Source organism: Bacteroides sp. AM32-11AC (assembly GCF_003603515.1).
Taxonomy (GTDB): domain Bacteria; phylum Bacteroidota; class Bacteroidia; order Bacteroidales; family Bacteroidaceae; genus Bacteroides; species Bacteroides uniformis.
This window is the reverse complement of the sequence record NZ_QTNH01000016.1, coordinates 1-115,343: the sequence shown is the minus strand read 5'-3', so window position 1 is coordinate 115,343 and position 115,343 is coordinate 1. Positions and strand designations below refer to the sequence as shown.

The following is a 115,343-nucleotide window of genomic DNA, read 5'->3' as shown; positions in this document are numbered from 1 at the left end:
GCAACATGTCACCTTCTACCGTGACACTCGACCCTGCCACCCGCTATCAGGAAATGGACGGTTTCGGTGCAGCCATCACCGGCTCTACCGGTTACAACCTGATGCAGATGACACAAGAGAACCGCACGAAGTTTCTGACTGAAACATTCTCGGACAAAGAAGGCTACGGCTTCAGCTATGTACGTATTGCCATCGGTTGTTCCGACTTCTCATTCAGTGAATTCACTTGCTGTGACGAAAAGGGGCTTGAGCACTTTGCCCTTCCGATGGAAGACACCAAATATGTGATTCCTATATTGAAGGAAATTCTGGCAATCAATCCTGCCGTCAAAATAATTGCCGCTCCCTGGACATGTCCGAAGTGGATGAAAGTGAAAAGCCTGGAGAAACGTGTACCCTTTGACTCATGGACCAGCGGACACTTGAACCCCGAATATTACAGAACGTATGGCGACTATTTCGTAAAATGGATACAAGCTTTCGAAAAGGAAGGCATCAAAATCCACGCTGTGACTCCGCAGAACGAACCGCTGAACCACGGTAACTCAGCATCCTTGTTCATGGGATGGGAAGAAGCCCGTGACTTCATCAAGACCGGCCTGGGCCCTGCCTTCAAAGAAGCCGGAGTTACTACAAAGATTTATGTTTTCGACCATAACTACAACTACGACAATCTGGCCGACCAAAAAAGTTACCCTACCAAGATTTATGATGATGCGGAAGCCTCACAATACATTGCGGGCGCTGCCTACCATAATTATGGCGGTAACCGTTCTGAGTTGCTGAATATCCACAAACTCTATCCCAACAAGGAACTGCTTTTTACGGAAACCTCCATCGGTACTTGGAACTCCGGTCGCGATTTGGAAGCACGCCTGCTTAACGATATGGAAGAAATAGCATTGGGAACAGCCAACAACTGGTGCCGCGGCACCATTGTGTGGAATCTGATGTTAGACAGTGACCTGGGACCGGTAAGCCCCTCAGATGGTTCTTGCAAGACCTGCTACGGTGCAGTGGATATTGACAATACAAACTATTCTAAAATTGTCCGTAATTCCCATTATTACCTTATCGGGCACATGTCTTCAGTCGTGAAACCGGGAGCTGTACGTATCGGAACGACCGGTTACACAGCCAACGGAATCACCTACTCCGCCTTCGAGAATACGGACGGTACCTATGCATTCGTATTGGCAAACAACAATGCAGATGCCAAGCGAATCACCGTAAGCGACGGCACACACTACTTTTCCTACGAAGTTCCGGCCAAAGCAGTCGTTTCTTACCGTTGGAAAAAATAAAACTAATAATTTAAACAGAAGATTATAATGAAAAGCTTAAAATACTATCTAATGGCATTGGCAGGCATAGCCATGCTGAATGCTTGCAGCGATGACGATCCGGTTCCCGGCAACCCGACAATGGACTTTCAGGCAGAACCTTCTTCAGCCTTGTTCGGAGACAGTCTGCCTTTTACAATCAAGGCATCGGACGCAGATGTACCCCTTTCCACGTTAAAAGCGCGGTTATACTTCAGCGACGAAATGGTGTCAGAGACTATAATCCGTACAAAAGTAAACGGTCAAGACTATACCGGGAAAATATATGTTCCCTATCTGGCAAATATTCCCAACGGAACAGCTACATTGAAGTTCATTCTGCAGAACATCAATTTCACAATTACAGAAAAAAGCTATGACGTGGCGCTGAGTCGTCCGGACTTCCCCTACCTAACTCTGATTTCCGGAGACCAAGAATACCGCATGGAAAAAGTCGCAGCCAATCAGTATAGCGTGACCGGTGAATTTGCACAAAAAGTGAAAGGTTACATCAAAGCTCCTAAAGTAGGCGCCAACGGGAATGAAATCAACTTCGGATGGAGCAACGGTGCCATTACACAAGGTACCTCCAGTGAAATTACCTTCTCCAATCTGTCAGCTGGAGAATATTCCATCTCCTTCAATACGTTGACTTATGCAGCCGCTCCTTTCGTGAAACTACTGCTGAACGGTTCTGAAATGGAGATGGTGGATGATGACCATTACAGCATCGACCTCAATCTGAAGCAAGGGGACAACATCACTGCAGACATTCCCAACTTCGACCAATATTGGATAGACCCCGACTTCTTCGAAAAGAATGAAGACGGTTCGCTGAAGTTCCTGCCCATCGATGGAACTTATCGCGTCATTGCCAACCTGGCCCTGAATTATCTGGAAGTATTGAAAATGAACGGAACAAGCACCGCCACTCTGAACGATGACGGAACCGGCGCCCTTTGGATTATCGGTGACGGTATCGGTAAACCTTCCGTAGCGACCAATGCCGTAGGTTGGACTACAGAAAAAGGTCTCTGCATGTCACAGATTGAAGCGAAGAAGTATCAGGTAACAGTAGTAGCGGGAGAGCAAATCAAATCTGATGACATCAACTTCAAGTTCTTCCACCAGCAAGGTTGGGGAGGTGAATATAAAAACGATGCCTTGTCTACCACCAGTGACTTAGTATTTATAGGTGACGGTACCAACGGACGTGATGCCGGCAACTTGGGCCTCGTAGAAGGCAAAAGCCTGGAAAACGGTGTCGCTTACCGGTTCACAGTTGACGTAACGGCAGGTGTCTCTTCGGCAGTTCTGACAGTAGAAAAGGTAGAAAGATAGACGGATAACGCAGAAGATTAACTAAATGAGAAAGGGGCTGGCTCTATAAAAGAGTTCAGCCCCTCTTGTTTATGCAGAATATATGTTCCGGATTTAGCTTAAACCTTCTTTCGCCTCCTCTTGTGGAATACGTACCGAAGTGTAAAGCTCAAGAATGGCGGCTATCGTCAGAGACACAATCCATTCATTGCCCCTTGTAAAGAGCATGAATGCCCCCGTAAGCACCAGCAAAAGCGCACCGAATATTTGCTGTCGGCGCAGGCGTTTGACAGTGGGACTTTTACATTTGGACGGAGAATTAATTTGGGCCAAAGCAACCATCGTAGCGCCGATAGTATATATATAAGGTGAAAGAGGCCAGCCCGTGATATAAACGGCAGCTCCTGCCAAGAGCATCACGGCCCCTACTGCGAAAAGGGCAGGTATCAGTTGTTTCATTCTTCTATATCTTCTTCAAATACATAAATATCCTCATTGGGCTTTTTCATCAGATACTTCTCACGGGCAATCCGTTCGATGGCACCGGAGTCGACGGCAAGCTCATTGAGCCGTTCGGTATTCTCCTCGTATTCCTTGCGGTACTTTTCTATTTCATCGCGCAGACGGCTTTCTTCCCGGGCGTAACCCAAACGGCGTACAACACTGTTCTCATCCAGGAACCCGATAATTACAGCAAACAACGCAAGCGTAATCAGATATTTATGCTTGCGGACAAAAGACCAAAGAGAAGCAAGTTTATCCATCTCGTTATCTACTATTTAGCAATTTATCATTCATGATGGAGCTTGCCCATCATATAACTTCACGTCACAAAGATAAGAGGAATAACCGAAAGATTTCTTTTTTTTGTGTACATTTGCACAAAAAGCAAAGAATATCCCAAATATGGAAAACTATATCGTATCTGCACGGAAATATCGTCCCTCGACCTTTGAGTCCGTAGTAGGCCAACGTGCACTGACCACTACCTTGAAGAATGCCATTGCCACCGGAAAACTGGCGCATGCCTATCTTTTTTGCGGTCCAAGAGGCGTGGGAAAAACAACTTGTGCCCGTATCTTTGCTAAAACAATCAACTGCATGAGCCCCACAGCAGACGGCGAGGCATGCAACCAATGTGAATCCTGCACTGCCTTCAATGAGCAGCGCTCCTACAATATCCATGAGCTGGATGCCGCCTCAAACAACTCTGTGGATGACATCCGCCAATTGGTGGAGCAGGTACGCATACCACCTCAGATAGGTAAATACAAAGTATATATCATTGACGAGGTACATATGCTGTCCGCCTCGGCTTTCAATGCTTTCCTGAAAACACTGGAAGAGCCTCCACGCCATGCCATATTCATCCTTGCCACTACCGAGAAGCACAAGATATTGCCCACCATCCTTTCACGCTGCCAAATATATGATTTCAGCCGGATTGGTGTGGAAGATACCGTAGCACACCTCGCATATGTCGCCTCCAAAGAAGGTATCACTGCTGAACCGGAAGCGTTGAATGTCATTGCCCTCAAAGCAGACGGCGGTATGCGCGACGCACTATCCATCTTCGACCAGGTGGTAAGCTTCACCGGAGGACACATCACCTATAAGAGCGTGATTGAAAACCTCAATGTGCTGGACTATGAATACTACTTCAAACTAACCGGATTCTTTCTTGAGAACAAAATCAGTGACGCGTTGCTATTACTGAATGATGTGCTCAACAAAGGCTTCGACGGCAGCCACTTCATCACCGGACTTTCATCCCACCTGCGCGACTTGCTTGTCAGCAAAGACCCGGCGACACTGCCGTTGCTTGAAGTGGGCGCAAGCATCCGCGAACGTTACCAAGCACAAGCACAGCAATGCCCCCTCCCTTTTCTTTACCGTGCCATGAAGCTCTGCAACGATTGTGACCTGAACTACCGTGCCAGTAAAAACAAACGGCTACTGGTAGAGCTCACTCTGATACAAGTGGCACAACTGACCGCCGAGGAGGACGACGGTGCCAATGGGCGCAGCCCTAAACAAGCTATAAAACCCATATTCACGCAGCCTGCCGCCGCTCAGCAGCCACAGGCCACTGCTGCCATGCCCCAACAAACCGTACAGCCGGCAGTACAGACAAACAGCACTCCCCAACCTGCTGCCACGCAGCATAGTAATGCAACAACTCCACATGCTACACCTACTGCCGTATTAATGGCGCAAGGGAGAGAAGAGAAAAAAATTCCGGTCATGAAAATGTCCGGATTAGGGGTATCCATCAAACGCCCCCATATAGAAGAGGAACAAAGAACCCCTTCATCTAACCCTACTGCCGCCCACCAAGCAGCACAACCGGAAGAAGACTACATCTTCAATGAAAGGGATTTGAACTATTACTGGCAGGAGTATGCCGGACGTATGCCCAAGGAGCAAGTAGCCATTGCCAAGCGCATGCAGAACATGCGCATCACTTTAATAAATGACACAACTTTTGAGGCTGTGGTAGATAATGAAATCGTTGCCAAGGAATTTACCGGCATGATACCCACTCTGCAAAATTACCTACGTACCCGGCTAAAGAACCGCAAAGTCACCATGACTGTCCGGATTAGTGCTCCTACCGAAAAGGTACGTGCCTATGGACGCGTTGAAAAATTCCAGATGATGGCACAAAAGAACAGTGCACTGTTACAACTAAAAGAAGAGTTTGGTTTGGAACTCTATTAATCCCTTCCAATCTCCTGCATAAAGTTGCTAACAAATTGACTATAAAGGAGAAAAAAAGCATCTATTTAATTTTTTATTTATTCGTTTATATTTATTTTTGCCAATAATAAACAAAAGAGGCAAACAAACATTTGAGAACAAAAATGATTATATGGATGCTATTGGGGCAGATATTGTATACTTCTGTCTTATCAGCACATACAATAGCCAATCAAGAAAAGCAGAGTATTCTGCAATCATTGGTCAAAAGACAAGTTCTCTATGATGACTCCATATCCATAGACAGCGTCATTACGTGGAGTGAGCAACTTCTTCCCACCCTACAATCAAATGAAGATAGAACGACGTATTTTCTATTACAACTTCAATTGGCCAATGCCTACACATTGCGCGGCGATATCAGCTTAGCAACGAACCGGGCACAACTTATGTACGAAGAAGCCAAAGCTACAGACTACCAATTTGGTATGGTAGTGGCTAACCAAGCCATTGGAGACGCCTATAATACAATAGCCAACATGGGAGATAAAGCCCTGGAATCATACCAGGATGCTTTGACTGAACTATCCAACATTTCAGACCAGCATCCATATAGGGCACAGCTTCTTTTAAAAATGTCCAACGTTCTGCAACGGAAAGGACGTCTGGAAGAAGCGGAAAAAATCCTGGAAGAACTGGAGAAAATATTATATCAGGAGCCTGACTACCCGACAGACTTCTTTTTCTGCATCGAAAAGACGAATTTTGCCATTTCCCATGGACACCTCTCACAAGACTATCTTAATGAAGCAAACATCTGGCTCCACAAAATGGATTCCATCTACCAACTGCACCCAGAGAAGTTCTACCGGTTTCACTTGGATTACACCACTGCCGCCTACTATAGAGCCATGGGAAATTGGGACAAACAATACTGGAAACAAGCTCTGGACATCTACTCCAAATTGCAAGCAGAATACTCCGGTAATAAACGCTCCACTTATTACCGCTGGACTTCGCTGGAAAAAATCTATCTCTGTAAAATACAAGGCATGGCCATGGAAGCCTGCCGAATCTACCAGGAATTGTATCCTCCTATAGATACACTCGCTTCACAAAGCTATATCCGGCAAATCAATACGATAAAGGCAAAATACCAGGTAGATAAGGCAGAGACGGCCAGCAATAACGAATACAATAAAATCATAACCAGCATATTGGTAGGAACGATGGCATTAGTAACGTTATTTGTTCTACTTGCCATCCTACTCAAAAGGCAGCGGGAAAAGGTGAAGCTCTCCACCCAAAAACTGGCAACATCACGGATAAATGCCGAAAATGCCATGCGTGCAAAGAGCGTGTTCCTCTCGAACATGAGCCACGAAATCCGTACCCCGCTCAATGCATTATCGGGCTTTTCATCCCTATTGACGGAAGAGGGACTGGACGATGAGACACGCCGTCAGTGCAATGAAGTTATCCAACAGAACTCAGAACTATTGCTGAAGCTTATTAACGACGTGATAGATCTATCGAGTCTTGAATTCGGCAAACTGCAATTCTGTATTGCACAACATGATGCCGTAAGCATTTGCAAAAACGTGATAGATACCGTGAATAAAGTGAAACAGACACAAGCTGAACTTACATTCACCACCGAGCTGGAAGAAATGCCCATCGAGACTGACGACTCACGCCTGCAGCAAGTCCTGATTAACCTACTGATAAATGCTACCAAATTTACCCCACAAGGCAGCATTGTCCTAAAGCTGGAAAAAGAAACGGACGACACCGTACTATTCACCGTAACAGATACCGGTTGCGGCATTCCCAAAGACAAGCAAGCCAACATTTTCCAACGTTTTGAAAAGCTGAATGAGAATGCTCAAGGCAGTGGGTTGGGGCTCTCCATATGCCAACTTATCATAGAGCATATCGGCGGACAAATATGGATTGATTCAGAGTATGCCGAAGGCTCACGCTTCTGCTTCACCCACCCCATAAGCCAGACAGGCAGAAAGGAGAATAAGAAATGAAACAGATATTTACATTGCTCATTGCCTTATGCTGGCTGTTACCGTCCGCACACGCAGATGTGCGACGGACAGAAGCCAAGGATAGCCTGCTACGTATATATCTTGCCTCCCCAGCCGATACCACCAGATTGGAAACCCTATATCAGATAGCACTGCTTGACCAACTGTCACCGACATTCATCTATTACGAGAACAAATTACTGGAAGAGGCCATCGCCCAGAAAAATATACTTTACCAGAGTGCGGCCATATATGCGCACATTATTTATTACTACAACCTACTGGACCAAAAACATGCAGAACAATGGCTGAAGAGGCTCGAACAGTTGTCTGAAGAGCACAACTACTACCGTCATTACTTCAGAGGCAAAAAGATGATGATAGAATTCTATGTCATCAGCCAGAAGATTGAATTAGCCCTCAAACAAGCACAAGACATGTACGACAAGGCTCAAAGTCTTGGCAACCATGACGGTATGCGCGAAGCATGCCTATGCCTGATGACTGGATATTTCAATACTTTACGTTACAAAGAAGGAATCACCTACCTAAACAAGGCTTTTGAACTGACAAGTCCGGATTCCTCCCTTGCCACTCAGATTGATTTATTGACAAAAGCGGTACTGGCTTACTCATATCTGCATGACAATGACAACATGTTCCGGTATCTGGAGGAACTCAACAATGCAAAAAACAGATTGCAGGAAGAAGGCACCACCGTACTGACAAACGGCTATACCAATTTGTATCTGCTCATAGATTTACAATACGCCCTTTACTATACCCGCCTTCAACGTCCTGCGGAAGCATGGGAATATTTGCAGAAAGCAGAGCGGCATCTCAGTACATCTTCATTTCTTCCTTATCGGTTGATACGTTTGGCAGCATATGCCGAATATTACCAACTGACAAAAGAATACGACAAAGCTTTGGTTTATTTAGAAGACGCCATTGAACTTGTAACCCCTATTTCACTGGATAATGCCATGATTTATGGACTTCAGAAAGCGGATATACTAGTAAAGATGGGGTTTCCGGACGACGCACTTCCTATCTATAAACAGATAACCAAGGCAAGAGATTCGTTATATACAGTATTCTCCACCTCACAGATAGAACAGATACAAAGCCTATATAATATGGACCAACTGCTTTTCCAGAAAGAACAGCGGCAAGCCACTTTTCACCGTATCTGTCTGGTCACTTCCATTATCATCATTATAGCCTTGTTACTTTTCAACCTACATATGTATAGAAGCAGGAAGCGGCTGCAACAAGATGAGAAGGAAATGCGTAAATTGGCAATTATTGCCGAAGAAGCCAACGAAGTAAAAAGCCGTTTCCTTGCCAATATGAGTTATAATATCCGTATTCCACTGAACAATGTAGTCGGTTTCTCCCAACTGCTTTCCACCGACAACGAACTGGATGAAGAAGAGCGAAAAGAGTATTCCGGTATTATCCAGACCAATTCGGGTGAGCTTATCCAACTGGTAAACGACGTATTGGACCTCTCACGCCTGGAAGCGAATATGATGAAATTTCAATTGCAGGATTGTAATGTAAAAGAATGGTGCAACGAACTAGATTGTCTAATACAAATGCGCAGTGAAGGCCGTATCCTCCTGGAACTACAAGTGGAGGTAGGAGATGTACGTATCCATACCGACGTCAACCGCCTTACACAAATAGTGACAAGTATGCTGCTTTATCCGAACGACTGCAAAGAAACACGCAAAGTCAGCATGTTCTTGGTCAACCATCCGGACAAACACATCATCGCATGCCGGATAGAGAACAGTCCTATAGCCGATTCCAGGTTTGCCTCTCAAAAAGTATCAGTGCAACAGAAAATCAACCAGTTGTTCTTTGAACATTTCAAAGGTACCTATCAAACCGAGAATGTCGAAGAAGGAGAAATCGCAGTGATTACTTTTACCTATCCGACTCTTTCTTAAAAGTTGAAAATCGGCTTAAGCTCCAGCTAAAGCCAATAGTATCAGAGCAATTCGTTTACGAAATTCAAAAACGAACATTTTTCAGTCTCTGCGGTATGCTGTGTCGCTTTCTCGACTCCTTATTTAGACGACATACAAATTATACGTTTTTAATCAAGATTGATAGCAAGTAATAAAGAAAACCACTATTTTTGCCAAACGAATTAGTACTAATAATAATTTAAATCTAAAAGAAAATGGCTTACGTAATTAGTGACGATTGTATTGCTTGCGGAACTTGTATCGACGAGTGTCCGGTTGGCGCTATCTCTGAAGGTGATATCTATCATATCGACCCTGAGACTTGCACAGAGTGTGGTACTTGTGCAGATGTTTGTCCTTCTGAAGCAATTCATCCGGGAGAATAATACAATCCCAGTATCAAAAACAAAAGCGTGGGTAGATAAACTGCCTGCGCTTTTTTATATCCCCCACGTGAGATTCAGTACCTTCACCCCCCTCATTGTTATTTTCTATATACGGATAATACGTTAGTTCACAGACATGAACACTTTGTTCCATAAGTATAAAACAAAGTGTTCATATAGTAGAAAACAAAATGTTCGTATAATATAAAACAAAGTGTTTATACTGTATGGAACAGAGTGTTCGCTATAATGAAACAAAGTGTTCGTCATAACAAAACAAAGTGTTCGTCATAACAAAACGAACAGTCCGCTTTGATGAAACGAACTGTTCGTGACAGCATGACAGATGTCTTGCTAAAATAAGTTTGTAGAAGAAGTTAGAATCACTTCAGATTAGCCAGTGCTTCTTTTATACGACGGATAGCTTCAACTATATTTTCATCGCTGGTTGCATAACTCATACGAATGCATTCGGGAGCTCCGAAAGAAGCACCACCTACGCAAGCCACATGAGCCACTTCCAACAGATACATGGCCAAATCATCTGAATCATTGATTTTACGTTCTCCGGCAGATTTACCGAAGAATGAATCGCATTTAGGGAACAGATAGAAAGCACCTTCCGGTACATTCACCTCGAAACCCGGAACTTCCTTGGCCAACTTTACAATCAAATCACGACGACGCTCGAAAGCCTTGCGCATTTCCTCCACCGGAACTTGTGTACCCGTATAAGCAGCCTCAGCAGCCTTCTGAGATACAGAACAAGGACCGGAAGTATACTGTCCCTGCAATTTATTGCAAGCCTTCACAAGCCATTCCGGACCTGCAATGAAACCGATACGCCAACCAGTCATTGCATATGCTTTGGAAACACCATTCACAATGACCGTACGCTCTTTCATTTCGGGGAATTGTGCTATGCTCTGATGCTTGCCGATATAGTTGATATGTTCGTAAATCTCATCGGCAATCACAACAACCTGCGGATACTTTGCCAATACTGCGGCCAGGCCTGCCAACTCCTCCTTGCTGTACACCGAACCCGTAGGGTTAGAGGGAGAGCAAAGAATCAGCGCCTTTGTCTTCGGGGTGATGGCAGCCTCCAGCTGTGCAGGTGTTATCTTAAAGTCCTGGTCGATACCGGCAGGTACGATAACCGGCGTACCCTCAGCCAACTTTACCATTTCCGGATAACTGACCCAATAGGGAGCAGGTACAATTACTTCGTCACCCGGATTTACCAATACCAGGATTGCATTGCAAACCGACTGCTTGGCACCATTGGCGCAAGAAATTTGTGCGGCGGTATATTCCAGACCGTTTTCCTTCTTCAACTTCTCTACAATTGCATTACGTAAGGCAGGATAACCCGGCACTGGAGAATAGCGAGAAAAGTTATCGTCTATCGCCTTTTTCGCAGCCTCTTTAATGTGGTCGGGAGTATTGAAGTCCGGTTCTCCCACACTCAGGTTAATTACGTCTACGCCTTGAGCCTTCAGCTCTGCGCTCTTTTGAGACATAGCCAGTGTCGCAGAAGGCGACAAACTGTTTAAACGATCTGATAATTGGTTCATTTTGTTACTATTTAATGATTGTTACGCAAATCCGGTTGCAAAATAAGCGATTTTCTTTGATATAAGAAAACAAAAAGACAGTTACTTATTGAAATGAAGTGTATGTCCCATACGTTCTTTCTTGGTACGGAGATAACGCTCGTTGTATGGATTCGGAGTAGTCTCAATAGCTACGTTCTCCGTTATTTCCAAACCGTAAGCCTCCAAGCCCACACGTTTCACGGGATTATTGGTCATCAGCCGCATTTTGTGCACTCCTATCTCACGAAGAATCTGGGCACCCACACCATAATCACGCTCGTCTGCCAGATGTCCCAGGCAAATATTAGCATCCACAGTATCCATGCCTTCTTCCTGCAATTTATATGCTTTCATTTTTTCCATCAGGCCAATGCCGCGACCTTCCTGATTCAGATATACAACTACCCCCTTACCGGCTTTCTCTATCATCTCCATTGCCTTATGCAGCTGCTCGCCACAATCACAGCGTTTGGAATTGAATATATCACCAGTGGCACAAGAAGAATGTACACGCACCAGAATCGGTTCATCCAATTCCCAAGTACCCTTGAACAAAGCTACATGTTCCAAACCGTTCGACTTCTGGCGGAAAGGAATCAAACGGAAATGACCGTGGTCTGTAGGCATATCCACTTCCACTCCTTTTTCTACAATAGACTCCTGCTTCAAACGGTAGGCAATCAAGTCACGGATAGAAATCAATTTCAAGCCAAATTCATCTGCCATTCTGCGCAATTCGGGCAAACGGGCCATTGTACCATCCTCATTCATTATTTCCATAAGGGCTCCCGCCGGATAAAGTCCAGCCAAACGTGCCATATCAATAGTAGCCTCCGTATGTCCGGCACGGCGCAACACACCTTTCTCCTGGGCATACAATGGATTAATGTGGCCAGGACGCCCGAAAGTGGCCGGAGTAGAAGCCGGATCGGCCAACGCCTGGATAGTAGCAGCGCGGTCTGCCGCAGAAACCCCGGTACTGCAACCTTCCAACTTGTCAATAGTCACCGTAAAGGGAGTACCCAATACAGAAGTATTATCCGATACCTGATGCGGCAAATCCAGTTCCTTGCAACGCGAAACTGTAATTGGAGCACAAAGTACACCACGGGCATGCTTCAACATAAAGTTTACTTTCTCCGGTGTAATCTTTTCAGCTGCAATTATCAAATCACCCTCATTCTCACGGTCCTCATCATCCACAACAATCACAAAGTTACCGGCTTTGAAGTCTTCAATGGCCTCTTCTATCGTATTCAACTTTACATTTTCCATAATCTATTTTGTTTTTATTTATTCTGATCTCTTTCTATGATTCCAATCACATCTTCATTTGTCTTGATAATCCGCTCCATATCCTTATTCAGACGGATACGGAATGCCCAGATACGGAAATAAAAGAACAAGCCTATCGGGAAAACAATACCGCAGAGCAAGTTTAACCAATAATTGCGGAACGGACGGACATGCGCATGGATGGGGATGACCGGATAGGTGTTCAGCGCTGTCAACAAAGTAACGGATCTTGTATTCGACATCTCATCTATCAGACTCTCCAAACGTTCGTTAATATCTTCCACTGCCTCATCCTGGCTATCAGTCATCCACAATTTAAAGTAATTGGGAGCACGTTTCAACCCCTTTCTATCAGCATATTCACGACAGTCTACGGACAAAGCCTTCAGCTCTTCCGGAATACGTGTATAATCAGGATCATGGATGATTACTTCCTTACGGAACAGATGGCGTACACTGCGAATACCCACAACCTTCTTGAACCAATTTATATAAGCATCAGCATTCAATACCACTGAATCATTGTTGGATTTATATGTCAAGAACGCACCCAATGGAGCCAAGACAGCAGTACTGGTCCACATACCCATCCAGACAACCCACTGTCCGTCACGGGCCATCTTATACCCCGTATTGTTGATGATGTAATAGATAATAAAAATCAATACAGAAACCACCACCGGCATTCCCAAGCCTCCTTTACGGATAATTCCTCCGAGTGGCGCACCAATAAAGAAGAAGATGAGACATGCCAGAGAAAGAGTCAGTTTCTCATGCCAGGAAGTCATGTGCCGTCGAAGGCTGCTTTCAGTCTGCGATATATTAAAGCTCTTAAAACTCCAGTCACTCCCCGCACTCTCTGCACGGCTGACGGCCGTGGATATAACCTTCTGTTTCTGCATCAGTGTAGCCACATTGTAGAGGCTGTCTACATTGTACTCACCTAAATAGGCCTTTTCAATCTTCAATGTATCCTCTTTAGACAAGCTGGCTGTCACCTTATAAGTTCCTGCCATAGCTTCTTTATAATAACCACGTCCCACACTGTCATTCTGCAATTTCATGGAATCAATATCCGCCTGCAGCATTCTCATATCCTTACTGTTGGACTGATTACTCATGATACCTGCATCCACCATATTAAAATCCGAATTGAACTCAATGATTGCATGCTTTTCGCGGAATGTCTCACGCCGGTAAGGCACATTCCTTTGGTTCATGTTCTGCGATTTCAAATTCTCAAACTGCTCACCACTGTATAAATGCAAATATAAATGCTGTTTGTCAGCCGTCATCTCCAGACGTCCCGAATCAGACTTGATAATTTGAGCATTCTCAAAACCTTTCTCAAAATTATATATCAGTACGTCATACAGCATACCAGTTTTGCGGTTCTTATGCTTCACATACAGATTATAACCATCTATTTCATCGTAGAACACACCTTCAGGAATATCCACTTCGGGAGATTTCTGCTTCATGGAAATAAGCAAAGTCCATAATTTTGTTTGGGCTTTTGGTCCTATGACATTTTGGAAATAGAAAGAGACACAACAGATGAAACAAATAAAGATAATCAGGGGCCGCATGATTTTCAATAAAGAAATACCGGCTGCCTTCATGGCAAGTAATTCAAAACGTTCTCCGAAATTTCCAAAGGTGATAAGGGCAGCCAGCAGAATAGCCAGCGGCAACGACGCAGGTACCAACGAAAGCGCAGAATAAAAGAAAAACTGTGCAAGGACAGTCATCTCCAATCCTTTTCCTACCATTTCGTCCACATACCTCCATAAAAACTGCATCATAAAGATGAAGAGGCAGATGAAGAAAGTACCCATAAAGAGCATGCAAAAGCTCTTCAAAACAAATATATCTAACTTTTTTATGCGCAGCATTTTACTCGTTTCATGCAATGAGAGCACAAAAGTAGTACAAAAAAAGGGAGTACGGGAAATTTTTAATCTAAAGTTAACTAAAAACCACAAGTTCTTCGCAAAGTATCCACTTGCGATTCCCATAATTCACGCGAATCACCCACCTCGTCTATATCGGCAAAGTCTGTTATCTCCAATACGAAATCATTGGTCAACTCATTGTTTGTCATCTTCAGTTCAAAGTATTCTCGCTCGTTCTCATCGTCCAGCCAGCGGAAGCGGATGAATGAATACGCCCGCACGGCAATAATCTCGGCATCACGTTTTTCTGTTTTTCCCCAAAAAAAGGTTACTGTTTTATCGTCTGACTGAACCCTATCAGCAAACCAGCCCTCCAAACCAGTAGGGGTACTTATCGCTGCCCAAAGAATACTTTTAGAAGTCGCATTCAAGAGATATTCCAAATGTATTTTCTTTCTTTCCATAGTCTATTCTGCTTTTTATTGCGCCAGCCAAGATAAATACTTTTTTCTAATTACAGAAAATAAATCATCAAATTTATTTATACCTCCCTTTCCATACACCCCTAATTCATTGATAATGTTATACAAAGACTTTTAATAAAAAGTACTGCAAACCACTTCAGCACCCTATCAGCAAAAGAAAAAGCAGAAAATATCCATAAAAGTTTTGGCAATTTAAATAAAAGCTATATCTTTGCACCCGCAATCGAGAAATGATGGCGGGATAGCTCAGCTGGTTAGAGCGCATGATTCATAATCATGAGGTCCCCGGTTCAATCCCGGGTCCCGCTACAAAGAAGATTTAGACTGTTAGGAGGCTTCCACTCTTGGCGGTCTTTTTTGTTTTTAATACTCGTTTTTTACTATGGTTTGTTTTCAAATTATAGTAAAAAGGAAAATATGAATACAAACAGTTGATATATGGATAGTCCTCTTGCATTTTAAGCCACTAACTTTGTGTGCAAATATCAAGTGACTATTATGAAAAGACAACTGTTCACATTTTCCTTTCTGTGTCTGCTTGCACTAGGTACAAGAGCACAAGATACCCTAACCTTGGAGGACTGCCTCAAAATAGGTATCGAAAACAATTTGTCCTTGCAAAGCAAACGGAAGGAAATACAAAAAGGGAAATACGGCATCTCTGAGAATCGAGCCAAACTACTGCCCCAAATCAATGGTTTTGCCAACTATAACGACAATATCGATCCACCCGTATCCGTTACCGATGGTTCAGCGTATGGCAATCCCTATAATGTAACCCAAACTTTGCAATACAACGCCAACTTCGGATTACAGCTGCAGATACCACTTTATAACCAAACACTCTACACCACTCTGTCCATAGCTAAAACCATGGATGAGATGAATCGCCTTTCTTATGAAAAGGCAAGAGAAGACCTCATCCTTCAAATTAGTCAAATGTACTACCTAGGACAGGTTACAGCTGAACAGATTATTTTGATAAAAGCCAACATCACTCGCCTAGAAGAGTTGAGAGATATCACTCAGGCCTTCTATGACAACGGTATGGCTATGGAAGTAGATGTGAAACGCGTCAACATCAACCTGGAGAACCTCAAGGTGCAACACGACAACGCACAAGCCATGATGGAACAGCAACTGAACCTACTGAAATACATCATCGACTATCCGGCAGAAGAAAATATAGCACTGGTACCGGTGAATACAGAAATGATTACGCCCGCAGCACTCACCGGGCTATCTGAAACACTATATGAACTACAGCTGCTGCAATCACAGAAACAACTCGCAGAGCAACAAAAAACAATAGTCAGCAACGGTTACATCCCCTCCTTGAGCTTGACGGGAAGCTGGATGTTCTCTGCCTATACGGACAAAGCTTACCATTGGTTCCATTCCGGCCCTTCCAACCATTGGTATCGCTCCTATGGAGTGGGACTCTCCTTGCGCATTCCCATTTTCGACGGACTGGACAAACGCTACAAGATGCGTAAGGCAACCATTGACATAGAGAACATCAAACTCGCTCAAGAGAATACCCGAAAAAATCTTCAGACACAATATCTGAATGCTACCAATGACCTGATGAACAGCCAGCGTAACTTTAAGAAGCAGAAGGACAATTATCTGCTTGCTGAAGATGTATATACCGTTACCATGGACCGTTATCGGGAAGGAATCGCCTCAATGACCGAAGTGTTGCAGGACGAAATGCGGATGAGCGAAGCCCAAAACAACTATATCAGTGCCCACTACAATTACCGGATAACCAATCTGACTTTGCTGAAGCTGACGGGACAGCTGGAGACGTTGAGCCCCTCAATTCATTAAAGAGGAAGATGAATAGAGCCCGTATTCAAGGACGGATGTATATATAATAATAAGTAAACAATATAATATAGAAAATATGGAAACAAAAGAGAACAATAACACCGCAAGTACCCACCAAGAAAAAGCACGGAAATTGAAGAAGCTTCGCCGTTGGCAAATCGTTGTCAGCCTATTAGGAATAGCTATCCTTATCTGGGGAATTATTCAAGTGGTCTGCCTCTTTTTGAACTACAAACGGACGGAAACCAGTAATGATGCACAGATTGAACAATACATATCTCCCGTCAATCTGCGCGCATCAGGATATATCAAGAAAATTTGTTTCACAGAACACCAAGAAGTACACAAAGGAGATACCTTACTTATATTGGACGACCGGGAATATAAAATCAGAGTCATGGAAGCTGAAGCTGCACTCAAGGATGCACAAGCCGGTGCCACAGTCATTGGTGCCACACTACAAACCACGCAAACTACAGCCTCTGTCTACGACGCCTCCATAGCAGAGATAGAAATCCGCCTTACCAAGCTGGAGAAAGACCGCCAACGATACCAGAATCTGGTGAAGAGAAACGCTGCCACCCCCATTCAATTGGAACAGATAGAAACCGAATATGCAGCTACCCACAAGAAGTTGGAAGCCGTGAAACGACAACAGAAAGCTGCCTTGTCGGGTGTGAACGAAGTGTCACATCGCCGTGAAAATACCGAAGCTGCCATACAACGGGCAACAGCCGCACTCGAAATGGCACGACTGAATCTCTCCTACACCGTAGTAGTAGCTCCTTGTGATGGGAAATTGGGGCGGCGTACTCTTGAAGAAGGACAATTCATCACTGCCGGACAAACCATCACCTACATTCTGCCTGACACACAAAAGTGGATTATAGCCAACTACAAGGAAACCCAGATTGAGAATCTGCACTTGGGACAAGAAGTAGTCATTACCGTCGATGCCATCAGCGACAAAGAATTCAAAGGAAAAATCACTGCCATCTCCGGAGCCACCGGCTCCAAATATTCCCTAGTGCCCACGGATAATTCTGCCGGCAACTTCGTGAAGATACAGCAACGCATCCCAGTCCGCATCGACTTTACCGATTTGTCCAAAGAAGACAACAGCAGCCTTGCCGCCGGTATGATGGTAATAGTCAAAGCGAAGATGGAATAATGATTAGTGTTTAATGATTAATTTTTAATTATCCATGCCCTCATCCCCCAAGAACTATCCCTTCTACAACTGGGTACCTAAGCCGGTAGGTATCATCATCCTATTCGTATTCTTTTTGCCGATACTGACTGTAGGCGGTACCTACTCGGTGGCAAGCACCGAAATGATGAGCGGGCTCGGCATCATTTCCGAGCATATCCAGTTTGCCAACTTCGCCACTTCCATCGGTATGGCGGCATTCTGCCCCTTTCTATATAGGCTGGTAGTCATACGCCGGCAGAAAATGATGTGTCTGGCAGGATTCTCCCTGATGTACATCTTCAGTTATATCTGTGCCAAGACAGACAGTGTTTTCCTGCTGGCACTATGCAGCATCTTTATGGGATTCCTACGAATGGTACTGATGATGGTCAACCTCTTCACCCTCATAAAGTATGCAGGGCATATCGAAGCGTACGATAAGATTACACCCGGCAACGAGCCTGTAACCGGCGAAGGCTGGGACAAGCTGGACATCGAACGGAGTGCGGCACAACCTGCCATCTACCTATTCTTCATGGTACTGGGACAATTGGGAACCTCGCTCACCGCCTGGCTCGCCTTTGAGTACGAATGGCAGTACATACACTACTTTATGATGGGGCTACTATTACTTTGCATCCTCATCACATTCATCACTATGCCTTATCATAAATATACCACCCGCCGCTTCCCCATCAACCTCAAGCAGTTTGGCAATGCCTCCATCTTCTGCATCACACTGGCTTGCATTACCTACGTGCTTACTTATGGCAAAGTGCTCGACTGGTACGACGACCCAACCATACGATGGGCCACAGTCTGCGCCATCATTGCTGGTGGTATATTCCTCTACATCGAGTCTACCCAACGCAATCCTTACTATCAACTCGATGTATTCAAACTGCGCACCATCCGTATGGGTTTCCTATTCTATTTTCTGTTAATGGTACTGAATTCCAGCGCCATGTTTGTCAACGTATTCACAGGCATAGGCATGAAACTGGACAACTTTCAGAACGCCACCCTAGGCAACTGGTCCATGCTGGGCTACCTCATCGGCGGTATAGCCACCATCTGGCTCAGTGTGAAAGGCGTACACTTCAAATATCTCTTTGCCGCCGGTTTCCTTCTATTGGGGCTTTCCACCATGTTCATGTATTTCGAGGTACAAGGTGCAGGACTGTACGAACGGATGAAGTATCCGGTCATCATCCGTTCTACCGGTATGATGTTCCTCTATTCGCTGATTCCAACCTACGCCACCCAACGCATGCCTTACAAATATCTTTCTTCCTGGATATGCACCATGCTTACCGTACGCATGGTATTGGCTCCCAGCATCGGAGCCGCACTCTATACGAATGTACTGCAAGAACGCCAGCAGCACTACGTCACCCGCTATGCACAGAATGTAGACATGCTGCACCCCGAAGCGTCCGCCTCGTTTACCCAAACTGTACAAGGCATGCAATATCAGGGAAAGAGCAAACAAGAAGCAATCAACATGGCTGCCATATCCACCAAAGGACGCATCCAAGTACAAGCCACTCTCTCTGCTATAAAGGAAATGGCAGGATGGACACTCTATGCCTGCCTGATTTGCATGATATTTGTGCTTGTCGTGCGGTATCCTAAACGAAAATTACTAACTTAGCGGACAATTTTCAGTACAACCTGTAATTTTGTCTGTTATGGATACCCAACAAGAACGTTTATCCCACTTGGACCACGCATTGTCAAACGGAGAAAACATTTGTAGTTCAGAAGGTATGCTCTGCTCCTTTCCCACCTCCCTGAAGAAACCTTTTATGATTAATGGAGCAGGACTGATAGTTTGCCGCCAGGGTAACTTCACCTTTTCGCTCAATATGAAAGTATTCTCGGCCCAGGCTGGCGAAACAGTTTTCATTCCGGAAGATTCCCTCTTCCAAGTGCTGAGCGAATCGGAAGACCTGCAACTATTCATATTCATTTACCAGATAGAACCGATAAGGGACATCATAGGCAATTCAGTGGCAACCATGTACCTATACATGCAGCTCCGGACCGAACCATGCTACGTATGGAACACCGGAGACGAAGAAGAAGTTCTGAAATACATGTCCTTACTGGACAATACCCTGCACTTAGACAACAACACCTTCAACGACAACGAACAAAGGCTGCTTCTGCTGGGACTCACATACCGCATCTGTTCCATTTACAACCGTAAACTGATGAACCTTAAAACAACGGTTGGCCACAAACATGAATTTTTTATCCGGCTGATTCAGTTGATAGATGCGCACTACACGGAAGAACGCGGTGTAGAGTTTTATGCAGACAAACTCTGCTTATCACCCAAATACCTCTCTGCACTATCCAAGTCCGTCTGCGGATTCACCGTACAGGAACTGATATTCAAATCCATCATCCGCAAAAGCATCTCACTACTCAAGAACACCCAGAAAAATATCCAGGAAATCGCCGATTTCTTCAATTTTCCCAATGCTTCTTATTTTGGTACATTTTTCAAGAAACAAACAGGCATGTCTCCGCAACAGTACCGCAAAAAATAGAAAACGTTACGCTTTCAACCGGATAACGAAGCGGCTCCCCTTACCCAGCTCACTCTGAACAGTCAGTGTACCGCCATGCGCTTCCACAAAGTCTTTCGAAATGGAAAGTCCTAAGCCACTACCTTGCACTTTAGTGCCCGGCACTCGGAAATAACGGTCAAAAATGCTCTGGTGATAACGCGGGTCGATACCTTTTCCAAAATCCTGCACATACATTTCCACAAAATCCTCGTCATGCTTGGCGCCGATAACCACCCTCCCGTTCTCTTTGGAATAGCGGATAGCATTACTCAACAAATTGGTGAGTACCCAAGCAATCTTTTCGCTATCGACAAACAATTTAGGCATTTTTTCTTCCGGATACTCCACTTCTATCTGAATGCCGAATTTATCAGCCTGTACCTGATTAGCCTTGATGGCATACTCTATCAGTTCAATGGGCTTTGTTATTTTAGGCATCATCTGCAGTTTACCGGCTTCTACCTGCGTCATGTTCAGTAGTTCTCCGGTAATCCCAAGAAGGCGATCAGCATTTTCCTTAATGCTGTTCGATAATTGCTCCTGCTCGTCGTTCAACACCCCTACCCGTTTGTCCTCCAACAACTGCAGACTCATCAGAATAGCGGATATAGGCGTTTTCAGTTCATGAGAAATAGTCGAGATAAAAGTAGTCTTGGCACTATCCAATTCTTTGAATTCTGTAATATTTTTCAGTAAAATCACATCGCCAAGATTATGAGGTTCGTCATCATCAGCCTCTGCATTTATAATGGTAATGTAAGAAGCTTTAAAGTAACTCTCCTTATTGTCTGCATAAATCTTCAACGGTTCTTTCTTTTCACCCGGATTTACCAATTCACGAACTAAACGGCGGAGCAAATCATTCTTCAAAGAAAGCTCCTCAGCCGAACGGCGAATTACCTCTTCCCGTTTTAAATTCAGCACAGTTAAAGCCTCATTATTGATAAAGAGAATTTCCCTATTACGGTTCAAACCAATAATAGGTTCATCAATACTATTCACAATAGCCTCAAGAAATTTCTTAGCAGAAAGTATGTCGTTCAGCGTACTGGCGCGATACTCCGTCAGTCGTTCCGCCATCCGATTAAAACTATCAGCCACTTCACGAAATTCCTCGCGTCCACTCATATCCAGACGTTTCTCATAATTATGGTTCGCTATTTCAAGAATCCCACGCGTCAGTTCTTGAATAGGTTTGCTGATGGAACGGGGAAGCCATACCAACAATATGATACTGGCAAAAATACATACCCCACCTATCACAGAAATCCAGAGCAATGCACGTTGCAATCCCGGTACAGCAGCAGGACTATCCGGCTCTGTAGCCGTCAGTATCTGTAGATTCACCACAGAAAGAGCAACCAACAAAATAATCATTCCAGCCAATACCCCTACGCTGAGTATCAATTTTGTACGAATATTCATAATGTTCCTAAGAATTAATATTATGCAAGTATAATCAAATCTATGTTTACTTGTGCCAAATCACGCACAAATTTTCGGTATTTCAATATCATGAACAATGATTTCGGAAAAGAAAGTGACGGACTTCCCATGCAGACAGTTGTTATCTGTTTCTCCCTACAAGTATCAACAATGCTTCCCAGCACATCCGGCGATTGCACCTGAACGACCTCCCCTCCCAGTTCGGTCACCAATTTGAAGTGGTTCAATAAATACCTTTGATTTGCCAGACCGATGCGGTCAGTACTTTCTCTGGGAGTCTGCACATAAAGGGCAACAAACGAAGTATTGTAGCGGGTTGCCAGACGTGCAGCTTTACGAATGATGCGTCGTGGTGTTTTCTCGTTGCTGCTGATACATGCCAGAAATCTCTCATGACGGACTCCCACACTGGTAACCACTTCATTCTCCACTTTCTTTTCCACCCGTAAAGCCACCTCTTTTAAAGCCAGTTCACGTAATTGGAGAATATTTTCCGTTTTAAAGAAATTGTTCAAGGCAGTAGAGACCTTTTCCGGCTTGTAAATTTTTCCAGCTTTCAGACGGGCTATCAATTCTTCCGCAGTCAAGTCAATATTCACCACCTCATCTGCCTCTTGCAAAACGCTATCGGGAATACGTTCCTTCACCTCAATACCCGAGATGCCTTGTACTTCTTCATTGACACTCTCAATGTGCTGGATGTTAACGGCAGAAATCACATTGATACCCTCATCAAGCAAATCCATCACATCCTGCCAGCGTTTCTCATTCCGGCTACCTTCCACATTGGTATGTGCCAGTTCATCCACCACTACTATCTCAGGGTGTATCTGGATAATGGCATCCAAATCCATTTCTTCCAGCTCTTTCCCTTTATAGAATATCTTACGACGAGGAACAACGGGCAATCCTTCCAACATAGCATCCGTACCGGCACGCCCGTGTGTCTCTATATAGCCTATCTTCACATCTACTCCGTTGTCAAGTAACTCGTGTGCTTCCTGAAGCATACGATAAGATTTACCTACACCAGCAATCATGCCGATGTAGACTTTGAACTTGCCACGCCGCGACTTTTTAATCAAATCAAGAAAATGCTGTACGCTTTCTTCCCTACTCATTTCTTCTGTTTTTTTACTTGTCTTATATATGCCATATAACCCGTAACGATCATCACGACCGCCACGGGCATCCAACACTAATTCATGAGTTCTAAAGTTATATCTAAATAAATCATGGCCTTAAAGTAAAGCCGAATACCAGATGTGCATCTTCCATACGAGGGTTCCAAATGGCTTGTGCAAATACAGGTATTGAGAAATTGTCAGTAATCTTGATTTCCGTAATACCTTTCAGTGCCACATTGGTTACGGCAAACCCGCTGTTAGGAACGCCATATACTCCTACCCCAGCTTCATAAGGCAGAAATCCGCAAGTCAGGTTCAAATCTACAGACTTAACACTGAACGGATAGTTGAGTTCAACATACGAAGAATAATTCTGCCTGCCTTTATCATCTTTGTCAGCTCCGGCAAACATAGTGTACCAAGCGATTGACAAAGGAAACTTTTCAACCGGCAATGTATAGGCTAATCCCGCTTCAAAGTGATGAGCTGTTTCGTGACTCTTAAAATTAAAATACTTTCTTGCTCCTTGTCCGCCCCACCACAAGCTGGCAACAGAAAAAGTTAGACCTGATTCTCCCAAAGCATAGGCAGCCGTCAAATCAATCTCCTTAGCCGCAGCCCCTTCTCCTGAAGAAACTCCGTCAAAATCGGTAGAGCCCCATGCCGTCAAAGAAAAATCACCGACCCCAAAACCCAAAGTAGGCTGAAAACTGACTCCCGTCTGGTAAAAGCCACGCCAAACATAAGAACTGACTAAATCACCTTGTATTGTAAATTCCTGAGCTTGCACTTTGCCGGTTCCCATAAAACAAGCAGCTACCATACTCGCAAAAACTAGAATTGATATTTTTAAACTTTTCATATCCAACTATTTATTTACCATTACTAATCAATCGTTGAAAGGCAGGAAGGAAGTTTCGGCTCCCCCTGTAAAATGACAGTCTTTCGCTGCCTGAACAGAAATACTTCCGCTCCTGCCCATAACACATGACAAACACAACTAAAAAATTATTTATTCTGATCGGCTTCTTCTAATGCAATGTTCAGTTCCAGCACATTGACAGTTTCCGTACCAAACACCCCCAAAAAGGGTTTGCTGATGTTCTTGTCTACAATGGCTTTCACTTCAGCCTCGTTCATGCCACGTGCCTGAGCCACACGCTTCACTTGTACATAAGCACAAGCAGGTGTGATATGTGGGTCTAGACCGGAACCACTGGCGGTTACCATTTCAGCAGGCACATCCTTGCGGCTCAGATAAGGATGATGTACCAGAAAAGTATCGATACGGGCTTCCACTTCTGCCAGGTATTCATCGTTCGTAGGTCCCTTGTTACTACCACCCGAAGCATCGGCTGTATAATTACCCGCAGATGGGCGTCCCCAGAAATAAATATCTTGCGTAAACATCTGGCCTACATTGGCTGCACCTACCACTTTACCATTGAGTGTTGCCACCTCTGCATTTCCCTTGTTGGGACCGGCGAACTGTGCAAATATCCACAAGACAAGGATATAGAACAGAGAGAAAAATATGCAAAATGCAATTGTTATTTTAAATGATTTCCAAAGAGTTTTCATTTTATCCAAGTTTTAAAAAAACAGACTAACTATCATATCTATCAGTTTGATGCCGACAAACGGAGCAATGACGCCACCCACACCATAAATCAACAGATTGCGACGAAGTAGCGCACTGGCACCGATCGGCTTATACCGAACACCTTTCAAAGCCAACGGAATCAAGATAGGAATGATGATAGCGTTGAATATGACAGCCGAGAGAATAGCCGTTTCAGGGCTATGCAGTCCCATAATGTTCAGAGGAGCCAACTGAGGGATGGCTACCATAAACAAAGCAGGGATAATAGCAAAGTACTTGGCAACGTCGTTCGCAATGGAGAAGGTAGTCAACGTACCGCGTGTCATTAACAACTGTTTGCCAATCTCCACAATTTCAATCAGCTTCGTCGGGTCGTTGTCAAGGTCCACCATATTACCGGCTTCTTTGGCTGCCTGCGTACCGCTGTTCATCGCCACCCCCACATTAGCTTGTGCAAGGGCGGGAGCGTCGTTTGTACCGTCACCCATCATAGCCACCAGCTTACCGGCCTGCTGTTCTTTTTTAATATATTCCATCTTGTCTTCCGGCTTGGCTTCAGCAATGAAATCATCCACTCCAGCTTTCTCTGCGATGTATTTGGCTGTCAAAGGGTTGTCACCGGTCACCATCACAGTTTTCACACCCATCTTGCGAAGACGCTCAAAACGTTCCTGAATACCCGGTTTGATAATATCCTGCAACTCAATTACCCCGGTAACCTTCTGATTGACACATACCACCAGCGGAGTTCCACCGTTGCTGGTAATTACAGCAATCACCTCTTCAATCTCTTTCGGGAACTTGTTTCCGGCATTTTCCACAATCTTGCGAATAGCGTCGAATGCACCTTTACGTATCTGAGTACCATCCTGCAAATCCACACCCGAACATTTTGTTTCGGCTGTAAACTTAATCATATGAGCACCGGTAGTATTCAAATCACGCATACGATGACCGTTTTCACGTCCCAGTTCAATGATGGACTTACCCTCCGGAGTCTCGTCAGAAAGTGAGGACAACAAGCAAGCCTCTACGAACAAATTCTCGTCAACACCCGAAGCCGGATGAAACTTGGTGGCTTTACGGTTACCGATTGTAATGGTACCGGTCTTGTCAAGCAACAAGGTATCGATATCACCGGCTGTTTCTACTGCCTTACCGGATTTTGTGATTACATTAGCGCGCAAAGCACGGTCCATCCCCGCAATGCCGATGGCAGAAAGCAGTCCGCCGATAGTAGTCGGTATCAAGCAGACAAACAAAGAAATGATGGCTGCAATGGAGATATAAGTTCCCGGATGGTCGATATTCGTATAGTCGGCCATAGGAATCAACGTCACACATACAATGACGAATACCAAGGTGAAACCGGCCAGAAGAATAGTCAATGCTATCTCGTTCGGAGTCTTCTGGCGAGTAGCGCCTTCTACCAAAGCAATCATCTTGTCAAGAAAGCTCTCACCCGGTTGCTGCGTCACCAGTACCTTGATTTTATCAGAAAGAACTTTTGTACCACCAGTTACGGAACTCTTGTCACCACCGGCCTCACGGATTACCGGAGCAGATTCACCGGTAATGGCACTTTCATCAATGGAAGCCAAACCTTCCACAATCTCACCGTCAGCAGGAATCGTATCTCCCGCTTCACAAATAAAATAGTCGCCTTTCTTCAAACGTGAACTGCTAACGGTATGGATCTTACCGTCAACCAGCACTTTAGCCGGAGTCTCTTCACGGGTTTTACGCAAGCTGTCAGCTTGGGCCTTACCACGCGCTTCAGCAATGGCTTCAGCAAAATTAGCAAACAGCAACGTCACAAACAAGATGATGAATACCAAGAAATTATATCCGAACGCTCCATATTCCGAAGTACCTAATGAAAGGAAACAGACAATCAGCATGACAACCGTTACGACTTCCACCGTAAACATAATCGGATTCTTTATCATCACCCGTGGATTCAGCTTCACGAATGATTGCTTCAAACTTTCCATTACTTGCTCCTTCTGAAACAGAGAAGCTGATTTATTATCTTTCATACCTATGAAATTACTTTTTACAAACTACTATTACAAACTGAAATGTTCAGCAATCGTACTCAATGCATGTGCCGGGAAGAATGACAAGGCAGCCACAATAAAGATAACGGCAAAAGTCATCACACCGAAAGTTACTGTATCCGTCTTCAGCGTACCGGCACTCTCCGGAACATATTTCTTTCCGGCCAACAGACCAGCAATGGCTACCTGACCTACGATAGGCAGGAAACGTCCCAAAATCAACGTCCAGCCGGTAGTGTAGTTCCAGAAGTAAGTATTGTCGCCCAATCCTTCGAAGCCGGAACCATTATTGGCCGCAGCCGAAGTATATTCATAAAGCTGCTCACTCAGTCCGTGGAAACTGGGATTATTCAACCAGCCGCCTTCACCTGCCACAAATTCAGGATAATGAGCGAACAAAAAGCAAGAAAGTGCCACACCGCCCAAGATGATAAGCGGATGAAGCAGTGCCACAATGGTAGCAATCTTCATTTCACGCGCCTCCACCTTCTTACCGAGGAATTCCGGAGTACGTCCCACCATCAGTCCACTGATGAATACGGCGATGATGATAAACGTATAATAGTTCATGAAACCTACACCCACACCGCCAAACCACGTGTTAATCTGCATGTTCAGCATTTCCATCATACCGGAAAGAGGCATTGTTGAATCATGCATACCATTTACAGAGCCATTGGAAGTAACTGTAGTCACAATACTCCAAAGAGCAGTAGCAGCAGACCCTAAACGGACTTCTTTACCTTCCATTGCTCCATTGTCTTGGGCAATTCCCATCTCATCAATGCGCGGATTACCTCCCATCTCCTGCGAAACGTTGATGCAAACACCCACAAGAAAAGCAAAAAGCATTACGCCGTAGATAGAGTAGGCCATCTTCTTACGTTTGATGTAAAAGCCGAGTGCAATCACCATAGACATGGGTATAATCAGGATAGACCAACATTCTGCAATATCTGTCAAGTAAGTAGGATTTTCCAACGGATGTGAAGAGTTACATCCAAAATAACCGCCACCGTTCGTACCCAATTGCTTGATAGGAACAATCGCTGCCGTAGGACCTTGTGAAACCAACTGGGTTTGTCCTTCCATCGTCTGAACTTCCATCTTACCATCAAATCCCATCGGAGTACCTTGTAGAATGAGGATGAAGCCCACAATCAACGAAAGCGGTAATAATACACGTGTACAGCTCAAAACCAAGAACTTCCAGAAGTTACCGATAGTCTTCGTCGATTTGGCAGCCATACCCTTCATGATACCTGCCATAGCTGCCATACCGGTAGCGGCGGTAATGAATTGGAACAACATAATGACGAACAACTGTGTAAAATATGTCAGTCCGCTTTCACCGGAATAATGCTGCAAATTACAGTTCACCATAAAACTGATACATGTATTGAATGCCAGATCCGGTGTCTGGTTAGCGTTTCCATCCGGATTTAACGGTAACCACTGCTGTGTACAGAGTAGCACCATGCCCCATACAAACCAAAAGGCATTCAGAATCAGCAGGGCTTTCAAGAACTGTTTCCAGTTCATCTCTTCCTCCGGATTGACTCCGGCCACTTTATAAATCAATCTCTCGACCGGCTTCATGAAATCCGACCATGTCTTTTCGCCTTTGTAAACCTTGGCAATATACTTTCCCAGAGGATAGGATATCACAATCAGCAGAACAATCTGCAAGGCTACACCTAAAATTTCAGTGTTCATTTCTCCACTCTCCATTCATTAAAACTTTTCGGGTCTTATCAGCACATAAGTCAGATACCCGAACATTACAATACCTAATACAAATAAAGCTGTGTACATAATTCTCTCTTTTAAATCTTCTCAAACCAATCTACGCATTTCCAGAAAAGCCAAAAGGCGAACAAACCGCTCAATAGGCAAAAAATAAATGATACTGTTATTCCCATGTTTTTACCTTTTAAAATGTTACTACATATTTTTGTCTGCCAGGAATGTGCCAAATATGTGCCAAAAAGAGCGCATATACCATACACCATTAATTATCAACAGAATACATACTAAACAAGTATAAAAAGAAACAGGTTGCACCCTTTCAAAATGAAAAGGTGCAACCTGTTTTGATATGTTTTAGCCCATAGGCACTTTCTGCTTCTAAGCCTGTTTCAAGAATAATCTTGCCACGGTCCTATATCGAAGGTACCTCAGTCGTATACTGAGCCCCCTATTATAGATCTGAGATCTTGTATTCCTCAATCTTCCGATACAACGTCGTCAAACCTATTTTCAATAACCGGGCTGCTTCTGTCTTATTCCCCTTTGTATACTCCAGTACACGGGCAATGTGCCGGCGTTCCATAGCTGAAAGTTCAAAACTGCCGGGACTTGAATCATTGGAGTGTTCATAATGGGCATTCTGAATATCAAACGGCAAATCAGCAATGTCCAGATATCCGCTCTCGCAAACAATCATACTGCGTTCTATCACGTTACGTAATTCACGAATATTTCCCTTCCACGGTTGGGAGTCCAATGCTTCAAGAAATGCGGGAGCTATTTCAACCACCGGACGCGCCAGCTGTTCCGCAAAACTCTTTATAAAAGCCTTCGCCAACAGCCGGATATCACCTGCACGTTCGCGCAATGGCGGCAGATGTATCTGAAATACGCTTAATCTATAAAACAAATCCTCGCGGAAACGTCCGGCAACAATCTCCTGGGACAAGTTGCGGTTCGTAGCGGCAATGATGCGGACATTGACACGGGTAGGTTTCGTATCACCTATCTTAATATACTCACCGGTTTCAAGAATACGCAGCAACTTGGCTTGCAGTTCAAACGCCATCTCACCGATTTCATCCAAAAAAATAGTCCCATTATTCGCTTCCTCGAACAGTCCCTTCTTATCCTTCAATGCGCCGGTAAACGAACCGGCTTTATGACCGAACATTTCACTTTCCAGCAACTCCTTGCTGAACGAAGAACAGTTAACCGCTACAAAATTCTGCCGTGCACGCTTACTACTGTAGTGGATGGCCTGGGCAAATACCTCCTTACCCGTGCCCGTTTCTCCAGTCAACAGTACAGGAACATCAGTCCCTGACACCTTCTGAGCTAATGAAACAGCATCCTTCAGGACTTTGGATTCTCCCAGAATAGAATCAAAAGAGTACGTCTGTCCCACCTTCTTCTCCAGTTTTTCCAACCGCACATTCATACGCGCTTTCTCTACAGCACGGCTTATCAGAGGAATAATCTTGTTATTATCGTCTCCCTTGGTGATGTAGTCGAAAGCACCGTTCTTGATGGCCTGCACCCCATCGGGAATATTGCCGTGCGCTGTCAGCAGAATAACTTCCACATTGGGTGCCGCCTTCTTGATAGCCAACACCAGGTCTACCCCATTTCCATCGGGCAGAAACACATCACACAAAACTACATCGGGATTTTGGAGTTCCAGTTGCTTCAGGGCAGCCCTGCAATCACCAGCCTGACAGACGTCATATCCCTCCAACTCCATCATCCGTGTCAGAAGGGTACGGATTTGTACCTCATCATCAATGATTAGAATCTTACTCATATCTATTCGATAAGTTTTTAAACTGATAACGGTAAAAAACAGGGTGTGCAAATATAAGCTTTTCCCAAATACCAACGGCATATCTTTTGAACTTTTATAGGTGAAGGGGCAAGAGCCTGCCACCAACCGGGATATGAATATCCCACCACAACAATGCCACAGCGGCATTATGCAGGCCTAGTCCCAGTGACAGCCCCTCATGCCTCCCCCTTCCATTTTGGAAAGAGGCCACCTGAAATGAAAAGCCGGAAGGAAGAACATCCGGATGAATGCAATTATGAAACTGTTAAAAAAGAAACAAGAAATGAAAGTTTGTAAATTCGGCGGAACTTCCGTCGGCACCGTAGAGAGAATGAAACATGTAGCAACACTCATTAAAGATGCAACACCCAAGATTGTGGTACTGTCTGCCACCGCAGGCACCACCAACCATCTGGAGGAGATTGCCGCCAACTTGTTCAACCGTGAAATAGAACAAGCCCACGACCGTATCACCCGGCTGGAATTCCAATTCATCGAATTTGCCAATGGGTTGCTGACCGACGAGAAACTGAAACGGGAAGCAATAGATTATATCCTCGACCGCTTCCAGCAACTATGGAAATTTACCAAAGATTCCTTCACCTCTGTCGAAGAGAAGGAAGTGCTAGCACAAGGCGAACTTATCAGTACCGCCCTAATGCACTTCTACCTGCGCGAGCTGAAAGTTCCCAATGTACTGCTTTGTACATTCGACTTCATGCGTATCGGCCCCGACAACGAACCCGACTTGGAATATATAGAACAGAAACTCCGAGAGCAGCTTGCCTGCCATCCCGGCATCAATCTCTTCATCACTCAGGGTTTCATCTGCAAGAATGCCTATAACGAAACAGACAACCTGAAACGCGGCGGCAGTGATTACACCGCTTCCCTCATTGGCACCGCCCTCCAAGCAGACGAGATACAAATATGGACGGACATAGATGGCATGCACAACAATGATCCGCGCGAGGTGTCAGGTACCCGCCCCGTGAAACGCCTCAGCTTCAACGAAGCCGAACAACTGGCCTTCTATGGTGCCAAGATACTGCATCCCTTCTGTATCGCCCCGGCACGCCTAAGGAATATTCCCGTCCGGCTGCTTAACTCTATGGAACCGTCGGCAGAAGGCACGTTGATTTCCAACCTGCAGGACGACAATATCATCAAGGCCATAGCCGCCAAGGACCACATCATATACATAAAGTTCGAATCGAACCATAATCTGTGTCCCTATCTATTCATCAGCAAGATTTTCGACATTTTTGCCAAGTACCGTACCCCCCTCTGCCTACTGGTATCCTCCAATCTGGACGTATCTGTGGCTATAGACGACTGCACTCGTTTATCGAATATCATCTCCGAACTACGCCAATATGCCCATGTATTGGTAGAAGACCGCATGACCATCGTCTCCGTGGTGGGCAACATGCAATGGGAATATGCCGGGTTTGAGGCAAAGATTATGGAGGCGCTAAAGGACATCCCCCTACGGATGATTTCATATGGCAGCAGCAATAATGACGTGGCATTCGTCATTAAGAATACAGACAAAAAAAGGGCTTTACAAGCCCTAAATGATAAGTTATTCCAACCGGAATATGCAGAACGGAACTAAAAGAAATGGTTCCGTATCTCCTTCGCGATGTAACGGCCCATCAGCTCCTGCCCCGGTTTGTCGGGATGCAACCCGTCGCGCAGATAGCGCCCGCTACCGGAAGGCTGCTCAAACTTTTCGGTGATACCACAGTTGGAGTAACAGTCTATCAGCTGCACGGAAAGCGCCCGGCACAACTCACGCAAGATGGCAATCTTCTGCAGATTCAGTGCATTGTGTTCGGGGTTGCCGGTCTGAATCGGCGTGCACACGAATACGCGGCATTGGGGATAATGCTCCAGAATGGTCTGAATGGACCAACGGGCACCGCCCGCCATGGTGTTGACATCTACTTCATCGAGCGTCTTCCCTTTAAGGGCCTCTTCGGCACTACCCAAGTTACGGTCATTCGTTCCCATAGAGAACACAAAGACATCGGGCGCAGGGTAAGCGCCACTTTCCACTTCGGCTATGAACTTCTGGATATGCACCTTTGACACGTTGTTGTGCCGCATCTGTAACTCATGCTTATCCTCCGTAACCTGCCAACCGCCGGAGATGCCGGCAAAAGCTTCGCTGCCATAATCCTGAGTATCGGGATGGCATGCCCATGTGGCAGAACCGACCGCCACGTTGTGATGTGTAGCGAATCCGAGTTTATCCACTACAGTCTTAGACCATTGTTCGCCTGCGGTAATGCTGTTTCCGTCGCACCCGAAGTTCAGCTTGCTGAAGTCCGGATAAAGAGATTGCGCGTGCAGCGCAATCCCCATCCAGACAAGAATCCCCAAAACCATCAATCTATTCATCTTCTTATGATAGAAAACCTATGAAAAACGTTCAATAATTTCCATGCACATACGTCCGTTGTGATACGGACATTTCCAGAATCCCGCCTTGTCATCATCGGTGTTCACCGTGCCGTCAGCACGCACGCTCCAATGCCATTCTCCGTACTTGTAGTCTACCAGATGCTGCTTGATGAAGTCCCAACATCGGAGAGCCTTCTGCATGGCCACTTCGTCATCAAAGTGCTGGTAGAGGTTGGCATGTCCCACTACGTTCTCGGCCTGCACCCACCAGTGGCGGTCGGTATCGGTCTTTCCTTTATCCAGAAAAGTCTCGTATATCATGCTGCCGTCAGGCGTCAATCCTTCATCGGCAGCGGCAGCGATGTATTCTACAAGTGGTTCCACTTTCTCCAGGAGGTCCTTATCGCCCAGAACAAGGGCAGCCTCGTGTATCAACCAGGAAGCTTCGATGTCGTGCCCATAGGAGACAATGCGGTATTTACTAACCCAATCATCATTGAAGAACAATTCCAGATGACCGGTCTTGATATTCAGAATCCGTTCCGTGAAAAGGCCTATCAAATTGCGCAGTTGCCTCTCCAGACGGGTATCCTTCCACACGCGGAAAAGATTGGTATAAGGTTCCAGAATATGCAGATGGGTATTCATCGTCTTGCGCTCGTTCTCATCCTTGGCGCTGAGGCGCATGTCGGCTATTTCTCCCCATTCGCGGGTCAAGGCTTCGCAATAACCGTTTTTCACGGGGTCGAAGCTATGCTCTTCGACGGTCTCGAACAAGCGGATGGCATATGCCAGCGCTTCATCATCGCCCGTGGCACGAGCATATTCACTCAGCCCGTAGATGGCGAACCCCAAAGCATAAATCTGCTTCTTGGTATCGAGCGGATTGCCTTTATAGTCGAGAGACCAGTAAACTCCACCAAATTCATTGTCATAGAAACGGTCGATAAGAGTACGTTTGGCACGCGTAGCCGTTTCCAGATACTCCGGCCTCTTCAGCAAGCGGTATGCAGCCGAGAAGGTCCACAAGATGCGGGCGTTCAGGATTGCCCCCTTTTCAGCTTCGGGCTTCACCTCCTCCCGGCCCGTGATACGGCCGTAGAAACCGCCGTTCACTTCATCCGTCATTCTATTTATCCAGAAGGGGAGGATATTGGAAACCAGCTCCTCCTCCATCTCCTGTTTCATCTTCTTGATATCCACAAGTTTTTGAGTTATGAGTTATAAGTTATGAGTTATTCTGCTGAAGGTTCTCACGGCGCTCTTTCAGGTCTGCATTGATGGCTGCCATACGCGTCTTATTCAATGGATAGATGAATACGACAACGATGGAAAGTGCGGCTATCGCAGCAGGAATAAAGCTCATCAGATACTTCAAGCCATCCAGCGCCTCGGGAGTCTGCACGGCATTCTCTGCGGTATTGTAACCGAAGAATGCCAACAGTGCCATTACTGCCCAGCCTGCAAATGCACCGCCAAACTTCTGCGCCATAGAACCGGAAGAGAATATCAGCCCTGTAGAGGATGTGCCATCCTTTTGCTCGGCATAGTCCGCCACATCCGCATACATGCTCCAAATCAACGGAGATACGATACCGGTGCAGATGGAGATAAGCACCTGGAAAATCATCATCAGCCACCATCCCAGCCCGTCATTCGGCACAAAGAAGAAGAGCACACTGAACACTACCAGGCACACGAGCGAAATGATATAAGTGGACTTCTTTCCAAACTTCATGGACAGAGGCACAGCCAGCGCCACACCAATCATATTACACACTTCACCCACCATCAGGAACAAGCCGGCATACAATACCAGATTGAACACCCCGAAATCGAGGAATGCATTGGCACTGATATAGTCCTTGAAGAAGTAGGCGGCAGTAGCTCCGCGTACCGTATTGAAGAAATTCGACAACAACGCCGCACCATTCAATATCCACCAAGGCGAATTGCGCACCAGTGACTTCACATCCTTACCGATGGATTCGGACGCCACACTCTTGACATGCTCGCGCGTCATGCTAAAGCAAAACAGAAAACCCAAAAAGCAGAGCGTGGCAATGCATACCATGGCATATTGCCAACTGGAAGCATTGCTATAGTCCATTGATTTAAACCAATTACACAATGGCTCCCATGCTCCCAAAGCGATAAAACTACCTCCGTATGCAAAAAACATACGGTAAGAAGAGAAAACCGTTTTTGTGTTCGAATCATCAGTCATTACTCCCAACATAGCCCCGTATGGTACATTGATTGCCGTATATACCGTCATCATCAAGATGTAAGTGACATAAGCCCATACCAGCTTACCCGTTGTCCCCATGTCGGGCGTTGTAAAAAGTAAAATCCCGGCAATGGCAAAAGGAGCTGCAATCCACAACAAATAAGGACGGTATTTACCCCAACGCGTATGAGTACGGTCTGCAATGACTCCCATCATCGGATCGGACACTGCATCCCAAATACGTGTCACCAGCATCAGCAATCCTGCATCAGCCAAGCTCAAGCCAAAAATATTCGAATAGAAGAACGGTAAGTAATAGGAGAATATTTTCCAGAACATAGAGGAAGACATATCCCCGAAACCATAACCGATTTTCTCTTTTAGTGTTGCCATAGTATGTTGTATTTTTATTATTTCATTATCTGCAAATTCTTGTCTATCAGCTTCTTCAACGTTTCTACCGAAGCTGATGAAGACAAGCCGTCAGCAGGCGTATTCATGCAATAGTCCACCAGCTTATCAATGGTAGAGGTAGCCACATGCATCCGCGTGTCGGAAGAAGCGTAGTAGATGAATACTGTTCCGTCTTCGTCGGCAATCCAGCCGTTGGTGAAAAGTACATTGCTTACGTCACCTATACGCTCCTCACCCTCGGGTACCATAAAGGCCCCACCGGGAGTGGCAATCAGTTTCGTCGGGTCTTCCAGGGAAGTCATGTACATATAGAGCACATAACGCAATCCGGCGGCACAACCGCGGACACCATGAGCCAGATGCAACCATCCTTTCGGAGTCTTGATGGGATGCGGACCTTCACCATTCTTCACCTCCTTGATGGTGTGATAGTAGCGCTGGTCGATAATCTTCTCTTCCTTCACCTCAGCATGGGTTATGTCGTCCACCAGCGCCCAGCCGATACCACCACCGCTGCCGGCATCAATAAAGCCATCCTGCGGACGGGTATAGAGGACATATTTGCCATCTACAAACTCCGGGTGCAGCACTACGTTGCGTTGCTGGCTCTTGGTCTTCAGGTCGGGCAGGCGTTCCCAGTTCTTTAAATCCTTGGTGCGGGCAATGGCAGCTGTAGCCGTAGCCGAGGACAAATCACCGGCAGGCGCATTGTCGTCGTGGCGTTCGGCGCAGAAGATACCGTAAATCCAGCCGTCCTCATGAGCCGTGAGGCGCATGTCGTATACATTCGTTGCCGGAATCGCGTCTTCGGGCATGGTGATGGGATAATCCCAGAACCGGAAATTATCAATGCCGTTGGGACTCTCGGCTACGGCAAAGAACGACTTACGGTCAGCGCCCTCTACACGTACCACCATCAGATACTTGCCATTCCACTTAATGGCCCCCGAATTCATGGTCGCATTCATACCGATACGTTCCATCAGGTACGGGTTGGACTTCTCATCCAAATCATACCGCCAGAATACAGGTGTATGAGCAGCCGTCACTACCGGATATTTATAGCGGGTGAATATGCCATTGCCGTCTTCCACGGCCACATTCTTTCTCGTAATCAACTCTTCGTGTCTCTGAAAGAGCCTCTCTACCTTTTCTTTAAAAGCTTCCATGTCTGTTATATTGATTGTTTGTTTATTGATACAGATTTACATCAGCTGCAAACAGCGTCTTGGGATTGTTATAGAACTCCACAAAATCCTCCGCAGATGTCTGTCCCGGATAGGGGGCATAGTAATGGGTCACCTTTTCACGGGCATTGCGCCACACCAGCACATAGGCAAGCGGATATTTCTCCAACGCAGGCAGCAGAGTACCAGTCCACCATTTGGCATCGGGAATTCCTTCGTAACCGGTTTCGGTCACAGCAATCACCTTATTGTGTGCTTTCCCTACACTGTCGATAATGGAAAGTGCCCTATCCATCCCGGCAAGATAGGCATCCCGATCGAACTGATAGGTATCGAAACCGATAACGTCTATCAACTCATCGCCCGGATACTTCTTCAAATATTCCGTCGTGTCCTTGGGTTCCGTGCCCGGAGAGTAAGCATAAAGTGCATTGTCCACTCCTTTGGCCTGCAGAGTATCCACTGTCATGTGCCACAATGCCTTATACTCTTCAGGGGTACACAGTTTTTCGCCCCACCAGAACCAGCTGCCGCTGTGTTCGTGCCAGGGACGGAAAAGTACGGGTATCTTCACGCCGTCCGCCGTCTTCAACGAATGAAGGAAATCGGCCACTCCTCCCAACCAGCCGGCAAATTTCTGGTGATTCTCGCCACCAGGCAAGATGGACTTCACCACCGTCGTATCCGATACATCCCAGGCATCACCGCCCGTCTTGGGATTGCGCGCATGCCAACTGAGCGAAACCATGCCGCCCCGCTGATACTGATTGATTATCTCTTTCCTGATTTTATCGAAGGGAACCTTATCCAGATTGGCGGCATTCCCAAGTTCCAGCTCTCCCAAATCAAAGCTGATAACAGCCGGATAGTCGCCACACACGCTTTTCACATCCGAACGGCCTTCCTCACCTTCCCAGCCGATACCATATACCGTATCGTCATGATGGCCGAGCATGATACCTTTGGAAGGGATTTTTTTCAAGTTAGCCAGTAAGTTCTCCGTTTCCTGCGTACGTGCAGCAGCCGTCTCTTCATTCACACTCTGTTCTTTCTTGGAAGAACCGCAGGCGGTCAACAGACTTGCCGCCAGAATCATCATAGCAAATTTTACTTTTCTCATATCCATGTTTTTCAATCTGGTATTGTTATTGGTAACACTAATTCCTGGCACAAAGATAGCGGATTGCACCAAGAGAAAATGATACAATTTTATCCCTTTACTGTATTAAAAAGCAGAATATAAAAAACGTATCATCTAACTTTCACCGGAACGCGCTTCCGCGAGACAATTCCCCGTTCCACTTTCCGGCGTTCCAGCTTCACCGGTTCGCTTGTAAAATCGGGAACATTGTACGAGTAGACCAGACGGTCGTAATACTCCCAAGGATTTTCCTGAGGAAGCAGGAAAGGCTTGCCCACCACCCCATTCTCATCCATACTTGCCAGATACAGACGGGTATAAAGCCCATCTCCCCTGCGGCTACTGAACACAAACCATCGGGAGTTACTGCTCCAGTTATGGAAACTTTCCGTATCATCGCTGTTCACCTCCTTTATGGGACGCATACCGCCATCCTTCAAATCCAACAGCCATAAATCGGCTTCTTTATGCCAAATTGAGAAATTCCCGTAATCCGACAAAGTAAACATGATATACTCGCCGTCGTACGAGGGCCTCGGGAAGGAGATGCTTTTCTTCATAGCTGCCGCATTGACCAGCGTATCTATCTTTTCGCCAAATGTCCCGTCTTCCGGATTGAAATCTATACTACACAAGCTATAACGTATTTCCTTATATTCCGCCGGTATCGGCTTGGCCTCCGCAGTACAGAAATACAGTTTGCGTCCGTCCGGTGAAAATACTGGAAAGGTTTCGAAGACTTCCTTCTTCTGAAGCAAGGGAGAGAGCAGTAATTCATGTGTCTCGGGATGATAGACCAGTACATCCGATTCCAAGTCGAGCACTTCCACACGCTCATCCTTCACCGCATGGAAAGACTGGCGCGTATTGTTGACAGAATAGGCAATATATTTGCCGTTTGGATGCCAATAAGGGTACACCCCCGCAGAGAGAGTGGAATCCGTTTTCGTATCCAGCATTTCGCGCTTCCCGTCTATCTGCATCAAGGTCCCTCCGTTCTTTCCACGGATATGCAGGCTCAGATGGTCCGGATTTGTTTTGTTGAAAGCATGACAATTCAGGCACATGCCCGGCACCATGGTATTCTCCAGCAAGGGACGCTCCTCGAACGAAGCAAGGTCACGCTCATAAATGCCCATCTTGCTATAAACTTCATATCCGGGAGCCAGCTTGCGGTATACCACCCCATAATCTATAGGATACGGACTGACATACATGGGAAAAGAGCGGTACTGTTTCCACTCGCCGTCTTTCCGGATACATACCGTAAACAGAAGGCTATCACCCTTGTTCTCCTCCAAAAGCTCTTGCCATGCATCTTGCGGAAATGATACTATTTTATCATTTACGTGCATCTCTCCGGACTTTCCTCCGGTCACGGTCACATCCACACGTTCGTACGCTCCACCAATACAATTGAAATTCATAGGAGCAATGGTTGCAGGAATAGTCACACCGATATAGTCGGGATAGATATCCGGCCATTCATCCACCCTTTCCGGGGAAGTCACCGGATTGCCGCAAGCGGCAAACCACCATGCAGCCATTATGCAAACAGCTATATTCTTCATCTTTTTCATTTTACTTTCTTAGTAGCAAATAATTCCAGTATGTACTGCCGAAACGCGCCTCCAACATCTGCCGGGCATTCTGCTGCGAGGTATATATCCGCGCAAATTCCGTTACATCCCGCACCACTTGGGGCGAAATGCTCCACGGCATACCCTGGAAGTTCTTGTGCGTCTGTGTCCATACATATATCAACGCCTCTTGATAGCTGCGGGGAATATGGTCGTAGCCGGCATGCTTACCCAGCGGATAGTACTTCATGAAACGTTCCAAATCACGTTGCTGCAGGACATAGGCCAGCATATACTCAAATGCCATCCGGTTCCGGTGGTTGTGCTGGTAAAGCAGCCCCAGCATGATGTCCGTTTCCTGGCTGCTGAACAAGAAGTCTTCCGTATAGCGTATCTGCCTTAACCAACCCCACTCCTTGTGGGCATTGATTTTTTCCTCATTATACAGATAGGTCATGGCATCCTCTGCCCAATCCCTGTAGAAGATTGTCTTCCTCAACAAACGCAGGTACTTGGCTGCCACTTCGTATTGCCCGTTTATCAGGTTCGTCTCTGCCAGACGCTTGAAGCAACGGCCACTCTTGTTGATGTTAGGTATGGCCTCCATCGCCTCAAAAGTGAAACGCTGTGCCGTATTGACCATACCCAAATGATAGTATGCCTCACTGGTGGGCAACGGAGAAGTAAAATCACGCTGAAACTCCGGCAGCAGCCCTTCCGTCCCGTTCTGGTAAAACTCGAACATACGGTCGCCCATCTGTCCCGTCTTTCCCAAAGCAAGATTCAGGCAGGTCACGCCGAAAGGTGAAACCGGTGACTTCTCTTCTGCCTTTTCTATAATCTCCTGCCATTGTTTATTACGTACCAGCTGGTCATACTCCATCGCTTCCTCTTTATCCATATCGCAACCGGCCGCCACGTAGTAATAGCCGAACAATGTTACCGCCACCACTTGCAGAACTCCATAAAATACCGGCTTCTTCTTCAAAGCGGGCAAAGCGGACAGCAGGAAGGGGAGAACAACCAGTAATACGGCAAGCCCTATCTCTATCCAGGGAATCACTGCCGGGAAACGGTAATATCCTATACCACCCATCAGACGGTAAATGGGGAATTGTACCCACATGCTTGCCAATAGCGGACAACCGATACCCCACAATCCTACACCCCAGAACACTCCGACACCACCCCAGAAATTCTTACCTTTAAGATTCAACCGGAACTCGCGTACAATCACCCAGCCCATAAAGATGAAGTGTGCCGCACCCGCTGTCCAGTAAAGCAGCGGAAGGACTATCAGAATGTATGCCACACGCTGCCACTTCCCTTTCAAATCTGCATACCAGCAGGATGCAGACAATGCTAACAGCAGAGCCACCACCAATGACAGCATCGCATTTTCATCACCCATGAAATGCCACAAGACAATGATGGGCAGAAAACTCAGCGGATAATACACATCAGCCGCACCCTGCTCCTTCGCCAGTTTCCAAACCAACCGTTGCAACAACACGTACAAAAAAGCCAGAATACAAGCTCCCGCCCACACGTGATAATAGAACTGCGTCAGATACTCAGCGATATAATCGGCCAACCCACCGGGAACCACTATCCGTTCCCACCAGTAGTCGGCATCGAACAAGAAAAGCTGGAACTGCTCCTGATAGGAAATATGGGCCGGATATACGCTTCCCCAAAAGAGAAGCACCGCTACGCCAAAAAGTATCGACAACCCTATCTTCCAAGTCTTTTTCAGAAATAAGAACATTTACTATTTACAATTTATTATTTACAATTTGGTACTCTCTGTATGTCTTGTCATTTGAATTCCTCAGCCTTCAGTTGCCGGTTTATCCGCTTGATGGAAGAAGCATCAAAAGGAACGGGAGTAGCCGACAAATCGGGAATATTGTAGGATTTCAATGTCAAATCGTCTTTTTCAGGGTCCGACTGGGGTAGCACAAAAGGCTTATGCGCCTTCCCTTCAGCATCCAGATAGGCAAAATAAACCCGCCCGTACTGCCCGTCACCCCGCTTGCTGGCAAAGGCAAACCAACGGCTGCCTGACGACCAACTGTGATAAGTGTCCGAACGGTTGGAATTGACCATTGGCAGGGAATCGATGGCACCCGTCTGCAAATCCATCAGCTGCAATTCCGTCTCCCGGTGCCAAATGGGGAATGTTCCATAATCAGCAACGGTATAGAGCAGGTAGCGGCCGTCCGGTGAAGCTTTCGGATGACACACGGAGCCTTTCTCCAGCCGGGCATTCCAAAGGGTATCCACGCGGTCACCCCATGCGCCGTGATTGGCATCGAACGCAATGCGGCAAAGCGAATAGCGTAATTGCTGTACGCTGTCCGGCAATGGAACAGTCGGAGCTGAGCAGTAATATATCCATTTCCCATCGGCAGAGAATGTGGGAAAAGTTTCCAATACGGTGGAATCCGCCGTAAGCGGAGATAGAATCATCCGGTTTCCGTCAAAATCGGCGACAGCCAAATCGGAGACGGTATCGTAAACTTCCAGACGGCGGTTACTTTCCGTATGGAACATGGGAATAATCACATTAGACGAGAACACACCATACCGCCCGTCAGGATGGAAATCCCCGTAGACAGCCGCAGATATCATCTGTTCATTCTTCAAGGCAAGCTTACGGAGCTTGCCGTCACGGTTCAGGACAGTCCCCCCTCCCTCACCCCGAAGATGGAACATCGAAAGGTTGCCACTATTTCCTCCGTGCACATGACAGTTCATGCACTTGCCGTCTGTCTGACTGTTATCCGCCAAAATACGCTCTTCGAAATTCTCAATACAACGTTCACGTATCTGCAAGGCATTCCATACCTCATAACCGGGCTCTATCAGACGGTAACTGACATAGGCGTCAAGCTTGTCCGCCACTACCTGCCATGCAAAGGAAGGATAGCGCAGCCAGCGGCCGTCGGTACGGGCAGTAACAACTACTTCCAAAGTATGTTCCTTCTCCGCTTCAAGCAATGCACGCCAAGCTTTCAAGGGGAATATCGCCTTGTTCCCGCGCGCATTTATCTCCAAGCTGTCCGATGCTCCCTTTACACTCACGCATACCGCATCCACCCCTTCATTCCGCACAAGGAAATTCAAAGGAGCCACATTGTAGGGAATGGTTACATCCTGATATTCCGGATAGAGCACCAATAACCGGTCTGCAGGCTGTACAGACTCCGGACGGGGACTGCAAGCATATAGGCAGTAGCACAGTAACAGCCCCACAACAACTTGTATATATTTCATATCTATGTTCATCATAAATCACTTCCCCTTTTTCATCGTAGCATAGTGGAAATAAAACCAATATGTTTTTCCGTATTTGGCTTGCAAAGGGGCACCATTACCACCATTCGCCTCGTACAGTCGGGTATAATCGCCAAATTCATCCAATACTTGAGGCGGTATATTCCATTTTTCCACTTCATCCAACGAAGCCTTTTTCCCGGCAAGATAGATAAGTAAACCTTCGGCATACAATCTGGAAGGAAACTTCTTTGCAGCAAACTCCCGATAATCTCCGGCGAAAGCCCCAATATCCTTATTCAGCAAATCAAAGCAGAGAAGGTAATCGCATGCCAACGTATTATCAGGATTGTTACGCAACAGATGACGAAGTGAAAGCGGAATGTCGGCAGAAGAGCGCAAAGTATCCGTTGCAGGCAACAACAACCGCTTCCGTTCCAGCCATTGGCAGACTTCGGCCGTCTGTTTTCCGGGAATACGCCGTCCTGCCCAATCACGGTAACACATTGTCTTTTGCAGGAGACGAAGATATTTCATAGCCGCCGCCTCATCACCGTTCACCAGGTTGATTTCCGCCAAACGCTTGACAGCTCTTGCTCCGGTATGATGCGGAGAAAAAATCATTCCCAGAATGGCAGCATGTTCAGCCATCGTCATATCTCCCAACGCAAACCAGACTTCATTGGCTGCATAAATAGTGAGGTAGGTAGAATGGGGAGCCACGGGCAGAAACAGCCCTTGCGAAGCCGGTTGATAACCATCCATCAGCCGGTCGGGAAGCCGGTTCTGCTGTGCATTCAGCAAATTATAATAATAGGCAGTGAACGGAGAGCGGTATTCACCCTCCACCAACAGTTTCCGTACTTTTTCCGAACGGCCGAAATACATTTCCGAATCCAACGCCAAAAGATATTCCCGCCCTAAATCGGGCATATTGTACCATCGTGACGACCAATCGCCACAGCCAAACAGCCAATAGCCGGACAATACCGCCAATATGCTTACCGGTAAGCCCGACTTCCACGAACGTCGCATGCAGCTACGGCACAACAACAAAACACCTCCGATACCGGTTAAAGCGATTGTGCCGGAAAGCGGATAACTCAATCCGCATTGCCTTCCTGCCTCCCAAGCCACCGCCAACACCGTAGGAATCCACGCCCAACGTCCCATGTACGGAGCCAACAAACGAAACACCACCACTCCCCAAAGCAACAGCACGACAGCCATTATGGTCGGGCCACCCCCTTCGTAATAAAAGAATTGAGTGAGGAAATCTCCTGACAGACGTGCCAGAGCCGCCGGATGCCGCAGATACCCGGCCAATGGTTCGGTGGCAAGCAAAAAGAGCTGTGTCTGCTCCCGATGGAACAGATGATAGGGCAATATCCGGAAGAAAAAAAGAAACAACGCCAAAGCACCGATTCCTGCCGCTCCCCATTCAATGTATTTCCTTCTGCAAGCTTTCATCCAACAGTTTTTGTTGTTCTTCCGTCAAGGAGCCACGCACCATCTTCCGCATGAATGTCCCCAACGTATTGTTTCCCTGCTCTTTCAAAAACAGAAAGTTCGTTTCCTGCTCCTGCATCCTCAGACTGTCACGTATCCGTATCAGATGCAGTGAATCTTTTCCGGTGGCATTCCGTAGTCCCGTCCGGATAAAATGGTAAGCCTCTTGCTTCTTTTCCCTCCCCTCTTTCCATTTCTGAAGGGCATCATTTTGCGGAGTGCCCGTTACCGAACCGACAGAGTCGGCCTTCACATGTATGGTTCCCGGCTCCGTCACCACCAGCAGTTCCTGGATGTAGATACGCAGCAGATGGCGCAGACGCAACACCCTCATCTCCTCCCCTTGTCCGGAAAAAGAAAAAGAGGCATTGGTTATCTTTACAGAATCCACCCGCCCCGGCGCATTCTCCATCGGCACGAGGTATATCCATTCCCCGTCGTATTTCAACGACGGCAACGTTCCTTCAATCACATAATTCTGTCCGGAATTTCCACAACTTGCCCAAAGAAGGCAACTGATACAGAAAAGCAAGATACGTGTTTTCATCCTTATACATTAGAATTTCAACAAAGGTAGGCGTTTACCAACTGTCAGCCTAATATTCAATTAACCAAAGATAATATTTTTAATCAGAGATTTTCTTCACCGCCATACACTCCATTTCCACCAGCCACCCCGGGCGACAGACGGGAGCCAGCGTAATCACTCTCGGCGTATCGGGAAAACGCTTGTCAAACATCTCTTTCACTACAGCATAATCCGCAATATCACGCAGATAGACAATGATATGCCCTACATCTCCAAAGCCGCAGTCAGCTTCCTTCAGCAGAGCCTCCACATTCTCCCACATCCGTTCTGTCTGACGGCGTACATCTCCGGCATACATCACTTCCCCACGGTTGTTGATACTCGCCGTACCGGAAATGAGTACTTGCCGACGGTCGTCGTAATCCACCGCCGTTCCCCGTTCGAAACTGACTCCATACTCATAAGTGGGGTTCAGGTGTGTGCGGGCATAGAGATATTTGATTTGTCCGGGCTTTAATCCCGCTACAGCAAAAGCGTCAAGCATCACCAATGCTTTCGGATCGGCATGACGCCCACCGATACCGGTACTGGCAATATAGTGCGTGTTCTCCGTCAGGTTCTGGGTGACGAACATCTCATTGCGTGCCTTGACTACACCGGCATAATTGCAATCCACATTCTGCACAAATATCCAGGTACGCAGGCAATTGTCGGCCAGAGTACACCCTTCCTCCATCAGTTGCATGGCATAGTCGTTGAGCAAAAGACGCATCTGGTATTCCGAATTGGCGGCACGATTGAAGCTGCCTCCCATCCAGAGCTGGCGGTAAGCACCGTGTTTCACTTCATACAGTCCGTTCGGCAGCACTCGTGTCTGCACATCGGTCTGCAGATAGGCCCACAAAGCAATCTTGGTGCCATCCAGCGGAGGCTGTTCCACCACAGACAGCGCGCAATCGGAGCTTTCCGCCGTAGCGGCAAGCAACAGTTCCGCTTGGTTGGCGGCATCACTCAGGAAGTATCTTTTAAAAACCGCCACGGCTCCGGACAGTTCTTTTTTCAGTAAAGCGGCATACGCATCCAACACGACATTCATCTGTTCACGATAGGTCTGTTTCGGGTCAGTGGCATGTATCATCACATGGTATTCCGTCACTCCGCCGGTCACAACAAATGCAGCCACTTCCGCCCTGCCTGAAGGATAAGAGTATGATGTGTATTTCATATCATTAACAAGAGATTGTTTCAATCGCAAAGATAAGTTTTTTATCCGACAAGGAGTAGTGAAAATCGCAACTTTCGCTTGTTTTGTTCTTATAAAAAAGTTACTTTTATAGAAATCTATAAAATATACAGTTATTATGAGCGAAAATATTTATCCCATCGGCATCTACAACCTGAATTAATAGGAATCTATGTCAATCCGTAATGAGACTATAAACCGGCTTTCTCTTCCTTCACCCCTTCACCTTTCGCATTATTTCCCTATCGTTCAACCCTTTCCGGTGAAACTTCTTTCTTCCTTCTCACCACCTCATATACATTGCCGTACTTCGTATGCCGGCGTTTCAGTCCCACCCGCAGCAGCACCGAACCGAACTGCATGGGATTGCTGCCACGCATCAAGGCGGGATGCGTTTTTTGTAACTCATCAAAGATGTCGGCGGCAGTCAGGTCGAAGCTCTTCTCTGCCGGAAGCGGGGTACGAAACAAGCTGTGAACCGCCTCCTCCACAAGGCTGACACGATAGAAAGCCTCGTTATGCCATTGCAGTTCCTCCTCCTCCGGCTTGGTGAACCAGTTGCGCTGCCCGGCAATGAGTTCCGCTTTCAGTTGGGCAAAAATCTGGTCGTGCTCTATGCCTATGCAGTCAATATTGTGCTTCACCTCGATGCAGAGGAAGCGCCGGCTCCCGGTGGGGTCGGTCAGCAGGTCGAACCGGTTGCTGGTGCCGATGAACGAGGCGATACGGGGCAGTTGCCTGAAGTTCTGCTGATAGGCCTTGCGGATGTTGAGCACCGACATCTGCATCAGATTTTTCAGTAAGGGCATTTTGTTGTCGGCATACTTGTCGAACTCGTCCATATTGAGCAGCCCCATTTCCGCCAGCATTCTCTCAGCTTGTCCCTGCGAGGTCAGTTTCAGGTTGTCGGCGTAGTAACGCGTCAGCACGTCAGGCATCAAGGCGCGACAAAAGCTGGATTTCCGTCGTCCCTGCTCGCGGCTGACGAGAACGGGAGCCACGCTGTTGGCATGCAGTCCGGACACGCCCATCCATTGCGAGGCAAGTCCCAGCATCCAGGTATGGAATCCCCGCACCCAGTGAGGCCGAGAAGAGACGCGGCAGGCAAGCGCAGTCAGCCGGTCCTTGCCGTCCCAATCGGGCAGTTCGTCCATGTAGAGCAGGAAGGGATGGTAGGCAGGGATGTAAGTGGAATAGACGTATCGGTTCAAGTCCTTGTCCCAGCAAGGAATACCTTCGGCATGGGCTTCGATGCAGAAAGTGTTCAACTCGCGCTTGCCCACGGGGGTGAAGGCGGCAGAGCGTTGTCCGGCGGGGCGGAACTCGGTTTCATCCGTCAGCAGATTATAGCGAAAGTCGTAGCGCGAAGTGAGGAACTCCTCGATGTCGCCGCTCAGTGCAGTCACGGTGCTTGCGGCTTTCGCGCTCCGGCGGCGCTGCTCTTCCCGCTCCTTCCAGTTTCGGTCGGTCGTTTCTTTTTGTGCGTGTTTCAGCCTTTCGGAAAAGGCTATCAGTTGTCCCGCTTCCTTCAAGAGCCGGTGTTGCTGCAAAGTCATCAGTTTTTTCTTCATAAATATTTTTTATTAAAATGATTATTGGGAGGTTTCGAGGAAGGGAATCATCCTTTCTTTCCTCTCGCCTCTTCGCCAAAGTTACTGCCTGCCGAGGGCGTTTTGCAAACCATTCTCCGCTTATTCTTCAAAAATCATTCCTGCCGACAAACATACTTATTTATGCTTCGGAACCCTTTATTTTCAGTACCTTTGCACGGTTCTTTATAAGTGAACGCCCCGGGTCGTCCAATCGACTGACTTAGGTCGTTCAATCGAACGACCCGGGTTATTCGTTCGGCCGACCGGAGTCGTTCACTTACAGGAAGACACTTCCGAGGGAAGAAACAAGTATGTTGAACGCACTAAAACCTATTGATATGGCAATACTATATGACTGGTACGAGAATCCGGGCACTAATGAGGAAGCCCCTGAAGAGAGAGGCCTCCATCCCCGCCCGTTGCTCAACGGGAAAGTAACCATGCGGCAGCTCTACAACCGCGTGCATGCCCGCAGCTCGCTCACGGTGGGCGACGTGATGAACGCGATAGACTGCCTGGCGCAAATTTGCGGCGAAGAACTGCGCGACGGCCACGAGGTGCACATCGAAGGGCTGGGCTACTTCGCCCCCACCCTGGAAGCCACACAGAAAGTGACCCGCAGCACCCCGAACAAGCACCTGAAACTCCGGCTGAAAAGCATCAGCTTCCGTCCCGACGTCAGGCTGAAACAAGCGATGACGGGAGTCAATGCCATCCGCAGTAAATACACCCGCCACTCCCTGAAGCTTTCGGAAGTGGAGATAGACATGAAGCTGAAAGAATACTTTGCCGACCACGACGTGCTGATTCGCAGTGACTTCCAAGCGCTCTGCGGCATGGCGCGCACCACCGCGAACGTCCACCTGAAACGGTTGCAGCAAGAGGGCAAGCTGAAGAATGTGGGGAAGCCCACGCAACCCATCTACCGGGCCATGCCGGGATACTACGGCGTGTCGCGCGATGCAAAGGCGGGGCGATGAGGGTGGAAAGCGGTTTCACCGGGAAAGCCAATGAACAGGAGGATGGGAGAAGGAGGTGAAGGAGATGCAGGGATAAAAAGAAACATTCTGCGCCCTGAAATCAGGGGTAATACAAAAAGGAATGTGAATTGCATCCGGAAAGGCAATAGAGAATGAATGCGAAAAGGCGAATCTCACGACTCGCCTTTTCCTGATTTAACCATTAAACAATTGTACTATTCGGTTAATGCATTTACAATTATCCGATGTTACGGGCGACTAATAAAGTCGGGGGGGTAACGACAACTGCTTTGAGTTGAATAATTCATTTATAGATTATTCTTAAAGTGCCTTTTTAGAAAACACAATGGAGAAGAATGACGCAGGAACTGTGAAAGTCCTACCAGCAGAAAGCGGTTGTCTAACATTTCCATACTCCAAATAAATATAATTTCCATTGGTAGCACTCAAAGATTTTATAGTGTATGTGCCTGGCTTAATGTAAAAGTAATGAGCACCGCCTATATGTCCGGTATAATTAAAGATACCATATTCTTTTTTGTCAGAATCAACCAACACCCCACCGCCGTTTGTCTCTATTCCATACACTTTCATTATATTGTAACCTACTTTGGAAGGAGGAACATTATCATCAGTACCCGATGCTTGAACAATACTTGGAGTAGAGATTGTTCCTATATAATTTAAAGAAATATAGCCACCTCCTGTCACTTCGAAAATTGTACCAACCGTAAGTGCGCCCCAATTAGATTGTGCTGTACAATCCTCTAAAGCGACCACGCGGTAAACGCCATAAGCCAAGAAATAACAATATGGAGCAGCATTTGGGGTAGTAGTTCTCAAAACATACTGTTGACCACTTTCGTCACAAACAGTTATGCTTACGGCTACCGAAGCGTCAGCACCTCCTATCGGAAGTACAACCCGAGCATATCCGGTTGGTGTGGGAGGTACATTACTATCCATTGTATACGGTCCCAAAACATCCGCTTTAACAAAAAGAGCACAGAAGAACAGTAATATCAAAAAGAAAGTTCGTTTCATTGTTGCATTTTTTTAATTAGTAATAAAAGTATACGAGTGGTCGTTACCCACCCGTACCTTTCAATATTAACTATTTTTTCTTGAAGTTCCAGAACCATGCCGTACCCCAAGCGCCAGCACCGGGTTCAGGAGCACAAAGACGAAGTTCATCTTCTGTAATCTTCAAAATATGATACTCATACTGACGTGCATTTCCTTGATTCGGCTGTATACCTAACAATGGAATAGTACCAGAGAACTCCATAGTACCTACATCCCAACCGGATTGCACCACATCTTCTGACACCTTGACAGAACCACTTTCACCACGACTTGTCTGAACACCAGTCAAACTAAGTGAGAACCAACCATTTAATCCATCATCAGGCAATCCTTTTCCTACAGCTTGTTCATCAATTTGCCCTCTACCGTTTCCGACATCTCCCACAGCATCACAAATCCACCAACCGGGGCCGGTATTGCCGAGATAACCTCCATTACCCCAACAACCGTCTGCAGCTTCTGTATTCCAGACCCAAGTGGTTGTTCCATAACCACCGTCCGGAGTTGTGCCGAATACATCAGCATAAATAGCGGGAAGATCTGTATACTCCGTTACTGCTATTGATTTGGAAGCCGATTTTGTTATGGAGCCGTCCGAATTAATGGTTGTTACATATACTTGCAATTCTTTATTAGGAGGAGCTACTTGAACCGACGGAGCCGTACCTTCTGCCAACTTGATATCAGACGTAGCATCATAAACCTTCACATAACGTGACGGAGTAGGAACAATCTGAATGTTGTTGTTTCCCTGGTTCTTGGCCACAAGTTCAAAAGTAAGATTTTCCGGTGTGACATTGGGATCCGGACTGATTTCATCCACTATCGGATCGCAAGCCACCAGCAGCATTGCAAACAAAGGTATTGCGAATAATATCTTTTTCATATCTTTTTTCATTTTAAATTCATATTCTATTCTTGCCAACCATTATACTCAGCACTTGCATCCGTATAACCCTCATTTTGTTCTACCTTTCCTTCATTCAGGAGGACTTGGTTTTCGGGAATCTTCTGGAAACCTGCCGTAGCCTTATAACGTGCGGCATAACCACCGTTCTGCGCCACATTACGGCTTTCAGCCCCATTTGTATAAACCTTTGCTCCCGTCTGTCTTTCAAGGGCATCGGCAGCAATATGCCAACGGCGAATATCGTTCCAGCGAGTACCTTCAAAACATAATTCCCAACGGCGTTCATTCTGCAATGCAGCCAACGAATATGTACCAATAGGTTCAAGTCCGGCACGACTACGCACTCTGTTTATACCGGAAACATCTTCCTTCAATTCAGACTGCATCAACAATACATCCGCAAAACGAATCAAAACCAAATCATGAATAGAACCGGTTTGCATCAGATTATCATTAATCCAGCCGTCGGCACCATACATTATCTTCTCAAATACCGGCTCAATCGTTTTATTTCCAGCCGCATCCGTACTATAAGCCATGATAGAACCTATTTTCATCTGATAATAATCCGTTTCTTGGATAAAGCCGTCACCACCACCTTTATTATAACTCGGCATATCCTCCGTCTTGAATACGGAGGCCGGACGACGGGCATCATCTTGTTCTGCCACACTCCAATCATTATAAAAATTGGGAGCTACAGGACCGGCACCCCATCCTTGTCCGAAGGGGAAAGAATTGGCCTGATCATTGCCACGTACACCAAAATGCAGAGCATAACCGTTACCATAACCGATAGTAGTGCTCCAAGATGCAAGTTTATTATATTTAATGGCAAACATGGATTCGGGATTTACCGCTGCATCATCTTCTACCCACTTCAATCCCTGACCGGCAGTAAACGGAAAATCTTCTACCGTACATTTATTGGTATATGCCCACAAATTACGAAACTCAGGAACAAGACTATAACCAGAATTATTCACACAATCATCAATATACCCAACCACATCCTGCTTGGTCAAAGTTGTCCCATCAGGCAAATCAACTGAAGTCAACGGACTATAGTTCGTACTAACCAAATCGTTCAGAGTTTCACCATTGCCATACATACCAGTATAATACAACCAAGCACGTCCTAACATAGCTTCAGCCGTATATTTATCAACATGCCCATCCGACTTGCGAACAGCCGGCATATTTGCAGCCGCATCGCGAAGATCCTGCAGAATCTGCCCCCAGATAACAGCGGCAGTCGGAGGAGTAGTATCTTCGGGCAACAAAGCAGTAATCACCAAAGGTACGCGCCCATACATGGAAGCCAACTCGTAGTAATAAAAAGCACGAAGGAACTTGGCTTCGCCCTCAGCCTGCGCTCTTACTTCCGGATCCATTTCAATACCAGCAAGAGCCTCCAACAACGTATTGGCACGGTTGATTCCTTGATAGCGAGCCACCCAGTAGTCCTGCGTAGCATTTGTACCCGTATTACAAATAAGGTCCAAAGATTGCATCAACTTATCATTGGGACCACCACCACCCAACATATCATCGCAAGCCAGCAGAGAATTATACAAGAAAGACTGCTGTGGAAAAGCATTGACATTATTCAGGTTCTGATATATGGCAGCTAAAGCCTGATTGGCATCTTCAGCCGTTTTAGGAAAATTGGTCGTATCTTTTTCCGTCAGACTCATCGAGTCCAAGCTACAAGAAGCAAACATTCCTGCTATCATCAAAGCTGCACCTATTAAATATGCTATTTTTTTCATCGTGTATCAATTTTAGAATTTAACATTAACACCTACCATATAAGTACGAGGTTGAGGATAGTTACCTACATCAACACCGGTTACCCACGGTTCTTTGTCATTGAGGGCTCTACCATTCTCCGGATCCATCCCTTTATAACCGGTAAAAGTAAATAGATTCTGTGCAGCAGCATACACACGAAGTTGCTGGAACGGACAGTTCTTCCAAATTCTCTTGAAATCGTATCCTATAGTCAGATTTTGAATGCGAACATAGTCGGCATCATCAATATAAATATCTGAAATGGCCTGGAAATTCTGTCCACTATTTCCCGGCGCAAGCAGCGGATATCTGTTTGAGGTTCCTTCGCCATGCCAGTAATCGTAAACTTCTGTCGTATAGTTTTCATACTGTCCATCTGAGAACTTTCGCCAAGAGCGAGCTACCTGTGCACCAAAAGCGCCATAGGTTGTTACAGAGAAATCAAATCCTTTATATTCCGCACTTAACGTAAGACCCATTGTCACGTCAGGATGAGGATTACCCAAATCAGTCTTATCGTCATCATTAATCACCCCATTTCCATCAACATCCACAAACTTCAAATCACCCGGTTTAATACTTGCACCTTGCTTAGAGTTTGCCGCATTTCCTTTACAATTCTGGTCAAGATATGCCTGCAAGTCATTCTGGTTCTGAATGACACCATCCGTCTTATAACCATAAAAATAGCCAATAGGATGTCCTTCTTCCATACGGACAAACCGACCCGTACTTTGAGCCAACAAATCATTACCGCCTTCAATAAAATGATTGGCGTTATTAACCTCCGTTACTTCATTTTTATTATAGGCCATATTGACATTCACCCCATACTTGAACTCCTTACCAATCTGATCTCTCCAGCCCATTGAAAGTTCAAGGCCAGTATTCTTTACCGTACCAGCATTTTGATATTGAGTAGCGAAACCGGAAGCCGCATTGGTACCCACTTCCACTAACAAGTCTTTCGTCTGCTTGCTATACCAGTCCATGGTAAAACTCAGACGGTTATCCAAGAAACGGGCATCAATACCGATATTGGTCTGTTCTGAAGTTTCCCATGTCAAATCGGGGTTAGCCAAACGATTCGGGTAAGCTCCGGTTGTACCTCCATTCTTATCCGAGCCAAATGTATAAAGACCATAATCGCCAAACTCGTAACCGGCACGCCAATTTGAATTAGGGATATTGTCATTACCATTCTGTCCCCAACCAGCACGGACTTTCAAGAAACCAAGCCAAGAAGCAGTATTCTTCATAAAAGCCTCGTTTGAAATAACCCAACCAGCAGAGAATGATGGGAAATATCCCCATTGATTGCCTTTCGCAAACTTAGACGAGCCATCGGCACGAATGATAGCAGAAAACATATAAGTTTCCTTAAAGTCATAATTCAAACGTCCAAAATAAGACATCTTAGAACCATAATCCGAGGGATAACCATTTACTGTAGCAGTAGCTTTACGTTCTGTATTATGCAAATAAGCATGTGTAAAGTCACCAAAAGCACTATTATAACCGGTTGCCTCTACTGATTCGCCATAAGTTGGTCTTGATTTAGAATACTCTGTACCAGCCAAAACATCAAAATGATGTAAGTCTGTAATATCAAACCGATAACTCAACGTATTAGTCAAACTCCAGTTCCAACCCAAAGACACGTTATTTATCGTTTGGTCTTTATCACGGCTATCTCCCTGATTATTAATTTGGTAAACGGGAAGATATGAACGCCATGAACTTGACCATTGTTTGTAACTAACCTGACCTTTATAAATAAGATTCTTAAGTGGTTGTACTTCCAGATATGCCGCTGTGTTCAGATTAAAATTCTTATTCTTATTATTCCCAGCCTGATTATATACCATGTGAGCCATCGGATTAGAAGCATATGCAGTATAATCAAGTATACCATTAGCACTCGTTCCAAAATTCTTCAAATCATCATACATGAAGAAATCACCATTTTCATTATATACAGGAATCAGAGGAATAGCACGCAAAGCATTAGAAAGGTCATTCGAATATTGATTACCTAACTGCACACCTTGATTCTGTTTGTGCTGATAATATATATTCTCACCAAACTTTATCACATCCACATCTCCCTTACGATATATCACATGCTCAGAATTAATGCGGAAAGTAAAACGACGATAGTCAGTCTTCACCGGACCACCGAATGCACCATCCTGATACTGATAGCCTATACCTGTCGAAAATTTGGAGAATTCAGAACCACCTGTTACATTCAACGCATGATTAGTAACCACAGCATTTTTATTCCGGAATTCTTTTACCCAATCTGTACCAGGATTGGTACCATTCTGATAAGCAGTCAGCAAATCAGCATCTACGAATTTTGACCAATCATACGGTTGGCCTCCATTATTATAGGCCACTTGATCCATTACCGCCATATATTCTTTGGCATTCAACATATCAGGCATCTTATATATATTTGCCCAACCTATGTTTCCATCATAAGATACAGAAACCTTTCCTACCTTACCCTGCTTCGTAGTAATAAGGATAACACCGTTGGCACCGCTCGAACCGTAAATTGCACAAGATGCAGCATCTTTCAACACGTCAATACGTTCAATATCGGCAGGATTCAAGGCGTTAATATCGCCACCGGCTACACCATCAATAACGTAAACTGGAGCTGTATTTCCGTTAGTACCAGCACCACGAATATTAATTTTAAACCCATCACCCGGCTGACCGGAAACGGCCTGAATATTTACACCCGGAGACTGGCTTTGTAAAGCGCCCAATGCCTGCGTAGTATTTAATTTTGCGATGTCTTCGCCTTTTACCTCAACCGTAGCACCTGTCACCAGTTTCTTCTTCTGTACACCGTAACCCACTACGACTACTTCATCCAACAATTCCGTATCTTCCTTTAGCTGAATCTTGAAACTAGTCTGGTTACCTACCACTATTTCTTGCGGCTGATAACCGATAAAAGACACAACAATCGTTGCTCCCGGCTGAACATTCAATGTGAAATTACCGTCAATGTCGGTAATGACACCATTTGTGGTTCCTTTCTCCAATACATTGGCACCGATGACCGGTCCCATTGCATCTGTTACAGTACCTGTGATTTTTTTTGCTTGCTGCACAGCATCTATTGCATCGACCGATGCGGCGAAAAGTTGCGGAGTATAAGTCAGGCTGACAGCCGAACAGATACCCACGAGCAGCGCGGTTCTTCTGAAATTTAAATTCATACTTGTATTTTTCTTAGATTAATGAATTGGTATTGCCTGGCGGCATCTACCGTTTAATATAAGGTTAAACTTCTCTTTTTGAGGAAAAATTAAATATACCTTATTCTATAAAGTGGTTGGTATACATATCACTCCTTTCTCATAGGCATTTTTCATTTCATTAGCGGTTAAACATTATATGATTATTATCAAATTTTAATTAGGCTTGACAAAAGTAGACTTTTAGCAGCAAACCTTATAATACTATTTTATCAAATAATAATATTTGGTTAATATCCATTACTACAAAAAGTCATTTCTTCAGTTCGTCCCGTACCATTCTTCCCCATTCCTTCATATCTGCATCTTTCCAGTTTCCCTCGGAAGAAGCCGACGGATAGAACATGGAGCAAGTCTCATCCTTGTCAGACAAAGACCAGGCCACCCAGCTGATGGAATGCCGCTGCATCCAGTCCAGCCAATTCCCCCACTCTTCTTTACTGATGGGGCCGTCCCCGCTTGCCTCCATACCGGCGCATTCGGAAACGAAAATCGGCAAGCCCTTGCCCAGAGCATAGTCGGCGCGGTCGCGCAGCCACTGTCCGTGGGTGTTGGCATAAAAGTGGAGTGTATACATTATATTGCTATATCCGGTAATAGGATCGTCCGCTGCCAAATGGATGTCCTGGTCCCAATGCGGACAACCAACGAGGATAACGGCATCCGGTTCTATGGCACGAATCGTCTTGATAACCTCCACAGAGTATGACTTCACCTGCTCCCAACTGTCTTCCACCGGTTCGTTGAAAACCTCATAGATGACATTAGGAACCCCTTTGTAACGGGTAGCCATTTGGGTGAAGAACTCCTTTGCTTCTTCCTGCCGCAGATTGTGGCTATGCCAGTCGATGATGACGTAAACGCCGTTCTCGATAGCAGCATCCACCACTTTCGTAACACACTCAATACCGAACTCGGGCTTGTTCACATAGCAGGCGCTATCCAAATCCACTCCCATAGAGGCCCGAAGCACTTGTGCGCCCCAGTCATTGACCAGATAAGCAACCGAAGAGGCATTGTAGAAACGGGGCCAGAACTGATGCCAGCCATAGCTGACACCGTGCAATACCACCGTGTCTCCTTCGGTATTCATCAACTGCGTACCATTGACCACCAATGCCGGTAGCGTTTCCTTTACATTTTCATTCTTCGACGGGTTTGTTCCACAACCAATGGTCATACCTAGGCAACAAACCGCCAACATAACTTTCCATATGCTTTTCATATCATACTTAGTATTTAGAGTAATAATCTTTCTTATATAACGGTACAAACGCTTTGTACACGCTTACATTCTAATTTTCAGGCAGGGATTACACGGAAAAGCACGGATAGGTTCAATTTTGCAGCTTCCGGTTTTCCGCTTTAATTATTTCAATAGTGCTGTCTGTGGCAAAGACAGAGTTCAGTCCTTGTTGTTCTTGAGCCGGGTCACCGGTATAGTCATCTCCCTTTTCCCAGAATACATGGTCGGGATTTTGTCCGGCAAAACCACCCCATGCCCAGAAGTTGCATCCGGCAAAGAGTCCGCCGCTCTCACGGTCCTGGCGGATGAGGTCGAATACATAACGGTAATATTCATCGCGGGCAGTGGTCGGTGCCTCTTTGGAAAAGCTGAAACCGTCACGGGGAAAACCGAACTCCTCCAAAACAATCGGCTTGCTGTACTTCCGAGCAATGACCATGTGGTCATCTATATACTTCTTAGTATTTTCCTTGGCACACGGAAGAAGTTCCTTCAGGCTGTCCGCCTTCACCCAGCCCCAGTTGTAGGGCCAGATGTGGATATTCAGATAATTGATGTTGGGGTCGGCATGAATCTTCTCGAAAAGATTCATATCCATTTCGCATCCCCACGCGCCCTCACTGCCGGAAGACACCATGTGGTTCGGGTCGAGGGACTTGATTTGTGCAGCTACATCGGCCATCCAACGGGCAAACGGCTCCTTGTTCTCGTCAGAGAAAGCGCGAGGCTCGTTACCAATCTGCCAAGACATAATAGTGGGGTCGTCCACATACTTTATCTGATTATACCTATTGGTGCGTGAAACAATATAATTGACATGATTGGCAAACAAGGCCTTCGCGCTGTCCGATTGGGGGAACTGCTTGACATACTCCATATAGGCGGGCCATCCGTCTACGGCAGGTACCACGGCATCACCGTGTCCGGACCATTGCAGGTAAACGGAATAGCCACCGCTCCATTCCCAGGAATTGTTCAAATAGAGGACAGCTGTCATATCACGTTCACGCAGTTCATTCATAAAATAATCCAATCCGGCTAAAATAGTATCATTATAGACGCCCGGTGCCACTTGTAAAGAGGGCTCTACCCGCGTCTTTATGCCATTTTCACCGTCAGCACCCACCAATACGCGCAGGTTGTTGATGCCAATACTTTTCAGAAAGTCCAGCTCCTTATGCAACCGTTCACGATTGCCGCCTTCACCTTCGGAACCAAGAATGGCACCGTACCAGAAATTGGCACCTACAAAATAATAGGGTTTTCCGTCGCGAACGAACTGTCCATCGGCATTGACCTTAATAAACGAATGCTCCGCAGGCTTAGGGGCACATGCTCCCAAAAGGAATAAAAGTACTGTCAGTAAAAGGAATTGTTTCTTCATATTATCAGTTTTTAAGCGACATACAAAGATACGTGGCCCGTATCATAAAAAATGATACTATATTATCAGATAAATGTGCTAATGTGATTAATCACATTGACACATTAAGTTGTCTCCGTATCCAGTCCAGCCATTCATCCCATTGCTCCTGATACCAGTAATGACCGGTTTCCAGATAAGGATGCAGCTCCTTCGGGGAAGTAATCACATTATAGGCTGCATACATGGAAGTGGGAGGACAAACCTCATCGTTGTATCCCCAACTGAACCAACCGGGCACATTCAATAGGCGAGCAAAGTTTGCCGTATCATAATAGCGCACCGTCTCAAGCTGCTTCTTATCGGGAGCACCGTAATAATAGAAATAATGAGGCCAGCCGCAGGCACGTTTCTTGGAGAACGCTTCATGATCGCACAAGGCAGGATGAACAGCAGCCAGAAAAGTGACACGTGAATCGAGGGCTGCCGTAATCACAGACAAGGCACCGCCCTGGCTGGACCCCGTAACGCCCAGCGCCTTCCCGTTGTACTGAGGCAGTGAGCAGATGAAATCCACGGCACGCAAGGCACCTACAACCACACGGTTATAATAAGAAGCATCCCGATTGTCGCGGCCGAACATCCAATAATTGCTCAGCGCCCCACCTGCCAGCACATCATATACAGACTGCTGCATCGTGACGGGAATACCGTGGATACCCACCTCCAATGTAATTACCTTCCCAGGAGCCGTATACGTATCTCCCGCATAAGGGCGGACACCCGCACCGGGCACACGCAGCAAAGCCGGATACTTCCCTTCTTTCTTGGGAATACTGAGAATACCGTAAAAACGTCCTCCCCAAGCTTTTGTCTGGAAGCTGACCTGATATACATTATCCGTTTCCGTACAGCGTTCGGGAAGCAGTGTCATAAGGGGATTCAACGGAGTCTTGCGCGCCTCTTCCAAGGTCTTGGCCCAATAATCCCGAAAATCGGCAGGAAGTTTCGTCACAGGTTGCAGCTGCTCGGGAGCATAGGCGCATGTAGCCAGCCCTTCATAAGTCCGGCCGTCCACATGCGCCTTGACCTTGCAACGCAAGAAGCCTGCAGTCTTCATCGTGCCTTGCAACTTCAAGGTACCATCTTTCAGCACCACGTCTTTCTTTACTTCAGTAGGATACATCTCGGGGCCCAGTTCATAGTCAATCTTGACATCGGGCAAGAGGTTCTGTGCCTTCAGCACCCGGACGGTAAACGTACACTTCTCATTCAGACGATACACCCAATCGCTATGGTCGGGTGAAACGACTACACGGATCTCATTGCCGCGTATCTGCGCCGTCACAGCACATACACACAGCAGACATAAAAATAAGGAAAAAACTCTTTTCATGATATCAGATATTAGTATTAATCATTGGTGCAAAAATAGGCACTTTCAATGAAGAATACCAATACTTTTTTATCATATCACCAGCTTCTTTTTCCGATAATTCTCACGGAATTCCTTCGGCGAGCATCCCTTCTTCCGCTTGAACATACGATTGAAATTGGACAGATTGTTGAAGCCGCAATCATAGCACACCTCTGCAATAGTACGCGTGGAATCTACCAACATACGCGTGGCAAAGCCCAGACGGATATCAATAATGTAGTCGGAAAGCGTCTTGCCGGTGCGCAGGCGAAAGAAACGGCTGAAAGAGACCGGGGTCATGCCCACCATATCGGCCAATGAAGCCAACCGGATATCCTCCTGATAATGGGTGGAAATGTATTTCTGCACCTTCTGTACCCGGCGGCTGTCAGAGAAAGTCTCTATCTTGGCAAACGAAGAACTGGACAACACCCGAGCATTGTCATAGAGGGAAAGTTCGTAAAGGATACGGAGAAAGTTCATCACGGCATAAAAGCCCTGCTCCTCGGAAGCCAGCTTATCCAGCCAGTTGTACACCTTCATGATGGCCTGCATGGGGAAACTAAGTCCGCACTGTGCACGCTCCAGCATCCGGCGGATACTGTCGAACTGGTTCTTGTTGACAACGTTCCCGAAGAACAAGTCGGGAGAGAACTGGATGGTAATCTCCCGAATATCCCCGGAGGTACATTCATGTTGCTCCCATACATGCTCCAACTCCTTACCGGTTATCAGCACCAGGTCATAATCACCGATAATCTCGGCAGAATCGCCCACCACACGACGTACGCCGGAAGCATGTTCCGTGAAGTTCAGTTCATACTCTGCGTGACAATGGATGGGGTAGGTAAATTCTGTTTTGCGACGATCGGCAATATAGAAACAGTCACGTTCCGACAGAGGGGTTATCTCCCTCATGATATAGTTCTGGTTTTCCATAGGCATTGGTTAAAAAAATATCATGCCACAAATATACTCATTCTTTTTAATCCCACAACAGTACCATTTGTTACATTTAGAGGTAATAATTGTTATATATGAGCAGATACCCGGGAAAGTCCCGCCCGGAAAAGCAAAACTTCCGTTCTTCTCCCCCTCAGGCTCTAATGTAAGGATGTATGAGATGTATATCTCATGCTGTACGAGATATACATCTCATACAACACGAGATGCGCATCTCGTACACTTACACACTATAGTTTGAGGAAGAAAGAAGCGGAGATCCCTCTCTTGCCCCATAGACAAAAGAAAGGTCTCCGCTTCGCCGGATGATATGAATGATAAGCTGCTTACTTCTGCAGCTTCAAAACGCAGGAAGTTTCCGGCAGGTTTTCCGAAACGACCGTCAGTGTGGCTTCTCCCGCTTCGCCGGTACTTTGCAACAGCACCTGTGCAAGTCCGTTGAATGCCTTTACTTGATAGGTGCGGGCATCGGCGTCGGCCGGACGTTCCGTAGCCTGATAAGCGGGGTCTCCATTCCCCACCCCAAGGATGCGTACCGGACCGGAGACGGTTATCGTCAAGTCGTTGCAGGCAGTGGGGACAAAACGTTTCTTCTTGTCCTGCAACTCAATGTTACACACTGTCACATCCCGATTGTCTGCCTGAATGACGGGACGGTCTGCCGTCAGGGAGATACGGGCAGGAGCACCGGTAGTCTCCACAGTACGGGCCAATATTTTTTTGCCGTTCTTATAGCCTACAGCCTTCACTGCACCGGGCTGGAAAACGGCTTTCCAGGAAAGATGGCCGTTTCGGGGCATCGGTTTGCGATCCAGTTTCTTGCCGTTCACAGTCAATTCCACTTCATCGCAGTTGCTGTATACCCAAATGTCGATGCTATCACCTTCGTGACCTTGCAGATTCCAGTGAGGAAGGATGTGCAGCACCGGCTCATCCGTCCACCAGGACTTCAGATACCAGGCTTCGTCCTTGGGGAAGCCACAGTAGTCCAGAATGCCGAATTGTGAGCCCGTAGCCGGGAACTTCATGGGGTTGGGCTCGCCGCGGTAGTCGAAACCCGTCCAATAGAAAAGACCCGCCAAATAGGGACGTTCGTCATAGAATTTCCAGCCACGCTCGATGCAGTTCAGCAGGCTGTCAGGTCCGTTCGGCTTGCGGTTGTGCGCCACCATGTGGCCTTTGTCGTGGGCATCGAAGTAGATGCCGCGCGTACCACAGCCCGTAGTCTCTTCCGAACCGAGCGCACGGCGGCCGGGATAATCCTTGCGGTGCTGCTCTACTGGATTCTGAAGGATGTAGTTATAACCGGCCACGTCTGCGGGAATCAAGATGGCAGGGCCACTGCTCGAAGCAACGGTCATGAGGCGCGTAGGGTCGAAACGGTGGCAATATTCGCGCATCGTGGCAGCAATGCGTGTACCGCTTTCTTTCCACTCGATGCCCCACTCCTCGTTGCCTACACTCCAAAGGATAATGCACGGATGGTTGCGGTCGCGGTCTATCATGCGTTTCAGCAGGCGAGTATGTTCCTCGTTGACACCCGTCAGACGGTTTTCTTCTATCACAAGGATGCCGAGGCTGTCGCAGGCATCGAGCATTTCGGGAGTCATCGGGTTATGGGAAGAACGGTAGGCATTGCAGCCGAACTTCTTCAGTTCCTTCAGTCGGTACACTTGCAGGGCATCGGGAATGCCGGCACCTACTCCGGGGTGGTCTTGGTGCATGTTCACACCTTTCAGTTTCAGAGGCTGTCCGTTCAAGAGGAAGCCCTTGTCGGCATCGAAGCGGATGTCACGAATACCCGTAGTAGTGGTATAAGCATCCACCAGCTTGCCATGCTGATAGACTTCCGTAAGCAGTGTATATAGATAAGGTGTATCCACACTCCAAAGATGAGGTTTGTCCAGCGCTATTTCACCGACGGTGAGCTGGCGGTCTTTCGGCAGTACCGGCTTACCGGCCGTTTCGCAGCGTGCCACTTCCTTGCCGTCGGCATCCCGGAGGATATGGCAGAGGCGGTAATCCTCCGTTTGCAGACCGGAGTTTTCAACAGTGGTCTCTATCGTCAGCTTGGCCTTGTCAAAAGGTGCGGCCAGCGTGCTGTGCACAAAGGTTCCGAAAGGAGCTACATGTAACGGCGCCGTCTTGTTCAGCCATACATGGCGGTAGATGCCCGCACCCTCGTAAAACCAGCCCTCCTCGAGCGTGGCATCCGCACGGACGCAGATAAGATTCTCTTCTCCGTAATTCAAGTATTCCGTAATGTCATACACCTGCGTGGCATAGCCGCTCGGTTCGTGTCCCAGGTAGAAACCGTTTATCCAGATACGGGCATCACGGAAGATACCGTCGAACTGAAGATAAAGATGTTTGCCGAGGTCCTCTTGTGGCACGGTGATGGTCTTTCGGTACCATCCCACAGAGTTTTCGGGGAATTTATAGCCGACGGCTTTATAGCCATGACTGTGGCTCGCCTCTTTGGCATAAGGCAAATCAACCACCCAGTCATGCGGAAGATTGACCGTCTTCCAGTCCACACCCCACTTCTCCGGATTGAACTTGGGAGAGTAAGGGCCCTCATTATGGATAGAGGCTGCCTTGGTCAGATAGTTGAAGTACTCCGTTCCGCAGCCGAAGTCTTTCTCCGGTGAGGAAGCATTGCCAAAAGCAAACTGCCAGCCGTCATCCAGCAAAATACGTTCGCGGACAGATTGGGCGGAAAGAGAAAAGGTAATTCCAAGAAGGAACAAAAATGCGAATAAGTGTTTCATATCGGTTAATCATAAAATGTGTTTACAAAGATAGGGCGAAATAGACTCGTACAGTGATACTTTTGTATCTTTTTCCGGTACTTCATGTTTCCGAGGGGAAAAAACACGCCGGGCAAACAAGGGTGATAGGAGAAAAGTTTTTAAATTTGAAGCGTGCTTCCGGGAAAATGGCCGGATGCCACAACTAACGAAGAATGTATCAAACTAAATACAAGAAATAATATGCAAGACAAAAGATTCGGATATTTCGATGACGACAACCGCGAATACGTCATTACCGACCCCAAGACACCTTGGCCATGGATTAACTACCTGGGCAATGAAGATTTCTTCTCACTCATCTCCAATACCGCCGGAGGCTATTCCTTCTACAAGGACGCCAAGTTCCGCCGCATCACCCGCTACCGCTACAACAACGTGCCGATGGACAACGGGGGACGCTACTTCTACATCAATGAAGGCGGCAACGTATGGTCTCCCACCTGGAAGCCCTGCAAGACTGCACTCGACAGTTACGAGTGTCGCCACGGCATGAGCTACACCCGCATCACCGGATCCAAAGACGGCATCGAAGCCAGCCTGCTCTTCTTCGTCCCACTGAAGACCTGGGGAGAGGTGCAGAAGCTGACCTTGCGGAATACTTCTGCCAAAGTGAGAAAACTCAAACTATTCTCCTTTGCCGAATGGTGCTTGTGGAATGCCGCTACGGACATGGAGAACTTCCAGCGTAACTTCTCCACGGGAGAGGTGGAAGTGGACGGGTCTGTCATCTACCACAAGACGGAATACAAGGAACGCCGCAATCACTACGCCTTCTACAGTGTCAATACACCCGTAGACGGTTTCGATACCGACCGCGAAACATTCGTGGGACTCTACAACGAGTTTGCCGACCCGGAACGGGTAGTAGAAGGCAGACCGGGCAACAGCATTGCCCACGGTTGGAGTCCCATCGCCTCGCACTATCTGGAAGTAGAACTGCAACCCGGCGAAAGCCGCGACTTCATCTTCCTGCTGGGCTATGTGGAAAACAAGCAGGAGGCAAAGTTCGAGGAACGTGAAGAATCTCTGCATGAAGCGTTCAAGCAGAGTGTACCCTCTTCACCTATTATAAATAAGGTAAAGGCTAAGGCGATGATTTCGGCCTTCGACACTACCGCCAAAGTAGATGCTGCCTTTGCCGAACTGAAAGCCTACTGGGACCGCCTGCTGGACATCTACGTCGTGAAGACCGACGAAGAAAAACTGGACCGCATGGTGAACATCTGGAACCAGTATCAGTGCATGATTACCTTCAACATGTCCCGCTCCGCCTCTTTCTTCGAAAGCGGCATCGGTCGTGGAATGGGTTTCCGCGACTCCAACCAGGACCTCGTGGGCTTCGTGCATCAGATACCGGAACGAGCCCGCGAACGAATCATCGACATAGCTTCTACCCAATTCCCCGACGGAGGATGCTACCACCAATACCAACCGCTGACCAAACGCGGCAACAACGACATCGGCGGCGGCTTCAACGACGACCCCATGTGGCTTATCTTCGGTACGGTGGCATACATCAAGGAATCGGGAGACTTCAGTATCCTGGATGAGCCCGTCCCCTTCGACAACAAGAAGGGTTCGGAGGTTTCTCTGTTCGAGCACCTGCGCGTTTCCTTCAACCACGTCATCGAGAACCTCGGCCCCCACATGTTGCCCCTCATCGGCCGTGCCGACTGGAACGACTGCCTGAACCTGAACTGCTTCTCCTGGGACCCGAATGAATCCTTCCAGACCACGGAAAACCAGACGGAAGGCAGCCAGGCAGAATCACTGATGATTGCCGGCTTGTTCGTGGTATGCGGACGCGACTATGTGGAACTATGCCGCCACCTGGGTAAAGACGACGAAGCAAACAGAGCGCAAACCTATATAGAGAACATGGTGGAAGCCGTGAAAAAACATGGCTGGGACGGTGACTGGTACTTGCGCGCCTACGATTACTTCGGCCACAAGGTAGGTTCCAAAGAGAACGAAGAAGGACAAATCTTCATCGAATCGCAAGGCTGGTGCACCATGGCAGGCATCGGACTGGAAGAAGGCATGGTAGAAAAAGCACTGGACTCCGTAAAGGAACGCCTGGACTGCGAGCACGGTATTGTACTCAACAATCCGCCCTTCACCCGCTATGTTGTGGAGTATGGAGAAATCTCCACCTATCCCGCCGGCTACAAGGAAAATGCGGGCATCTTCTGCCACAACAACCCGTGGGTCATCATCGGAGAAACCGTACTGGGACGGGGTGACCGTTCCTGGGAGTATTTCCGCAAGATATGCCCGTCGTACACCGAAGAACACAGTGCCCTGCATAAAGTAGAACCTTACGTATGCTGCCAGATGGTGGCCGGCAAGGACGCCGCCCGCCCCGGTGAAGGCAAGAACAGCTGGCTGACGGGAACGGCTGCCTGGATGTGGTATGCCATCACGCAATTCATACTCGGCATCAAGCCTTCGTATGAAGGTCTGGAAATCAATCCTTGTATCCCGGCAGGCTGGAAAGGCTTCAACGTGAAGCGTAGGTTCCGCGGGGCAGAATATCATATTACCGTGAAGAATCCCGATGGTGTGTGCAAAGGCATCAAGTCCGTCACAGTAGACGGCCAGCCGATAGAAGGCAATGTGGTGAACCATCTGCCGGGCACGCATACAGTAGAAGTAATAATGGGATAACCCACAAAATACAATATCATGATAAACCCTATTTATTCTCCAGCGCCCGAACGCTATGACAACGGCATGAAATTCCGCCGTTGCGGGCAAAGCGGCATCCTGCTGCCTGAAATATCACTCGGATTGTGGCACAATTTCGGCGACGTGAACACATTTGCCAATTCCCAAGCCATGGCGCACTATGCCTTCGACCGTGGAATCACGCATTTCGACCTCGCCAACAATTACGGTCCTTCCTACGGTTCCGCCGAAGAGACTTTCGGAATGATTATGAAGAAATCCTTCATGCCCTATCGGGACGAACTATTCATCTCCACCAAGGCCGGACACGACATGTGGCCCGGCCCCTACGGGGAGTGGGGTTCACGCAAGTACCTGATGAGCAGCCTCAACCAAAGTCTGAAACGGATGAACCTGGAGTATGTGGACATCTTCTACTCCCACCGCTACGGCCCGGATACTCCGCTTGAAGAGACCCTGCAAGCACTGGTTGATATCGTACGGCAAGGCAAAGCACTCTATGTAGGAATCTCCAAATATCCCAAAGAGGCGGCCGAGTTTGCCTACAAATACCTGGAAGAACGGGATGTACACTGCCTGCTCTATCAAGGCAGATACAATCTCTTCAACCGCGAACCGGAAGAAGAAGGTATCCTGCAGCAAGCCAAAGGGAACGGAACCGGCTTCATCGCCTTCTCCCCGCTGGCGCAGGGCCTGCTGACCAACCGCTACCTGAACGGTATTCCCGAAGATTCGCGCATGGCAAAGGGAGCTTTCCTGAAGAAAGAAGCACTGACCGACGAGACGCTGCAAAAAATCAAGGCACTCAACGAAGTTGCTGCCTCACGCGGGCAAACCCTTGCCGAGATGTCACTTGCCTGGTTGTTGAAGGACGACCTGGTGACAAGCGTCATCATCGGAGCGAGCTCCGTTACCCAACTGGCAGATAACCTGAAAGCGACTGAAAATACAGACTTCTCTGCCGAGGAACTGGAGAAGATAAAGAAAATCATTCAAAAATAAATCAACATGAAAAGCCTCCTTATTCAAACCTTTTGTTTATTATTCCTTTGCTTGGGCACGGTCCGTGCACAGCAATACCAACTTGCATCACCCAACGGAAAACTATCCGTTACGGTAGATGCCGGAGAAGCCCTCACCTGGCAGATAGCACACGACGGAACCACGGTGCTGCAACCCTCTGCCATCGCCCTGCAAGGCAGAGATGAAAAATCAGCCAAGAAAGCAATAACTTTCGGTAAAAATGTAAAAGTAATCCGTGCAGAACGCAAGTCCGTGGAGTCCTCCTTCCCCACTCCCCTCTACAAAAAGGCAAGTGTGGAGGATGTCTACAACCAGTTGACACTGAAATGCCGCGGAGGCTACAGCGTACAGTTCCGCGCATACGATGACGGCGCTGCCTACCGCTTCATTTCCGAACAGAACAAGCCGTTTATCGTCCTCAACGAAACTGCGGACTTCAATTTCGACAAGGATTACCAGGCATTTGTACCTTACATAAACGACAACCGCAACGGTGAGCGCTATTGCTTCTCCTTCGAGTCTTACTACGACGAAGCCCCGTTGTCCAAAATGCACACCGACTCACTCTCCATCACCCCACTGATGGTTTGCCTGGACGGAGGAAAGAAAGCCGTTATCATGGAAGCCGGATTGGAAAACTATCCCGGCATGTTCCTCACTGTAAATCCCCAGACACGTCAAGGAGTGCAGGCAGCATTTGCCCCCTATCCGCTGGAAGAAATAATCGGCGGACACAACCGGCTGAACCTGATACCGACCAAGCGTGCAGACTACATCGCCCGTTGTGCCAAGCAGGAGCTCCCCTGGCGTGTGGTGCTCGTCACCGAAAAGGACACGCAGCTTGCCGACAACGACATGGCACAGCGTCTTGCCCCCGCCTGCCGCATCAAAGACATTTCCTGGATTAAACCTGGCAAAGTGGCTTGGGACTGGTGGAACACCTGCAACCTGACTGGCGTAGACTTCAAAGCCGGCATGAACACCCCGACTTATAAGGCATTCATCGACTTTGCCGCCGACAACAACCTGGAATATATCATCATCGATGACGGCTGGAGCGGAAACGAATCCTTATTGAAAGACCTGAATCCGAATATCGATTTAAAGGAACTGGTAGCCTACGGAAACCAGAAGGGCGTCGGCATCATTCTCTGGGCAAGCTGGCGAAACTCTGCCAAAGATACGGAAGCCGCATTCAGCCACTATGCACAGATGGGTATCAAAGGCTTCAAGATAGACTTCTTCGACCGTGACGACCAGCCACTGGTACAGTCTGTAGAACGCATTGTAGCCTGCGCCGCCGAGCACCGCCTGGTATTAGACCTACATGGACTCAAGCCATACGGTATACAGCGCACCTATCCCAACGTCCTAAACTTTGAAGGTGTAAAGGGACTGGAGAATGCCAAATGGGAACCGATAGTGAACGGTAGCCCGCTCCACAACTTCCCACGCTATGACGTGACTGCTCCCTACCTGCGCATGCTTGTCGGCCCGATGGACTACACACCGGGAGCCATGATGAACGCAACCCGCGAAACCTTCCGTGCCGTCAACGACCATCCGATGAGCCAGGGTACGCGCGTCCACCAGATGGCGATGTACACCCTCTTCGAAGCCCCGCTGCAAATGCTTGCCGACAGCCCCAGCAAATATATGAAGGAGCAGGAATGCACGGATTTCATTGCCAAAGTGCCTACCGTTTTCGACGAGACCGTGGCACTGGACGGTGAAGTAGGCGAATACCTTACACTGGCACGCCGCAAGGGAGATGTCTGGTACATCGCCTCCATGACCGACTGGACACCACGCGACTGTACCATCGACCTTTCCTTCCTCGGAGAAGGAAGTTACGAAGCCGAAATCTTTTCCGACGGCATCAATGCCGACCGGGAAGCAACCGACTACAAGAAAGAAGTACGCACCGTGACCTCGAGGGACAAGCTGAACATACACATGGCACCCGGAGGAGGATGGACAGCACGGATATGGAAAAGATGACAGGGTGATAAAGTAATGACATGATAAGTGCAATAGGGTGACAGTTACGTTAAAAGTGCTGTCACCCTATTCCTTTATTACTTTTAACATACCTCTACGTGAACCTTTTATATCCTATCTTGTTTTTTCTCACAAAAGCCTAAGGTACCATAGGGCAGGAATTTATATTAAACCTAAACAATTATAAAAGTATGAAGAAATTTATTCCCCTATTATTAGCGGTCTTTGCAGTGACGCTTGCATCTTGCGAAAAAGACCCTGACATGGATAAGCTGGACAATAATTATCTGGTTTATACCAACTATGACAAGAAGGCGGATTTCAAAACCTTCGAAACTTATTACTTGCCGGACAGCATTCTGGTCATCGGTGATAAGGAAAACGCCGAATACTGGAAAGATGAGAATGCCCAGGAAATTCTCAGCGCTTATGTTGCTAACATGAACAGCCGCGGCTACATCCGTGTGGATGACCGGGAAGAAGCCGACCTTGGCTTGCAGGTAAGCTATGTCAGAAGTACCTATTACTTCACCGACTACGGACGTCCCGAATGGTGGTGGAACTATCCAGGCTACTGGGATGCTCCTTACTGGGGCAACTGGGGCGGATGGTATTATCCCTATGCCGTGAACTATTCCTACAGCACCGGTTCCTTTATCAGCGAATTGTTGAATCTGGAGGCGCCGCAAGGCCAGAGCGAGAAACTTCCTGTTCTGTGGACCAGCTATATGAGCGGCTTGCTGAGTGGTTCTACTTCTGTCAATACCAAACTTGCCGTGCAAGGTGTGAACCAAGCTTTCACTCAATCAACTTACCTGACTAACAAGTAGTGACAAGCTACGAGCTATAAGTGACAAATGACGGGTTACCCAATATTAAGGTAACAAGAATAATACGGCAGCATCCTTTCCGGACTGGGAAGTTGCCATTGAACCAAAAAAACAAGAACAAAGTATGAAAACAATAAAATATCTTTCCTTGAGAGTATTTGCGGTTGCCGCTCTTGCTCTCGTCTTCGCCCTACCGACGAAGGCACAGATGACCGATAACGGTTATGCCAATATCGACTGGCAATATAACTTTCCTCTCAGCAACAACTTCGCCGACAAATCAAGCGGCTGGGGTATGAATTTTGAAGGCGGTTACTTCCTGACAGACAATTTTGCATTGGGAGCTTTCTTGAACTACCATAGCAACCATGAGTATTTCGGTCGCCAGACACTTCCCGTAGGCGAAGGCGGCAGTCTGAATACCGACCAGCAGCACACTGCATTCCAGTTGCCTTTCGGTCTGGCCTCCCGCTATGTATGGAACCGTGGAGGTGCATTCCAGCCGTATGCCGGTGTAAAACTGGGTGCTGAATATGCACAGTTGAAGTCAACTTTCAACGTATTCGAAGCCAACAAAGATACATGGGGTTTCTATGTATCTCCTGAAATTGGTTTCAATGTGTATCCTTGGGCTTATGGACCGGGCTTGCATTTCGCAGCCTATTACAGCTACGGTACGAACAAAGGTGACCTCTTTACGTACAGCGTAGACGGTTTGAGCAATTTCGGTCTGCGCGTAGGTATTGCGTTCTGATAAGACACACACTTAAAGCTTAACAGATAGAATTTAATTGTTTCAAAATTGAAGAAGAAAAGAGCCTTTCCTGCGTGAGCAAGGGAGGCTCTTTTTAATTCTACCAGTTATTTTTTTCCTCCCAGCATCGCCTTATATACAGCCTCCTGAATCCTCGTCCTTATATCCAGCCTCATCAACTTGTTATTCCACACATCCGGATAGGTGCGGTTGCTCAAAAAGACATAAACCAAGCCGTTCTCCGGGTCTGTCCAGGCGCAAGTGCCCGTGAAACCGGTATGGCCGTAGACAGAAGCAGGGGCAGACTCTGCGCAGGGACTCTTCTGGGGATTACGCCGGTCGGGCTTATCAAATCCCAGCCCCCGGCGGCTTATCCTTGAGACGGTGGTAGTAAATACCCTGCAGGTCTCCTTGCTCAAATAGCGCTTACCGTCCAGTTCACCCCCATTCAGCAACATCTGATAGACTTTTGCCACTTCTTCGGCAGTGGAGAACAGCCCGGCATTACCGGAAACGCCACCCTGAAAAGCTGCGGATTCATCATGTACAAATCCTTGCAAGGTAGTCTTACGCAAGAAAGGATCTGTTGATGAAGGTACAATATCTTCCTTCTTCAAGAAGCGCAGAGGAAGATACCCCGTACGCTCCAATCCCATCGGAGTATAGAATTCCTTGGCCAGATATTCGTCCATAGACATGCCGGTGCGCGCCTCGACCAACTGCTGCAACAAGATAAAGCCCACACAACTATAACGGTAACGTTTATCTCTAAGCGGAGTATCCACAATCTTCTGCAAGTACTCCTGCTTGAAAGAACGGTTCAGCCAAAGGCTGTCGGACACTTGCATCGTATATTCCGGTGTCTGCACCTTCGACGTCAGTCCCTGACGGAAGCGGAACTTAGGGTTCGCCCAAGTCTGCCGTCCGATGCGTGCGGAATGCCGGGCATCGGGACGTGCCTTGAACAAAGTGCCGGTGTAGCTCTCTTCATCAATCGCTTCCTGATAGAATAGCAAGGTAGAAGGTAGACCGGATTCATGCATCAGCAGTTCGCGTACCGTAATATTCTTCTTGTCCGTATCCTGTAGGAAAGGCAGATAATCCGACACCCGGTCCGTAAGGCTGAGACGTCCGCCATCGTACAACTTCATCACAGCAAGCAGTGTGGCCGTGGTCTTTGTCAGCGAGGCGATGTCGTACACATCCGTTTTCTTCACGGGAAGCGCCTTACTTCCGGTCTTGTTCCAGACGTGGGTACCGAAAGCTTTATTATACATCTCCCTGCCATCCTTCAGCACCACTACCTGGCAACCGGGGTAAGCCCCTTCACGAATGCCTTCTTCGGCTATCTTGTCTATTTCAGCCAGCAGACGGGAATTCATACCATGCTCTTCGGGTACAAAGCGGGGGGCGCTTTGAGGAGTCAGCGTCACTCCCGCACCGGCAGCAAACCGGCTACCGATACTGGCAGACAAGCGTCCCTCTGAACAAGCACTGCCATAAACAATCCGGACAACCTGCTGCTGTACCTCCCCGTTGGAGGAGTGTGCCAAAACCACCGCTTCGGCAGCAGCGCTCCCTTGCTTTATCTGCAATACCTGCTTGCCGGGAATAAAGAACAGATAGACCACCGGTACGTCAGGAGCGAACTTTGCAAAGAAATTCTGATAGGGCGTCAAACGGTGTTCGGTGACACAGACCAGAATACGTTTATACTTGGCCAGCGCATTTCTCAAACGGTTCCCGTCAGCCTCCGGCAGATTCTTGCCCAAATGGAACTCCACAGGACGGGTATACTGCGACAGTTCTTTGAGGAACGGCCGGATTTCCTGCGCTTCTCCCACATTGAGCACGGCAACTTCACCGATGGAAGGGTCCAGCGGAAGTACCTCGTCCCGGTTATCCAGCACAGTGATGGCCGCCAAGTTCAGCCGGCGCATCAAATCACGCGTTTTCGGAGTATTGATGCGGGTCCCCAAACCTGAAAGCTGTACATGGGGTTTCTTTTCCAACCCAAGGGCATATTTATATTTCAGTACTTTACGGCATTTCGCCTCTATCTCTTTCTCTGTCAGCTCCCCTTTTTTCACAGCGGCAAGCACAGCCTCCACTTCTTCCTTAATACGCCGGGGGACAAGCAGCAAATCATTGCCGGCTTTCAGCGCCTGCAAACAGATGCTTTCATTGCCCGATACCCCTTTCATGGCAAGGGCATCCGTAAAGACAAGCCCCTGAAAGCCGAGGTCATTCACCAACAGACCGGAAACTACCTTACGCGAAAGCGAAGACGGGAGCCCCTTTTGCGGCTCTATGGTAGGCACCTCCAAGTGCCCCACCATCATTCCTCCCAATCCGGCACGAATGGCTTTTCTGAAAGGATAAAGCTCTATACTGTCCAGACGGGCACGGGTAAAAGGCAGCACGGGCAACGCCTTATGAGAATCCACATCCGTATCCCCATGTCCCGGAAAGTGCTTGCTGACAGAAAGTACACCACCATCCTCCAACCCTTTGGAGTAGGCAACAACCTTGTTCGCCACATTGAACGGACTTTCACCGAAGGAACGGGTATTGATAACCGGATTCTTGGGATTGATATTCACATCCGCTACAGGAGCAAAATTCACTTGCACCCCCAGTTCACGGCATTGGCGGGCCACTTCGCGCCCATATTCATAAATCAGTGTATCGTTCTGTATGCAGCCCAGCACCATGTTTCGCGGAAAGTTCGGAGTACCGCGAAGGCGCATAGCCAGCCCCCATTCACCGTCAAAGGTAATCATCAGCGGAACTTCCGCCATCCGCTGCGCCTCATTGGTCAACATCACCTGGTTCTGCATCAATCCGCCGGAAAATAACAGACCGCCTACCTTATAGTCCTCCACCACCTTACGCAGCAGTTCCTTGTTGGCCTTGTCCTGCTGGGGGGCAATCGTATAGATGAACAGTTGTCCGATGCGTTCTTTCAGAGTCAGACGCTGCATGACGGAATCCACCCACTGCCTGCACCGCACGTCACTGTTCAAGAGACGTACAAGCGAAGGGTCGTTCGGCGGCACCGGAGTAAACGGCATCGGGCCAAGCTGCGCTTTCAGAAGCGGACAAAGACAACACAATATAGTGATATAGGCAAGCAGGTATATTCTCTTCATTCCTTATAGATAGATTGTTTTTAGGGGATTTGCGGAATCATACTTTTATAAATCAATTCCTGGATATCTCTTCTTATATTCATGTCACCCAGTTTCGTGTTCCATACATTGGGGCACAAGCGGTTGCTGAGGAATACATACACCGTCTTGTTTTCCGGGTCCACCCAAGCACAAGTACCGGTAAATCCGGTATGTCCATATACCGCTTCCGAAGCGGAAGGAGCACAAGGGCTGCGCTTTATAATAGATACATCCGGCTTGTCGAATCCCAGACCGCGACGGCTGATGGCGGATTTCTCCGTCGTAAACAAACGGCAGGTTGCCTTACTCAAGAAACGCTTGCCATTGAATTCACCGCCGTTCAGCAACATTTGATAAACCTTTGCCACCTCTTCGGCCGTAGAGAAAAGTCCTGCATTACCGGACACCCCACCCATGCAGGCAGCAGTCTCGTCATGCACATATCCGCATATATCCTGGCGACGCAGGAAGTCATTGGATGCCGTGGGCATGATTTCCGCTTTGGTGAACTTCGTCAAAGGCAGAAACATAGTACGTTGCAATCCCATCGGGGCATAGAACTCACGGGCAAGGTACAAATCCATCGGCAGCTCCGTCACCTTCTCCACCACCTGCTGCAACAGCACGAAGCCAAGGTCGCTGTAAACATAACGTTTGCCGTCCAACTCGCACTTGGCTATTCGCTGAAGGATGGAATTCTTGAAACTCTTGTTCAGCCACATGCCATCTGCCATGTGCAGGGTATAGACCGGTGTATTCTTGTCGGACACCATCCCTTTCCGGAACTTAAAATCGGAACAATAATAGCTATGTTCGCTTACCTGCGTACGATGCCACTCGTCCACCCAACTCTGGGAGTACGGGCCGTGTACCGAATTCGGGTCTATGATGTCCAGGTAGAAGCGGATATAGGGAGGAAGCCCCGATTCGTGGAACAAAAGTTCGCGGATGGTAATGTTCCGCTTGTTACCATTGCGCAAGAAGGGCAGATAAGCGGAAACCTTGTCATCCAGTTTTATCTTGCCCTCATCATACAGTTTCATGACGGCAAGCAACGTAGCCGTAGTCTTGGTCAGCGAAGCCAAATCAAAAAGGTCCGAAGAACGGACGGTAGTGGTATCCTTATCAGAGTGGGTTCCGAAGCCTTTGTCATATACCGGCAGTCCGTCTTTCCACACCAGCACGCGGCAACCGGGATAAGCTCCCGCTTCCAGTCCCTTCCGGGCAACGGCATCGATACTTTGCAGCACATACGATTTCATGCCGTAATCTTCCGGAACAGTCTTCCCCGGTTTCATGCCCGGCTCAATCATACAGCCCGTTCCCGCTGGAAACAGTTTACCGATACTCATCGACATTCTGCCACTGGCCGACTTTTTGGCAAAAAGAACATCAGCCACGTATTGCTGCAAATCCGTCTCTGCCGAATGTGCCAGCACCACAGCGCTGGATTTGGCAAGTGCGGGCACCAGAGGTTGCAATGTACGGTAAGAGGTAAAAAAAGTATAGACCAGCGGAGCACGCAGGTTCAAGCCTTCCAGAAAGGCCACATCACGGTCGCTGACATAAGCCGAACCGGTGATGCTGATAACCACGCGACGGAAAGCAGCCAACTGCCCCTGCACTTCCTGCCAGAGAGCCTCATCGGCATTCCAAGGCAAGTGGAAATGGCTGATGCCTGCATTCTTTTTCATAGCTTCCACAAAGGGAGCATCCGCCTCCTTCTCTCCAATGCTGAGCACGGCAATATCACCTTCCACCGGTGCCAGCGGGAGGACATCGAAATAATTGTTCAATACAGTCACTGCCGAACGGCGCAACTTGGCAGCCAACGCCTGCGCTTCCTCCGTATTGATGCGATAGCTCATTCCGCTGACCCGAAGTTGCGGCTGGCGGTTTCTCAAACCAAGCATATACTTGTACATCAATACCTTGCGGCACTTGGCATCAAGTTCGTCCTTACTCAGTTGTCCCGACTCCACTGCATCTACCAGCTCCTGCACCGCATTCTTCGTATTGAACTGTACCAGCACCATATCATTTCCCGCCAGCAGCGCTTTGGTAGTTACCTGCGGAATGGCAGACACACCCTTCATGTCCAAGGCATCGGTAAACACCAGCCCTTTAAAGCCGAGTTCATCCTTCAACAACCCGGTCACCACATTCCGCGACAAGGAAGAAGGAGTCACCCCGTCCGGGTCCAGCGCCTGCACTTGCAGATGGCCTACCATGACACCCCCCAATCCGGCACGTACCATTTCCTTGAAGGGATAAAGCTCCACACTGTCCAGGCGTGCACGGTCGTAGTGCAAGGCGGGAAGCGCCTTATGAGAATCCACATCCGTGTCGCCATGCCCGGGGAAATGCTTGCAAACGGAAAGTATGCCCCCGCTTTCGAGCCCACGGCTGTATGCCACCACCTTTTCCGCCACCCGCTGCGGGTTCTCGCCAAAGGAGCGTACGTGTATCACCGGGTTCAGCGGATTCGTATTGACATCCGCATCGGGTGCAAAATTGACGTGTACCCCCAATTCGCGAAACTGGCGGGCCACCTCACGTCCATATTCTTCAATCAGGCCATTGTCCTCGATACATCCCAAGGCGGCATTACGGGGATAGTCCGGAGCGCCTTTCAGCCTCATTGACAGTCCCCACTCTCCATCGAAAGTAACCATAACGGGAATCTTGGCATCCTTCCGGGCCATATTGGTCAAGATAGCCTGCTCTTCCGGAGTACCTTCGGAAAACAGCAAGCCACCGACCTTGTATTTCTTTACCAGCTCGCGCATCTGCTTTTTCGTGGCCTTGTCTGCTCTGGCCGGAATGGTGGCAACGATGAGCTGCCCCACTTTTTCGTGTACATTCAGACCTGACAACACGGAGTCCACCCATTGCCGGCACCGGTTGTCTGCAGCCGAAGGAAGAAACGGGCCTCCCGTCTGGGCGTGAAGTGAAGATAATCCCAATATAAACAATCCTGCAACCCATAAAAGGAGGGTGAGTCTTTTCATCATGCTATTTTTCAGTTAAAGTAAGTACCATTTCTCCTACGTAGATGCCACTCTTTCCGGTGTGCAGCACGGGAACGCTCTTGCCGTCCGCATTCAGATAAACGGCAGGCTTTTCCATAAAAGTATGCGAATGTCCTCCCAAAATGACATCAATGCCACGCGTCTTGCCTACCAGGTTCTCGTCGGAAGCGCCTTCGGGATTTGCACTGCGGATACCCAAATGAGACATGCAAATCACAACCTCGCAATTCTCCTTCTCCCTGAGAAGGTCTGTCATTTCCTGGGCCACCTTTATCGGGTCGTTGTAGACAATGCCTACGCATTTATCCGCCTGCACCAGCCCTTCCATCTTGGGGGCCAGGCCGAAGATACCGATTTTCACCCCTTCGCGCACCAAGGTGATATAAGGCTTCACCAGCCCTTCGAGTACCGTACCCGTCACGTCATAATTGGAACAGACCACGGGAAAATCCGCCATACGGAACAATTCCGCCATATTCTCAAGTCCGAAATCAAATTCATGATTACCTATCGTCATGGCATTATAGCCCATGAGGTTCATCATCTTGACCTCCAGCTCGCCTTTGAAAAAGTTATAATAAGGGGTGCCTTGCGAGATGTCTCCGCAATCCAGCAGCAACATATCCGGATGCTTGCCGCGAAACTGCTTTACAAAACCGGCACGGCGCACCACACCGCCCATCCCGGCATACTCGTCGGCAGCCTCGGCGCTGATGGGTTCTATACGGCTGTGCGTATCGCTGGTGTGCAGGATAAACAGTTGTTTTCCGGATTGGCCGGACGATACAGAATCGGCGGACACCAGGCAAAGGGGTTCTTCAGTAATGACACGCTCCTCTTGCTGTGCCGATGCGGGGAGCATGAAAAGCAGCAGGGCTGCCAAGGAATACATATGTTTCATAGAACTTCTGTTTTTTTAATGCTTACTCTTTAACGACCACTCTTCCCTCCATGCGCGAAGTCACCTTCTTGCCGGCTGCCGTCTGCTTCTCCACATACTTCATGAACAGACCGCGCAGTGTAGCCCCATCCGGGCACTCCCTTTTATCCGCCTGCAGGAAAGCCGTCATTCCATCGTTTCCATCAGCCAGATAATCAATCGTGGCAACCGTATAGTCACGGTCATCCTCCACCGGCTTGCCGGCAATGGAAGCCTGGAGCAGCTTGCCATCCTTGCTGATTTCCAACTGTATACCACTCACCCCTTCACCAAGTCTCACCGCAATGTTTTCAAACAAGTGCTTCATGGCAGAGCCTTTCATCGTCAGCACACAGAGCGAATTCTCAAAAGGCAATATCTCATAGATGTTTTCGGTAGTGATGTCTCCTTCCGTCAGGGAGTTCCGGATTCCACCGATATTGATTAGCCCCATATCGGCCGGTTTGCCCAGCACTTCCACCGCAGCCTCACGCAGTACATCTGCAATCAGATTGGATAAAAGGCTTTCGGGCCGGAATCTGTCCATCGACATTTCTGCGGTTCCCACCACATGATACATAACGCTGTCCATCCGGGCCTTGTAAGGCGCCAGCAGAGCCACGGCTTCGGCATCCGGCTCGGCATCCCAGACAGAGTTCATGGGAATTCTGCCTCCCTCTACCTTGGTCACTTCGTAAGAAGAATGGCAGGAAACCAATAGAAGCACAACCGCCAACACTGCCCCCGCAAGGAGACTGAAAGTTTGTTTCTTCATATTCATTTAGTTTTAAATTGCTACAAATATACTTTTCTTTTGCGACTGAGCCACACAATTAACCGATTATTTAGACTTGCGTTTAGCAGAATGAAACGCTCAAAAATCATCCCAACTGGCGAAAAAAAGCTTGAAGCACTTGTGTATCTGGCAAATAATTCGTTCCTTTGCACCGCTTTCGCGCAATCGCTGTCAGGACACCAAGAGAGAAGCCTGGTATGTTGCGTTGTAACGATGAAACAATTTAATAATAAAAACAATGGATTTAATTAAAATTGCAGAAGAAGCATTTGCTACCGGAAAACAGCACCCGAGCTTCAAGGCAGGTGACACTGTAACAGTAGCATATCGTATTGTCGAGGGTAACAAGGAACGTGTACAGCTGTACCGTGGTGTTGTTATCAAGATTGCCGGACATGGAGACAAGAAGCGTTTTACAGTACGTAAGATGTCAGGAACCATAGGCGTAGAACGTATTTTCCCGATTGAATCACCGGCTATCGACAGCATCGAAGTGAACAAAGTGGGTAAAGTTCGTCGCGCTAAACTGTACTACCTGCGCGCTCTTACCGGTAAGAAAGCAAGAATCAAAGAAAAAAGAGTTAACGGTTAATTCCAGACTCCTATTTCGAAATAAAAAAGGGAAACTGACAATGTCGGTTTCCCTTTTTTAGTGATATACACAGTAGGCATACACACCATGCGATACTCTACTGCTACTCCCTCATTCAAAACATTGTAAGCCTGCGCTCCTTTCCTTTCACATAAGCCTTCCTTCTTGCTGATATGTTAGTTTATCAGCGCCCAACGGCCGTGAGGCGCTCTGCTAACGACCGTCAACAAGGTGCTTTATGGCCGTTAGGCGAACGCCTCACGGCCGTTAAACAGCTCTCATATGCATAGCTTGCCTATACTGAATACCTATCTTATCCATACCAAAAGCCTGACTTCCACCTATTATCGCACGGGCTTTTACGAAGTTAATACCGTGTTTGCAGGAAACCAATAGCTTGTTTACACGATATTGGCAAATTGCCCCATATCCTATTAATTTATTGTACTACAAGACATTAATAGATTATTTGGCGTAAATTTAAGGTGGAAGCAAAAGTTGCTTCCACCTTTTCAAGTTGCTTCCACAGCATCCGCAACCCCGATGAATAAAGGGATACAGAGAATGGGTGGAAGTGTGGAAGCAACTTGTGACATAACTTTATTGCTGAGGAATATGTGCCACTAAAGAAAAAAAGGTGTGTCGAAACTCTCATAAACTAAAAATCACCCTCGCCACAGATAGGTGTAGCGAGGGTGATTTCGATAGAAGGGGAGTTTTGACATATCCCCTCCTTTATCAGTTTCCCTAATATTGATTACTTGATATCTCTCAGCTCCCAGCCCAACGCACTGGCACCCAGCACTGCAGCATCAGAGTCCTTCAACTCGGAAGCCAGCAACTTGGTCTTACCTTTGTAGATATTCAATACATTGTCGTCAATAGCTTTCTGGATAGGCTTGAAGATATAGTCTCCCGCTTTTGCCAGACCACCGAACAACACGATAGCTTCCGGACTGGAGAAAGCGATGAAGTCAGCCAAAGCCTCACCCAAGATGGTTCCGGTAAACTCAAAGATGTCTTGAGCAATCTTGTCACCCTTCACCGCTGCATCATACACATCCTTGGAAGTAATGTTTTCTGCCGGAATGTCGCGCAACAAACTCGGTTCGGTACTCTTGGTCAGGAACTCACGTGCAGAACGCGCCACACCCGTAGCCGAACAATAAGTTTCCAGACAGCCGTGACGTCCGCATCCGCAGAGACGTCCGTTTTCACGACGGATAATAGTATGTCCCAACTCTCCGGCAAAACCGTCATGGCCATATACCATCTGACCGTTAATAACGATACCGCTACCTACACCGGTGCCAAGAGTTATCATGATAAAGTCTTTCATACCACGAGCCGCACCGTAAGTCATTTCACCGATACCGGCAGCATTGGCGTCGTTTGTCAAAGCGGTAGGGATACCCAAGCGCTCTTCAAACATGGCAGCCAAAGGAATTACACCCTTCCAGGGAAGGTTCGGGGCAAACTCAATAGTACCGCTGTAATAGTTTCCGTTAGGAGCACCGATACCGATACCTTTTATCTTGTCTACTCCACCGTTGGCAATAATGAGCGGCAACAGATTCTTGCAAACTTCGTCTACGTAATCATTGACGTCCTCATAAGCTCCGGTTTTGATGGAACTGCTTGCAATAATAGTTCCGCGTGCGTCTACAATACCAAAGACGGTGTTTGTTCCGCCTATGTCAATGCCCACTACATAGGGCTTTTCCATGTTTGAATTCATGATATTACTTTTGTTTAAAGGGTTAGTTAATCACATTCATGGTTACAAAAATCACAAAGAAAAACGACACTGCAAAATCTTTTTTTAAAAAAGTTTGCAACTTTTGCAACTTTTCGTAGCATTGCTGCGTCTAATAGTGAAAATTAATAAGAGTAAAGCAATAAACAGGGAAAACAGTGATACAACTAAAAGACATTAACAAGACCTACAACAACGGAGCACCGCTGCATGTGCTCAAAGGTATCAACCTCGACATTCAGAAAGGCGAATTTGTTTCCATCATGGGCTCATCGGGTTCGGGAAAGTCCACTTTACTCAATATACTGGGTATTCTGGATAGTTACGACACGGGGGAATATTATCTGAACGGTACCCTCATCAAGAACCTCAGCGAAACGAAGGCAGCCGAGTACCGCAACCGTATGATTGGTTTCATCTTCCAGTCCTTCAATCTCATTTCCTTCAAGAATGCAGTGGAGAATGTGGCGCTTCCTCTCTTTTATCAAGGAGTGAGCCGCCGCAAACGTAATGCGCTGGCACTGGAATATCTGGACCGCCTGGGGCTGAAAGAGTGGGCACACCACATGCCAAATGAGATGTCCGGTGGACAGAAACAACGTGTAGCCATCGCCCGTGCCCTCATTACCCAACCGCAGATTATCCTTGCCGATGAACCTACCGGCGCGCTCGACAGCAAGACTTCCGTAGAGGTGATGCAGATTCTAAAGGAACTGCACGATACAGGCATGACCATCGTAGTCGTGACCCACGAAAGCGGTGTTGCCAACCAGACGGACAAGATTATCCATATCAAAGACGGTATCATAGGTAGCATCGAGACGAATCTGAACCACGATGCAAGCCCGTTCGGAAAAGACGGATTCATGAAATAATAAAGGAAGAGCCCCCTCCCCCTTTAATTTTTAATTCTTAATTTTTAATTATCAATGATAGACCTTTGGCAAGAAATATACGGAACCATCAAACGCAACAAACTGCGTACATTCCTGACGGGCTTTGCCGTGGCATGGGGAATCTTCATGCTCATCGTGCTGCTCGGAGCCGGAAACGGTATCATACATGCCTTCGAGCAAAATGCGTCGGAGCGTGCCTTGAACTCTATCCGCATCTTCCCCGGCTGGACCACCAAGTCATACGACGGTCTGAAAGAAGGACGCCGCGTCCAACTGGACAACCGGGACATGGATGACACGGAGAAGCAATTCACCGAAAATGTCATCAGTGCCGGTGCCACCGTGCGTCAAAGTAATGTAAACGTCAGCTTCGGACAAGAATATATCAATATCTCTCTGCTGGGCGTATATCCCAACTACACCGAAGTGGAAACCGTGAAAACAGCGGACGGACGTTTCATCAACTACAACGACCTGAAAGACCGACGTAAAGTCATCATCCTCCATAAGAAATCTGCAGATATCCTTTTCGGAAAAACGCATACTGAACCCATCGGACAATTTGTCAATGCCAGTGGAGTGGCCTATCAAGTAGTAGGCCTCTACAATGACCAGGGAGACCGCGAGGCAAACGAAGCGTATATCCCCTTCTCCACCTTGCAGACCATCTATAATAAAGGAGACAAGCTGAATAACATCATCTTTACAACCAAGAACCTGCACAGCATAGAAAGTAACGAAGCCTTTGAAAAAGAATACCGCAAGGCTATTGCCACCAATCACCGCTTTGACCCCACGGATGAGAGCGCCATATGGATATGGAATCGTTTCACCAACTATCTGCAGACACAGAATGCAATGGGTATCCTCCGGACTGCAATCTGGGTTATCGGTATCTTTACACTGTTGAGTGGGATTGTCGGCGTGTCGAACATAATGCTGATTACCGTGAAAGAACGTACCCGGGAATTTGGTATCCGTAAGGCATTGGGAGCAAAACCTTTCTCCATCCTTTGGCTGATTATTGTGGAAAGCGTGACTATCACTACGCTATTCGGTTATATCGGTATGGTGGCAGGCATCGGGGTGACGGAATGGATGAACTCTGCTTTCGGTAGCCAGACGATGGATGCCGGCATGTTCCAGCAGACCATGTTCTCCGATCCCACCGTAGACCTCAGTATTGCTATCCAAGCTACCCTGACCCTTATCATAGCGGGTACGTTGGCTGGGTTCTTCCCGGCTAAGAAAGCGGTAAGTATCAGTCCTATTGAAGCACTTAGAGCAGATTAAAGATTATGAGAATAGACATAGATACGTGTGAGGAAATCCTCATCACAATAACAAGGAACAAAACGAGAAGCCTGCTTACGGCGTTCGGCGTATTCTGGGGTATCTTTATGCTGGTGGCGCTTATCGGTGGCGGCCAGGGCATGCAGGAAGAACTAAAATCCCAGTTCGAAGGATTTGCAACCAACTCGGGCTTTATCGCTGCACAAAAGACAAGCGAGGCTTATAAAGGTTTTCGCAAAGGACGATGGTGGGATTTGGAGATGGAAGATGTGGACCGTGTACGCAATGTGGACGGTGTGGCGCTTGCCACGCCTTCCATTGCCTTATGGGGACAAGTGGCTGTCTACGGAGACAACAAGTACGACTGTAGTGTGAAAGGCTTGTATCCCGAATATGAACAGATAGAACATCAAGAGATGACCTATGGACGTTTCATCAATGATGTCGACATTAAAGAGTCGCGTAAAGTGTGTGTAATCGGCAAACGTGTTTATGAAAGCCTCTTCAAACCCGGTGAAGACCCCTGCGGCAAATATGTCCGGGTAAATGGTATCTATTACCGGGTTATCGGAATGTGTTCATCCGAAGGCAATGTCAATATACAAGGGCAGGCCTCTGAAGCCATTACATTGCCTTTTTCCACCATGCAACAGACCTACAACCTCGGAAAGAAACTGCATGTAGTATGTTTCATCATGAAACCGGGAGTAAAAGTGAAAGACGTGCAGCCCGAAGTGGAACGTCTTGTAAAAGCGGCGCACTACATTGCTCCCGATGACAAACAAGCCGTCATGCTTCTGAATGCGGAAGCTATGTTCTCCATGATGGACAACCTGATGATTGGAGTGCGCTTTCTAATCTGGATGGTAGGTTTGGGGACGCTGTTTGCCGGAGCTATCGGCGTATCGAATATCATGATGGTAACCGTCAAGGAGCGCACAACGGAAATAGGCATACGCCGTGCCATAGGTGCCCGTCCTAAAGACATTCTGCAACAAATTCTTTCGGAAAGCATGGTGCTGACCACTATAGCGGGTATGGCAGGTATTTCTTTTGCCGTATTTGTACTGCAAATACTTGAAAAGGCCGCCAATGACCCTGGAGTTATCAAAACCCACTACCAGGTTTCATTCGGACTGGCTATCGGAACCTGCATCCTCCTCATCGCATTAGGAGTGCTTGCCGGACTGGCACCTGCCTATCGCGCCATGGCAATCAAGCCAATTGAAGCCATCAGGGATGAATAAACTTATAGAGAGACCACTAACCGTAAGCCATGAAATAATGGCTATATCAATCGTAAATAATTAAATCGTAAATATAAGATGAAAACAAAGAAGTTTCTGAAAATCGCATTATTGGTAGTAATTGCTGCCTTATTCATTTGGACATTCGTTTTTCTGTACCAGAAGTCCCAACCTAAAGTAACAGTATACGAAACGATAGTTCCGGAAGTGACAGACCTTGAAAAGACTACCGTAGCCACCGGCAAAGTGGAACCGAGAGATGAAGTCCTTATCAAGCCGCAGATTTCCGGTATCATTGCCGAAGTATACAAGGAAGCAGGACAAAGTGTGAAGCAAGGGGAAGTGCTTGCCAAAGTAAAGGTGATACCCGAACTGGGACAATTGAACTCTGCCGAAAGCCGCGTACGATTGGCGGAAATCAACGCTGCCCAAGCCGAAACGGATTTCGCCCGTACCCAGAAACTGTACAACGACAAGCTTATCAGCGCTGAAGAGTACGAAAAAGGGGAAGTAAGCGTGAAGCAGGCACGCGAGGAACTGCAGACAGCAAAAGATAACCTGGAAATTGTAAAGGAAGGCATCACCAAGAACAGCGCCTCTTTCAGTAGTACCCTGATCCGTTCCACCATTACCGGTCTGATTCTGGATGTACCCATCAAAGTCGGTAACTCGGTTATCATGAGTAACACTTTCAATGACGGAACCACCATCGCTACCGTTGCCAACATGAACGATTTGATTTTCCGCGGCAACATTGACGAAACGGAAGTGGGCCGTGTGCACGAAGGCATGCCGGTGAAACTGACAATCGGCGCCCTGCAGAATCTTTCGTTCGATGCCACACTGGAATACATATCTCCGAAGGGTGTGGAAGAAAACGGTGCCAACCAGTTTGAAATCAAAGCTGCCATTGCCGCACCGGACAGCGTACAGATACGTTCCGGCTATTCTGCCAACGCAGAAATCGTATTGGACCGTGCCCAGAAAACGCTTGCCGTACCGGAAAGTACCATTGAATTCAATGGTGACAGCACCTTTGTATACGTAATGACGGACAGCGTACCGGTACAGAAGTTCGAACGCCGCCCCATCCAGGTCGGCATGAGTGACGGCATAAAGATTGCCATCAAAAGCGGTATCAGTGCCCAGGATAAGATTCGCGGTGCAGAGAAAAAGGATTAACAAACGGAATAGCTTAAAAAGATATACGATATGAATAAAAAGATATTCTTATACCTCGCAATATTCGGCAGTATCTCAGTGCAGGCGCAGGAACGATGGTCTTTACGCCAATGCATAGACTATGCCATCGAGCATAACATCAGTATCCGCCAGACAGCCAACGCTGCCGAACAGAGTGCTGTCGAAGTAAATACAGCCAAATGGGCACGACTGCCGAACCTGAATGCCAGTGCCGGCCAGAGCTGGAACTGGGGACGTACGCAAACAGCCATCAAAAATGAGGATACGGGAGACTATTCCACTGTATACGTCAACACCAGCAGCCACGGCACTAATATGTCTGTCAATACCAGCATACCTATCTTTACCGGTCTGGAAATTCCCCACCAGTATGCATTGGCCAAACTAAACCTCAAAGCTGCCATTGCCGACCTGGACAAAGCCAAGGAAGACATTGCCATCAATATAGCTTCGGCCTACCTTCAGGTGCTGTTCAATGAAGAGCTCCACCAGGTGGCGTTGGGACAAGTGCAATTGAGCAAAGAGCAATATGTCCGCATCAGCCGGCTTGCCGACTTGGGAAAAGCCTCTCCGGCAGAACTGGCAGAAGCCAAAGCACGTGTGGCACAAGACGAGATGAATGTAGTGCAGACAAACAACAACTATAAGTTGGCCCTGCTCGACCTTAGCCAGCTTATCGAACTGGAAACACCGGAAGGGTTCAATCTGGAATCTCCGGCAGTCAATCTGGATTTAGTCCCTCTCACTCCTCCGGATGAGATATTCCAAACAGCCATGGTGAGTAAGGCTTCCATACAAGCTGCACAGTTCCGCTTGGAAGGCAGTAAACACAATATCCGTATTGCCCAGAGCAACTACTACCCGCAACTGAGCCTGAACGGTAGTCTCGGTACGAATTACTATTCTACCATCGACCGTACTTTCAGCCAGCAGATGAACGATAACTTCAACAAATATGTAGGATTCAACCTCAGCGTACCTATTTTCAACCGTCTCTCTACCCGTAACCGGGTACGCACGGCACGTCTGCAACGTGAAAACTATGCCTTGCAATTGGATAATGCCAAGAAGACACTTTATAAAGAAATCCAACAAGCATGGTACAACGCCGCTGCTGCTGAAAGCAAATATACCAGTAGCCATACAGCCACCGTTGCCAGCGAAGAGTCTTTCAAGCTGATGAGCGAAAAGTATGAGAACGGAAAAGCAAATGCCGTAGAATACAATGAAGCAAAACAGAACCTTATGAAATCCCAATCAGACGAATTGCAAGCCAAGTATGACTATCTGTTCCGTACCAAGATTCTGGATTTCTATAAGGGAGAACCGATTGAATAAAAAAAGAAGTATAATTTTAGTTGTTGTGTTTGATTCTCCCCTCTCCCTGCCTCCAGGCTGACAAGAGGGGAGTTTTTTGTTCTTCTATCTCCTTTCCGAAGAGCGGGAAGAGCTACTGCCGGTAGAACTGCGGGTAGTGCTTGAAAAGCTGCTGCGACGGCTTTCGGAACTCCGTACGCCGGAAGCATTTCTTCTTTCCTTGCTTGCCGTCTTTACCCTGCTACGGCTGGGGCTCTTATCATTATTTTTAGTTCTTGTGGTTTCTATTTTCTCTTTACTCGACTTTCTGCCACTATCCACACTACTACGTCGCGTACTGCTGTTACGTGTACCTGTGCTAATGCGATTATTACTACCGTTACTACGTCGCGTGGTATATACATCATCCCTGCCTGCCGGACGCTTATGCGAATTAGGGCGGATGTTCACCGAACCGAAATCTGAACGGCGGCTGGTGTGGTACGACTTATCATTTCGAATACTCCACGAACCGGTATAGTGCGGATGATGGTAACGACCGCGATAATAGCTGTTGTGATAGTGCGTACGATAATGCCCACCGCAATATGTACGGTAATGATACGGCCGCGGGAAATAGAAATGATTATGGTTGGTGTAAGTGATGTAAACCCTAAAAGACCAACGACCACCACTTACATAAACCGGACGGTAAAAATAGGCGGCCTGCATGAAACGGCCGTACTGCCGGTTATTCAGCACCCATCGAAGGTCGTCATTGCGCACATCCAGATAATCGTAATAGCGATTCAAGGCCCATTCCTCCCCCCGAAGAACGTCATCCATCAGATAACGTATACCGGAAATGAAATCATAGTTTATTTCGTACACGTCATTATACTGTTCTGTACTCAGGTTCAATTCATAGGCCATCTTGTCCGTAAGAAAGCGGGTCTCTTTACGCACTTTGCTGTTGCTCATTGCCGCACTACAAACAGCTGTACTCATCATAGCGGCAAAAAATATAAATATAATCCGTTTCATAACCCCTCCTTTTTTTAGTTATTCTTCTCATGATATTGTTTGATGAAGGCATTTATCTCGTTCTTGTCCGACGAGAAGGTCAGCTTGTCTATCGCATAATAGAAATTCGGTTTATCGGCTATTTTAGGATAAATCTTCTTCATCAACTGTTTCTTTTCACTGTCGAAACGATAAAAATCCATCAGACGGATACACTGGTCAGTAGTGAACCAAGAGGTCAGCAAGGCATGGTCGAGCACTTCCTTACGGTCTGAATCGAAACTCTGTTTTTCCATCAGCCCCATAAACTGTTCGAAGGCAGATGGTGACATCACCGGTTCATGCTGCTCGCCTCCTAACGGTCTGTCACCGGGTCTGCCAGGCTTGTGATGATTAGAAGTACCCCAGTTTCCACCAGGTCTTTTGTCCTCTGGAATGAAAATATCTTCCACTTCATTGATGGAGCAATGCACACGTTCATCATATAGGAGTTTTCCTCTTCGGGAATTCTCCCCACGGGATGGCGCTTCATAAACCTCTACCCGACAACTACCACGCAGATTGGCTACAAAACAACTGAAAGTAGGCAGGCAAACCTGCTGTCCGTCGACCAGTACCACCACTCTACGATATGGACTTTCTATACGGATTCCGTCTATGGGCGCCGCTTTTATTGCGGGAAACGCTACCAGAACTAGACAAACACTTAATATCAAATGACGTATCATGACTTTTCTTTTTTTATTGTACGACAAAAATAGGGAGAGGAAATTCCCCTCCCTAATGATTGTCTCTATTTACAAGTAGGGAAATTCCTAATGACTGGGACTAATTCCTAATCCTGATTCCATCTTCCTCCAATACAACCAGATGTTTTTTGTACAAATCTCCCACAGCCTTTTTGAAGGTTTTCTTGCTGACACCGAAAGTTGCATAGATTTCTTCTGCCGGACTCTTGTCATTCAAAGCTATCCGTCCGCCCTGTTCACGGATATAGTCCAGCAACGTAGCTGAGAAATCTTCTACTTTAGCCTGCCCCGGTTTTTGAAGCAGCAGGTCTATCTTGCCGTCTTCGCGTACCTGCTTCACATAGGCTTTCATCCTCATGCCCGTGTGCAGTGGCTGAAATATCTCGCTCTCATATAGCAAGCCGCTATATTCATCGTTGATGATCGCCTTGAATCCCAAATCCGTCTTCTGCCAAATCAGGATATCCACCTCCTGCCCCGACTCATAGGCGGCCTTCTCTTTGGAAAGATAACGGTCTACCTTGGCCGATGCCACGATACGATAGCTTTCATCATCCAAATGGGCATGAACCACATACTTCTTTCCCACCTGCATCTTCATTTTCTGTTCGCGGAAGGGGACGAAAAGATCCTTCATCAATCCCCAGTTAAGGAAAGCACCATACTGGTTTATCCACGCCACCTCCAAGCAGGCAAACTGCCCGACCTGCACTAACGGTGTCAGAGTAGTGGCTACCAGACGTTCTTCGTTATCAAGATATATAAAAACGTTCAGTTTGTCTCCCACCTTACAGTCTTGGGGGACATAACGCGACGGAAGCAGAATTTCACCTTCTTCGCCACCGTCCAGATACATGCCGAAGGCTACCTCCTTCACCACTTCCAGCGTATTGTACTTTCCTAACTCAATGCTCATAGTTTCTTACTTATCTTCATTTTCCCAACAAAGATAAGTAATTTAGGTACAATACAGCAGTTCGGAAAGAAGAAATAACTTTTTGCTCTAAAAGATAACTTTTTTCTATGAACAACTCTCTTCAAAAAGGGTTATCTTTGTATCGTGACAATCAGCAAGAAAAGATATTACTCACCTTTAAATAAAAAAGATTATGGAATTTCTGACAAATGACAAATTGACAATCGTCGGCGCAGCCGGCATGATCGGTTCAAACATGGCACAGACTGCAATCATGATGCATCTCACTCCCAACCTATGTCTGTACGACCCTTATGCTCCCGGACTGGAAGGTGTGGCCGAAGAGCTGTTCCACTGCGGATTCGAAGGAATGAACATCACATTTACCTCCGATATCAAAGAAGCGCTGACCGGTGCCAAGTATGTGGTATCATCAGGCGGTGCCGCCCGCAAGGCCGGCATGACCCGCGAAGACCTTTTGAAAGGCAATGCCGCTATTGCCGAAGAATTCGGTAAGAATGTAAAAGCCTACTGTCCGGATGTGAAGCACGTGGTTGTCATTTTCAACCCTGCCGACATCACCGGTCTGATTACCCTATTGTATTCCGGCCTGAAACCTTCACAAGTGACCACATTGGCTGCCCTCGACAGCACCCGCCTGCGCAGTGAACTTTCCAAGCACTTCGGCATCGCCCCCGACAAAATCGAAAATTGCCGTACCTACGGCGGTCATGGTGAACAAATGGCTGTATATGCCTCTACCGCCAAGGTGGACGGTAAACCGTTACTTGATATCATCGGTACCCCTGCCCTGACTAAAGAACAGTGGGTCGAAATCCAGACTAAGGTAACCAAAGGCGGTGCCAACATCATCGCCCTCCGTGGACGTTCTTCCTTCCAGAGTCCGGCATACGTCTCTATCGAAATGATAGCTGCAGCGATGGGTGGCAAACCGTTCCGCTGGCCTGCCGGTACATATGTACACAGCCACGGCTTCGACCACATCATGATGGCAATGGAAACTGAAATTACCAAAGACGGTGTACACTATAAGGAACTGAACGGCACGCCCGAAGAAGAAGCCAAACTGAAAGAAAGCTATGCCCATCTCTGCACACTTCGTGACGAGGTGATAGAAATGGGAGTACTGCCTGCCATCAAAGACTGGCACAGCATCAATCCGAATATCGACTAATTTCTTCGATAGCAAATGATTTTTAGAAGTAAGGTGTCTCGCTCCATAGAGCAAGAGGCACCTTTTTTAGATATTTTTCCTCAAAAAGCCTTGCGGTATAAAAAAAACTCTTTATCTTTGCACCCGCAAACGAAAAAGGTGCCATAGCTCAGTTGGTAGAGCAAAGGACTGAAAATCCTTGTGTCCCCGGTTCGATTCCTGGTGGCACCACTTTTCAAAAGCAATCGGAATGTAGCGCAGTTGGTAGCGCACTACGTTCGGGACGTAGGGGTCGGGCGTTCGAGTCGCCTCATTCCGACAGAAGGCGACAAACGAGCAAAATCGGTTGTCGCTTTTTCTTTTTCATCCTTGTAAGTCTCTGTAAATCTGCGGAAAATCTTAAATACTTCATTCTCATTTTCTGTTCGATAATCATCTTTTTCCTTATCGAAGTAAATTCCACTTGGAAAGACTAAATTCTGTACTTTTTGCCTATCCACAAAGTTGCTATCATTCCATAAACTACCTAATTTACAAGACATTTCAATCGTTTGATTGATATATTTCATCATGTTCGATAAATTTTTCCCTGCATCTTCAAGACCTCTTTTGACCTCTGCTAATCTTGAATTTAATTCGCCCATAGTAGCCGTATATATTTCATTATTGATTTCCCCTAAACCCAACCTTACTTTGACTGCATTAATTTGATTTTCACACTCTGTTTTTCGTTTTAAAAGGACTTTCTTTGTTTCACCTTTATTTTGGTTGTATTCTTCAAAAACCTTTCTTAAAACGTCTGTGAGTATCGGAATATATTCATCTGGTATATTATATTCATTCAAAAGATTGATATATTTCTGATGCAACTTTTCTGTACTGTGATTACTCTTGCATCCTTTCTTATTGCATTTATAATAATCCTTCCCACGTGCTTTCACTGTGTATCCAGTTAAATAGCCACCACAGTCTGAACAGATGATATGCCTTTTCAATGGAAATGGCTCTGTTATTTTTTTATGTTCATATCCAGTATTAGATATGCCATTCACTTTATTAAAGGTAGCCTCATCAATTAATATCTCTTGATTACCTTTTATAATTTCATCACCCAACAAACTATGCTGTATATACCCACAGTAAAATGGATTATGCAGAATTTTATTCAAATGTTTTCGGTCAATAGATAACCCTAATTCCTTTAACCGCTGAACTATTTCTATATCCCCAATCCCCTCTGTAGCTTTCCAGATAAAAGCATTACGCAATATTCTGCCCGTTTCATTTACTGTAAGAATATGGTCTTTTTCAACCTTTACTTTATTATACCCTAATGGCGGTTTGGAAAACCAATTACCCTTTCTTAGACAATCAGTCATGCCAATAACAGCTTTATCCCTCCTTAAACTATTTTCAAATTGATTAAAAAGAAAAATTATATTCTCCATGAATGTACCAGCCGCACTATCTGGGTCGGTTGCTTGCGTTGCTGAAACGACATAAATGCCTTTTGCTTTTAAATATGCCTTTGTCATTATACCTTCTGGACCTGTACGACTAAAGCGGTCATAAGAAGCAACTAATATTACATTAATCTCCTTATCTTTAGCCACTTTTTCAATCATATCACGATATAGTTTTCCCTCAGTCTGTGCACTCTCATTAGTATCTCCAAAGTATTCTTTTATACGAATACCTTTACAGGCTGCATATTCATCACAAATTCTTTTTTGAGACTCCAGACTACCGTTGTTGTCTGCTTGCTTTCCTGTTGAAACTCGTGTCCAGACAGCAGCAACTTTATGTTCCAATTTGGAATACTCTATTATTTTCTCCTTGCTCTTTTTCTTACTCATAAATCAATAAATTAAAGGTTAAACGTAATAACACCTAATGTATAGAAAAACTCCAGTATCTTTTTTTGTTCTTCCTTGTCCCAAACACCTATTGCTTGAAATTTCTTATCATAATCATTCAATTCATCCTCGTTAAACATTTATTATAAAGGATTATTTGCCATGCCATTGCACAACTTATTCTTACACATTCATGCAAAAATCCACAAAACAGGGAAGTGCATGTGCATGAATGTGCTTCCTGTTCCTAACTTGTTACAATAAGATTGAATTTGAAGTATTTTTCGTGGTGGATTTGCCTGTCCTTTATGCAAATATACGACTTGTAAGCTATTTTACCACTACATTAAGTTAATTTACATTAAAGCAGTTAGTTTGCGAAGAGTATTTACACTCGTACCCGTTAATTTAGCTGTATTTCGGAGTGAATAACCTCTTTTAAGCAGTCTAATTTCTTCTGCATATTCTTCTTTCATGGTTTCATTGCTTTTACTATATCCTACTTTTCGTCCTACCTTACCGCCATTGTTACGAAAGTTCTGGTAACCACTTGCAACACGTTCTCGAATGGTCTTACGTTCCATTCGTGCTACTTCGGCAAGTATCGTGATAAGAAACTGGCTCATAGGATTGATTTCTCCCTCTGGAGTAAGCGTTTCAATATTATAATTTTGAATGAATACTGAAACTCTATTTTGATTGAGTATTTCTATAGCTTGCAAAACTTGTAAAGTATCACGTCCAAGTCTGGACAATTCGGTTACCAGTACCTTATGTATGTTGTGTGAATTGATATAGTTTATCATATTCATTAATTCTATGCGTTCAGTATTCTTTTTCGCTCCAGATACCTTTTCTGCAAATATAGCCTCAACCGTCCAGTTGTTTGCTGAGGCTAATGTCTGCAAATCATTTATTTGACGTTCATAGTCTTGTGTTCCGTTGGTACTGGAAACTCTTGCGAAGATAACTACTTTTTTCATGGTGTTACTTGTTTATGGTGCAAAGATAGTGATATATATTTAATATAAATCATTTGCAGCGTTAAATAAGGCTAGAAATATGGTAAATATTAAATATTTATCATTTCTTTGTCAGATAAAAAATAGATAAAATGAGAAATAAGCAAGAAAGGACGGTTATTCATGTAGAAATATCTGGACTTCATTTCTACTTTGGTTCTTTAACTGCCGTTTATACCAAATTCACTCCAGAGCAACTTGGTGTAGCATTGGGAACATTACGAAATTACCGAGTGACAAGTGATAAACCGTATCAAAACAGTAAATGTATTATCCGAAAAGGGATTTTGGTAACAGTACAAAAATCTGTTATCTAAGTATCATCGTTTGATAGGAATTGAGTATCTTTGCAATGGTAATCATAAAAAGATAAGCCTATGGCATAAAACAGATAAAAGACATATAAAATAAAAAAGCGTTAGCTTGTATTCTTGCTTTTCAGAAAATCGCCAATTTAATGAAGCAACCAAGAGTAAAAGTTGATGCTCACGCTTATGGCGTGGGCTTTTACTTGTTTATGGTTGCATGGTGTTTGGCGATACCTCTGAAAGCGTAGACAAAGTTTAGTCCACGCTTTTTATTTGTCTATACTACAGCAACTTGGACTACAAAGGAAGTTTCTAACAGAAAAACGAATTTGAATGATTACAGTTTCATATAAAGATTTTATTTCTAATAGTGGAAATATCCAACTAGATAAAATAGAGGACAAGTTACGTAATCTTTTTTTGGTGGATAGTAAGATAAAATTGAAAGAAGTAGAAAAAATCTATACCATTGATAATATAAATGATTTTATCCGAGATATATCTTTGTTCTTAAAAGACGAACAAAAATGCAGTGAGGAAAATAATCAAGATATTAAACAATCCCTGCAAGTAGAACAATCTATAGCGGTGGAACAAGAGGATGACTCCGAGTATAATGTTTATAGAACATGGTGGGGAAAAACATTTGCAATATTTGTTGTGGTATGGCTTATATCTATGTTCACTTCCCATGATTGGGGAACTAAAGACTTTTCTAGAAAGTATTCTTTGAGATATAGTGTTTCATATTCAGAAGTTGAAAGAGTAGTTGGATATGATACACCGATGTTTCCTATTCCATACAAAAGATATAAAATAGAATATAATGACGGAAGCGAGAAAACAATCGGATATAAAGTTCTAGGATTAATTTTTATAACAGATGAAATATGAGTGCAATAAATGGAAAAATAATAGAACGGATAGTATATATCCCAGCTAATACTGCCTTTGAATCATTTTCTAAATTTCTTAAATTGAAAAAGTATTCTATCGGAGAATCAAATACAACAACTGGGCACCTTGTTTTTAAAACGAGTTTGGGTGGGTTTAGATACATACTTTATAATGGTAACTATATCTTTTCTTGTGACATAATATCATTTGATGAAAATAGAACAAGAATAAAATTACAAGGTGTATTTAGTTGTGATGCGGAAATAAATTTGTTTGAGTCTCTTTTCAATTCATCTGCAAAATTGGGAGAGAAAATAATTAGAGAATTTGCCAACTATTGTGAAAAGAAATAGGTATATGAAAAGAATTATTTGGATGTTATGTTTATGCAGTTTTTTTATTTATGGCTGTGATAATAAGAAGAAAATTTCAATTTCAACTCCAGAAAAGGATGCTAAAGAAATGTCCGTATATCACAAACAAGTTCTGAAAGGAGAAATGACTATAACTGAATTTGAAAATATCCTTAATTCTAAGGTTAATATGTATATAAATGACGGAAGAGATAGGGATGAGGTTGCACTCTTTTTAGACTTATCAAAAGAGATTATGCGTAATACCGATTTAGAATAATCTTTTAGATTAAAATGATACAAGAAAAAGTGTATCAATAGGTCTTTTATAAGATTAAAATGATACACTTTTCTTTTTGACACACAAACCTCATCAAAGTAATAGATTACGTATCTTTTCAATAGGGTTTTCACTGGTTGAGGCTGACGTCATTGCATGATAGACCGTTTCAAATTTTTTCATTCGTTTTGTTGCCCCACTGCGTGAACTGAATTTACTCCTAACATCTTGCTCCAGCAGTTTCAAATCACCTTTATACTTTTCAAGAATGATTTTCATTGCCCAATTTTCATAATCATCAAAAGTTGTATCTGATATATTGGTTGTGGAATTACCAAAAACTTTGTCAAATTGGATGAGAATAGGGTTAGTATCGGAATTTAGTACACTGGATATTTGGGTATCGGCTAAATTCAAATAGTTCATTATCTTTTTAGGTGTATCTAATGTGATTTCAAATCGAGTTTTTCCTTTGAAATAGTCCATTACTGCTTGTGGTTGTGATAAACGATTTAAGAAGTCCTTATTGTGGCTGGTGCATATCTCTTTTTCCTTATTATATAAGGTGATTGTTTCTACACAGTCTTTGGATTTTACATCTTTAGTGAAAGTTATGCCCTCTTTGTCGTAATGTACCCACTTAAAACGTCTATAGTTATGCACTTGTGAATTAAGAACATCCAGAAGATTATCACTTAGAATAAGGTTTGCATCATAAGTCACATCTACTGATGTAATTGCCCCATTTGATAAGATACTATCTACGTCAATATCACATATATTTAGTTGGTTAATATTGGTTAGACATTCTTTAATGGTATCTTTTGATATTAAGTCTGGATATTTTTCTTTTAAAATCTTGCTTGAAAATTCAAGAGTTAAGGTTTGCTTTATATAGCTGACAGCTACATAAAGGTTATAAGGTATATTTATATCATCTTTAGAACTATAAAATATACCTATTTTCTCTCCACTACGTGAATGGAACATTTCATTAAACTTCACTTTAGTATTAAGAAGATATTTATAGTTGGATTTGATTTTAATTCTATCAAAAGTGATTAATCGTTTCTTTTCATATTGCGATTTCATTAAAAAATTAAAGTTATTCTTTTATTCTTGTGGAAAATGTACTCTGTAGGCTACAATTTCCCCCTTTGATAATGGAGTATATCAAAGGACTATGAAAAGAGAGGGGATTACTGCCCCTCTTTTTCTGTTTTATCATTTAGATTATCATCTGGTTTGACTGGTATAGTCTTCCAATAATTACACATACCTTGTGATATTGCTTGGATATGCGAAGCTGACTTGCTTCTACCTCTTAATAATTGACTGATTTTTGCTTTGGTATCATCTCCAAGATTGCGATACATTCTCTTTCCTATATTATCCATGCTAATTGAATTTATACTAGATAAATAGTAAAATGAAGTAAGAATGTAAAGAATAGTAGGTTGATTTCATAGAAAAAAAATATCTGGACCAAAAAATTTCATTCATAGAACCGTTTGTTTATCTTAACCACACCTAGTAAAATCGTTATTTAAGACAGCGGTTACAGCATTATATCCCTATCTATTAACTAAATATAGAACAAAATTTCATTCAATCCCAAATTAATTTCTATATTACTATACTTGGTGTTTCAAGTCACATAAATCGTCTAAATGCAATGTTCATATTAACTTTTTTCATATCTTCGCAAAAAAAAATGGAAACAGTAAGAGTCAACTATTATCGAGGGAGTTTCTATAGTTGTGAAATTGAAAATAAATCCATCACATGCCCCTTTTGCGGAGTTGTCAATATACCTCAATATATTTTTTTAAAAGAATCAGAGGATAATTCTTCGCTCAATGTATTTACTCAATGTACTAATCCCCAATGTAGAAACATGTTTATTACCCAATTCAAAGGAGGAGCAACATTTGCAAAATTCATAAAAATACTTCCAACTGCACTTCCTTTGAAAAGGACTTTCAGTAATATTATATCTGAATTATCTCCTAATTTTTGTGAGATATATAATCAAGCATACATAGCGGAACAAACTAATCTTATGCAAATTTGCGGTACTGGATATAGAAAATCTTTAGAATTTCTAATAAAAGATTATCTAATATCAATCACACCAGAAGACCAACATGAAACTATAAGAAATAAATTTCTCAATAATTGCATTAGAGACAACATTAGTAACATCAACATTAAGACAGTGGCATCACGTGCTGTATGGCTCGGCAATGATGAAACACATTATACCCGTAAATGGGAAGATAAAGATATTAATGACTTAAAATCAATAATAGAGTTAACCCTCCATTGGATTGAATCAGAAATCAGAACGCAAAAACTTTTAGAGGATATGCCAGAGTTCAGATGAAACAATCTTTTCAAAATCGGTTATAAACTTGTTCGATAATTCGATAGTGTAGCCGACAGAAAAGACTTAACTTCTAAAAGTTAAGTCTTTTTTTGTTTTATTCCTCCTCTCCTCCGGTTTCCCGACCATAAGAGCGATACTCCAATGGAGTGAACCCCGTACGTTTCTTAAACGAGGAGAAGAAATGCTCGGTAGACTTATAGTCGAGCATAAAAGAGATTTCTTTCACCGATAAAGAAGTACCCACCAGCAATTGCTTAGCTTTACGCAACTTCAGCTCTTGGAAATATTTTGCAGGAGCATAGCCGGTATAATCCTTAAATACTTTGCGAAACCAGGAATAACTGATATTCAACTTCATCGCCAGTTCTTCCGGGTCAACATCCTTGAATACATTCTCGTTCATGATGATTTTAGCCTGCTCTATTTTCTGATCGACATCACCCACTTCGAAAATCTTGTTTTTAGAGATGGACAATATCATCCCTATCATATGTAGCACAATACCGGCAAGATATTGCTGGGAAGAAATCTTATCAGCTTCCGCAATTTCCAAAGCGCGAGAGAAAAGTGAAACGAGCTCTTCATTCAACCCCACCTCCAACACCTGATTCTCTTTCGATAGAAAACCACCTTTCACCATATCATCAATCACAGCTCCCTCGAAACCAATATAATATTCATTCCAACCCGTCTGCACATAAGGATAATATGTATGCCACTGACCAGGAAACAGCACCATCAGTCGTCCTTTGCACACTTGCTTCTCTGGCGTGGTCTCCGAGGAGAACACCCCCCTCCCTTTAGTAATATAGACCAACTGGTACTCGCGCAGAATCCGTCCTTTCTGCGCATTGAAAAAATAACCGGTAGGATGATCTTTCAACGGATAAGGAGAATTAGGCTGGATAGACTGAAAGCCCACAGTATTTACCCAAAGACCATATTTTTGGTCCATGTCATTTACAATAAGGTACTTAAACTCTACTCCTAAATCATTATAATTTTTAGTCATAACACGTGCCTTCCATAATAGCTCCGGAACAAAAATAGAGATTATTTATGAAAAATCCCGTCCGCAGCGAATATTATTCATCACGGACGGGAATAGACATGTAACCTAAAATAGCGCTTGCCTTAAAAAGCTTTATGATACAGAGCTTCTATATCTTCCACAGATGTAGGTCTCGGATTGCCACCGGTGCAGACATCATTGAAAGCATCGATAGCCAATTGATGCAAATCCTCTTCCCTAACATTGATTTCACGCAACCGCTGTGGAATGCCAATACTTAAAGACAATTTCCGGACAGCAGCAATAGCAGCACATATACCTTCTTCCACGCTCATACCTTCCGTATTGACTCCCATCGCCTTCGCAATATGGACATATTTAGGAGCAGCCGGGGACGCTGCATTATACTCCATTACGTAAGGAAGAAGCAATGCGTTGGCCACCCCATGCGGAGTGTCATAATGGGCACCCAAAGGATGGGCCATGGAATGAACGATGCCCAGACCGACATTGCTGAACCCCATACCGGCAATGTATTGCGCTTGAGACATGGCCTCGCGGGCAACCGAATCGCTGCCATTGTCTACGGCAGCTTTCAAATGGACAGCAATCATTTCAATGGCTTTCAGTTCGAACATATCCGACATAGCCCATGCACCCGGCGTTATATAGCTTTCTATGGCATGAGTCAGTGCATCCATACCGGTTGCAGCAGTCAATCCTTTCGGCATGGAATACATCAGCTCCGGGTCAACAATAGCTACTGCCGGAATATCATTAGGGTCTACACAAACCATCTTTTTTTTGACCTCTTCGTCAATGATAACATAATTGATGGTCACCTCAGCAGCAGTTCCCGCCGTAGTAGGTAAAGTAAAAGTAGGGACAGCCTTTTGACGAGTATCCACCACACCTTCCAGAGACTTCACATCTGCAAAATCCGGATTATTCACAACAATACCAATACCTTTTGCCGTATCAATGGAAGAGCCGCCACCCAAAGCCACGATAAAATCGGCACCGGATGCCTTGAAAGCAGCCACACCATTCTGTACATTGGTAATGGTAGGATTGGCCTTCACATCACTGAAGAGCTCATAAGGTATACTGTTCTTCTCAAAAACTTCAATCACTTTATCAGCCACCTTGAAACGGATCAAATCTCTGTCCGTTACAAAGAAAGCCTTTTTGAAACCTCTGCGGGCAGCCTCCACGGCAATCGTTTCGCGACAGCCGGCACCGAAATAAGAGGTCTCATTCAATATCATTCTATACATAATTACACACTATCTGTTAAAACAATTATTTGGGCAAATTAAACGCTACGGACATTTCCTTCATTTGAAGCTGGCTCATACCATCCGGTTCAAAACCCATATTTTTGGCAGCGATATAAATAAGGGCGGATTTATTGAGTACATCCACCTGGTCGAAAGCAGCCATCACATCCACATCCACAGCAAACACACCATGTTTCTCCCACATCACTACATCATAGTCATCCAGTTCGCGGATGGTAGCCTCAGCCAATTCTACCGAACTGGGAAGTTGATAAGGGATGATGCCCAAACCGCGGGGACAGAAAGCCTTTGTTTCCGGTATCATACTCCAAAGCAGGTTCGAAGCTACATCTTTTTCCAGAAACTTCTTGTTGTGAGTCATGGCTACCAGCTCAATAGGATGCGTATGCACCGAAGCTTTATAGGGAGAACCTTTCGCTATCAGATTGTTGTGTACACTAAGATGGGAAGGAAGTTCCGATGTAGGCTGTACAGACTGGTCGGCTATAATGACATAGCTGGCACAGTCATCCAGAATGCGGATGACCGAACCGTTCTCCATCGGCCAACGGGCCAAATCGCGCATACGCTTGTTGGTGCCTTTGCAATAAAAATAGCAGTCTTTCAAATAAGGTAAAGTAGCACCGATTGATTTCACCTCACTAATGGCGGGCATAGCCTTGATTTCATCGTCTACAAACTCAGTGATGTTGACCGTAATATTGCCCCCATTACGTTCTGCCCAACCTTTCTGCCAGAGATAACCAGCCACCTCAGCCACCTTATTAACTTCCGCAGCCAGCGCCGGACGATTTTCTAGAATTGATTTCATATATGCAGATATATTTTAGTTTTATATTCAAAGATAGGTATTTAAACTTACCCCAGCAACTGTGGCAGGAAAGAAGAAATTATCAAGACTGCCAAGCCTATGACAAGCACTGTAATTGTCTTGGGTGTACACCCTTTCCATTCCTTCAAAAGGATACCCCAAACATTGGAGAACGTTACGTTCAACGACATCAGGATGCACCACGAGAATGTGAGCAATACCGGAGAGTCAGCAAGGAATCCCTTACCCAAGCTAAGACCAAAGAACTGGCTGTACCACAACACACCGGCCAAAGCACAAAACAAGACATTGTTTACATAAAGGGATTTCTTGCCATAATCGCCCCAACTTTTGTTCCTGGAATTCTGATAGAAACAATAGACGGCATTCGTAATGAAACCACCCAGTGTCACCATCAATGTAGCAGGCAGTGTCTTGAATATATCCGCACTTTCAGCAAAACAGAGTTTCTCTCCAAAACCCAATCCTATACTGAAACACGCACTCATAAATCCAGCAAGAAGGGCTACAATAATACCTTTAGTAAAATTGAAATCCTTTACGGCCTTCTTCTTCTCTTCTTCGCTCAGGCTGGCAGACTTCATGCTACCGGCCAGACCGATAATGCCAATACCTACCAACGTGACCACTACACCAACAATAACCGATGTTGTCAAATCTCCTGCCTTACCAGTAAATACCGGAGTCAATATCGTTCCCAATCCGGCACAAGTACCCAAAGCGATAGACTGCCCAAGAGCTACGCCCAAATAGCGCATAGACAAACCAAACGTCAGTCCCCCCACTCCCCATAAAGCTCCGAAGAACATAGTCCAAAGCGTATCCGCAGGATTGTTTGCATAAATCTCGAACAGCGAATTGCCGGCAGGTACTGCCAGCAACGCGCCCAAGAACGGAAAAACCAGCCAAGCGAAAACACCTTGTACAATCCAATACGACTCCCAGCTCCACTCCTTGATGCGGTTAATGGGTACATAGCAACTGGATTGGCAGAATGCTCCGATGGCAATAATCAATAACCCTAATATTATTTCCATTTCTGTCAGTTACAAGGGTTTCCTATCCTCTTTTAGAGGTTACATTAGCTTCATACTTCTCTATTTCAGCGATGAACTCCTCACCTACCGGAACATTGTTTTTCAGACAGAACATGTCCCAAACAGCGTTCCAAGGCAAAGCCTTAGCCTCTTCGAGCAGAGCAAGGCGCTGGAAACCTTGACCGGTGGCCTCATATTCGCGAAGCTTTGCCAATGGTTCTAGTAACGCACGCAACATGCATTTCTGCGCCGCACGGGTACCGATTACATAAGCACCGATACGGTTGATGGAAGCATCAAAATAATCAAGACCAATGTGTACACGGTCCAGTGCATCGCAACGGACAATTTCTTGGAAAAGTTCAAGAGTGGGGTCATCCATGATAGTTACATGGTCAGAATCCCAACGTACCGGACGGCTTACGTGGAGCATCAGCTCAGGGACAAAGAGCAACATGGAAGACACCTTGTCTGCAGCACTTTCCGTAGGATGGAAGTGCCCGGTATCAATGGTAATAAGTTTCTGATGCTGTACACTATAGCCCATACAGAATTCATTGGAGCCTACTGTATAACTCTCTAAACCTATGCCAAACACCTTCGATTCAAGGCAGTCCTTCATATGCTTGTATTCCGTAGCAAAAATACGGTCGAGAGAATCTTTGAAAAGCACACGATACTTCATACGGTTTACAGTGATATCCTTGCTACCATCATGCACCCAAAGATTCATGATGCAGGGATCTCCCTGGCGGCGCCCCATTTCTTCGGCAATGGCACGACAACGTTTAGTATGTTCGACCCAAAAGTCACGGATACCTTGGTCCGGATGAGCCAGAGAAAGATTACCGCTCTTCGGATGAGAGAAAGAAGTGGAATTAAAATCCAATTTTATACCATTCTCGGCTGCCCATTGCATCCAGCTTTCGAAATGTTTCACCTCTACCTGATCGCGATCTACGAAGGTACCGCCAAAGTCACCGTAAATCTCATGCAAATTCAAACGGTGCTTACCGGGGATATAAGAAGCAGCTTTCAAAATATCGGAACGCAGTTCTTCCATATTACGGGCTTTACCGGGATAGTTTCCTGTTGTCTGGATACCACCGGTCAATGAGCCGGCAGATTCGAATCCCTGAACATCATCGGCCTGCCAACAATGCATGGAGATAGACACTTTCTGAAGTTGCTCCATTACTTTTTCTACATCCAATCCGAGAGCTGCGTAACGCTCTTTAGCAATTTCATACGCTTTGTTTATCAATTCTTCTTTCATGATACGTGATTTGATTATGAGTTATAAGTTATTGGTAATCATTATCCATTATAATTAGTCATCGTCAATTGCTTGAAGTGCAGGTAAGCGGTATTCCAATCCTCCATATCCTGCGGATAGAAAGTCTTTAATGGTATGGAACGGTTGATGAGCTGTCTCATGGAAGCAATGTTTCTAGCTGCTCCGGCAGCCAATGCCTGAACCATAACGTTACCGATAGCAGTAGCTTCGGAAGGTCCGGCAATCACGGGAATACCGCCAGCATTGGCTGTCCACTGGTTAAGCAGTTCGTTACGGCTACCGCCACCGATAACATGTAAAGCCTCCACCGGACGTGGTGAAAGATTTCGCAAGCTATCCAGCACCTGACGGTATCTCAAAGCAAGACTCTCAAAGATACAGCGTACTATCTGTCCATGTGTCATGGGAATAGGCTGACGATAATCGGAACAATAGGTCTTGATGGCTTGCTCCATATTCGCCGGATTGGTAAACAAAGCATCATCCGGATTAATTAGACTACGGAATGGTTCACAAGTACCAGCCTCAACGATGAGTTCGGAATAAGGGATTTCCCCCCATTCGGTACGGCAACGTTCAAGCAGCCACATACCACAAATATTTTTTAACAAACGAATAGTTCCTTCCACACCGCCTTCATTCGTAAAATTCAAGGATTCTGTTTCAGCAGTAATGACTGGAGCATCCGTCTCCACTCCCATCAGAGACCAAGTACCACTACTTAGATAAGCAAAATTACGGTCCATGGCAGGTACGGCAGCAACAGCAGAAGCCGTATCATGCCCGGCAACAGCTATCACGGGGACAGCGCCAAGTCCGGTTATTTGTTGTACTTCCTCCGTCAAGCCCCCTATTTTTTCACCAGGATAGACAAAACGCCCGAAATGAGCTTGTGTCAGTCCAATCTCCTGCAGCAAGGCATCCTCCAGCCTGCGGGTATTGGCATTTACCAACTGTGCCGTACTGGCAATAGTATACTCCGTTACCATCTGACCGGTCAACATATAGCTCAAAGCATCAGGCATAAACAGCAATTTATCTGCAGCTGCCAATGCACTGTCATGATTACGGCGTAATGTATCAAGTTGGAACAAGGAGTTGAAATTCATCACCTGAATCCCCGTCCATCCATACACATGGCTACGAGGTATACGTGTGAAGAACGCTTCTGGAGCACCCACCGTATGAGGGTCACGATAGGAATACGGCTGGCGAAGAAATCCCCCATCCTTACCTACACAGACAAAATCTACTCCCCAAGTGTCGATACCGATGGAAGTTATTTCTACACCTTTACGGGCGGCAATCCTCAGCCCTTCAATAATATGACGGTAAAGTTCATAAATATCCCAGTAAAAATGTCTGCCAACTTCAATCAGATGATTTGGGAAACGGTTTACTTCTTCCATTTCCAAACCATTCGAAGTAAAAGTTCCCAGAATTGTGCGACCACTGGTAGCCCCCAAGTCGACCGCAAAAAAGCATTGTTTCATGGTAATTAGTTTTAGTTGCTATTCAACGATACAAAAATAGGAGATTATCCCCCTACTTTTTGTACAGTTTTTGATTGAAAGGGTGTCAGATTTGGCAATTGCATATCTATTCTATATTATATCAACATTTATCAAATGCATACAGAAACAATCCCCAATAACGTGAAAGAACAGATAAACAAGGCTGCTACAAAGAGAACAAGAACAACATATATAATATACCTATGTATAAAAAGAATAAAAAAACTCTCCTTTTTGCATATTATTTCCAAAATAATCCCTAATTTTGCGCCACTCTTAGAATAATTATACAGAAAATGAAGAAAAAAGCCAATCGGTTAGACGCCATCAAGATGATTATCTCAAGCAAAGACGTCAGTTCTCAGGAAGAACTGTTGCAAGCTTTGAGCAAGGAAGGCTTTGAACTGACACAAGCCACCTTGTCACGCGACTTGAAACAGCTGAAAGTAGCGAAAGCAGCGAACATGAACGGTAAATACGTATATGTGCTGCCCAACAACATCATGTATAAACGTTCGAACGACCAGAGTGCAAGTGAGATGTTGATGACAAGCGGATTCGTTTCACTTCAATTTTCGGGCAATATTGCCGTCATCCGTACCCGGCCCGGATATGCCAGCAGCATGGCCTACGACATCGACAACCGGGAGTGTCCCGCCATTCTGGGTACCATTGCCGGAGATGACACCATCATGCTGGTGGTGCACGAAGCGGCGTCACATGACGAGGTACGCAGCTTCCTATCGCAAATCATCCCGAACATTAAATGATAGATAACAACAAAAAACAAGAAATTAAATAAGAAATGGATTCGAAACAAATTGATGTGATGGTGGCTGACGCCTCACATGAAGTTTACGTAGACAAGATTTTGGATACCATCCGGGAAGCTGCCAAGGTACGCGGAACGGGCATCGCAGAACGCACACACGAATACGTAGCTACTAAGATGAAAGAAGGAAAGGCCATCATAGCCTTGTGTGGAGACGATTTTGCTGGTTTTACCTACATAGAGAGCTGGGGCAACAAGCAATATGTAGCGACCTCCGGTCTGATAGTACACCCTAAATACCGGGGGCTGGGGCTGGCAAAACGTATCAAGACCGCCTCTTTCCGCCTGGCACGCCTACGCTGGCCAAATGCCAAAGTTTTCAGTCTCACCAGTGGAGCAGCCGTCATGAAAATGAATACCGAACTGGGATATGTGCCCGTCACCTTCAACGAACTGACCGATGATGAATCTTTTTGGAAAGGTTGCGAAGGCTGTATCAACCATGATATATTGGTAGCCAAGAACCGTAAATTCTGCATCTGCACAGCAATGCTTTACGACCCGAAGCTGCACGAAGAAGATAAAATATAAAAATATAAGGATATGGAAAAGAAGAAAAAAGTGGTAGTCGCATTCAGCGGCGGTTTGGATACCTCATTCACGGTCATGTATCTTGCCAAAGAAAAAGGATACGAAGTATATGCAGCTTGTGCCAATACTGGCGGTTTCAGCCCCGAACAGTTGAAGACTAACGAGGAGAATGCCTACAAGCTGGGTGCCAAAGAATACGTCACCATTGACGTGACGCAAGAGTACTACGAAAAAAGCCTAAGATACATGGTATTCGGAAACGTACTGCGTAACGGTACCTACCCCATCTCCGTAAGTTCCGAACGTATCTTCCAGGCACTGGCCATTGCACGCTATGCCAACGAAATCGGCGCCGATGCCATCGCTCATGGTTCTACGGGTGCGGGTAACGACCAGATTCGCTTCGACATGACTTTCCTCGTCATGGCTCCGGGCGTGGAAATCATTACGCTGACACGCGACATGGCACTGAGCCGTCAGGAAGAGATTGACTACCTGAACCAACACGGTTTTGCCGCCGACTTCACCAAACTGAAATACTCCTATAACGTGGGTCTGTGGGGCACCTCCATCTGTGGTGGTGAGATTCTGGATTCTGCACAAGGATTGCCCGAAAGCGCCTACCTGAAACACTGCACCAAAGAGGGCAGCGAGCAGTTGCGCCTCACTTTTGAGAAGGGGGAACTAAAAGCCGTGAACGACGAGACATTCGACGATCCCATCAAAGCCATCCAGAAAGTGGAAGAGATCGGTGCAGCATACGGCATCGGCCGCGACATGCACGTAGGCGACACGATTATCGGTATCAAAGGCCGTGTAGGCTTCGAAGCTGCCGCACCCATGCTGATTATCGGCGCACACAAGTTCCTGGAGAAATATACCTTGAGCAAATGGCAGCAATACTGGAAGGACCAGGTAGCCAACTGGTACGGCATGTTCCTGCACGAAAGCCAATATCTGGAACCGGTAATGCGCGACATCGAAGCCATGCTGGAATCCTCGCAACGCAACGTAAACGGTACGGCTATCCTCGAGCTTCACCCACTCTGCTTCTCTACCGTAGGTGTAGAAAGCAAGGACGACCTTGTGAAAAACAAGTTCGGCGAATACGGCGAAATGCAGAAAGGCTGGACGGCAGAAGATGCCAAGGGATTCATCAAAGTAACCTCCACGGCACTGCGTGCATATTATTCAAATCACAAAGACGAGAAAATCTAAATGACGGACAAGAAACGGAAACTGACACGTCCCCGAACCGGAAGAATACTTTCCGGTGTATGTGCAGGACTGGCAATTTTTTTCGGACTTGACGTATCTTTAGTACGCATCGTTTATACGTTCGCTACCGTCTTTACTGCTTTTGCAGGTGTAATTATATACATTATATTATTGATTATCATACCAGAAGAATCCAATAGATATTATAGAAATGATTAAAGTAGGAATCATCGGCGGAGCCGGATACACGGCAGGCGAACTGATACGTTTACTGCTCAACCATCCGGAAGCGGAAATCGTATTCATAAACAGTTCAAGCAACGCCGGCAACAAAATTACTGATGTACACGAAGGACTGTACGGTGAAACAGATTTGGTATTTACCGACCAGCTTCCGTTGGAAGAAATCGACGTGCTGTTTTTCTGTACGGCACATGGCGACACGAGAAAATTCCTCGAAAGCCACAACGTGCCCGAGGAGCTGAGAATCATCGACCTCTCCATGGACTACCGCATAGCCTCTCCTGACCACGACTTCATTTACGGCTTGCCGGAACTGAACCGCCGCGCCACCTGCAAGGCAAAGCATGTAGCCAATCCGGGCTGCTTTGCCACCTGCATACAATTGGGGCTGCTGCCGCTCGCCAAGCACCTGATGCTGAATGATGACATCATGGTGAATGCCATCACCGGAAGTACGGGTGCCGGAGTGAAACCGGGTGCCACGAGCCACTTCAGCTGGCGCAACAACAACATGAGTGTTTACAAAGCTTTCGAGCACCAGCACGTGCCCGAAATCAAGCAATCACTCCGCCAGCTGCAAAACAGTTTCGATGCAGAAATAGATTTTATCCCCTACCGGGGTGACTTCCCGCGCGGTATCTTCACTACCATCGTAGTAAAGACCAAAGTGGCTCTGGAAGAAATCATCCGTATGTACGAAGAATACTACGCCAAAGATTCCTTTACATTTGTCGTGGAAAAGAACATTGACCTGAAACAAGTGGTGAATACCAATAAATGCCTCATCCACCTGGAGAAGCACGGTGACAAGCTGCTTATCATTTCCTGCATCGACAACCTCCTGAAAGGTGCCAGCGGACAAGCAGTCCACAACATGAATTTAATGTTTAACCTGGAAGAGACCGTAGGATTACGGTTGAAACCTTCTGCATTCTAAAAAAAATGAATTTATTCGACGTATACCCTCTCTTTGACATCAACATCGTCAAAGGAAAAGGCTGCCATGTATGGGACGAGAACGGTACCGAATACCTCGACCTCTACGGTGGCCATGCAGTCATCTCAATCGGACATGCACATCCACATTATGTAGAGATGGTGAGTAACCAAGTTGCTACGTTAGGATTCTACTCAAACTCAGTAATTAACAAGCTGCAACAGCAAGTGGCAGAACGCTTGGGAAAAGTCTGTGGCTATGACGACTACTCATTCTTCCTCATCAACAGCGGTGCCGAAGCCAATGAAAACGCCTTGAAACTCGCCTCTTTCTACAATGGCCGTACCCGTGTGATATCCTTCTCAAAAGCATTCCATGGACGTACCTCACTGGCGGTGGAAGTAACGAACAATCCTAAAATCATCGCTCCCATCAACAACTGCGGGCACGTCACCTACCTCCCGTTGAACGACATCGAAGCCATGAAGGCCGAATTGTCCAAAGGAGATGTCTGCGCAGTGATTATCGAAGGCATACAAGGTGTAGGCGGCATCCAACTGCCGACAGACGAATTCATGCAGGCTCTCCGCCAGACTTGTACGGAACACAACACGGTCTTGATTCTCGATGAAATCCAAAGCGGCTACGGACGCAGCGGCAAGTTCTTCGCCCATCAGTACAACGGCATCAAAGCCGACATCATCACCGTGGCAAAAGGCATCGGCAATGGTTTCCCGATGGCAGGCGTACTCATCAGCCCAATGTTTACACCAGTATACGGGCAACTTGGAACCACTTTCGGTGGAAACCACCTGGCTTGCAGTGCCGCCCTTGCCGTGCTGGATGTGATAGAGCAGGAAAACCTGATAGAGAATGCAGCCCAAGTCGGCAACTTCCTGATAACGGAACTAAAGAAATTCCCTCAAATCAAGGACGTTCGCGGACGCGGACTCATGATAGGGCTGGAATTTGAAGAACCCATCAAGGAACTGCGCCTAAGACTACTGAAAGAGCAGCATGTATTCACCGGTGTAAGCGGTACGAATGTACTTCGCCTGCTGCCGCCTCTGTGCCTCGGCATGGATGAAGCAAAGGAATTCTTGGAACGCTTCAAGAAAGTACTTTAATATTTGACACAAATAATCAGCCAGCAAAAGAAACGACCGAAAAGCAGAATACCTTTCTCTCTCGGTCGTTTTTTGTAGAAAATTTATCTACCTTTGCCAGCAAAACAACTCTTTTAACAACAAAAAGATATGAAAGCAGCAATTATCGGTGCAGGAAATATGGGGGGAGCCATTGCCCGAGGGCTGGCAAAAGGAACAATCATCCCTGCCGGTAACATCATTGTCTCCAACCCCACCCAGGGCAAGCTGGACAAGCTGAAGGCAGAATTCCCCGCATTGCAAGTGACCAATGACAACCAGGAAGCGGCAGCCGGTGCAGATATGATAATCTTTGCCGTGAAGCCATGGCTGATGGAGCCAGTGATAAAGGAACTGGAACTAAAAGGCACAGAGATTCTTATATCCGTTGCAGCCGGCATTCCTTTTGAAGAGCTGACACACTATGTAGCAGACAAAGAAATGACCATGTTCCGTCTTATTCCCAATACCGCCATCAGCGAGATGGAAAGCATGACACTCATCGCCAGCCGCAATGCCACCAAGGAGCAGGAGCAACTGATGCTGGACATTTTCAACCAGATGGGACTCGCCATGCTCATTCCCGAAGAAAAGATTGCGGCAACCACTGCCATGACTTCCTGCGGCATCGCCTACGTGCTTAAGTATATCCAGGCAGCCATGCAGGCCGGCGTTGAAATGGGTATCTATCCCAAAGACGGCATGCGCATGGTGGCACAATCCGTGAAAGGGGCAGCCGAGCTGATTCTGAACAACGACACGCACCCCAGTGTTGAGATTGACAAGGTGTGTACCCCCGGAGGAATTACCATCAAGGGAATCAACGAGCTGGAACATGAAGGATTCACCTCCACTGTGATTAAAGCCATCAAAGCGAGTAAATGATATTTAATGTGCTAATGTAACGATGTCCCGATATGCCTATGAGCTACGGTATAATTAAACATTGTGCAGCCTATTGGCACATTGCCACACTTTAATAACAACCCATTAAAAAAATATAATTATGGACGAACAAATCAGACAAATAGCCGAACGCCTGCGCGGACTGCGTGACGTATTGGAACTGACTGCCGACGATATCGCCCGCGACTGCGACATCTCTGCAGAAGAGTACCGCCTGGCCGAAACCGGAGAATTCGACATCTCGGTCAGCATGCTGCAGAAGATAGCACGGCACTACGGCATATCACTGGACGCACTGATGTTTGGGCAAGAGCCCAAAATGAGCTCCTACTTCCTGACACGTGCCGGAAAAGGAACCAGTATAGAACGTACCAAGGCATATAAATACCAATCACTGGCAGCCGGTTTCATCAACCGCACGGCAGACCCGTTCATCGTGACCGTAGAACCGAAACCGGACAGCGAGCCGATACATTACAACAGCCATACCGGTCAGGAGTTCAACCTCGTACTGGAAGGCCGTATGATGGTCAGCATCGACGGCAAAGACTTAATCTTAAACGAAGGAGACAGTCTATACTTCAACTCCAAACTGCCGCACGGCATGAAGGCGCTTGACGGAAAGACTGTAAAATTCCTGGCAGTAATCATGTAATAAAGTTATGGTAGAAAGATTTTTATCTCAAACATCCTTCACCTCACAGGAGGACTTCATCAAGAACTTGAAGATAAACGTACCGGAGAATTTCAACTTCGGCTACGACGTAGTGGATGCCTGGGCAGCCGAGCAGCCCGACAAACCCGCACTGTTGTGGACCAATGACCAGGGCGAATGCCGGCAGTTTACCTTTGCCGACATGAAACGGTACACAGACATGACGGCTTCCTATTTCCAAAGCCTCGGCATCGGGCACGGAGACATGGTGATGCTGATACTGAAACGCCGTTATGAATTCTGGTTCAGCATTGTGGCACTGCACAAACTCGGTGCAGTGGTGATTCCCGCCACCCACCTGCTGACGAAGAAAGACATCGTATACCGCTGCAACGCCGCAGACATTAAAATGATAGTCTGTGCCGGCGAAAGCGTCATCACCGACCATATCACGGCAGCTATGCCAGAGTCTCCTTCTGTGAAACGCCTCGTAAGCGTCGGGCCGGAAGCTCCCGAAGGATTCGAAGACTTCCACAAAGGTATCGAGGCCGCCGCTCCTTTCGTGAAACCGGAACATCCGAACACGAACGATGACATCTCCCTGATGTACTTCACCAGCGGTACTACCGGAGAGCCTAAAATGGTGGCCCACGACTTCACCTATCCGTTGGGACATATCGTCACCGGCAGCTTCTGGCACAATCTGAAAGAGAGCAGCCTACACCTCACCATTGCCGACACCGGTTGGGGAAAAGCCGTGTGGGGCAAGCTCTACGGACAATGGATTGCCGGTGCCAACGTATTTGTATACGACCACGAGAAGTTCACTCCCGCAGCCATACTGGAGAAGATACAAGATTATCACGTCACGTCGCTTTGTGCACCGCCCACCATCTTCCGGTTCCTCATTCACGAAGACCTCACGAAGTACGACCTATCCAGTCTGGAATACTGCACCATCGCCGGAGAAGCATTGAACCCCGCTGTATTCGAGACCTTCAAGAAGTTAACGGGCATCAAGCTGATGGAGGGCTTCGGACAGACCGAAACGACCCTTACCGTTGCCACCATGCCGTGGATGGAACCGAAACCCGGCAGCATGGGATTGCCCAATCCGCAATACGATGTAGACCTGATAGACCACGAAGGACGTTCCGTGGAAGCCGGTGAACAGGGACAGATTGTAATCCGTACCGACAAAGGCAAACCGCTGGGATTGTTCAAGGAATACTACCGCGATGCCAACCGTACCCACGAGGCATGGAACAACGGCATTTACTACACGGGAGATGTAGCCTGGAAGGACGAAGACGGCTACCTCTGGTTCGTGGGCCGCGCCGACGACGTCATCAAAAGTAGCGGCTACCGCATCGGCCCGTTCGAAGTGGAAAGTGCATTGATGACCCACCCAGCCGTAGTAGAATGTGCCATTACCGGTGTGCCTGATGAAATCCGCGGCCAAGTGGTAAAAGCTACGATTGTGTTGGCAAAAGAGTACAAGGCACGCGCCGGAGAAGAGCTTGTCAAGGAGTTGCAGAACCATGTGAAGAAAGTGACGGCTCCCTACAAATACCCGCGTGTCATCGAATTTGTTGATGAGCTCCCCAAAACCATCAGCGGGAAAATCCGCCGTGTGGAAATCCGGGAGAACGACCGGAAATAACACTCGCCACCCAGCATCTGAATCATAAGACAACATCCGGGTGAATGAATAAGGAGGGGATAAAACCGAAGTCGGCCATTCTATTGACGATTTCCGTTTTACCCCCTCTTTTTACAAATAGTTGTCTCATTGTGAATACCAAAAGGAGAAAAAAACTATATTTGCACGAAATTAAACTTCACTTGGAACATTTATAAACAAGAAAGACCGACACGGCATATGAAAAATAGAACGCAGATATGGAAAATACTGGCTTTCTTAGGAGCGATACTTTTCTTGTCTGATACAATATACGCCCAACAATGGACATCCGATAGTCATTCGGAATACAAACGGGATACACTCCCTTTCTCACAGCGCTTCATCCACAGATTAGGCGTAGAAGGGCGTGCTGGCTATATTTTTCAGACCAGCCCTTTTCTGGAGTACTCCAACCACCAATACAAGGCCATGAAAAATGCCTATGCCGGCCATCTGAAATACTCCTTCCAGCTCCGTCCCCACACCGTTGCCGACCAGGCTTATATAGGAGCCTATCAAGGGATTGGAGTCGGCTATTTCAACTTCGGCAATCCGGAAGAGCTGGGCAACCCGCTGGCGGTCTATCTGTTTCAAGGGGGACGCATCGCCCAATTCAGCCCCCGCATATCCTTGAACTATGAATGGAACTTCGGCGCATCGTTCGGCTGGAAACCCTACGATGAATATGACAACCCGGAGAACCAGATTATCGGCTCGAAAGTGAATGCCTATCTCAATGTGAACCTCTACTTAAAGTGGGCACTCTCCCCCAAGTTCGACCTGATGATAGGAACTACCGGAAGCCACTTTTCCAACGGAAATACCCAATATCCCAACTCCGGTCTGAACACGGTGGACTGCAAAGTGGGATTGGTATATAACTTTAACCGCAGAGCGGATGAGCTCGCCCAATCATGGCAACGCCCTATCGTTCCTCCATTCCCCCGCCACGTCAGCTACGACTTGACTTTGTTCGGCTCCTGGCGAAAGAAAGCAGTGGCCCATGAGGGCAGTAGTGGCCAGGTACCCGCACCCGGCACTTACAACGTGTTCGGTTTCAGCTTTGCACCCATGTACAACTTCGGCTATAAATTCCGCGCCGGTGTGGCGTTGGACGGCGTATACGACCACAGTGCGAACATGAAAGAATCGTACGAGGAAGAGAACGGCTTCTATACTCCGCCCGCCAAGAAGCAGATGGCATTGGGCTTATCCGCCCGCGGAGAATTTGTCATGCCTTACTTCACGGTAGGTATCGGTCTGGGAGCCAATGTTCTGCACGGCGGCGGTGACATGAAGTCTTTCTATCAGATTCTTGCCCTGAAAATAGACGTAACACGCAATTCGTATCTCCATATAGGATATAACCTCCGGGAATTTCATGAGCCCAATTATCTGATGTTGGGTATCGGCTATCGGTTCAATAACAAACGCCCCAAGCTGTTCTGAACAATAAAGAGGAGGCTATTTATATAGATTCTTTTATTTCATCTGCAAGCACATATTAGTAAGTGCCACGCGCATATCATCTACTATAGTATTATAGTTAGTTTGTTAGTTCACAGCGATGAACACTTTGTTCAAGTATAGAGAAACAGTTTGTTCCAATAAGGAAAAACAGTTTGTTTTCATATGATGAAACGAAATGTTTTGTTAAGGGAAACAAAGTGTTCGCCATAATGAAACAACTTGTTCTATTAAGGGAAACACTTTGTTCGCTATAGAGAAACGGTCTTTCATATCAAGAGCTTATAAAGAAAAAGCTCTGCAAATCAATGATTCACAGAGCTTAATCGAGTACTCGAAGCGGGACTTGAACCCGCACAGCCGCAATGGCCAAAGGATTTTAAGTCCTTCTCGCCGGGCCACCATTCGAGCTTATATTAATCTATAAATCAATAATTTATCTAATGCTACTTACTAATACTTAATATTTGGTTTAACTATTGGTTTAACTAAAGTATTAAATCAAGATTAGTTAATAAATAAGTTTACAATCTCATTATGTATTTAATAATATTATCACTTCACTTCTCAACTTTGGTAAATGATTAATAACCATGCTCCAAAATATATCAGCAGACAAGCTGTCATTATAACGGAAATAACAGTAAAGTTTAATTCAACATTTCTGTAATAGGGGCTTATAATTGAAATATCCTCTCTAAAAGGTTTATTAGTCCATACATGGAGTTAAATGGGTCTCTCCATTAACCTCTTTATCTTTTATAATGGCTAAGTAGTGTATAGTTGAAATACAGCCATCTCTCCATTCCAGTATTTAATAATGAGATATTAACATTAGTTTCCCCTCTGTAATATGGTTAACTTCGTATCAG

General features: G+C 46.3%; 92 protein-coding genes and 4 tRNA genes (1 of these 96 running past the window's edge). 42 read left to right on the top strand and 54 right to left on the bottom strand.

From position 1 onward, the window contains the following. Together DW800_RS16555 and DW800_RS16550 are read left to right on the top strand one after the other, a co-directional pair. Positions 1-1,304, top strand: partial view of a glycoside hydrolase family 30 protein gene (locus DW800_RS16555; protein ID WP_117704125.1) — the 3' portion only. 208 nt of this gene lie to the left of the window's left edge; 1,304 of the gene's 1,512 nt are visible here — the last part of the coding sequence; its start codon lies off the left edge, out of view; its stop codon occupies positions 1,302-1,304. Between the two features lie 27 nt (positions 1,305-1,331). After that, positions 1,332-2,663 (top strand): DUF5125 domain-containing protein, encoded by a 1,332-nt coding sequence (locus DW800_RS16550; RefSeq protein ID WP_005834880.1) that lies wholly within the window; start codon positions 1,332-1,334, stop codon positions 2,661-2,663. A gap of 93 nt (positions 2,664-2,756) precedes the next feature. Here DW800_RS16550 and DW800_RS16545 read toward each other — a convergent pair whose 3' ends face one another. Both DW800_RS16545 and DW800_RS16540 read right to left on the bottom strand, forming a co-directional pair. Further along, entirely contained in the window at positions 2,757-3,101 is a 345-nt protein-coding gene (locus DW800_RS16545; RefSeq protein ID WP_005824737.1) for a hypothetical protein, read from the bottom strand. Continuing rightward, positions 3,098-3,406: an FtsB family cell division protein gene (locus tag DW800_RS16540; protein WP_005824736.1), complete on the bottom strand. Its 309-nt coding sequence runs from the start codon at positions 3,404-3,406 to the stop codon at positions 3,098-3,100. The genes DW800_RS16545 and DW800_RS16540 overlap by 4 nt, the downstream gene beginning before the upstream one ends. A gap of 142 nt (positions 3,407-3,548) precedes the next feature. On the opposite strand from DW800_RS16540, the gene DW800_RS16535 reads away from it, so the two are divergent. The 4 genes from DW800_RS16535 to DW800_RS16520 all read left to right on the top strand — a co-directional run bounded on the left by DW800_RS16535 (position 3,549) and on the right by DW800_RS16520 (position 9,743). After that, positions 3,549-5,363 (top strand): DNA polymerase III subunit gamma/tau, encoded by a 1,815-nt coding sequence (locus DW800_RS16535; RefSeq protein WP_057256115.1) that lies wholly within the window; start codon positions 3,549-3,551, stop codon positions 5,361-5,363. Between the two features lie 143 nt (positions 5,364-5,506). Continuing rightward, the gene (locus DW800_RS16530; RefSeq protein WP_044468598.1) at positions 5,507-7,378 is read left to right on the top strand and encodes a sensor histidine kinase; all 1,872 of its coding nucleotides are present in this window, start codon (positions 5,507-5,509) and stop codon (positions 7,376-7,378) included. Continuing rightward, the gene (locus tag DW800_RS16525; protein ID WP_119958209.1) at positions 7,375-9,336 is read left to right on the top strand and encodes a sensor histidine kinase; all 1,962 of its coding nucleotides are present in this window, start codon (positions 7,375-7,377) and stop codon (positions 9,334-9,336) included. Before DW800_RS16530 ends, DW800_RS16525 begins: the two co-directional genes overlap by 4 nt. A gap of 236 nt (positions 9,337-9,572) precedes the next feature. Further along, positions 9,573-9,743, top strand: a complete 171-nt coding sequence (locus DW800_RS16520; RefSeq protein WP_005834872.1) for a DUF362 domain-containing protein — start codon at positions 9,573-9,575, stop codon at positions 9,741-9,743. Positions 9,744-10,126: 383 nt separating this feature from the next. Here the strand turns inward: DW800_RS16520 and DW800_RS16515 are convergent, their stop codons facing one another. The 4 genes from DW800_RS16515 to DW800_RS16500 form a co-directional block, all read right to left on the bottom strand. Beyond that, positions 10,127-11,320 carry a pyridoxal phosphate-dependent aminotransferase gene (locus DW800_RS16515; RefSeq protein WP_005834870.1) on the bottom strand — a complete coding sequence of 398 codons (1,194 nt, stop codon included), beginning with the start codon at positions 11,318-11,320 and terminating at the stop codon, positions 10,127-10,129. An 81-nt stretch (positions 11,321-11,401) separates the two neighbouring features. Further along, on the bottom strand, positions 11,402-12,616 hold the full coding sequence (locus DW800_RS16510) for a bifunctional 3,4-dihydroxy-2-butanone-4-phosphate synthase/GTP cyclohydrolase II (protein WP_005824728.1): 1,215 nt from the start codon (positions 12,614-12,616) through the stop codon (positions 11,402-11,404). Positions 12,617-12,630: 14 nt separating this feature from the next. After that, entirely contained in the window at positions 12,631-14,532 is a 1,902-nt protein-coding gene (locus tag DW800_RS16505) for an LptF/LptG family permease (RefSeq protein ID WP_005824727.1), read from the bottom strand. Positions 14,533-14,609: 77 nt separating this feature from the next. Next, positions 14,610-14,996, bottom strand: coding sequence for an START-like domain-containing protein (locus DW800_RS16500; protein ID WP_005824726.1), 387 nt, complete (start codon positions 14,994-14,996; stop codon positions 14,610-14,612). Between the two features lie 256 nt (positions 14,997-15,252). Here DW800_RS16500 and DW800_RS16495 point away from each other — a divergent pair. From DW800_RS16495 to DW800_RS16475, 5 genes are all read left to right on the top strand, one after another. Next, positions 15,253-15,326 (top strand) — tRNA-Met (locus DW800_RS16495). A 189-nt stretch (positions 15,327-15,515) separates the two neighbouring features. Next, the gene (locus DW800_RS16490; RefSeq protein ID WP_005824723.1) at positions 15,516-16,850 is read left to right on the top strand and encodes a TolC family protein; all 1,335 of its coding nucleotides are present in this window, start codon (positions 15,516-15,518) and stop codon (positions 16,848-16,850) included. 76 nt (positions 16,851-16,926) lie between these two features. After that, positions 16,927-18,021, top strand: coding sequence for an HlyD family secretion protein (locus DW800_RS16485; RefSeq protein WP_005834867.1), 1,095 nt, complete (start codon positions 16,927-16,929; stop codon positions 18,019-18,021). 34 nt (positions 18,022-18,055) lie between these two features. Next, positions 18,056-19,696, top strand: a complete 1,641-nt coding sequence (locus DW800_RS16480) for a hypothetical protein (protein ID WP_005834866.1) — start codon at positions 18,056-18,058, stop codon at positions 19,694-19,696. A gap of 37 nt (positions 19,697-19,733) precedes the next feature. Then, positions 19,734-20,600, top strand: coding sequence for a helix-turn-helix domain-containing protein (locus tag DW800_RS16475; protein WP_022400870.1), 867 nt, complete (start codon positions 19,734-19,736; stop codon positions 20,598-20,600). 6 nt (positions 20,601-20,606) lie between these two features. On the opposite strand, the gene DW800_RS16470 is transcribed toward DW800_RS16475, so the two are convergent. The 8 genes from DW800_RS16470 to DW800_RS16435 form a co-directional block, all read right to left on the bottom strand. After that, on the bottom strand, positions 20,607-22,046 hold the full coding sequence (locus DW800_RS16470) for a sensor histidine kinase (RefSeq protein WP_005824715.1): 1,440 nt from the start codon (positions 22,044-22,046) through the stop codon (positions 20,607-20,609). A 20-nt stretch (positions 22,047-22,066) separates the two neighbouring features. Continuing rightward, positions 22,067-23,188 carry a sensor protein KdpD gene (locus DW800_RS16465; protein ID WP_005834862.1) on the bottom strand — a complete coding sequence of 374 codons (1,122 nt, stop codon included), beginning with the start codon at positions 23,186-23,188 and terminating at the stop codon, positions 22,067-22,069. Positions 23,189-23,300: 112 nt separating this feature from the next. After that, on the bottom strand, positions 23,301-24,056 hold the full coding sequence (locus DW800_RS16460; protein ID WP_034529308.1) for a hypothetical protein: 756 nt from the start codon (positions 24,054-24,056) through the stop codon (positions 23,301-23,303). A 146-nt stretch (positions 24,057-24,202) separates the two neighbouring features. Next, complete coding sequence (locus DW800_RS16455) at positions 24,203-24,775, bottom strand: K(+)-transporting ATPase subunit C (RefSeq protein WP_005834858.1); 573 nt, start codon at positions 24,773-24,775, stop codon at positions 24,203-24,205. Between the two features lie 12 nt (positions 24,776-24,787). After that, positions 24,788-26,836 (bottom strand): potassium-transporting ATPase subunit KdpB, encoded by a 2,049-nt coding sequence (kdpB, locus tag DW800_RS16450; protein ID WP_057281324.1) that lies wholly within the window; start codon positions 26,834-26,836, stop codon positions 24,788-24,790. A 30-nt stretch (positions 26,837-26,866) separates the two neighbouring features. Beyond that, positions 26,867-28,573, bottom strand: a complete 1,707-nt coding sequence (gene kdpA, locus DW800_RS16445) for a potassium-transporting ATPase subunit KdpA (RefSeq protein WP_117601327.1) — start codon at positions 28,571-28,573, stop codon at positions 26,867-26,869. A gap of 18 nt (positions 28,574-28,591) precedes the next feature. Beyond that, positions 28,592-28,639: a potassium-transporting ATPase subunit F gene (locus tag DW800_RS20140; protein ID WP_353795016.1), complete on the bottom strand. Its 48-nt coding sequence runs from the start codon at positions 28,637-28,639 to the stop codon at positions 28,592-28,594. A 418-nt stretch (positions 28,640-29,057) separates the two neighbouring features. After that, on the bottom strand, positions 29,058-30,410 hold the full coding sequence (locus DW800_RS16435; protein ID WP_008662930.1) for a sigma-54-dependent transcriptional regulator: 1,353 nt from the start codon (positions 30,408-30,410) through the stop codon (positions 29,058-29,060). A 304-nt stretch (positions 30,411-30,714) separates the two neighbouring features. Between DW800_RS16435 and DW800_RS16430 the strand changes: the two genes are divergently transcribed. After that, on the top strand, positions 30,715-32,049 hold the full coding sequence (locus tag DW800_RS16430; RefSeq protein WP_119958210.1) for an aspartate kinase: 1,335 nt from the start codon (positions 30,715-30,717) through the stop codon (positions 32,047-32,049). Here DW800_RS16430 and DW800_RS16425 read toward each other — a convergent pair. The 12 genes from DW800_RS16425 to DW800_RS16370 form a co-directional block, all read right to left on the bottom strand. After that, positions 32,046-32,837, bottom strand: coding sequence for an SGNH/GDSL hydrolase family protein (locus DW800_RS16425; protein ID WP_005824695.1), 792 nt, complete (start codon positions 32,835-32,837; stop codon positions 32,046-32,048). The genes DW800_RS16430 and DW800_RS16425 overlap by 4 nt on opposite strands. A gap of 18 nt (positions 32,838-32,855) precedes the next feature. Then, complete coding sequence (locus tag DW800_RS16420; protein ID WP_057087029.1) at positions 32,856-34,043, bottom strand: AGE family epimerase/isomerase; 1,188 nt, start codon at positions 34,041-34,043, stop codon at positions 32,856-32,858. A gap of 25 nt (positions 34,044-34,068) precedes the next feature. Then, positions 34,069-35,463: an MFS transporter gene (locus tag DW800_RS16415; protein WP_044467347.1), complete on the bottom strand. Its 1,395-nt coding sequence runs from the start codon at positions 35,461-35,463 to the stop codon at positions 34,069-34,071. Between the two features lie 17 nt (positions 35,464-35,480). Further along, complete coding sequence (locus tag DW800_RS16410) at positions 35,481-36,653, bottom strand: glycosidase (RefSeq protein ID WP_117688973.1); 1,173 nt, start codon at positions 36,651-36,653, stop codon at positions 35,481-35,483. Between the two features lie 22 nt (positions 36,654-36,675). Then, entirely contained in the window at positions 36,676-37,791 is a 1,116-nt protein-coding gene (locus DW800_RS16405) for a glycoside hydrolase family 26 protein (RefSeq protein WP_005834842.1), read from the bottom strand. Positions 37,792-37,922: 131 nt separating this feature from the next. After that, positions 37,923-39,383, bottom strand: a complete 1,461-nt coding sequence (locus DW800_RS16400) for a TolB family protein (protein ID WP_005834841.1) — start codon at positions 39,381-39,383, stop codon at positions 37,923-37,925. Positions 39,384-39,393: 10 nt separating this feature from the next. Beyond that, the gene (locus DW800_RS16395) at positions 39,394-41,160 is read right to left on the bottom strand and encodes a DUF6057 family protein (RefSeq protein WP_119958208.1); all 1,767 of its coding nucleotides are present in this window, start codon (positions 41,158-41,160) and stop codon (positions 39,394-39,396) included. Positions 41,161-41,210: 50 nt separating this feature from the next. Then, the gene (locus tag DW800_RS16390) at positions 41,211-42,686 is read right to left on the bottom strand and encodes a TolB family protein (protein WP_057256126.1); all 1,476 of its coding nucleotides are present in this window, start codon (positions 42,684-42,686) and stop codon (positions 41,211-41,213) included. A gap of 3 nt (positions 42,687-42,689) precedes the next feature. Further along, positions 42,690-44,141 (bottom strand): DUF6057 family protein, encoded by a 1,452-nt coding sequence (locus DW800_RS16385; RefSeq protein WP_057256127.1) that lies wholly within the window; start codon positions 44,139-44,141, stop codon positions 42,690-42,692. Beyond that, entirely contained in the window at positions 44,113-44,727 is a 615-nt protein-coding gene (locus tag DW800_RS16380) for a DUF4369 domain-containing protein (RefSeq protein ID WP_057256128.1), read from the bottom strand. Before DW800_RS16380 ends, DW800_RS16385 begins: the two co-directional genes overlap by 29 nt. A 79-nt stretch (positions 44,728-44,806) precedes the next feature. Then, positions 44,807-45,934 (bottom strand): Rid family hydrolase, encoded by a 1,128-nt coding sequence (locus DW800_RS16375; protein WP_005825000.1) that lies wholly within the window; start codon positions 45,932-45,934, stop codon positions 44,807-44,809. A gap of 260 nt (positions 45,935-46,194) precedes the next feature. Further along, positions 46,195-47,523: a VapE domain-containing protein gene (locus DW800_RS16370; protein WP_119958207.1), complete on the bottom strand. Its 1,329-nt coding sequence runs from the start codon at positions 47,521-47,523 to the stop codon at positions 46,195-46,197. Between the two features lie 359 nt (positions 47,524-47,882). Here DW800_RS16370 and DW800_RS16365 point away from each other — a divergent pair, with 359 nt between their 5' ends. Continuing rightward, on the top strand, positions 47,883-48,524 hold the full coding sequence (locus tag DW800_RS16365; protein WP_005834825.1) for an HU family DNA-binding protein: 642 nt from the start codon (positions 47,883-47,885) through the stop codon (positions 48,522-48,524). A gap of 321 nt (positions 48,525-48,845) precedes the next feature. On the opposite strand, the gene DW800_RS16360 is transcribed toward DW800_RS16365, so the two are convergent. The 9 genes from DW800_RS16360 to galA form a co-directional block, all read right to left on the bottom strand. Beyond that, complete coding sequence (locus tag DW800_RS16360) at positions 48,846-49,568, bottom strand: hypothetical protein (RefSeq protein WP_005825006.1); 723 nt, start codon at positions 49,566-49,568, stop codon at positions 48,846-48,848. Positions 49,569-49,638: 70 nt separating this feature from the next. Further along, positions 49,639-50,496 (bottom strand): hypothetical protein, encoded by an 858-nt coding sequence (locus tag DW800_RS16355; RefSeq protein ID WP_005834823.1) that lies wholly within the window; start codon positions 50,494-50,496, stop codon positions 49,639-49,641. A 26-nt stretch (positions 50,497-50,522) separates the two neighbouring features. Beyond that, on the bottom strand, positions 50,523-52,292 hold the full coding sequence (locus tag DW800_RS16350; RefSeq protein ID WP_005825008.1) for a RagB/SusD family nutrient uptake outer membrane protein: 1,770 nt from the start codon (positions 52,290-52,292) through the stop codon (positions 50,523-50,525). 12 nt (positions 52,293-52,304) lie between these two features. Next, positions 52,305-55,553 carry a SusC/RagA family TonB-linked outer membrane protein gene (locus DW800_RS16345; RefSeq protein ID WP_005825009.1) on the bottom strand — a complete coding sequence of 1,083 codons (3,249 nt, stop codon included), beginning with the start codon at positions 55,551-55,553 and terminating at the stop codon, positions 52,305-52,307. A gap of 292 nt (positions 55,554-55,845) precedes the next feature. Further along, positions 55,846-56,817: a glycoside hydrolase family 5 protein gene (locus DW800_RS16340; protein ID WP_035449719.1), complete on the bottom strand. Its 972-nt coding sequence runs from the start codon at positions 56,815-56,817 to the stop codon at positions 55,846-55,848. 112 nt (positions 56,818-56,929) lie between these two features. Beyond that, positions 56,930-58,222, bottom strand: a complete 1,293-nt coding sequence (locus tag DW800_RS16335; RefSeq protein WP_044467638.1) for a glycoside hydrolase 5 family protein — start codon at positions 58,220-58,222, stop codon at positions 56,930-56,932. Between the two features lie 91 nt (positions 58,223-58,313). Continuing rightward, positions 58,314-59,597, bottom strand: a complete 1,284-nt coding sequence (locus tag DW800_RS16330) for an acetylxylan esterase (RefSeq protein WP_117703982.1) — start codon at positions 59,595-59,597, stop codon at positions 58,314-58,316. 72 nt (positions 59,598-59,669) lie between these two features. Further along, positions 59,670-60,557: a helix-turn-helix domain-containing protein gene (locus DW800_RS16325; protein ID WP_009037794.1), complete on the bottom strand. Its 888-nt coding sequence runs from the start codon at positions 60,555-60,557 to the stop codon at positions 59,670-59,672. A gap of 350 nt (positions 60,558-60,907) precedes the next feature. Continuing rightward, positions 60,908-63,352, bottom strand: a complete 2,445-nt coding sequence (gene galA / locus DW800_RS16320; RefSeq protein ID WP_117688971.1) for a beta-galactosidase GalA — start codon at positions 63,350-63,352, stop codon at positions 60,908-60,910. A gap of 222 nt (positions 63,353-63,574) precedes the next feature. On the opposite strand from galA, the gene DW800_RS16315 reads away from it, so the two are divergent. The 5 genes from DW800_RS16315 (at position 63,575) to DW800_RS16295 (ending at position 70,690) form a co-directional block, all read left to right on the top strand. Further along, the gene (locus DW800_RS16315) at positions 63,575-66,061 is read left to right on the top strand and encodes a GH36-type glycosyl hydrolase domain-containing protein (protein ID WP_117688979.1); all 2,487 of its coding nucleotides are present in this window, start codon (positions 63,575-63,577) and stop codon (positions 66,059-66,061) included. 18 nt (positions 66,062-66,079) lie between these two features. Continuing rightward, complete coding sequence (locus DW800_RS16310) at positions 66,080-67,084, top strand: aldo/keto reductase (protein ID WP_117703983.1); 1,005 nt, start codon at positions 66,080-66,082, stop codon at positions 67,082-67,084. Positions 67,085-67,090: 6 nt separating this feature from the next. After that, a complete protein-coding gene (locus DW800_RS16305; RefSeq protein WP_057087013.1) occupies positions 67,091-69,106 on the top strand; it encodes a glycoside hydrolase family 97 protein in 2,016 nt (671 codons plus the stop codon). 191 nt (positions 69,107-69,297) lie between these two features. Then, the gene (locus tag DW800_RS16300; protein WP_005834796.1) at positions 69,298-69,936 is read left to right on the top strand and encodes a DUF4136 domain-containing protein; all 639 of its coding nucleotides are present in this window, start codon (positions 69,298-69,300) and stop codon (positions 69,934-69,936) included. A 124-nt stretch (positions 69,937-70,060) separates the two neighbouring features. After that, entirely contained in the window at positions 70,061-70,690 is a 630-nt protein-coding gene (locus tag DW800_RS16295; protein ID WP_005834794.1) for an outer membrane beta-barrel protein, read from the top strand. Positions 70,691-70,797: 107 nt separating this feature from the next. Here DW800_RS16295 and DW800_RS16290 read toward each other — a convergent pair whose 3' ends face one another. From DW800_RS16290 to DW800_RS16275, 4 genes are read right to left on the bottom strand one after another with little or no spacing between them, the layout of a single operon-like run. Next, entirely contained in the window at positions 70,798-73,842 is a 3,045-nt protein-coding gene (locus tag DW800_RS16290; protein ID WP_117703984.1) for a glycoside hydrolase family 3 N-terminal domain-containing protein, read from the bottom strand. A 20-nt stretch (positions 73,843-73,862) separates the two neighbouring features. Next, positions 73,863-76,877: a glycoside hydrolase family 3 N-terminal domain-containing protein gene (locus DW800_RS16285; RefSeq protein WP_119958206.1), complete on the bottom strand. Its 3,015-nt coding sequence runs from the start codon at positions 76,875-76,877 to the stop codon at positions 73,863-73,865. Between the two features lies 1 nt (position 76,878). Next, entirely contained in the window at positions 76,879-77,796 is a 918-nt protein-coding gene (locus tag DW800_RS16280; RefSeq protein ID WP_117703986.1) for a bifunctional metallophosphatase/5'-nucleotidase, read from the bottom strand. Positions 77,797-77,818: 22 nt separating this feature from the next. Then, complete coding sequence (locus tag DW800_RS16275) at positions 77,819-78,589, bottom strand: 5'-nucleotidase C-terminal domain-containing protein (RefSeq protein WP_117704002.1); 771 nt, start codon at positions 78,587-78,589, stop codon at positions 77,819-77,821. A gap of 259 nt (positions 78,590-78,848) precedes the next feature. Here DW800_RS16275 and rplS point away from each other — a divergent pair, with 259 nt between their 5' ends. Next, positions 78,849-79,202, top strand: a complete 354-nt coding sequence (rplS, locus tag DW800_RS16270) for a 50S ribosomal protein L19 (RefSeq protein WP_004292313.1) — start codon at positions 78,849-78,851, stop codon at positions 79,200-79,202. A 757-nt stretch (positions 79,203-79,959) separates the two neighbouring features. Here rplS and DW800_RS16265 read toward each other — a convergent pair. Beyond that, positions 79,960-80,940: an ROK family protein gene (locus tag DW800_RS16265; protein ID WP_005825067.1), complete on the bottom strand. Its 981-nt coding sequence runs from the start codon at positions 80,938-80,940 to the stop codon at positions 79,960-79,962. Positions 80,941-81,116: 176 nt separating this feature from the next. Here DW800_RS16265 and DW800_RS16260 point away from each other — a divergent pair, with 176 nt between their 5' ends. The 5 genes from DW800_RS16260 to DW800_RS16240 all read left to right on the top strand — a co-directional run bounded on the left by DW800_RS16260 (position 81,117) and on the right by DW800_RS16240 (position 86,935). Then, positions 81,117-81,833, top strand: a complete 717-nt coding sequence (locus DW800_RS16260; protein WP_005825069.1) for an ABC transporter ATP-binding protein — start codon at positions 81,117-81,119, stop codon at positions 81,831-81,833. Positions 81,834-81,887: 54 nt separating this feature from the next. Next, complete coding sequence (locus tag DW800_RS16255) at positions 81,888-83,147, top strand: ABC transporter permease (protein ID WP_005825072.1); 1,260 nt, start codon at positions 81,888-81,890, stop codon at positions 83,145-83,147. Between the two features lie 5 nt (positions 83,148-83,152). Further along, positions 83,153-84,394 carry an ABC transporter permease gene (locus DW800_RS16250; protein ID WP_005825074.1) on the top strand — a complete coding sequence of 414 codons (1,242 nt, stop codon included), beginning with the start codon at positions 83,153-83,155 and terminating at the stop codon, positions 84,392-84,394. 78 nt (positions 84,395-84,472) lie between these two features. Next, a complete protein-coding gene (locus tag DW800_RS16245) occupies positions 84,473-85,576 on the top strand; it encodes an efflux RND transporter periplasmic adaptor subunit (RefSeq protein WP_005834785.1) in 1,104 nt (367 codons plus the stop codon). A gap of 30 nt (positions 85,577-85,606) precedes the next feature. Then, a complete protein-coding gene (locus DW800_RS16240) occupies positions 85,607-86,935 on the top strand; it encodes a TolC family protein (protein WP_005825078.1) in 1,329 nt (442 codons plus the stop codon). An 84-nt stretch (positions 86,936-87,019) separates the two neighbouring features. On the opposite strand, the gene DW800_RS16235 is transcribed toward DW800_RS16240, so the two are convergent. From DW800_RS16235 to DW800_RS16225, 3 genes are all read right to left on the bottom strand, one after another. Beyond that, the gene (locus tag DW800_RS16235) at positions 87,020-87,937 is read right to left on the bottom strand and encodes a hypothetical protein (protein ID WP_057087009.1); all 918 of its coding nucleotides are present in this window, start codon (positions 87,935-87,937) and stop codon (positions 87,020-87,022) included. A 14-nt stretch (positions 87,938-87,951) separates the two neighbouring features. Further along, a complete protein-coding gene (locus DW800_RS16230; RefSeq protein ID WP_005825088.1) occupies positions 87,952-88,644 on the bottom strand; it encodes a DUF4476 domain-containing protein in 693 nt (230 codons plus the stop codon). Between the two features lie 100 nt (positions 88,645-88,744). After that, positions 88,745-89,581 (bottom strand): S1 RNA-binding domain-containing protein, encoded by an 837-nt coding sequence (locus DW800_RS16225; RefSeq protein WP_005834783.1) that lies wholly within the window; start codon positions 89,579-89,581, stop codon positions 88,745-88,747. Between the two features lie 193 nt (positions 89,582-89,774). Here DW800_RS16225 and DW800_RS16220 point away from each other — a divergent pair, with 193 nt between their 5' ends. The 3 genes from DW800_RS16220 (at position 89,775) to DW800_RS16210 (ending at position 91,074) form a co-directional block, all read left to right on the top strand. Next, on the top strand, positions 89,775-90,776 hold the full coding sequence (locus DW800_RS16220) for a malate dehydrogenase (RefSeq protein WP_005825092.1): 1,002 nt from the start codon (positions 89,775-89,777) through the stop codon (positions 90,774-90,776). Positions 90,777-90,913: 137 nt separating this feature from the next. After that, positions 90,914-90,986: transfer RNA gene (locus DW800_RS16215), tRNA-Phe, on the top strand. Positions 90,987-91,001: 15 nt separating this feature from the next. Beyond that, positions 91,002-91,074, top strand: a tRNA-Pro gene (locus DW800_RS16210). Here DW800_RS16210 and DW800_RS16205 read toward each other — a convergent pair. Together DW800_RS16205 and DW800_RS16200 are read right to left on the bottom strand one after the other, a co-directional pair. Then, entirely contained in the window at positions 91,028-92,611 is a 1,584-nt protein-coding gene (locus DW800_RS16205) for a recombinase family protein (RefSeq protein ID WP_081030645.1), read from the bottom strand. The two genes, DW800_RS16210 and DW800_RS16205, sit on opposite strands and share 47 nt — an antisense overlap. A gap of 356 nt (positions 92,612-92,967) precedes the next feature. Beyond that, entirely contained in the window at positions 92,968-93,594 is a 627-nt protein-coding gene (locus DW800_RS16200; protein ID WP_055221832.1) for a recombinase family protein, read from the bottom strand. A 131-nt stretch (positions 93,595-93,725) separates the two neighbouring features. Between DW800_RS16200 and DW800_RS16195 the strand changes: the two genes are divergently transcribed. The 4 genes from DW800_RS16195 (at position 93,726) to DW800_RS16180 (ending at position 95,471) form a co-directional block, all read left to right on the top strand. Next, positions 93,726-93,950, top strand: coding sequence for a hypothetical protein (locus DW800_RS16195; RefSeq protein WP_055221834.1), 225 nt, complete (start codon positions 93,726-93,728; stop codon positions 93,948-93,950). A 324-nt stretch (positions 93,951-94,274) separates the two neighbouring features. After that, entirely contained in the window at positions 94,275-94,835 is a 561-nt protein-coding gene (locus tag DW800_RS16190; protein WP_055221836.1) for a hypothetical protein, read from the top strand. Continuing rightward, on the top strand, positions 94,832-95,191 hold the full coding sequence (locus tag DW800_RS16185) for a hypothetical protein (protein ID WP_055221838.1): 360 nt from the start codon (positions 94,832-94,834) through the stop codon (positions 95,189-95,191). The genes DW800_RS16190 and DW800_RS16185 overlap by 4 nt, the downstream gene beginning before the upstream one ends. Positions 95,192-95,195: 4 nt before the next feature. Next, on the top strand, positions 95,196-95,471 hold the full coding sequence (locus DW800_RS16180) for a hypothetical protein (protein ID WP_055221840.1): 276 nt from the start codon (positions 95,196-95,198) through the stop codon (positions 95,469-95,471). Positions 95,472-95,564: 93 nt separating this feature from the next. On the opposite strand, the gene DW800_RS16175 is transcribed toward DW800_RS16180, so the two are convergent. Then, positions 95,565-96,563, bottom strand: a complete 999-nt coding sequence (locus tag DW800_RS16175) for a hypothetical protein (RefSeq protein ID WP_119958205.1) — start codon at positions 96,561-96,563, stop codon at positions 95,565-95,567. 107 nt (positions 96,564-96,670) lie between these two features. Continuing rightward, positions 96,671-96,868 (bottom strand): hypothetical protein, encoded by a 198-nt coding sequence (locus DW800_RS16170; RefSeq protein ID WP_119958204.1) that lies wholly within the window; start codon positions 96,866-96,868, stop codon positions 96,671-96,673. 317 nt (positions 96,869-97,185) lie between these two features. On the opposite strand from DW800_RS16170, the gene DW800_RS16165 reads away from it, so the two are divergent. After that, positions 97,186-97,857: a DUF4145 domain-containing protein gene (locus DW800_RS16165; RefSeq protein ID WP_165859903.1), complete on the top strand. Its 672-nt coding sequence runs from the start codon at positions 97,186-97,188 to the stop codon at positions 97,855-97,857. 97 nt (positions 97,858-97,954) lie between these two features. Here the strand turns inward: DW800_RS16165 and DW800_RS16160 are convergent, their stop codons facing one another. The 6 genes from DW800_RS16160 to DW800_RS16135 form a co-directional block, all read right to left on the bottom strand. Beyond that, entirely contained in the window at positions 97,955-98,872 is a 918-nt protein-coding gene (locus DW800_RS16160) for an AraC family transcriptional regulator (RefSeq protein WP_117703988.1), read from the bottom strand. A 122-nt stretch (positions 98,873-98,994) separates the two neighbouring features. Continuing rightward, on the bottom strand, positions 98,995-100,149 hold the full coding sequence (gene fucO / locus DW800_RS16155; protein WP_119958202.1) for a lactaldehyde reductase: 1,155 nt from the start codon (positions 100,147-100,149) through the stop codon (positions 98,995-98,997). Positions 100,150-100,174: 25 nt separating this feature from the next. Continuing rightward, a complete protein-coding gene (gene rhaD / locus DW800_RS16150) occupies positions 100,175-100,984 on the bottom strand; it encodes a rhamnulose-1-phosphate aldolase (RefSeq protein ID WP_005825102.1) in 810 nt (269 codons plus the stop codon). Positions 100,985-101,031: 47 nt separating this feature from the next. After that, positions 101,032-102,042 carry an L-rhamnose/proton symporter RhaT gene (rhaT, locus tag DW800_RS16145; RefSeq protein WP_087332225.1) on the bottom strand — a complete coding sequence of 337 codons (1,011 nt, stop codon included), beginning with the start codon at positions 102,040-102,042 and terminating at the stop codon, positions 101,032-101,034. 22 nt (positions 102,043-102,064) lie between these two features. Then, positions 102,065-103,318, bottom strand: coding sequence for an L-rhamnose isomerase (locus DW800_RS16140; RefSeq protein WP_009037783.1), 1,254 nt, complete (start codon positions 103,316-103,318; stop codon positions 102,065-102,067). 41 nt (positions 103,319-103,359) lie between these two features. Then, positions 103,360-104,832 carry a rhamnulokinase gene (locus DW800_RS16135; RefSeq protein ID WP_117703990.1) on the bottom strand — a complete coding sequence of 491 codons (1,473 nt, stop codon included), beginning with the start codon at positions 104,830-104,832 and terminating at the stop codon, positions 103,360-103,362. Between the two features lie 317 nt (positions 104,833-105,149). Between DW800_RS16135 and argR the strand changes: the two genes are divergently transcribed. The 10 genes from argR (at position 105,150) to DW800_RS16085 (ending at position 114,453) form a co-directional block, all read left to right on the top strand. Next, positions 105,150-105,623: an arginine repressor gene (gene argR, locus DW800_RS16130; protein ID WP_005825113.1), complete on the top strand. Its 474-nt coding sequence runs from the start codon at positions 105,150-105,152 to the stop codon at positions 105,621-105,623. 35 nt (positions 105,624-105,658) lie between these two features. Continuing rightward, entirely contained in the window at positions 105,659-106,216 is a 558-nt protein-coding gene (locus DW800_RS16125) for a GNAT family N-acetyltransferase (protein WP_005825115.1), read from the top strand. Positions 106,217-106,228: 12 nt separating this feature from the next. Next, positions 106,229-107,434, top strand: a complete 1,206-nt coding sequence (locus DW800_RS16120; RefSeq protein WP_035449833.1) for an argininosuccinate synthase — start codon at positions 106,229-106,231, stop codon at positions 107,432-107,434. Further along, a complete protein-coding gene (locus DW800_RS16115) occupies positions 107,435-107,653 on the top strand; it encodes a PspC domain-containing protein (RefSeq protein ID WP_005834779.1) in 219 nt (72 codons plus the stop codon). It abuts the gene before it with no gap. Next, positions 107,646-108,614, top strand: a complete 969-nt coding sequence (gene argC, locus DW800_RS16110; RefSeq protein ID WP_005834778.1) for an N-acetyl-gamma-glutamyl-phosphate reductase — start codon at positions 107,646-107,648, stop codon at positions 108,612-108,614. Before DW800_RS16115 ends, argC begins: the two co-directional genes overlap by 8 nt. Positions 108,615-108,619: 5 nt before the next feature. Next, complete coding sequence (locus DW800_RS16105; protein WP_005825124.1) at positions 108,620-109,741, top strand: aspartate aminotransferase family protein; 1,122 nt, start codon at positions 108,620-108,622, stop codon at positions 109,739-109,741. A 129-nt stretch (positions 109,742-109,870) separates the two neighbouring features. Continuing rightward, positions 109,871-110,644, top strand: coding sequence for a pyrroline-5-carboxylate reductase (gene proC, locus DW800_RS16100; RefSeq protein WP_044469112.1), 774 nt, complete (start codon positions 109,871-109,873; stop codon positions 110,642-110,644). A 121-nt stretch (positions 110,645-110,765) separates the two neighbouring features. Further along, a complete protein-coding gene (locus DW800_RS16095) occupies positions 110,766-111,320 on the top strand; it encodes a helix-turn-helix domain-containing protein (protein WP_005825132.1) in 555 nt (184 codons plus the stop codon). 7 nt (positions 111,321-111,327) lie between these two features. After that, entirely contained in the window at positions 111,328-112,983 is a 1,656-nt protein-coding gene (locus DW800_RS16090) for an AMP-binding protein (RefSeq protein ID WP_009037781.1), read from the top strand. Between the two features lie 219 nt (positions 112,984-113,202). Further along, positions 113,203-114,453, top strand: coding sequence for an acyloxyacyl hydrolase (locus tag DW800_RS16085; RefSeq protein WP_117589710.1), 1,251 nt, complete (start codon positions 113,203-113,205; stop codon positions 114,451-114,453). 349 nt (positions 114,454-114,802) lie between these two features. On the opposite strand, the gene DW800_RS16080 is transcribed toward DW800_RS16085, so the two are convergent. Continuing rightward, positions 114,803-114,882, bottom strand: a tRNA-OTHER gene (locus DW800_RS16080). Positions 114,883-115,343 lie beyond the last annotated feature (461 nt).

Excerpts from the sequence above, each read along its gene's own strand:
- rhaD (WP_005825102.1), bottom strand. The coding sequence starts at position 100,984 with ATGAAATCAATTCTAGAAAATCGTCCGGCGCTGGCTGCGGAAGTTAAT.
- argC (WP_005834778.1), top strand. The coding sequence starts at position 107,646 with ATGATTAAAGTAGGAATCATCGGCGGAGCCGGATACACGGCAGGCGAA.
- DW800_RS16490 (WP_005824723.1), top strand. The coding sequence starts at position 15,516 with ATGAAAAGACAACTGTTCACATTTTCCTTTCTGTGTCTGCTTGCACTA.
- DW800_RS16240 (WP_005825078.1), top strand. The coding sequence starts at position 85,607 with ATGAATAAAAAGATATTCTTATACCTCGCAATATTCGGCAGTATCTCA.
- DW800_RS16510 (WP_005824728.1), bottom strand. The coding sequence starts at position 12,616 with ATGGAAAATGTAAAGTTGAATACGATAGAAGAGGCCATTGAAGACTTC.
- DW800_RS16485 (WP_005834867.1), top strand. The coding sequence starts at position 16,927 with ATGGAAACAAAAGAGAACAATAACACCGCAAGTACCCACCAAGAAAAA.
- DW800_RS16230 (WP_005825088.1), bottom strand. The coding sequence starts at position 88,644 with ATGATACGTCATTTGATATTAAGTGTTTGTCTAGTTCTGGTAGCGTTT.
- DW800_RS16165 (WP_165859903.1), top strand. The coding sequence starts at position 97,186 with ATGGAAACAGTAAGAGTCAACTATTATCGAGGGAGTTTCTATAGTTGT.
- DW800_RS16280 (WP_117703986.1), bottom strand. The coding sequence starts at position 77,796 with ATGAAACATATGTATTCCTTGGCAGCCCTGCTGCTTTTCATGCTCCCC.
- DW800_RS16290 (WP_117703984.1), bottom strand. The coding sequence starts at position 73,842 with ATGAAGAGAATATACCTGCTTGCCTATATCACTATATTGTGTTGTCTT.
- DW800_RS16175 (WP_119958205.1), bottom strand. The coding sequence starts at position 96,563 with ATGAAATCGCAATATGAAAAGAAACGATTAATCACTTTTGATAGAATT.
- kdpB (WP_057281324.1), bottom strand. The coding sequence starts at position 26,836 with ATGAAAGATAATAAATCAGCTTCTCTGTTTCAGAAGGAGCAAGTAATG.
- DW800_RS16360 (WP_005825006.1), bottom strand. The coding sequence starts at position 49,568 with ATGAAACGAACTTTCTTTTTGATATTACTGTTCTTCTGTGCTCTTTTT.
- proC (WP_044469112.1), top strand. The coding sequence starts at position 109,871 with ATGAAAGCAGCAATTATCGGTGCAGGAAATATGGGGGGAGCCATTGCC.
- galA (WP_117688971.1), bottom strand. The coding sequence starts at position 63,352 with ATGAAACACTTATTCGCATTTTTGTTCCTTCTTGGAATTACCTTTTCT.
- rplS (WP_004292313.1), top strand. The coding sequence starts at position 78,849 with ATGGATTTAATTAAAATTGCAGAAGAAGCATTTGCTACCGGAAAACAG.
- DW800_RS16180 (WP_055221840.1), top strand. The coding sequence starts at position 95,196 with ATGAAAAGAATTATTTGGATGTTATGTTTATGCAGTTTTTTTATTTAT.
- DW800_RS16550 (WP_005834880.1), top strand. The coding sequence starts at position 1,332 with ATGAAAAGCTTAAAATACTATCTAATGGCATTGGCAGGCATAGCCATG.
- DW800_RS16530 (WP_044468598.1), top strand. The coding sequence starts at position 5,507 with ATGATTATATGGATGCTATTGGGGCAGATATTGTATACTTCTGTCTTA.
- DW800_RS16315 (WP_117688979.1), top strand. The coding sequence starts at position 63,575 with ATGCAAGACAAAAGATTCGGATATTTCGATGACGACAACCGCGAATAC.
- DW800_RS16390 (WP_057256126.1), bottom strand. The coding sequence starts at position 42,686 with ATGATGAACATAGATATGAAATATATACAAGTTGTTGTGGGGCTGTTA.
- DW800_RS16435 (WP_008662930.1), bottom strand. The coding sequence starts at position 30,410 with ATGAGTAAGATTCTAATCATTGATGATGAGGTACAAATCCGTACCCTT.
- DW800_RS16185 (WP_055221838.1), top strand. The coding sequence starts at position 94,832 with ATGAGTGCAATAAATGGAAAAATAATAGAACGGATAGTATATATCCCA.
- DW800_RS16300 (WP_005834796.1), top strand. The coding sequence starts at position 69,298 with ATGAAGAAATTTATTCCCCTATTATTAGCGGTCTTTGCAGTGACGCTT.
- DW800_RS16255 (WP_005825072.1), top strand. The coding sequence starts at position 81,888 with ATGATAGACCTTTGGCAAGAAATATACGGAACCATCAAACGCAACAAA.
- DW800_RS16095 (WP_005825132.1), top strand. The coding sequence starts at position 110,766 with ATGGACGAACAAATCAGACAAATAGCCGAACGCCTGCGCGGACTGCGT.
- rhaT (WP_087332225.1), bottom strand. The coding sequence starts at position 102,042 with ATGGAAATAATATTAGGGTTATTGATTATTGCCATCGGAGCATTCTGC.
- DW800_RS16475 (WP_022400870.1), top strand. The coding sequence starts at position 19,734 with ATGGATACCCAACAAGAACGTTTATCCCACTTGGACCACGCATTGTCA.
- DW800_RS16160 (WP_117703988.1), bottom strand. The coding sequence starts at position 98,872 with ATGACTAAAAATTATAATGATTTAGGAGTAGAGTTTAAGTACCTTATT.
- DW800_RS16330 (WP_117703982.1), bottom strand. The coding sequence starts at position 59,597 with ATGAAAAGAGTTTTTTCCTTATTTTTATGTCTGCTGTGTGTATGTGCT.
- DW800_RS16380 (WP_057256128.1), bottom strand. The coding sequence starts at position 44,727 with ATGAAAACACGTATCTTGCTTTTCTGTATCAGTTGCCTTCTTTGGGCA.
- argR (WP_005825113.1), top strand. The coding sequence starts at position 105,150 with ATGAAGAAAAAAGCCAATCGGTTAGACGCCATCAAGATGATTATCTCA.
- DW800_RS16245 (WP_005834785.1), top strand. The coding sequence starts at position 84,473 with ATGAAAACAAAGAAGTTTCTGAAAATCGCATTATTGGTAGTAATTGCT.
- DW800_RS16345 (WP_005825009.1), bottom strand. The coding sequence starts at position 55,553 with ATGAATTTAAATTTCAGAAGAACCGCGCTGCTCGTGGGTATCTGTTCG.
- DW800_RS16105 (WP_005825124.1), top strand. The coding sequence starts at position 108,620 with ATGAATTTATTCGACGTATACCCTCTCTTTGACATCAACATCGTCAAA.
- DW800_RS16505 (WP_005824727.1), bottom strand. The coding sequence starts at position 14,532 with ATGCTGCGCATAAAAAAGTTAGATATATTTGTTTTGAAGAGCTTTTGC.
- DW800_RS16350 (WP_005825008.1), bottom strand. The coding sequence starts at position 52,292 with ATGAAAAAAATAGCATATTTAATAGGTGCAGCTTTGATGATAGCAGGA.
- DW800_RS16195 (WP_055221834.1), top strand. The coding sequence starts at position 93,726 with ATGAGAAATAAGCAAGAAAGGACGGTTATTCATGTAGAAATATCTGGA.
- DW800_RS16430 (WP_119958210.1), top strand. The coding sequence starts at position 30,715 with ATGAAAGTTTGTAAATTCGGCGGAACTTCCGTCGGCACCGTAGAGAGA.
- DW800_RS16310 (WP_117703983.1), top strand. The coding sequence starts at position 66,080 with ATGATAAACCCTATTTATTCTCCAGCGCCCGAACGCTATGACAACGGC.
- DW800_RS16340 (WP_035449719.1), bottom strand. The coding sequence starts at position 56,817 with ATGAAAAGCATATGGAAAGTTATGTTGGCGGTTTGTTGCCTAGGTATG.
- DW800_RS16205 (WP_081030645.1), bottom strand. The coding sequence starts at position 92,611 with ATGAGTAAGAAAAAGAGCAAGGAGAAAATAATAGAGTATTCCAAATTG.
- DW800_RS16140 (WP_009037783.1), bottom strand. The coding sequence starts at position 103,318 with ATGAAAGAAGAATTGATAAACAAAGCGTATGAAATTGCTAAAGAGCGT.
- DW800_RS16415 (WP_044467347.1), bottom strand. The coding sequence starts at position 35,463 with ATGGCAACACTAAAAGAGAAAATCGGTTATGGTTTCGGGGATATGTCT.
- DW800_RS16370 (WP_119958207.1), bottom strand. The coding sequence starts at position 47,523 with ATGAAGAAAAAACTGATGACTTTGCAGCAACACCGGCTCTTGAAGGAA.
- DW800_RS16395 (WP_119958208.1), bottom strand. The coding sequence starts at position 41,160 with ATGTTCTTATTTCTGAAAAAGACTTGGAAGATAGGGTTGTCGATACTT.
- DW800_RS16365 (WP_005834825.1), top strand. The coding sequence starts at position 47,883 with ATGGCAATACTATATGACTGGTACGAGAATCCGGGCACTAATGAGGAA.
- DW800_RS16355 (WP_005834823.1), bottom strand. The coding sequence starts at position 50,496 with ATGAAAAAGATATTATTCGCAATACCTTTGTTTGCAATGCTGCTGGTG.
- DW800_RS16375 (WP_005825000.1), bottom strand. The coding sequence starts at position 45,934 with ATGAAATACACATCATACTCTTATCCTTCAGGCAGGGCGGAAGTGGCT.
- DW800_RS16295 (WP_005834794.1), top strand. The coding sequence starts at position 70,061 with ATGAAAACAATAAAATATCTTTCCTTGAGAGTATTTGCGGTTGCCGCT.
- DW800_RS16535 (WP_057256115.1), top strand. The coding sequence starts at position 3,549 with ATGGAAAACTATATCGTATCTGCACGGAAATATCGTCCCTCGACCTTT.
- DW800_RS16220 (WP_005825092.1), top strand. The coding sequence starts at position 89,775 with ATGGAATTTCTGACAAATGACAAATTGACAATCGTCGGCGCAGCCGGC.
- DW800_RS16190 (WP_055221836.1), top strand. The coding sequence starts at position 94,275 with ATGATTACAGTTTCATATAAAGATTTTATTTCTAATAGTGGAAATATC.
- DW800_RS16515 (WP_005834870.1), bottom strand. The coding sequence starts at position 11,320 with ATGAACCAATTATCAGATCGTTTAAACAGTTTGTCGCCTTCTGCGACA.
- DW800_RS16235 (WP_057087009.1), bottom strand. The coding sequence starts at position 87,937 with ATGAAACGGATTATATTTATATTTTTTGCCGCTATGATGAGTACAGCT.
- DW800_RS16500 (WP_005824726.1), bottom strand. The coding sequence starts at position 14,996 with ATGGAAAGAAAGAAAATACATTTGGAATATCTCTTGAATGCGACTTCT.
- DW800_RS16305 (WP_057087013.1), top strand. The coding sequence starts at position 67,091 with ATGAAAAGCCTCCTTATTCAAACCTTTTGTTTATTATTCCTTTGCTTG.
- DW800_RS16250 (WP_005825074.1), top strand. The coding sequence starts at position 83,153 with ATGAGAATAGACATAGATACGTGTGAGGAAATCCTCATCACAATAACA.
- DW800_RS16405 (WP_005834842.1), bottom strand. The coding sequence starts at position 37,791 with ATGAGAAAAGTAAAATTTGCTATGATGATTCTGGCGGCAAGTCTGTTG.
- DW800_RS16540 (WP_005824736.1), bottom strand. The coding sequence starts at position 3,406 with ATGGATAAACTTGCTTCTCTTTGGTCTTTTGTCCGCAAGCATAAATAT.
- DW800_RS16120 (WP_035449833.1), top strand. The coding sequence starts at position 106,229 with ATGGAAAAGAAGAAAAAAGTGGTAGTCGCATTCAGCGGCGGTTTGGAT.
- DW800_RS16170 (WP_119958204.1), bottom strand. The coding sequence starts at position 96,868 with ATGGATAATATAGGAAAGAGAATGTATCGCAATCTTGGAGATGATACC.
- DW800_RS16520 (WP_005834872.1), top strand. The coding sequence starts at position 9,573 with ATGGCTTACGTAATTAGTGACGATTGTATTGCTTGCGGAACTTGTATC.
- DW800_RS16125 (WP_005825115.1), top strand. The coding sequence starts at position 105,659 with ATGGATTCGAAACAAATTGATGTGATGGTGGCTGACGCCTCACATGAA.
- DW800_RS16480 (WP_005834866.1), top strand. The coding sequence starts at position 18,056 with ATGCCCTCATCCCCCAAGAACTATCCCTTCTACAACTGGGTACCTAAG.
- DW800_RS16470 (WP_005824715.1), bottom strand. The coding sequence starts at position 22,046 with ATGAATATTCGTACAAAATTGATACTCAGCGTAGGGGTATTGGCTGGA.
- DW800_RS16265 (WP_005825067.1), bottom strand. The coding sequence starts at position 80,940 with ATGAATTCAAACATGGAAAAGCCCTATGTAGTGGGCATTGACATAGGC.
- DW800_RS16385 (WP_057256127.1), bottom strand. The coding sequence starts at position 44,141 with ATGAAAGCTTGCAGAAGGAAATACATTGAATGGGGAGCGGCAGGAATC.
- DW800_RS16225 (WP_005834783.1), bottom strand. The coding sequence starts at position 89,581 with ATGAGCATTGAGTTAGGAAAGTACAATACGCTGGAAGTGGTGAAGGAG.
- DW800_RS16115 (WP_005834779.1), top strand. The coding sequence starts at position 107,435 with ATGACGGACAAGAAACGGAAACTGACACGTCCCCGAACCGGAAGAATA.
- DW800_RS16410 (WP_117688973.1), bottom strand. The coding sequence starts at position 36,653 with ATGGAAGCTTTTAAAGAAAAGGTAGAGAGGCTCTTTCAGAGACACGAA.
- fucO (WP_119958202.1), bottom strand. The coding sequence starts at position 100,149 with ATGTATAGAATGATATTGAATGAGACCTCTTATTTCGGTGCCGGCTGT.
- DW800_RS16200 (WP_055221832.1), bottom strand. The coding sequence starts at position 93,594 with ATGAAAAAAGTAGTTATCTTCGCAAGAGTTTCCAGTACCAACGGAACA.
- DW800_RS16425 (WP_005824695.1), bottom strand. The coding sequence starts at position 32,837 with ATGAATAGATTGATGGTTTTGGGGATTCTTGTCTGGATGGGGATTGCG.
- DW800_RS16545 (WP_005824737.1), bottom strand. The coding sequence starts at position 3,101 with ATGAAACAACTGATACCTGCCCTTTTCGCAGTAGGGGCCGTGATGCTC.
- DW800_RS16455 (WP_005834858.1), bottom strand. The coding sequence starts at position 24,775 with ATGAAAACTCTTTGGAAATCATTTAAAATAACAATTGCATTTTGCATA.
- DW800_RS16275 (WP_117704002.1), bottom strand. The coding sequence starts at position 78,589 with ATGAAGAAACAAACTTTCAGTCTCCTTGCGGGGGCAGTGTTGGCGGTT.
- kdpA (WP_117601327.1), bottom strand. The coding sequence starts at position 28,573 with ATGAACACTGAAATTTTAGGTGTAGCCTTGCAGATTGTTCTGCTGATT.
- DW800_RS16525 (WP_119958209.1), top strand. The coding sequence starts at position 7,375 with ATGAAACAGATATTTACATTGCTCATTGCCTTATGCTGGCTGTTACCG.
- DW800_RS16400 (WP_005834841.1), bottom strand. The coding sequence starts at position 39,383 with ATGAAGAATATAGCTGTTTGCATAATGGCTGCATGGTGGTTTGCCGCT.
- DW800_RS16460 (WP_034529308.1), bottom strand. The coding sequence starts at position 24,056 with ATGAAAAGTTTAAAAATATCAATTCTAGTTTTTGCGAGTATGGTAGCT.
- DW800_RS16325 (WP_009037794.1), bottom strand. The coding sequence starts at position 60,557 with ATGGAAAACCAGAACTATATCATGAGGGAGATAACCCCTCTGTCGGAA.
- DW800_RS16285 (WP_119958206.1), bottom strand. The coding sequence starts at position 76,877 with ATGATGAAAAGACTCACCCTCCTTTTATGGGTTGCAGGATTGTTTATA.
- DW800_RS16335 (WP_044467638.1), bottom strand. The coding sequence starts at position 58,222 with ATGAAGAAACAATTCCTTTTACTGACAGTACTTTTATTCCTTTTGGGA.
- DW800_RS16085 (WP_117589710.1), top strand. The coding sequence starts at position 113,203 with ATGAAAAATAGAACGCAGATATGGAAAATACTGGCTTTCTTAGGAGCG.
- DW800_RS16465 (WP_005834862.1), bottom strand. The coding sequence starts at position 23,188 with ATGAGTAGGGAAGAAAGCGTACAGCATTTTCTTGATTTGATTAAAAAG.
- DW800_RS16090 (WP_009037781.1), top strand. The coding sequence starts at position 111,328 with ATGGTAGAAAGATTTTTATCTCAAACATCCTTCACCTCACAGGAGGAC.
- DW800_RS16135 (WP_117703990.1), bottom strand. The coding sequence starts at position 104,832 with ATGAAACAATGCTTTTTTGCGGTCGACTTGGGGGCTACCAGTGGTCGC.